Source organism: Actinomycetospora flava (genome assembly GCF_037400335.1).
In the GTDB taxonomy this organism is placed as follows: Bacteria; Actinomycetota; Actinomycetes; order Mycobacteriales; family Pseudonocardiaceae; genus Actinomycetospora; species Actinomycetospora flava.
Genome location: NZ_JBBEGM010000010.1, coordinates 56,664 through 168,714 on the forward strand (window position 1 = coordinate 56,664; position 112,051 = coordinate 168,714).

The window sequence follows — 112,051 nt, forward strand, 5'->3', positions numbered from 1 at the left end:
GCTGCGCCAGCGCGGCACGCGCGTCACCGTCGTCGAGGCCGCACCCGAGCTGGGCGAGATCGGCGCCGGCATCCAGACCGCGCCGAACGCCAGCCGGATCCTCATCGGGCTCGGGCTGCGCGCGCAGCTCGAGGCGATCCGCACCCAGCCCGAGGACCAGGTCCGCCGCCGCTGGGCCGACGGCAGCATCATCGCCCAGCTGCCCCTCGGCCAGCGGGTGATCGACCAGTACGGCGCCCCGTACTGGCACTACCACCGCGCCGACCTGCACCGCGTCCTGCTCGACGCCTGCGCCGACCCCGAGGGTCCCGGCCCGGTCGTCGCGCTGCACACGGGCGCCAAGGTCACCGAGCTCGACCGCACCGACCCGACGCGCCCCGTCGCGGTCGCCGAGGACGGCCGCGGCTTCGCCGGCGACGTGCTGATCGGCGCCGACGGCATCCGCTCCGCGGTCCGCGACCTCGCGGGCTTCGAGGACTCGCTGGTGTTCTCCGGCGAGATGGCCTACCGCGCGCTGATCCCCGGCGAGCTCGTCGCCGCCGACCCGGCGACCCGCTTCCTCATGGACCGCTACCACTCGACGATCTGGTACGGCCCGGACAAGCACCTCGTGCACTACGTCATCCGCGGCGGTCAGTACCTCAACGTCGTCGCGATCGTCCCGTGCACCGACACGATCGCTGCCGACTGGAGCGGCCCGGCCACGCCGGAGCAGCTCGCCGCGGACTTCGCGGACTGGGACGACCGGGTGCCGACGGTGCTCTCGAAGGCCAAGCCCGAGGACGTCTCGCTGTGGGCGATGTACCGCCGCCGCCGGGACCCGGTGTGGGTCGACGGCCGGGTCGCGCTGCTCGGCGACGCCTGCCACGCGATGCTCCCGTACCAGGCCCAGGGCGCCTCGCAGTCGATGGAGGACGCCGCCGTGCTCGCCGAGGAGCTCGGCCGGGTGACCCGCGACGACATCGACGGCGCCCTCGTGCGCTACGTCGACCGCCGCGCCAAGCACGCCGGCATGGTGCAGGACGCCTCGCTGCAGAACATGGCGTTCTACCACCTGCCCGACGGCCCCGAGCAGCGCGAGCGCGACGACAAGCTGCGCCGCTTCGACGGCGAGTCCGACGTCTCCTACGACTGGCTGTGGAACGGCAGCCCGCTGCGCGACCACGACACCGAGTCCATCCACTACCAGTTCGCCCGCTGACGCGCGGACCGAGCGATCCCCCACACCACCCGCGACGGGAGCGAACTCCAATGCGCACCGGAGACCAGATCGTCCAGGACCTCCCCTGGCGCTGGGGCGTCCAAGGAAAGATCTTCCTCATCGGCGGCCTCGGCTACATGTTCGACGCCTGGGACGTCGCCCTCAACGGGTTCCTCACCCCGCTGATCGGCACCGAGTTCGGGCTCTCGCCCGCCCAGCGCGGCCTCGTGGCCACTGCCAACCTCATCGGCATGGCCGTCGGCGCCGTCGCCTGGGGCACGGTCGCCGACCGCATCGGCCGCAAGAAGGCCTTCAGCATCACCCTGCTGATCTTCGCGCTGTTCTCGGTGCTCGGCGCGCTCTCGCCGAACATCGAGATCTTCCTGCTGCTGCGCTTCCTCGCGGGCGTCGGCCTCGGCGGCTGTATCCCGGTCGACTACGCGATCGTCAGCGAGTTCTCGCCGAAGAAGCAGCGCGGGCGCGTGCTCGCCGCGATGGACGGGTGGTGGCCGATCGGCGCCACGCTCGCCGGCGTCTCGGCGACGCTGCTCGTGCCCGTCGAGGGCAACTGGCGCTGGATGCTCGTGCTGATGATCCTGCCGGCACTGCTGCTGTTCTGGGTGCGCCGCGGGGTGCCGGAGTCGCCGCTCTACCTCTCCCGCATGGGTCGCGAGGCCGAGGCCCGCGCGGTCATCGACGACATGGTGACCCGCACCGGCGCCACCCCGGAGCCCTACGCGATCCCCGCCCCCGTCGCCGAGGACAAGCGCGGCGGCGCCGCGGCCGCCGCCCTCGACCAGCTGCGCCGCGTCTGGGCCTTCAACCCGCGCATCACCGCCGTCGCGTGGTCGCTGTTCATCGCCGTCATGCTCGTCTACTACGCCGCCCTGAGCTGGATGCCCTCGATCCTGCGGGCCCAGGGCTTCGGCGAGATCGCCGCGTTCGCCTCGACCACGCTGATGAACGCGCTCGGCATCGTCGGTGTCGCCATCTCGGTGCTCGTCGTCGACCGTTACGGCCGCAAGCGCGTCATCGCGATCGCCGGGCCGGTCGCCGCGGCGACGCTGGTCCTGTTCTCGCTGCTGCTCGGTGCGCCGACCCTGGCGATCGTCGCCATCGGGGCCTTCGGTCTCTTCGCGCTGATCGTCATCCCGGTCATGTACGCCTACGTCTCGGAGCTCTACCCGACCGAGCTGCGCGCCTCGGGCTTCGGCTGGGCGTCGTCGTCGAGCCGCGCGATCACCGGCTTCGCCCCGCTGCTGTTCGGCAGCGTGCTCTGGCCGGTGCTGGGCCTGCCGCTGACGTTCACGCTGCTCGGCGTGCTCGTCGTCGCTGCCGTGATCTTCATGTGGGTCGGCGCGCCGGAGACCGCGGGCCGCGAGCTCGACCGGATCACGACCGACGTGCCGGACGGCGGCAGCACCGACGCCACCGACGCCACCGGCACCGCCGGCACCACCGGCACCACCGGGGACGCCGAGCGCACCCGCGCCTGACCGCACTCCCCGTTCCAAGCGAAGGGCACCTTCGGTCAGCTAGACGGGCCGAGGGTGCCCTTCGCCAGAACGTGTCGCCGCTCGAGGGCGCGCCGCGATCCGAGCGAAGGGCACCTTCGATCGGATAGACGGGCGAGGGGCGCCCTTCGCCAGAACGCTCCACGGAAAGGAGGCGCGGGGCCATGAAGCCCGCCGCGTTCACCTACCACCGCGCGCACGACGTCGCCGACGCCGTCGCGCTGCTCACCGATCTCGCCGCGGCGGGCGAGGACCCCAAGGTCATCGCGGGCGGGCAGAGCCTCATGCCGATGATGAACTTCCGTCTCGCCCGCCCCTCCGCGCTCGTCGACCTGGGCCCGCTGCGCCGGATGCCGTCGATGACGGCGATCACCGAGCAGGACGGCACCCTGACCCTCGGCGCCCTGGTCACCCACCACGCGGTGGAGACGGCCGACCTCTCCCCCGCGTGGGCCGTGCTCTCGAGCGCCATGCGCTGGGTCGGGCACCTGCCGATCCGCAGCCGCGGCACCGTCGCCGGCAGCCTGGTGCACGGTGACGCGACCGCCGAGTGGTGCCTGCTCGCGCTGCTGCTCGACGCCGTCGTCGTCGCCGAGGGCCCATCCGGGCGCCGTGAGATCCCCGCCGGCGAGCTGTTCCACGGCTTCTACGCCACCGCCGTCGACCCGGACGAGGTCGTCGTCGAGGTCCGCTTCACCCGGCCCGCGCCCCACGCCGCGCTGTGCGAGTTCGCGCGCCGCCACGGCGACTTCGCGATCGTCGACGCCGCCGTCGCGCTCGACCTCGACGGGGGCGCCGTCACCGGCGGGCGGGTCGTCCTCGGCGGCGTCGCGCCCGCGCCGGTGCGGGTGCCCGAGGCGGAGGCGGTGCTCGCCGGCGGCGACCAGGCCGGCGACGCGCTCTGGGCCGCCGTCGCCGACGCGGCCGACGCGGCCGTCGATCCCCCGGACGACGCGACCACCACCGCTGCGTACCGGCGTCGCCTCACGCGCACGCTGGTCACGGACGCCTGCCGGGAGGCGGCACGATGACGGCCACGGACCTGCCCACCGGGACCACGGCGTCCGAGCCGAGGTTCGAGAGCCGCCGCGGCCGCTGGGTCGGCGCCTCGATCCCCCGCCACGAGGACCCGCGCCTGCTCACCGGGCGCGGGCGCTTCGTCGACGACATCGCCCTGCCCGGGATGCTGCACGCCGGCTTCGTGCGCGCGACCGTCGCGCACGCGCACGTCACCGGCATCGACCTGACCGCGACCCGCGCCGTCGAGGGCGTCGTCGCCGCCTACGACGCCCGGGACCTCGCGCTCGGCGACATCGTCGCCCTGCTCGACCGCCCCGCCGAGGAGTTCACGCCGACGGCGATGCCGATCCTCGCCAAGGACAGGATCCGGTTCGTCGGGGAGCCGCTGGCGATCGTCGTCGCGCGCGACCCGTACGCGGTCGAGGACGGCATCGAGGCCGCGGTCGTCTCCTACGACGTCCTCGACGCCGTCGTCGACGAGCAGACCGCGCTGCGCGGCTCCGCGCTGGTCCACGACGAGGCGCCGGGCAACGTGCTGCTCGACGTGTCGATGTTCGACACCCCGGGGGTCGACGAGGCCTTCGAGGACGCAGACGTGGCCATCGAGGTCACGACCCACAGCGGCCGGCAGAACGCACTGCCGCTGGAGACGCGCGGGGTCGTCGCGTCGTGGGACGCGCGCGACGACCAGCTGCTGGTGCAGACGTGCACGCAGGTCCCCCACCAGGTCCGCACGCTCGTCGCGCGGTGCCTCGACGTCCCCGAGCGCACGGTGCGCGTCACCGTCCCGGACATGGGCGGCGGCTTCGGCCAGAAGTGCGTGGTCGGGCGCGAGGAGGTCGCCGTCGCGGCCGTCGTGCAGCGGCTGCACCGTCCCGTGAAGTGGATCGAGGACCGGCGCGAGGCCCTGACCGCGGGGTTCCTGGCGCGCGAGCAGACCTACCGGACGCGCGCGGCGTTCGACGCCGACGGGCACATCACCGCGCTCGACGTCGACGTCGTCTGCGACATGGGCGCCTACTCCTGCTACCCCTTCACCGCGGGCATCGAGCCGCTGATGGCGTCCGCGGAGATGCCCAGCGTCTACAAGGTCCCGGCCTATCGCGTGCGCGGGCGGGCCCTGACCAGCAACAAGGCGCCCACCGCCCCGTACCGCGGGGTGAGCCGCCCGCAGTACGTGATGGCGATCGAGCGGGTCATGGAGCGCGCGGCGCGCGAGCTGGGCCTGGACCCGGTCGAGGTGCGCCGGCGCAACGTCATCACCGAGTTCCCGTACACCGGCGTCAACGCCGTGACCTACGACCCGGGCACCTACCGCGAGTCGCTCGACCTCGCCGAGGCGACGATCCGCGAGGAGGGGTGGTTCGCCGAGCGGGACCGGGCCGATCGAGAGGGCGACCGTCACCTGGGCATCGGCTTCTGCTGCTTCTCGGAGCGCACCGGCTACGGCTCCGAGGCGTTCGCCAAGCGCAAGATGACCGTGGTCCCCGGCTTCGACCTCTCCGAGATCCGGATGGACACCACCGGCGCGGTCGTCGTCACGAGCGGGACGATGAACCACGGCCAGTCGCACGAGACGACGTTCGCGCAGATCGTCGCCGACCGGCTCGGCATCGACGTCGACCGCGTCAAGCTGCGCCAGGGCGACACGGAGCGCATCGCCTACGGGTGGGGCACGTTCGCGTCGCGGTCGGTGACGATCGGCGGCTCGGCGGTCGCGCTGGCCTCGGAGCGGCTCGGCGAGCTGCTGTGCCGGATCGCCGCGCACCTGCTCGAGACACGCCCGGAGAACGTCGCGCTCGACGGCGACGGCGGGGTGGTGCAGCTCGACGACCCGTCGCGGCGGCTGACCTACGAGGAGATCGCCGACGTCGCCTACCTGCGCAGTCACCTGCTGCCCAAGGACGTCGAGCCGACCCTGACCGCCACCGCGAGCTTCGACGTCCCCGGCGACGGGACGTTCTCGAACGCCACGCACGCCGTGGTCGTCGAGGCCGACGCGGGCACCGGGGCGATCCGGATCCTGCGCTACGTCTGCGTCGAGGACTGCGGCGTGGTGATCCACCCGCAGGTCGTCGACGGGCAGTGCCGCGGCGGGATCGCGCAGGGCATCGCGGGCGCGCTGTTCGAGGAGGTCACCTACGACGCGCACGGCGAGCCGTCGGCGGCGTCGTTCATCGACTACCTCGTGCCGACCGCGACCGAGATCCCCGACGTGTCGATCTCGCACCTCGAGACGCCGTGCGCGTTCACCGAGAACGGCGCGAAGGGCGCCGGCGAGGGCGGCACGATCGGCGCGCCCGCGGCGGTGCTCAACGCCGTTAACGACGCGCTGCGCCACACCGGTGTCGAGCTCGACACGACGCCGATCCACCCCCGCACGGTGCTCGAGGCCCTGGAGAACACGGAGGGCGGGCTGTGAACGATCCGCATCTGCTGTCGCTGACGGTGAACGGCGCCGAGGAGGAGGTCGTCGTCGAGCCGCGCCGCACGCTCGCCGACGTCCTGCGCCACGACCTGCGCCTCACCGGCACCCACGTCGGCTGCGAGCACGGGGTGTGCGGCGCGTGCACCGTGCTGCTCGACGGCGCCCCGGTGCGCGCGTGCCTGGTGTTCGCCGTGCAGGCCGAGGGCGCCGACGTGCGCACGGTGGAGTCGCTGGACGCCGAGGGCCGGCTGTCGGACCTGCAGCAGGCGTTCTCCGACCACCACGGCCTGCAGTGCGGGTTCTGCACGCCCGGATTCCTGATGCTGGCCGAGGGCGTGCTCGCCGAGTCGCCCGACGCCGATCGCGAGGAGATCCGCGAGGCGCTCTCGGCGAACCTCTGCCGCTGCACCGGCTACCAGACCATCGTCGACGCGGTGCACGCGACGGCGTGTGCCCGGCGTTCCCAGGAGGTCCCGTCGTGATCCTCGACAACCACCTCGCCGTGCCGGCCGCGCCGGACGCGGTGTTCGCGCTGCTCAACGACGTCGAGCGGGTCGCCGGCTGCCTGCCAGGGGCGACGCTGGAGGGCCGCGACGGCGAGGCCTACCGGGGGCGCGTGAAGGTCAAGGTCGGCCCGATCAGCGCCGCCTACGCGGGCACCCTGCGCTTCACCGAGGTCGTCCCCGACCAGCGCACGCTGCGGCTGTCCGCCCGGGCGTCGGATGCGCACGGGGCGGGCGACGCCGAGGCCGACGTCGTGCTCTCGGTGGGCGAAGCCGACGGCGGCTCGACCCTCGACCTGCACACGGACCTGCTCATCCGCGGCAAGATCGCGCAGTTCGGGAAGGGCGCGATCACGACGGTCTCGAGCCGCCTGCTCGACCAGTTCGCCCGCAACCTCGCCGGCGAACTGTCCGGCGGCGCGCTGGGGACCGGCACCGGGAGTGCCAGCGTGGGGGCCACGCTGACGTCAGATGTCAGGAAATCCGCCGGCTCGACGGAGCCCGAGTCCCTCGATGGGCTCGCCATGCTGCTGCCTCCGAACGCCGGCCGCTGGGCCGCGCTCGCGGGTGCCGCGGTGTTCGGCGTCGTCCAGGGCTACCTGCTCGGACGCCTGAAGGGCCAGAAGATGCTGATCGAGGAGCTGCGACGTGACCGCTGATTCGAGCCAGGGGAGCCTGCACGGCGCCGCCACCGACGCCGTCTACGACCGCGCCGGCTTCGGGGCCGCCGTCCCCCGCGGGCCCCGTCCCGCGCTGGTCGTCGTCGACCTCACCCGGGGCTTCACCGAGCCCGGCTTCGACCTCGGCGCCGACCTGACCGCCGAGGTCGCCGCGACCGCGCAGCTCATCGAGGTCGCGCACCGCCGCGACGTGCCCGTGATCGCCACGGTCGTCTCGTTCACCCCCGCCGAGGCCGACGGGGACGCGATCGCCTGGCTGCGCAAGGCGCCGGGCGTCCGCGCGCTGCGCGAGGGCAGCGACGCCGTCGTCCTCGACCCCCGCCTGGGCCTGGCGCCCGACGACCACGTGATCGTCAAGAAGGGGGCCTCGGCGTTCCACGGGTCGTCGCTGGCCGCGCTGCTCACCGGCCTGCACGTCGACACCGCCGTCGTCTGCGGCGCCACGACGTCCGGCTGCGTGCGCGCCACGGCCGTCGACGCGGTGCAGTCGGGGTTCGACACGCTCGTCGTCGCCGAGGCCTGCGGCGACCGCGCGCGGGGCCCCCACGATGCCGCCCTGTTCGACCTGCAGGCCAAGTACGCCGACGTCGTCACCCTCGACGACGCCGTCTCCTACCTCGACGACCCCTTCCGGAAGGCCGATCGGTGACCGAATCCCCAGCACAGCGCGTCCTGACCCAGCCCGCGCTGGCCGACCTCGCCGAGACCGCGGCGGTGAGCCGCTGGGTGCGCTCCGGCGACGTGCGCCTGCACGTCCTCGACCACGGCCCCGTCGACGGGGTGCCGCTGCTGATCGTCCCGGGCATCACGAGCCCGGCGATCGCCATGGACTTCGTCGCCCGCGAGCTCACCGACCTCGTGCGGCCGCTGGTCCTCGACGTCCGGGGACGCGGGTTCTCCGACAGCGGCGACGCCTACGACCTCGACACCTACGCCGCCGACGTCGCCGCGGTGATCGACCAGCTGGGCCTCGAGCGCCCGATCGTGCTCGGGCACTCCATGGGCGCGCGGATCACCGCCGTCGCCGCCACCCGCCTCGACCTGCGCGGCACGGTGCTCGTCGACCCCCCGATGAGCGGGCCCGGGCGCGGCCCCTACCCGACGACGCTCGAGGCGTTCCTCGGCCAGCTCGACCAGGCCCGGCGGGGCACCGACGCCGACGAGGTCGCGCAGTCGTGGCCCCGCTGGCCCCGCCGCGAGCAGGAGCTGCGCGCGCACTGGATGAGCTCGATCTCGCGCGACGCGATCGTCGCGACCCACGCGGGCTTCGAGTCCGAGGACTTCTTCGCCACCTGGCCCTCGGTGCCCGCCCCGACCGTGCTCATCCACGGCGGCGACAGCCCCGTCGTCACCGCGGCCGGCGCGGAGGAGGCGGCGAAGGCCAACCCGGAGGCGACCGTCGTCGAGGTCCCGGGCACCGGGCACATGGTGTTCTGGGACGACCCCGAGGCCGCGCTCACCGCGACCCGCGAGGCCTTGCGCTCCCTGATCTGAGCGAAGGGCACCTTCGCTCGACCAGATCGAGCGAAGGCGCCCTTCGGTCAGCACGACGGCGACGGTCAGGCCGCGCGCGCGACGTCCCCGGGGTCGGCGACGGTGCCCGAGAGCAGCGCGCCGGCGTGCGGCACGCGGGTCTCGAGGCCCAGCGAGGACAGAATGCGGAACGTCGTCGCCGTCGCCGCGGAGAGCACCGGGATGCCGACCTCGTCCTGCACGGCCTCGATCGACGGCAGCGACGGCATCTGCACGCACGCCGAGAGCACGAGGGCGTCGGCGCCGGAGAGGTCGAGCTTCCTGTGGTGCTCCCGCAGGTCGGCGGGGTCGAGGCGGGCGACGGCGAGGTTGTCGGGGACCTCGAGCGACAGGGAGTCGACGACCTCGATGCCGGCGTCGGTGATGTAGTCGACGACGGCCTGGGTCAGCGGCTTCATGTACGGCGTCACGATGGCCACCCGGCGAGCGCCGAGCGCCGCGATCCCCGACAGCAGCGCCCCCGCGCTCGACACCACCGGCGCCGAGGAGCCCTCGGCCCGCAGCGCGCCGGTGATGTCGTCCTCGGCGGTGCAGTGGAAGCCGGGGCCCTGGGCCATGATCGCCACGAGGCACGCCGTCGCGACGACGTCGGGGCGGGCGTCGGCGAGCTCGATCGCCGCGCGGGTGGCCTGGGCGTTCATGGCCTGGAGCTGCTCGGGCGTCACGTGCTGCATGCGCGCCCGGGCCGCGTGGAAGACGAAACGGTCGTCCGGGAGCACCTGCTCCCGCGCGGTCAGCATGCGCGGGAGCTCGGTCTCCATCGTGAGGTTGGAGCTCGGGACGATCATCCCGATGTGGTGGTCGGTCACCTCGTCGACACCGGCTTCATCTCGGGGACGGTGAGGGCCCCATTGTCGACGATGAGCTCGTCGTCGAGGTAGAGCGAGTTGCCGCGCATGGGAATGTCGAAGTGGCACGGGGTGTCGTTCGGGCCGCCGAGCTCGTTGTTCGGGCCGATCGAGAACATGACGTTGCCGTAGAAGCTGCGCAGCTCCATGCCCATGCCGCCCGGGAACTGGGTCAGGCCGTGCCAGTGGGCGCGCTCGTCGAGACCCCAGCCGACGTGGCTCATGCCGTAGCCGCGGGGGTCGTCGAAGCTCTTGATGTACGACGACAGCAGCTCCGCGTCGAGACCGCCGCGGATGTCCCGGATGAACCCCTGCTCGATCGTCAGCGTGACCGGGGTCTGCACGTAGGTGTTGAACGGCAGCAGCACATCGCCCGGCGAGAGCACGATCTGCCCGTCGACGCCGTCGTCGGCGCCGCCGGTGAACACGAACGCGGCCGGCCAGTGGTCCCAGCGCCCGGGGGTGTCGGTGTAGCCGTACTCCGAGAGGGTCGGGTAGACGCCGAGCCGGTAGGTGACGTCGGTGCCCGCGGGGCTCGTGATGCGCATCGACTGGGCCTTGGCCAGCAGGTCGGCGCCGTACTCGACGCGCTCGCGCAACTCGGTGGTCGGCATCAGGCGGGCGAGCAGCTCGGGCGGCTCGACGGCGGTGAGGATGCGCGTGCCGGCGTCCTGGATCGCGAACTGCTCGGGCGAGAACAGCAGGAAGGTGCAGTCGACGAGCATGTCGACCGACTTCAGCGCCTCCACGGCGAGCGGGATGTTCCCCAGGCCCGAGTCGCCGACCGCCCAGGCCCCCGACGCGCTGGCCGGCGGCGGGAGACGCAGGTGGAAGGTCGCCGCACCGAGCTGCTGCGCGGCCCACAGGAACGCGTCGGCGTACTCCCCGCGGTCCGCGCCCCGGGTCAGGACGGCGACGGTCTCGCCCTCGTGCACCCCGGAGAGCGTGAGCTGCTGCAAGCAGATGTCGTTGAACAGGTTCTGGTCCATCGGTCGACCACCTCCGACCTAAATCCGAGCACGTACTATCCGAGCACGCAAGGTCTGCAACGCAATCGTCATCGCTGATGGGCCGCACGGCGTAGGAGACGAAGCCTGCGGAGCTCGACCATCGATACGGCTTACAGTGCCCGCGTGGCTCCCGAGGACGAACGCATCGCCCTGTTCCTCGACTACGAGAACCTCGCGATCGGAGCACGGGACGGCCTCGGCGTCACCCCGTTCGACTTCGGGCCGGTCGCCGACGCGCTGGCCGAGCGGGGCCGGGTGGTGACGCGGCGGGCGTACGGCGACTGGTCGGCGTTCGACGAGGACCGCCGTCTGCTCGCCCGCGCGCAGGTCGAGCTGATCGAGATTCCGCAGCGCATCGGCGGATCCCGCAAGAACGCGGCCGACATCAAGATGGCCGTCGACGCCATCGAGCTCGCCTACGAGCGCGGGTTCGTCACGACGTTCGCGATCGGGACCGGCGACTCCGACTTCACACCGCTGATGCACAAGCTGCGCGAGATGGACAAGCGCGTCATCGGCATCGGCGTGCAGTCCTCGACCTCGAAGCTCCTGCCCGCGGCCTGCGACGAGTTCCTCTTCTACGACCGCCTGCCCGGCGTCGAGGGCCGGGCGGTGGCGAGCCGGCCGTCGCGGCGTCGCACGCCGACCCCGGAGCCCGTGCCCGAGCCGGTGGAACCCGAGGAGACGCCCGACGAGCAGGCCGACCCCGACCTCGCCGCCGTCGTCACCAGCACCCTCGCCGGCCTCGCCCGCGCCACCGACGGCCCGGTGCGCGCGTCGACCCTCAAGCGCGCGATCCTGCGCAAGGACCCGACCTTCGACGAGGGCGACCACGGCTTCCGCGGCTTCGGCGAGCTGCTGCGCCACCTCGAGAACCGCGGCGTCCTCGCCCTCGCCCCGGGCACGGCGACCGGCGACCCCGAGGTCGCGTTCCCGGAAGGCGCGTCGGCCGAGGACGAGGCGTTCGCGCTGCTCGCGAGCACCGTGCGCGCCCTGGGATCGCCCCAGCTCTCAGGCCTGAAGGACCAGATCCGCAAGCGTGAGCCCGGGTTCTCGGAGAAGCGCTACGGGTTCTCGAACTTCCTGTCCTTCGCCCGCGCCGCCCGGGCCCGCGACCTCGTGACGATGGAGTGGGACGAGCGCCTCGGCGACTACCAGCTGCGCGCCGTGTGAGCCATCAGCGGTGCTGCCGGCGGCTCCCGCCGTGCCAGTCCTCGACGACGCCGACCTCGCCGGTCGACACGCCGAACGACGGGAGCTGCGGCTGCTCGCGCAGGCTGCGCTTGAGCTCCGCGAACCCCGGGAACCGCGCGAGTCCCACCGCGTGGTCCCACAGCTCGCCCGCCTGCTCCTCGGTGGGCATCCGGCTGATCACCGGGCCGAAGAAGGCGAGCCCGTGCGGCGGGTCGACCTGGATGATCGGCGTGCCGACGTCGCGGCCGGTCAGGGCGAGCGCCTCGTCGGTCTCGGCCTGCACGATCTCGTCCCACGCCGGGTCACCGGCCGCCTCGGCCAGCGAGGTGGGCAGGCCGGCGGTGGTCAGCACGTCGGCGAGGAAGGCGTCGCTCCCCTGGGTCTCGCGGGCGGCGGGGGTGTCGGGCACCGGCTCCCGCTCGAACACGTGCCGACCGAACGCCTCCTGCAGGCGGTCGAGCGCCTCGGTGCCGTGCTCCTTGCGCGTCCGGGCCGCGACGCGCAGGCCCCGCAGCCCGGCCAGGTGCCCCGCCTCGTACTCCGGCGGGAACTGCGCGTCGTAGTCCACGCCGGCGTTGAGCAGCCGCAGCGAGATGAACCGCCACTCGATCTCCAGGTCGCGCTGGGTGGCGACGAGCCGCAACCACTTGCTCGTCATCCAGCAGAACGGGCAGATCGGGTCGAACCAGAGGCGCACGTCCACGGCCGCGAGCCTAGATCGCCGCGACCGGGTCGCGCCGCGCTCAGGCGACGCGCCGGGCGAGCGTCTCGCGGCCGGGGCCCTCGAGCTCGTCGAGCGCGTCGGTGCGCCCCGCGGCGGCCATGAGCAGCGACTCCCCGGGACCGGTGACCTCGGGCCCCGTGCCGTGGTGCCAGTCGATGTCGGTCGCCTGCAGCCGCAGGCCACGGACGCGGGAGGACGCGTGGACCCGCGGGGAGACCATCGCGAGGTCGAGGACCGTCCGCAGCCGCTCAGGGTCGATCTCGCGCGGGAGTCCGAGGGGCCGGCGGATGTCCTGGTGGTGGATCGCGCCGTCGGTGAGTGCGATCCGGTAGCCCTGGCGGGCCGTCATGCCCTCCGGGGTCCGGTAGCGCTTGACGAGGTCGAGCAGCCACCAGGGGTCGAGGTCGCGGAGGGCGTCGACGGCGAGCTGGTTGGCGCGGTTGGGCGAGCCGCCGGCCAGCACGAGGGTCCGGACGTAGCCGGTCATGCCCTGCACGTCGAAGCCGATGACGTGGGCGACGACGTCGCGGACGCGCCACTTCGTGCAGAGCGAGGGGGCGTCCCACTGCTCGGGGGTGAGGGTGGTGAGGAGCGCGGCGAGGTCGGCACGCTCGGCCTGGGCCAGCGCCCGACTGTCCGTCATGCCGTCCGATCGTCCGCCGTCACCCAGGGTGATGGAACCGCCACGCTGGTGGAATCGGGTTTCACGGAGAGCTAACGTCGCCCCGTGCGCCACGACAGCACCGCCGACATCCCCGCCCCGGTCGAGGACGTCTGGGCCGTGCTGGTCGACGTCGAGCGCTGGCCGGAGTGGACGTCGACGATGCGCCGGGTCAAGATCCTCGACGGCGCCGGGATCGCGCCCGGCACGCGCGTGCGCATCGCCCAGCCCCGCCTGCCCGTCCTCGTGTGGACCGTGGACGAGGTGCGCCCCGGCGAGGCGTTCTCGTGGGTCAGCGGGCCGGCGGCCGGGCGCACGCGGGCCACCCACGAGCTGACCGTGCTGCCCGTCGGCGGCACCCGCATCGCGCTCGGGCTCGACCAGCGCGGGCTCTCGGCGGTCTTCGGCGTGCTGACCACCGGCCTCACGAGGAGCTACCTGCGCACCGAGGCCGACTCGCTGCGGCGGCGCTGCTCAGCCCAGTGAGTCCTGCAGCCGCCGCATCCCCGCGAGCCAGCGTTCGTAGTCCTCGCCCTTGCGCCGGAAGAACGTCAGCACCTCGGGGTGCGGGAGGATGAGGAACTCCTCGCGGCCGATCCCCTCGACGACGGCGGCGGCGACCGTCTCCGGGGTGAGCACCTCGCCGGCGGCGCGCACGGTGTTCGCCGCGAGCGAGCTCAGTCCGTCCTCGGAGCCCGCGGTCTCCAGCATCGGCGTCGCGACCCCCATCGGGCACAGGGTGCTGACGCGGACGCCCCGCGACCCGTAGGTCACCGACAGCCACTCGGCGAACGCGACCGCCGCGTGCTTGCTCACCGCGTACGGCGCCGACCCGATCTGCGTGAGCAGGCCCGCCGCCGACGCCGTCGCCACGAAGTAGCCCTCGCCGCGCTCCAGCCAGCCGGGCAGCAGCAGCCTGGCGGCCGTGATGTGCGCGCGGACGTTGACGTCGAGGACCGTGTCCCAGAGGTCGTCGGGCGTCTCCATCGGGTCGGTGCCGAGCGCGACGCCCGCGTTGGCGAGGTAGACGTCGACGGGCCCGAGCGCGCGCTCGACCTCGGCGAGCAGCGCCGCGGTGGCGTCCGCGTCGGTCACGTCGAGGGGCCGGACGAGGTCGGCGTCGACGCCGGTCAGCGCGCCCTCGCGGTCGGTGGCGGCCACCCGGGCGCCGGCGGCGCGCAGCGCCTCGACGAGCGCGCGCCCGATGCCGCCGCCGGCGCCGGTGACGACGGCGACGCGGTGCTGGAGATCCACCCGTCAGACCCGCTCGATGATCGTCGCGTTGGACTGGCCGCCGCCCTCGCACATGGTCTGCAGGCCGCGGGTGCCACCGGTGCGCGCCAGCTCGTGGACGAGCTTGGTGGCGAGGATCGCGCCGGTGGCGCCCAGCGGGTGGCCGGTGGCGATGGCGCCGCCGTTGACGTTGGTGCGCTCGAGCGGCGCGCCGGTCTCCTGCGCCCAGGCGAGCACGACGGGAGCGAAGGCCTCGTTGCACTCGAAGAGGTCGATGTCGTCGATCGTCAGCTTCGCGCGGCGCAGGACGTCGCGGGTCGCGGGGATCGGGCCGGTCAGCATGTAAACCGGGTCCTCCCCCACCACCGACAGCGTCGTCACCTTGGCGACCGGCGTCAGCCCGTGGGTGCGCAGGGCGTCCTCGGAGACGACGAGCAGCGCGGCCGCGCCCACCGAGACCTGGCTGGAGACCGCGGCGGTGAGCTCGTAGCCCTCGCGCAGCGGCGGGAGCGTCGCCATCTTCTCCACGTTGGCGTCGGGCCGGACGCCCTCGTCGCGGTCGAGGCCGTTCAACGGGGCGATCTGGCCGGTGAAGCGGCCCTCGTCGGTGGCCCGCGCCGCGCGGCGGTGGCTCTCGACGGCGAACTCCTCGAGCTGCGGGCGACGCAGCCCCCACTTCTCGGCGATGAGCTGGGCGCCCCGGAACTGGCTGATCTCCTGCTCGCCGTAGCGCTCGATCCAGCCCGGCCCCTCGCGGCGCGTGCCCATGCGCTCGAGCACGGCGGCGTTGGCGTCGATGGGGACGATCGCCATGTTCTCGACGCCGGCGGCGATGACCATGTCCTGCGTGCCCGAGAGCACGGCCTGCGCGGCGAAGTGCAGGGCCTGCTGCGAGGAGCCGCACGCGCGGTTGATCGTCACCCCGGGCACGTGCTCGGGGAAGCCTGCCGAGAGCCACGCCGTGCGCCCGATGACCCCCGCCTGCGGGCCGAGCTGGCTCACACAGCCCATGAGCACGTCCTCGACCGCGCCCGGGTCGATGCCCGTGCGCTCGACGAGCGCGGTGAGCGCGTGGGCGCCGAGATCGGCGGGGTGCACGTCGGCCAGCGCGCCCTTGCGCGTCCCGACCGGCGTGCGGACGGCGTCGACGATGTAGGCCTCGGTCACGGCCACACGTGCCTCCTCGCTCCGGTGATCGTGGGGGTTCCCCTGACGGTGAATGTCAGCATGGCCGCCGTGCTGACACCAGGGGCGACCACGTCACGTCAGGCGGTGGCGCGGGCCTCGCGGACCAGGCGGCGGGCGCGGGCGATGTCGGGCGGGGCGGGGAGGTCGGGCAGCAGCGTCGAGGCCGTGTACAGCGCCCGGAGGGCGAGGGTGACGCCGAGGTCGGTGGTGGGCAGGCCCGGCAGCCCGTACATCCGGCGCGCCCAGCGCGGCAGCGTGGAGAACGAGAGCGCGGCGATCGACGAGAGCGTCAGCGCGATGCCGGTCGGGGCGCTCGGCTGCGGGGTGAGCAGGCCGCCGACGCCGCGCCGAGCCTCGTCGGTGAGCTGCAGCTGCGGGCGGACGCGGTCGAAGTAGGCGGCGAGCTCGGCCCGTGACGCCGGCACGATCGCGGGGTCGATGCCCACGATCTCGGCCGCCCGCACGCTCTCGGCGACGTAGGCGTCGGCCTCGGCGTCGTCGACCACGCCGGCCCGCCGCGCCACCGACACGTAGGAGTCGATCTCCGCGTTGTGCACCCAGAGCAGGTTCTCGGGGTCGTCGAGGGCGATCTCGGTGCCATCGGCGTCCGTGCCGCGCAGCGTGGCGTGCAGACGCCGCACCCGGCTCGCCGCCGTCTCCACGTCGGCCCGGGACCCGAACGTGCGGGTGCCGACGAAGCCGACGGTGCGCTGGAACCGGGGCCACGCCTTCTTCGGGTCGAACAGCGCCGAGTTCTGGTACGTCGCCCGCATCACCCGCGGGTGCAGCGACTGCAGCAGCAGCGCCCGCATCCCCGCGACCCACAGCACCGGCTCCAGCTGGACCCGCCACGTCACCGACGCCGGCCCGAACAGACCGTCGTCGACACCCTCGACCTCACCGCCGCGCTCCGCCGCCACCCGACCGGGGTCTCCGCTCCGCGCGCCGTCAACCCGGGAGGCCGAGAGGTGTGGCCGACGACTGCCCCCGGGGCACCGGCTCGGCTCCGCGCGTGTGACCGCGACCACCCGCCTGGTCGTACGATGCCGTCGATGACAGCGGGCGGTCTGCGGATCCGGCTCGTGGGCCGGTTCGCCCTCGAGGGGCTGGACGGTCACGCCCCGGTGACCGTCCCGAACGGCCGCGCCCAACGCCTGCTCGCGGTGCTCGCCGCGCACCAGGGCCGCTACGTCGCCGTCGACACGATCGTCGCCGCGCTGTGGCCCGACGGCGCGGCCGAGCGCTCGGGACGCCCGGGGCGCAACCTCGCCGCGCTGGTGAGCCGCCTGCGCCGCGGGATCGGGAAGGGCCGCGTCGAGGGCGACCCGAGCGGCTACCGCCTGGTCCGCGACGCCGGCACCACGGTCGACGTCCACGAGGGGCTCGCGCTGGTCGAGGACGCCGAGCGCGACCTCGACCGCGGCCTCATGCTCCGCGCCCTGTCCGGCGCCCAGAGCGCGGAGGACCTGCTCGGGCGGGGCACCGCCCTGGTCGGCGAGCCCGACGCGCCGTGGGCCGAGGAGGTCCGCCGCCTCGTGGCCGCGACGCTCGCGCGGGCGCGCTCGTGCCACTGGACCGCGGCGCTCGCGCTCGGCGAGGACCGCACGGCGATCGACCTCGCCTCGCGCGCCCTGGCCGCCGACGCCCTCGACGAGCCCGCCGCCCGCGCCCTCATGCGCGCCCACATCCGCCAGGGTGCCGACGGCGCCGCGCTCGCGGCCTACGAGCAGCTGCGCCGGGCGCTCTCGGAGGAGCTGGGCGCCGACCCGTCCCCCGCCACCCAGGAGATCTACCGCTCGCTGCTGCTGCCGGACGACCGCTCGCCGGACACCCGGCCGGTCGCCGTGCAGGGCCGCGACCGCGAGCTCGCCGCGCTGCGCCGCGCGTGGTCGGTGGCGACGCGCGGCCACGGCGGTCTCGTGCTCGTCACCGGCGAGGCCGGCATCGGCAAGAGCGCCCTGGCCCGGGTGCTCGCCGGCGAGGCGCGGGACGCGGGCGCCACCGTGCTCGAGGTCCGCTGCCAGGAGGCCGAGCGCTCGCTGTACCTGCAGCCGCTGGCCGAGGCGGTGCGCGCGCTCGTGGGCCACCAGGGCACGGGCGCGCCGCTGCTGCACCAGGCCGAACGCGAGGCGCTCGCCGAGCTGGCCCCGGAGCTCGCCACCGAGCCGCGCGCGGCGACCGGCGAGCTGGGCCGGCTGGGGCACCGCCGCACCCTGCTCGCCCTGGCCGAGCTCGTCGGGCGCACCGCCGAGGTGCACCCGATCCTGCTGATCGTCGAGGACCTGCACCACGCGAGCCAGACCACCGTGGAGGCCCTGCACGTGCTCGCGACCCGTCTCGCGGCGCGGCGGGTGCTGGTGCTCGCGACCGAGCGGTCGGCCGAGGAGCGCAGCGGCACCGAGAGCCTGCTCGACGTGGCGACGCACCTGCGGATCCCGCCGCTGTCGCGCGCGACGGTGACCGCCCTGCTCGCCGCGTCCGGCGCCGGCTACGACCCCGACACGTTCTTCGCGTGGACCGGGGGCTCGCCGCTGCTGGTCGGCGAGCTGCTGCGCCACCCCGCCACCGGCGGGGGCACCGACCCGGTCGTCCCCGAGGACCTCTACGCGCTGCTGCGCCGCCGCCTCGACGACACCGCCGAGGACGTCGCCCTGCTGCTCGGGCAGGCCGCGGTGCTCGGGTCGTCGTTCGCGCTCGACGACGCCGCCGTGCTCGCCGGGGTCGGCCCCGAGGAGTGCGCGCGCCGCGCCGAGCGCGCCGTCCGGGCGGGCCTGCTCGTGCACGACGGCGAGCGCTACCGCTTCGCCAACGACATCGTCCGGACCGTCGCCTACACCCGCGCCGAGCTCCCGGTGCGCCTCAGCCGCCACCGACGTGCCGCCGAGCTGGTCGCCGACCGCCCCGAGGCCGCCGCCGTCCACCACTCCGCCGCCGGCGACCACGCCGCCGCGGCCCGCGCCTGGCTCGCCGCCGCGGACGCCGCGCACGTCGTGTTCGCCCACCGCGACGCCGAGCGGCTGCTGACCTCGGCGCTCGACAGCGCCGAGCGCACCGGCGACGCGGTCCTGCGCACGACGGTGCTGCTGCGCCGGGGGCAGGCCCGGTGCGACCTGGCGCGCTTCGATGACGCGCACACCGACCACGAGGCCGCGCTCGCCCTGGCCCGCGAGCTCGGTGACGAGGAGCTCGAGGCCCGCGCGCTGGAGGCCCTGGGCTGGACCGCGCTCTGGGCGCGCGACGCCTTCGCCGCCGTCGAGCTCGCCGAACAGGCCGGGCACCTCGCCGAGAGCGCCGCCGCCGCCCCGGGCGCGCGGCGCAGCTCGCTGCTGCTGCTCGGGCGGGTCCGGCACTGGGACGGCGACTACTCCGGCGCCACCCACGCCTACCAGCAGGTGCTCGCGGTCGGCGCCGAGGACGCGCTGGGCGCGGTGGCGATGGCCTACCGCGGCGCCCTGCTCCAGCACATGGACCGCTTCGCCGAGGCCCGCGCGGTGCTCGAGCGCGCGGTCGAGCTGTGCCGCCAGACCGGAGAGTTCCGCACCCTGCTGCAGAGCCTGTTCTTCTGCGGCCTGGCGCGCGGCGACGCCGGCGACTTCGCGGGCGCCCTGCGCGCGCTCGACCGGGCCCGGCGCCTCATCGACGACGCCGGCGTCGGCTACTACCGCGCCGGCATCGAGACGACGACGTCGTGGCTGTGGCAGGAGCTCGGCGACCTCGACCGCGCCCGGGAGCACGCCGAGACCGCCGTCGACCTCGCCCACCGCGGCGGCGGGGCCCTCGAGCTCGAGCAGGAGCTCCACGCCCTGCTGGCCCGGGCCGACTGCCTGCTGCTCGCCGGCAAGGACGACGACGCGGGCGCCACCGTGGAGGAGGCGGCGCCGCTGCTCGCGCGCTCGCTGCCCTTCCGGCCGCGGGCCGCGATGCGCCTGCTCGAGATGCAGGCGCGCTGGGAGCCCGGCCGCGCCGAGGAGCTGCTGGTGACCGCGCGCACCTACCGGTCGGCGAAGTACGAGGCGCTCGCCCTGACCCACCTCGGGCGCGACGAGGAGGCCGCGGCGGCCGCGCTGCGCACCCGCTCGGACCTCGTCGTCGCGCAGGTCGGCGCCCCGTCCACCCGGGGCCCGGCGCGCGACCGCATCGCCGCGGCGCTACCCGCCGAGCTGCGTCCCCGGTTCGTCGAGCACGGGCGCCTGGTCGTGCCCCGCCGGCTGCGCTAGCCGGATCGTCATGAACACGTGCGGGCGCCCCGCGTAGTCCTCGGCGCCCTGCGCGGTCCAGCCCAGACGCTCGAAGAACCGCTGGTTGGCGGGCTGGACGTGGGCGATCATGCGCCGACCGCCGCGGGCCGCCGCCGTCGCGACGGCGAAGCGGACCAGCGGGGCCCCGGCGCCGGCGGTGCGCGCGGCGCCGAGCACGGCGAGCCGGTCGCCCTGCCAGAGCCCGTCACCGAGCGGGAACAGCCGCACGGTGCCGACGACCTCCTCGCCGACGCGGGCGACGACGTGCAGCACGTCGTCGCGGGCGTCGTGGGAGTCGAGGTCGTCGTCGGCGAACACGCCCTGCTCGTCGACGAACACCGCGCGCCGGACCCGGTGGTGCGCGGCGCGCTCGTCCTCGCCGGTGGCGATCGCGCAGACCACGGGCCGCGCGACCGACCGCGTCACGACCCGGCTCCGGGCCGGCGCCCGATCTGCAGCAGCGGCTGGACCGCGTTGAGCGCCGAGCAGGCCTGGCAGCGCGCGCAGCCGGCGACGGCGTCGGCCGAGGACATCTGCCGCTCGGTCATGTAGGCGGCGACCTTCTGGTAGATGCGGTCGGTGTACGCCGCGTCGGGCGTCGTCGCGTCGGCGAGCAGGCTGCCCGCGACGGGGCGCAGCGGCACGACGAACGGGTAGACGCCGATGTCGACCGCGCGCCGGCAGCCCTCGATCGTGAGGTCGGGGTCCTCGCCGAGCCCGAGGATGACGTAGGTGGACACGCGGCCGCGGCCCCACAGCGCGACCGCGCGCTCCCAGGTCCGGTAGTAGGTGTCGAGGCCCGTGCGCGCCTTGCCGGGGGCGACGCGGGCGAGCACGGCGGGGTCGAAGGTCTCCACGTGGATGCCGACGGCGTCCGCCCCGCCCGTGCCGTGGACCTCGTCGAGGATCGCCAGGTCGCGCGGCGGCTCGAACTGGATCTCCACCGGGAGCCCGGCCGCGTCCTTGACCGCGCGCCCGCAGCGCGCCACGTAGCGGGCCCCGCGGTCGGGGGCCACCGAGCTGCCCGTGGTGAGCGTGGCGTCGACGGCGCCGTCGAGCTCCTTCGCGGCGATCGCGACCTCGGCGAGCTGCTCGGGGGTCTTGCGGGCCACCGTGCTGCCCGACTCCAGCGACACCCCGATCCCGCAGAAGGTGCACTGGTCGGCGGTGTTCCAGTAGTTGCACGCCTGCACGACGGTGCTGGCCAGGGAGTCGAGGTGCAGCAGCGCGATCTTCCAGTACGGCGTGCCGTCGGCGGTGCTGCGGTCGTAGAACCGGGGCCGGAGCGCACCGGTGACCGAGGCGAGCCGCACGCCGTCGCGGTAGAGCCCCTGCGCGCCGTTGTCCTCGGAGCGCAGGACGTACGGGGACGCGCTCGACGTCGGCACCGTGACCGGGAAGCCCTCGATCCACAGCATGCCGGCGTCGGTCGGGCCCGCCCCGCCGGTCCGCGTCTCGACGGGGGTCTCGAGGCGGACCCCGGCGCTCTGGACGGCCACGATCACCGAGGCGATCGCCGCGGGATCAGGGCCAGCCTCCGCCGTGACCGTCTCCTCGCCCATCAGGCCCGTCATGCGCCACCCGCCTCGCGTCCACTTTGAGCTACGGTCATCACCTATCGGAAAGCATCGCGTCGCCGCCGTCAAGGCGTGAGTCGATCTCCTCCCGGCGGCGGGCGCGCGCGTCGTGCCACGCCGCGGCGTCGGCGAACGACGCCTCCGACCCCTCGGTGAGCGGCTCGCCCGTCGCGGTGTCGAGGACGGCCTCGGCGAGCACGTAGGGCTCGTCGCCGGTGTACGGGTCGGCCGTCGCCACCAGGGCGAGCCCCGTCGCGAGGTGCATCTCGACGGTGCGGTGGGTCGCGCCCGCGGTGTCGTCGAGGACCACCCAGCCCTGCCCCGCCGCCCGCGCCGCGGCGATCGCCGCGACCCGCCGCTCGCGCGCGCGGGCGGCGACGAGCTCGTCGGCCCGCACCGCGAGGGCGGCGTCGAGCACGGCGCGCGTCCCGGCCCTCTCGAGCACGGACCCGGGGTCGGCGTCGAGCGCGAGCAGGGCGTCGACGGACGGGGTCGCGGCCCGCACGTCGTCGAGGATCCCGCCGATGCGCTCGGCCAGGCGGCGGTACTCCTCGCCGTCGACGACCGCGATCGACCAGACCCGGTCGCCCGCGGCCCGCCACCGTGCGCGCGCCCGGTCGAGAGCCGCCTCTTCCCCGGAGCGCACCGCAGCGTTCATGATGTCCACTATAGTAGACGGGCGCTGCTCATCATGGATCAGGAGTGACGGACACCCATGCCCAGAACCGCAGTGGTCGCCCTCGGCGGGAACGCCATCACCCGGGGCGGCCAGTCCGGGACGTACGCCGAGCAGTCCGAGAACGCCCACGCCATGGCCCGCGCGGTGTGCGCGCTGCGCGACGCCGGGTGGAACGTGGTGCTCGTCCACGGCAACGGGCCGCAGGTGGGCAACCTCGCGATCCAGCAGGACGAGGCGGCCGCGATCGTGCCGGCGCTGCCCCTGTTCTGCGTCAACTCGATGACCCAGGGCCAGCTCGGCAGCCTGCTCGGCCTCGCGCTGCTCGCCGAGGGCCGGGGGCGCCTGCCCGGCGTCGTCTCGGTGGTCACCCACGTGATGGTCGATCCCGCCGACCCGGCGTTCGCGCGCCCCACCAAGCCCGTCGGGCCCTACTTCTCCGAGGCGCAGGCGCGCGTGCTCGCGCAGACCCGCGGCTGGGACATGATCCCCGACGGCGAGCGGGGCCACCGCCGCGTCGTGCCGTCGCCGAAGCCGGTCGGGATCGTCGAGGTCGACGCCGTCCGCGCCCTCATCGAGCAGCACATGATCGTCGTGGCGGGCGGGGGCGGCGGCATCCCGGTGATCGCGGGCGACCACGGGCTCGAGGGCATCGACGCCGTCATCGACAAGGACTTCACCGCGCAGCGCCTCGCGGCCTCGGTGAACGCCGACGCCCTGGTGCTCGTCACCGACACCCCCAAGGTCTACGTCGACTTCGACACCCCGGACCGCCGGGCCATCGACCAGATGTCGGTCGACGAGGCGGCCAAGCACCTCGAGGACGGGCAGTTCCCCGACGGCAGCATGGGCCCGAAGGTGCGCGCCGCCGTGCGCTTCATCCGCGAGGGCGGGCGCACCGCCGTGATCACCACGGCCGACCGCGCCGGGCCCTCGCTCGACGCCGGCGACGCCTACGCCGACGACCTCATCGGCACGCGCATCGTGGGGAACGCGCGATGAGCACGAGCCTGCTCCTGTTCCGCGACACCTACCTCGACTCCGTCGTCCAGCTCTCGGGCACGCGCGCGATGCGCGAGGTCCCGGGCGTCGACTGGGCGGCCGTGGCGATGGCCACCGAGGCGAACCTCGAGACCCTGGAGAAGGAGGGCTTCGACCCCGCCGACTGGGCCGGCGCCGGGCCGGGCGACCTGTTCCTCGCGGTGCGGGCCGGGTCCGACGAGGTGCTCGAGACCGCACAGGACGCCGGGCGCGACGCCGCGTTCAGCCCGCGGCAGACCTCGGTGGCCGCCACGGAGCCCGACCCCCGCTCGCTCGCCGAGGCCGTCGCCCGGCAGGCGGGCAGCAACGTCGCGGTGATCTCGGTGCCCGGCGACTACGCGGCGCTCGAGACCCACCAGGCCCTGGGCGCGGGGCTCGACGTGCTCCTGTTCAGCGACAACGTGTCGCTCGCCGACGAGGTCGAGCTCAAGACCCGCGCCGCCGGGCTGGGCCGGCTGGTCATGGGGCCCGGCGCGGGCACCGCGATGCTCGGGCGCACCTGCCTCGGGTTCGCCAACGTCGTCGCCCCGCTCGCCGAGCGCGCCGGGGCGGTCGGGGTCGTCGCCGCGGCGGGCACCGGCGCCCAGGAAGTGGCCGCCCTGCTCGACCGCTTCGGCGTCGGCGTCACCCACGTCGTCGGCCTGGGCGGGCGCGACCTGAGCGCGGCGGTCGGCGGCCCCATGGGCCGGCTCGCGGTGCGCACGATGGCCGCCGACCCCGCGACCGACGCGATCCTGCTCGTCTCCAAGCCGCCGGACCCGGAGGTCGCCCGCGCAGTCGTCGCCGAGGCCGGCGACACCCCGCTCGTCGCCGCCCTCATCGGGATGGACGAGCCGCTCGACGGCGCCTCGGTCGTGCAGGCACCGACCCTCGAAGCCGGCGCGCTCGCCGTGCTCGGCGTCCTCGGGCGGACCGCACCCGACCCGGCGGCGGGACTGCGCGCGCAGGTCGACGCGGCGATCACCGGCCTCGACCCGGCGCGCACGCTGGTCCGCGGCCTCTACTCCGGCGGCACCCTCTGCTACGAGTCGCTGGTCGTGCTCTCCCGGGTGCTCGGGCCGGTGTGGTCGAACACCCCGCTCGACAAGGCCCTCGCCGTCCCCGCGCCGCCGTCGAGCCACGTGTGCCTCGACCTCGGCGAGGAGGAGTACACCCAGGGCCGCCCGCACCCGATGATCGACCCCGAGGCGCGCCTCGAGCACCTCCGCGAGCAGGGCGCCGACCCCGAGGTCGCGGCGATCGTGCTCGACGTCGTGCTCGGCTACGGCGCGCACCCCGACCCTGCGGGCGAGCTCGCCGGCGAGTGCGCCCGCATCGTCGCCGGCGGCGGGCGGGTCGTGGTCTACGTGCTCGGCACCGAGCGCGACCCCCAGGGCCTCGACGCCCAGCGCCGCGCCTTCTTCGACGCCGGGTGCGTGGTCACCGAGACCGCGGCCCGCGCCGCCCTCGCGGCCGCGGCGATCGCGCGCCGCGACCCGTCGATCGCCGAGCAGACCGCGTTCGGTCGGACGTCGTGAAGGAGCTCGGCCTCGTCACCCACTCCACCTCGCCGCGCGGCGGGATGGTGCACACCCTCGCGCTCGCCGAGGCGCTGCAGGCGGCGGGGCAGGCGGTGCACGTCGTCACCCAGGGCGATCCCGCCGCGGGCCTGTTCCGGCCGACGACGGTGCCGTTCACGGTGCTGCCCGCCCCGCCGGGCGGCGGGTCGCTCGCCGACAAGGTCTTCACCTCGATCGACCTGCTCTCCGGCGCGCTGGGCGACGTCGCGCACCGGTTCGACGTGCTGCACACCCAGGACTGCATCGCCGCACGCGCCGCGGCCCGCGTGCGCGACGCCGGGGCGGCCGTGGCGGTGGTGCGCACGGTGCACCACGTCGACGACTTCACCACCCCCGCGCTCGTCGCCTGCCAGCGCGCGGCGATCCGCGAGCCGGACCGGGTGCTGGTGGTCAGCGAGCAGTGGCGCCGGATCCTGCGCGACGAGTACGCGCGCGAGGCCGTCGTCGTGCCCAACGGCGTCGACCCCGACCGCTTCCCGCCGGTGGCCCCCGCGCGGCTCGCCGAGCTGCGCGCCGCGGTCGGCGCGGAGGACCGGTTCCTCTTCCTCAGCGTCGGCGGCGTCGAGCCGCGCAAGGGCACCCACGTCGCCGTCGAGGCGCTCGCCGAGCTCAAGGCCACGATGCCGCACCCGCCGATGCTCGTGATCGTCGGCGGACACTCGTTCCGCGACTACGCGGCCTACCGCACCGAGACCCTCGAACGCCTCCCCGACCTGGGCCTGGAGCTCGGCCGCGACGTCGTCCTGCTCGGCACGCTGTCCGAGGCCGACCTCGGCGCCTGGTACCGCGGCGCGGACGCGCTCTGCTTCCCCTCGCTGAAGGAGGGCTGGGGCCTGGCCGTGCTCGAGGCCATGGCCGCCGACCTGCCCGTCGTCGCCAGCGACCTGCCGGTGTTCCGCGAGTACCTGCTGCACCGGCACAACGCGCTCATGCCGCACGCCGGCGACGGCGCGGCGCTCGCGCGGGCGATGCAGGAGATGTACGCCGACCGCGCCCTGCGCCGCCGGCTGCGCACCGGCGGACGCGAGACCCTGGCCCGCTACACCTGGGCCGCGAGCGCCCGGCGGCACCTCGCCGTCTACGACGACGTGCGCGCGGGCGTCGGTCACCCGGCGGGCCAGGGCGGGCCCGACGGGGCGAGGCGGGCGACTCTTCGGTGAGGATGCTTCGAATGTCGAAGCGTTTCCGCCGGAGCGAGGACCTCCGTGGCCGGCGCACCGACCCGTCGGGGTTGTCGCCGTGCTGGGGCTCCCCGCTCCACGGCGCGCGCTTCGAACTCTCCATCAGCAACGCGTACGCGGCGAACGCCTCGATGGGCAGCGCGGCGACCTGATCGTCGATGGCCGGTTCGGAGACGAGGCGGTACACCTACCAGCCCAGGTGCTCCCGAATGAGCTCCCGCTGAACGTCGATCGAGGTCCCCGACGGGTTGTGCCCGGTTCGCAGGATCTCCGCGGCCTTGTCGAGCACGGCCTGGTACGCACCGGGCGACCGCGACTCGAGGTAGACCGTGTGTCGCCGTTTGTTGATCAGGGCGTGGACCTCCGCGAGGTCCTGGGACTCCGTCGCCCGTCCAGACGTCCCGGCGCCGTTCCGGCGAGCTAGTGACCGTGCCCGTGCCCGTGCTCGTCGTCACGGTGGTCGTGGCCGGCCGGGCGGGCGGCGAGCTCCACCGAGCGCGCGACGACGTCGTCACCGCCCAGCGCGCCGCCGTCGACCAGCACGTCCTCGAGGGCGTCGAGCCAGCAGGCGTAGTAGCGGAACTCCGGGTCCTCGAGACCGCGTTCCGCCTCCCACGCCGCGATGCGCGCGACGAGGCGGTCGCGCAAGGCGTCCCAGGTGAATGCGCCGGCCTCGGACAGCGACACCGCCATCCCGAACGCGCGGCTCTCCCACGGCTCGGCGAACACCAGCTCGCCGTTGCTCCGTGGCGGAGCGGCCGGCCCCGCGGTGTCGAGCACCGTGCTCACGGCGCCGCCACCACGGCCACACCCACCATGGCGTCGCGGGTGACGAGCGGCGTGAGCGCCTCGGCGTCCCAGCCCTCGGTGCCCGCCGGACGCTGCGGGAGCACGAGGTAGCGCACCTCGGACGAGGAGTCCCACACCTCGATCTTCTTGTCGGCGGGGACGTCCAGGCCCATCTCGCGCAGCACCGTGCGCGGCTCGCGCACCACCCGCGCGCGGTAGGCCGGGTCCTTGTACCAGCTCGGCGGCAGCCCCAGCACCGGCCACGGGTAGCACGAGCAGAGGGTGCAGACCACGACGTGGTGGACGTCGTCGGTCTGCTCCAGCACGACGATGTGCTCGCCCTGCGGGCCACCGAAGCCGAGCTCCTTGATCGCGGACGTGCCCTCGGCGAGCAGGCGCTCGCGGTACTCCGGGTCGGTCCACGCCTTCGCGACCACCTGCGCGCCGTTGAGCGGGCCCACGTCCTGCTCGTAGGTCTTGATGAACTTGTCCATCACGGCGGGGTCGATCAGCCCCCGCTCCACCAGCAGCGACTCCAGCGCCTCGGTGCGCTGCGCGGGCTCCGGACGACGAGGAGGGGCGTCGGTCACCGGTCAGCCTCTTTCTCGGAGATCTTGGCAAGGTACGACTCGAACAGATCGACGTGCAGGGTGAACGGCTCGGCGTCGTCACCCCAGAGCTCGGTGGACGGGAAGCCGACCGTGTAGACGTACTGCGGGTTCTCGCCCCGGAACACCGCGTGGGTGTCGGGCAGCAGGTGGCCCGGGCGCACCGCGGTGATCGTGCCGCGGCGGCCGCGCACGTAGCCGGGGAGCTTGGAGGGGCCCTGCGGGCGCGGGGTGCTCGTGGTGCGCACCGCGTCGCCCACGGCGAAAGCCGGCGGGCCCTCGATCTCGCGCAGCGAGCCCGGCCCCGTCGGGGCGTAGTCGGGCTTCTGCGGCTCGGGGAACGCCGGCTCGTCGACGTCCTCGCCGGCGAGGCGGCGCGCCCGCGCGTCGACCGCCCCGGGCGCCAGGATGCTGCTGTCCTGCAGCATCAGCTCCGCGGCGTTGAGCCAGCGGCCGTAGTAGCCGTCGGCGAGGTAGGAGACGGGGTCGAGGCGCTCGAGCGCGTAGCGGAACGCGTCGAGGTTGCGCCCGGAGATGCGGCCCATGGTCAGGACCGTCATCGCGAAGCTGCGGCCCTCCCACGGCTCGCCGAACGGCGGCTCGTCGGGCGTGGGCACCTTGGCCGGGCCCCACCCCGGCGACCCGCCCATGTCGGCCAACGGATCCACGACAGCTCTCCTCACTCGTGACGGCGCGCCGGCGGCAGCGGGGCGGGCGGCGCCGTCGGCGCCGCCCCCTCGCCACCGGTCAGACGGTCCAGGTCTGCATCACGAGCGCACCTTCGCGCCGCGCGGTGAGCTGGGCGTCGAGGACGTCCAGCGGGTTGATCGGCTTGACGCCCTCCATCATGTCGACCTCGCGCATCCCGTACAGCATCGCCGCCGAGAAACGGCACGCGTAGACCTTGCCGCCCTCGTTCATGAAGGTCGTCAGCTGCTTGTTGTAGCCCAGCGCCCCGGGGAACGCCTCGTCGCCGACCTTCGGGAAGCCGCGCGACGCCGACGCCATCAGCGAGCCCGGTCCGAACAGCACGATGCTGGTGTCGAAGCCCTTCCGGTTGACCCGGGTGGCGGTCAGCATGTTGACCAGGCCGACCGAGCCCTCGAAGGGCACCGTGTGCATGAAGATGTAGGCCTTCTCGCCCTGCTCGGCCTGGATGTCGTCGAAGACCTTGTCCTCGTAGTCGACGATCGCGTCGCCGGGGCTGACACGCTCACCCACGATCTGGACCACTGGTACCCCTCGTCTCTGTCGGTGTGGTGCTGCCGGCGGGTGGGTCCCGCCGCTGTCGGGTGGGCCGTCAGACGGCCGGGTCGCGGGGCGCCGGTGGCGGCGCCCACGTCTGGCGGTGGCTGCCGGGCATCGCGCGGAGGATCCGGTGCCGCAGGGGCCACGGCAGCGCCCGGTAGACCGGCGCGAACACGCGCAGCCAGGCGAGCTCGAGGGGCCCGTGCGGGCGGCGCGGGCCGCGGGTGCCGGGGTAGCGGCGCGCGAGCTGCTCGTGGGCGCCGACCATCAGGTAGTGCTGGGAGTTCTCGCGCAGCCACCGCGAGAAGGAACCACGCGCCATGTCAGAGCTTCCCCGCCTTGCGCAGCTCCTCGAGCCCGTTGGTGGCGGCGACGACGATCGGCTCGTTGAGCGCCCCGATCGCCGGCGAGTAGACGTTCTCCATGGTCGACAGGTCGTGGAAGGTGAAGCCGTGCTTGACGGCCATCGCCAGGAAGTCGGCGCGCTCCTTGATGCCCTCCTGGCCGACCATCTGCGCCCCGATGAGGCGCAGGCTCCCGGGCTCGGCGAGCAGCTTGACCTTCACCGGCTTCACGCCCGGGTAGTAGCGCGCCCGCGAGATGCCCTGCGCCTGGCCGAGCACGTAGGGGATGCCGAGCGCGGTGGCGGTGGTCTCGCCGAACGAGGCGCCGCCGATGACCCACTTGCCCGCCGGCGTGCCCCACGGCACGTAGACCGCCTTGTAGGCCCGCGTGCCGCCGCCGGCGTTGGTGCCCGCGGTCTTGCCCTGCGCGTACGCGTGGCTGCCGGTGAGCCCCTGCAGCGGCACCCGCGTCAGCCCGTGCGGGACCTCGACGGCGTCGCCCGCCGCGTAGACGCCGGGCACCGAGGTGGCCATCCGCTCGTCGACGATGATCCCGCCCGTCGACCCGATCTTCAGGCCCGCCGCGGCGGCGAGGCGCGCGTTCGGCGTCTTGTGGGTCGCGACGACGACCAGGTCGCAGGGCAGCTCGCCCTCTGAGGTCGCGACGGCGCTGACGTGGCCCTGGCCCACGAAGCCCTTGAGCGTGGTGTTGAAGTGCGCGACCACCCCGAGCTCGCGCCACGACTCCTCGACCGGCGCCATGATGTCGGCGTCGGCCATGTCGGCCAGCGGCCACGGGTTCGGGTCGATGAGGTGGGTCTCGATGCCGCGGTGCGCCAGCGAGGTGGTCATCTCCACGCCCAGCGGCGTCGCGTGGACGACCACGGCGCGCTTCACGGAGTCGAGGACCTTGTCCCACTCCATCGCCGCGCGGATGTTCTTGACGTAGTAGAGGCCCTCGAGGTCGCCGCCGGGCACGCCCGGGTCGGCGTACTCGAACCCGGTGGCGACGATCAGCGTGTCGTAGCCGACGGCGCCCTCGCCGGCGACCTGCACGGTGCGCGCGGCGGTGTCGATGCCGGTCGCCGTCGTCTCGTAGTGGACGTCGATGCCGACCGAGACGTACTGCTCCTTGGTCGCGAGGAACAGGCGCTCGAAGTCGGGAATCTCCTGCCCGTGCACGTACGGGATGCCGCACGGGCTGTACGCGACGTCCTCGAACTCGGTGTAGACGACGACCTCGGCGTCCGGGTCCGCGGCCTTCACCCCACCCGCGGAGCCCAGGCCGGCGGCACCGCCGCCGATGATCACGGTCTTGTGCGGCACGCGGACCCTTTCTCCGGAAGCCCTACGATGCGTGGCTGCGAGCCGGTCGACGGCGCGCGCCGGATCCGACAGGATGTCCACCAAAGTTGATGCGTGTTGACCATACTGACCGCGTCGTGGGTGTCAAGGAGTAGCGCCATGGCCCGATCAGCAGCCGAGCCCTCGGACCCGGCCGCGCCACCGCCGGCCTGGGAGTCGGTCGTCGACGCGATCGGCCCGAAGGTGCGTGACCTGCGACAACAGGCGGGCCTGTCGCTCCAGCAGCTCGCACGCCGCGCCGACGTCTCAGCCGCCGCGATCCACAAGGTCGAGCGCGGCGACATGGTCCCGACGATCACCACGCTGCTGAAGCTCGCGGACGCGCTCGAGCGGCCGATCGGGCACTTCGTCGGCGACGAGGCGCCCACGGCCGTCGCGAGCGTCGTGGCGGCGGGCGCCGGTGCCGAGGTCCGCGACGGCGGCACCGTGCGCACCGCGATCACCGCCGCGCCGGAGCGCTTCCGGGTCGGCGGGGCCGCGGTGGTCGTCGAGGCGGGCGCGGAGGGCGCGTCCGGCGGCCCGCAGGCCGGCGAGGAGCTCGTGCACCTGCTCGACGGCACGCTCGAGGTCGAGGTCGCCGGCGAGCGCCACGTCCTGGGCGCCGGCGACACCGTCCAGTTCCCCGCCGACCGTCACACCCGCTGGCGCAATCCGGGACCGGTGGCGGCGCGCGCGGTCTGGCTGACGACCCGGGGCAGCTGAGCGAACCCCAGCGCCATGCCGGCGCCCAGGTGCCGGCCGGAGTCGGCGCCGAGGCGGTGCAGGCGGGCCAGGGCGCGTCCGGCACCGGCGCGGTCGCCGGCGGCGACGGCGTGCAGCCAGTCGTGCGCGGGCGCCACCGACTGCCCGCGGGCCGCCCACGCCAGGAAGGCGCGCGAGACCTCGGTGGTGCGGACGGCCCCGGTCAGCGCGACCAGCCGCGCCTCGTCCGCGCCCGCGGCCCACGCCACGAGCACCGCGCCGGCGAGCACGTCGTCACCCGCCGGCGTCAGGCCCGGCCCGCGCCCGCCGACGGTGGCGGCGAGGTCGTCGAGGGTCTCGGTGCGCGCCGCGGCCTCCACGATCTCGCCGGAGATCAGCGCCTTCCGGGCGAGAGCGCTGTCGACCAGGGTCCCGGGCACCGTGCCCCGCCACACCGCCCCGGGCCCGCGCAGCGCCCACCGCTCCCCCGCGAGCCGCGGGCCGTCGCCGGTGACGTGCTCGCCGACCCGGCACGGCGGCAGCGCCGCGCACCGGACGTGGATCGGCCCCGGGTCCGCGTCGGGTGCCACCAGCGCGACCAGCGATCCGTCCAGTCGCAGGTAGGCGGCCTTCCGGTGCACCGACACCACCCGCCCGCTCACGGGACGGCGCAGGAGCTCCGCCGCGCCGATCCCGGCGTCGACGATCATCCGGCCAGCGCGTGCAGCGCCTCGACGAAGCACGCCGGCGGGGCCGTCGCCACCCCCGCGCCGACCTGGCCCTGGCCCGACGAGGCCGCGAGGATCCCGGTGTTGACCTTGGGGGTGACGCCCGTCGCCACCACCTTGCGCAGGTCCACCCCGATCGGCGTCCCGGCGAACCTCGCGGCGGGCAGCGTGAAGCGGCTGCTCGACCCGACACAGATGCGGCGGAACGCGTCGGTCGCCGCGGCGGCGTCGGCCATCGAGCCGCCGAGGAAGGCCGCGACGGCCGGCGAGTTCGCCGCGGCCGGCCCGCCGAGCCCGACGAGCTCGAGCACGGCGCTGTCGCCGATGTCGGGCGCGGCGTCGTCGGGGCCGAGGCCGGAGTAGTAGAGCGCGTCGCCGACCGGGGGCGCGGCCGTCGTGTACCAGCGGTCCGACCCCGGCAGGCGGATGCCGAACGTCGTGCCGTTGCGGGCCATCGAGGTGACGATCGAGGAGCCCGGCACCCGCGAGGCCCACAGGGTCAGGGCCTTCGCCGCGGCCATCGCCGGGGTGAGGAAGAACAGGTGGTTGCCGGCGAGGAAGTCGGCGAAGGGGGCGCGGACGTCGTCGGGCAGCGCCGCGACGTGCCCGAGCCACGTGCGGGCGAGCAGGTTGGTGGCCGCCTGGGTGCGCATGTGCAGGTCGTCGCCCATCGCGATGCCCTGCGCCGCGACGGCCAGGATGTCGAGCGGTCCGGAGCGGGCGAGGACCGTGGCGAGGGCGGGGCCGGCGACGTCGCGCAGCAGCCGCAGGCGCGCGATCGCCGCGTCGGTGTCCCGGCCGAACCACGGCACCTCGCCGGGGCCCTGGTTGATCGGCGCGAAGGCGCGCACCGGCTCGTCGCCGTCGTCGGGGGTGAGGTCGACGACGAGGACCGGCGCGCTCGGCCCGATCGCGCTCGCCATCGGGACGACCGTGTCGTGGTGGTTGGCGGGCTCGAGGCGGACCTCGCCGCGCGCGAGCAGGCCGTCGGCCTCCCCGACGTCGGCGGCCCAGCCCTCGGCGACGGTGGCGGCGCGCATCGACCGGCGCAGCGGGTCGCAGGCGTGCTCCCAGTCGACCGCCGGGCCGCAGTGCAGCAGCATCCGCCCGCCGACCCCGGGGACGACCTCGTCGGCGCGGCGGACGGCGGTCAGGAACGGCACGCCGGTGTCGAGGCGGCGCAGCACCTCGGCGTTGGCGACGTCGATCGCCGGGTCGGCGTACAGCCGGGTCAGCGCGCGCACGGCGTCCGGGTCGCCGCCGGCGGGCGGGCGCCAGTCGACGTGGGTGACGGTGCCGCCCTGCGCGCGGACGGCCTCGGCGAACATCGGCAGGCCGACGTTGACCACCGCGATCGCGTCGGGCAGGACTGTCATCGGGTCTCCTCCATCTCGGGGCTGGTGGCGGCTCGGACCGCGCCGAGCAGCGCGGTCTCGGCGCCGTCGAACGCGGCGAGGCGCTCGCGGGCGCGGGCGTCGAGGTCGTCGAGCTGCTCGGTGAGCGCGGCGGTCATGCGCGCGACGGCCGCGGGCGCGGCGCCGCCCTGCGCGTCGCGGGACAGCACGATCCGCCAGGGGTCGAGGGCGTCGGTGAGGTCGGTGCCGGTGAGCCCCAGCGCGTGCCCGGTGTGCTCGACGGCCGCGCGGTCGAGCATCTCGCCGGTGATCTCGACGCCGGGGACGCCCGCCGTGCTCGCGTTCCGCACCGCGCGTCCGACGACGAGGTAGGCGGTGCGGTAGTCGACGTCGCAGGTCTGCACCAGGTGCTCGGCGAGGTCGGTGGCCTGGCTGTAGCCGCCGCGGACCTCCTCGGCGAGCCGGTCGGCGTTGACGCGCAGGGTGCGCACGACGCCCGCGGCGAGCCGGGTGATGCGCAGCGCGAGGTCGAGCGCGCGCGGTACCTCGCCGTAGGCGTAGATGAGGTTGTCGCTGCGCGCCGACGGGCTCTTGCTCACCGCGAGGAATCCCGACAGGCGCCCGATGAGCACCCCGGAGGCGCCGCGGATGATCGAGAGCGAGTACGGGTTGCGCTTCTGCGGCATGAGCACGCTGGCGCGGGTGAAGCCGTGGTCGAGATCCACGTAGTCGAACTCGGACGACGACCAGATCTCCAGGTCCTCGGCGAGCTTCGACAGGTTCGACACCAGGCTGGACGCCACCGCGAGCACCGAGATCAGCCCGTCGACCTGCCACATCGCGTCGCGGGTGTGCTCGATGACGCCGTCGAACCCGAGCGCCTCGGCGACGAACGCGCGGTCGTCGAGCAGGCGCGTGCCGTTGACGCACCCGGCGCCGCCCGGGCTCGTGTCGACCCAGTCGAGCTCGGCGAGCAGCCGGTGCCCGTCGCGCACCGTCGAGTAGACGAACGAGAGCAGGTAGTGCGCGAACGTCGAGGGCTGCGCGTGCTGCAGGTACGTCTGGTCGGGCATCACCGTCTCGGCGTGCTCCTCGGCGCGCGTCACGGCGGCGCGCCCGAACCGGACGGCCTCGGTGACCAGCTCCGCGATCTGGTGCCGGACGTGCAGGCGCAGCGCGATCCGCACGGCCTCGCGGCGCGGGCGCCCGGCGTGCAGCCAGCCCGCGACGTCGCCGAGCTGCGTGACGAACCACGCCTCGCGGGAGTTGTAGGGCTCGCCGAGCTCCGGGTCGTACGGGAACTCCTCGGCCGGCGTGGCCTGCGCGACCAGCAGCAGTTCGAGCAGCGCCCGCTGCGCCGCCGGGGGCACGAGGCCGCGCCGGGACAGGTCGAGCACGTGCGCCATGTCGGCGAGGTTCAGCCCGCGGTGCAGGAACGGGGCGTCGGCGTTCTCGAGCGCGAACCCGGACGCGACGAGCTCGGGCGCGGGGCCGCCGACCGGCGGGCCCTCGTCGCGGTGTGCGCTCACGGTGCTCCATCTGTCGTACGTGAGTGGTTGTCGCCCCTATAGGGGAGGAAACCGCTCACGTGGGAGAGGGCGGACACGAGGCCGCCGGTGGACCAGAGCAGGGTGGGGCCGGGGTCGGGGCCGGCGTGCCGGACGTGCTCGATCGCCACCGCGGCCGCCTTCGCGCCGTAGGTGTCGTCGAGCAGCACGCCCTCGGTGCGCAGCACGAGGTCGGCGGCGGCGCGGTCGTCCGGCGACGCCACCCCGAACCCCGGTCCGCGGGCGTCCACGATCGTCAGCTGCTCCCCGCGCGGGGGCGGGGTGCCGAGCAGCGCCGCGGTCTCCCCGGCGAGGGCGAGCACCTTCGCGGTGATCTCCTCGGGCGGCCGGCTCACCGACGCCCCGAGCACCGGCCAGCCGACCTCCGCCAGCCCCGCGAGCAGCCCGGCGACGCTGCCCCCGGAGCCGACGGGGATGACGACGACCGGCGCCCGGGGCTCGACCCACTGCGCGACGACCTCCGCCGCGGCGCACGCGAACCCCGTCGCCCCCACCGGCGTCGACCCGCCCCGCGGCACCGCCAGGGGACGGCGGCCCCGGCTCGCCAGCTCCCCGCCGAGCCGCTCGACCTCGCCGTCGACCCGGCCGCGCTCGTCGGAGCCGAGGGGACGGATCCGCGCCCCGGCCGCGCGCGCCAGCGCCAGGTTCGTCGTCGCCCGGAGAGCGTCGTCGTCGCCCCACACCACCAGCTCGCAGTCCAGCCCCGCGACCCGCGCCGCCTGCGCCGCGGCGGCGACGAAGTTGGAGTCGGGCCCGCCGCCGGTGACCAGCACGTCGCAGCCCCGCGCCCGCGCGTCGCCGAGCAGGTGCTCGAGCGCGCGGACCTTGTTGCCCGCCACCCCGAACCCGGTGAGGTCGTCCCGCTTGAGCCACAGCGGCCCGCAGCCCAGGGCCGCGCGCAGCCGGTCGGCGCGCACCAGCGGGGTCGGCAGGACGCCGAGCGGGAGGCGGGTCACGACGCGCCCCGCCCGCGCGCCACGACGGCGTCCACCATCGCCACGGCGACCCGGTCCGCCGGGCGCGCGAGCCAGCCCCGCACCTCGTCGCGGCTCGCGACGCCCCGGGCCTCCAGCTCGTCCGCGAGGTCGCCGCCGCCGCGCAGCAGCGACTGGAGCAGGTCCTGCGCGGCGTGCTTGCCCAGCCGCGGGGAGAGCGCCGCGAGCACGCGCTCGGAGCCCAGCCGGTCGCCGTGGCGCGCGAGGTTGGCCGCCATCGCGTCGGCGTGCACCTCGAGCCCGTCGACGAGCCCGCGCGCGAGCGACAGCGCGGTGCCCACGAGCAGGCACACCTCGGGCAGCGCCGCCCACTCCGCCTTCCACGCGCGCCCGTCGCGCTCGTGGGCGGCGACGACGCCCTCGAGCAGCACGCCCGCCGACGACCGCGCCAGCCGCGCGAGGGTGTCGAGGTGCTCGCTCGCCTCCGGGTTGCGCTTGTGCGGCATGGTGATGCTGCCGACGGCGGTCGGGGTGGTCGGCTCCGCGAGCTCGCCGATCTCCGGGCGCGCCAGCTCGTAGACCTCGCCGCCGATGCGGGCGAGCGTCCCGGCGATCATGGCGAGCACGCCGCCGAACTCGGCGACGCGGTCGCGGCTCGTCGTCCACGAGATCCCCGGGTCGCCCAGCCCCAGCTCGGCGCAGAACGCGGCGCGGACCGCGAGGGGGTCGACGCCGTCGTCGTCGTGGAACGCGAGCGCGCCGACGGCGCCGGCGAGCTGGCCGACCTCCCAGCGCGGGCGGCCCTCATCGAGGCGCTGCGCGTGGCGGCGCAGCTCGTCGGCCCAGGACGCCGCCTTGAGCCCGAAGGTCACCGGGGCCCCGGGCTGCCCGTGCGTCCGCCCCGCGATCGGCGTGGCCCGGTGGGTCGCGGCGAGCGCCAGGACGCGCTCCTCCACCGCCCGCAGGTCCCGGCGCACGATCGCCCCGACGTCGCGCATCACCGTGCCGAACCAGGTGTCGGTGACGTCCTGCACGGTCGCGCCGACGTAGACGTGCTCCCGCGCGCTCTCGGGCAGCACCGCCTGCAGGCCCCGGATCAGCCCGAGCGTGGAGTGCGAGGTCGCGCGGGTCTGCGCCGCGACCTCGTCCCAGTCCAGCTGCTCGACCCGCGCCACGCGGGCGATCTGCTCGGCGGCCTCGGGCGGCACGATCCCCGCCCGCGCCTGGACCCGCGCCAGCGCGACGAGGACGTCGAGCCACGCCTGCCAGCGGCCCTCCTCGCCGAGCAGCGCGGTGAGCTCCGGCGTGGTCCAGAGGTGGGCGTAGACGGGCGAGTCGGTCAGGCGGGCGACCACGACGGCTCCTCCCGCCGCGCGAGGCGGCCGAGGGCCTCGCGGACGTGGTCGAGCGACGACCCCCACGGCACCGACACCCACCGCGTCGCGCCGTCCGGGCCCTCGACGGTGCCCTCCGCGATCTCCTCCTGCTGCAGGCAGCACTTGGTGAGCACGGCCCCGGGGCCCTCGGCGCCGAGCGCGGCCAGCGGGCACGTGTCGGCGCCGGGGGCGTCGCGGCCGTAGAACCAGCGGTGGATCTGGCGCGAGCGCTCGCAGCCCAGCAGCGTCCAGTCGGCCTCCGGGGGCCGTTCGTCGAGGTAGGACACGTCGGCACCGGGCACCTCGCCCCCGCCGCCGCGGCAGGGCAGCAGGTAGTGCGGCGCGGGATGGGCGGCGGCGAGGTCGGCCAGGTCGACGGCATGCGGGGTCAGCGTCATGGGCGGGAGGTCCTCGCTGAGCTCCAGCACGCGGCGGGCCTGGTCGGCGAGCTTCGCGGGCCGTGGCGGCACCACCTCCCGCACGGTGATCTCCAGCGGGCGCGGGTCGAGGATGAAGTTGACGTGCTCGTAGCGGCCCTGCACCACGACCGCGCGCGCCGCCGGGACCTCGGCCGCCGCGGCCGCGAGCAGGGTGGGCACGCCGGTGTCGAGCTCCGGGCGGTGCAGCAGGACCGTCTCGTCGGGGCCGGCGAGCAGCCGGACGTCGACGATCGGGCTGAACAGCTCGTCTTCGCCCGCGCGCGTCACGGCGAGCAGCGCCACCGGCCCGTCGTCGGAGTCGGGCCGGCGCACGACGAGGAACCGTGTCTTCCAGTACGCCTCGCGCCCGAGGTAGCGCTCCCGCAGCGTCGCCTCGTCGTAGGGCAGCGGCGCGCGGGCCACCGCGACACCGCGGTACCGCCCCGGCACGAGGTTCATCGGCCGAGCTCCGCGGAGATCAGGGCGCCGACGGTCGCCTCGGCGGTGTCCGAGCGCAGCCCCAGGCGCAGGGTCTCCAGGCCGAGGACGTCGTCGAGGGCGATGTTGCCGAGGTTGACGTCGGGGCCGAAGCGGCGCACGAACCACGCCTGCTGATGCGACCGCGGCGCCTCGAACACGAGGTGCGCCGGCCCGACGGCGTCGGCCAGGGCGTCGACGACGTCCTCGCGCACGCTCCCGTCGGCGTCGAAGATCCCGACGGTGCCGCTCTGCCGGCCCTCGGCGACGACGAGGTGCGCGCCGGCGTCCCGGTCCGCGGCGGCCTCGTCGCGCCACTGGTCGAGGGTGTGCTGCTGGTCCGGGTCCTTGGCGCCGACCTCGGTGATCACCGCGAACCGGTCCGCCGCCTGCCGCACGAGCGCCCGCTTGTCGTCGACGGTCATCGGCACCGTCCCGCGGGAGACCTCCACGTGGCGGAAGCCGACCCCGTGGGCCCACTCCAGGCACTTCTCGGCGACGCCCTGCGCCCACGCGATCTCGAGCAGCGTGCCCCCGAGGCAGGACGCGACCCCGTGCCCGTCGAGCACCGCGATCTTCTCGGCGATCCGCGGGTCGACGTACGCGGTGCCCCAGCCGGTCTTCCAGATGTCGACGAACGCCCCGGCGCCGCCGAGCAGGTCGGCGGCCGCGGCCGGGCTCACCCCGGGGTCGAGGACGTGCGTGAGCCCGGTGGAGCGCGGCGGGGACGACCGCTCAGGCAGCGTCAGGAAGCTCGGGGTCGCCATGAGCCGATGTTAGATCACATAATGGATGGACAACTACTATCGATGACGACGGGACGTGACCCCGGTGCTCCCTGCCGCAGCCCCTCCGCACGGCCTCGAGGCGCTCGCCCACCGCGTCGCCACCCACCCCGGCACGCGCGGGAAGGCCGCGATCGGCCTGGTCAGCGAGGTGTTCGGCGGTGCCGACTGGCTGCGCGGCCCCGGGGACGACGGCGCCGTGGTGGAGACCGCCGGCGGGCGCGTGGTCGCCTGCGGCGAGGCGCTGTGGCCGCCGTTCGTGGCCCGCGACCCGTGGGGCGCGGGGTTCGCCGCAGTGCTCACCAACGTCAACGACGTCGCCGCGATGGGCGCCGAGCCGCTGGGCATCGTCAACACGGTCAGCGCGTCGGAGGGCCACGCCCGCGCCGCGCTCGAGGGCATGAAGCGCGCCTGCGCGCTCTACGACGTCCCCGTGCTCGGCGGGCACCTCACGAGCCACGACGGCGAGCCGTCGGTGTCGGCGTTCGCGCTGGGGTCGGTGGACACCCCGCTCTCGGTGACCCGCGTGGCGCCCGGTCAGAGCCTCGTCGTCGCGGCCGCCCTCGACGGCGCGATGCGCCCGGACTTCCCGTTCTTCCCCGCCTTCGAGCAGCGCGGGCAGCGGTGCGCGGGCGACGTGCGGGTCCTCGCGGCGCTCGCGCGGGACGGCGCGGCCGTCGCCGCCAAGGACGTCAGCATGGCGGGCCTGGTCGGCTCGCTGGCGATGCTGCTCGAATGGGGCACGTTCGGCGTGGAGGTGGACCTCGACGCCGTCCCGACGCCCGCCGGGGTGGACGCCGGCGACTGGCTGACCTGCTTCCCCAGCTTCTGCTTCCTGCTGTGCGTGCCGCCGGGACGCGAGGGCGACGCCGTCGCGCCGTTCCACGCCCGCGGCCTCGAGGCCGCCGTGGCCGGGCGCATCGACGGCACCGGGCAGGTGCGCCTGCGCCGCGGCGACGAGACGGCCACCGCGTTCGACCTGACCCGCGAGGGCCTCACCCGCCTCGCGCGCGACGACCGGTGACCACCTCAGAGGGCGCACCGGGCGGCGGTCACCGGCACGCCCCGCAGGGCCACGTCGGCGGCCAGCGCGAACAGCCGCAGCACGCGGTCCGGACAGCGCCACACGTGGTCGGACGCGAAGTCGAGCCACGCCTCCGGCGACAGCACGTCCTCGCCGGTGTAGTCCAGCTCGCCCCAGGTCACGGCGATCTCGAGGAGGTCGAGCACGGCGTCGGGGTCCGACTCCACCGCCAGCAGCCGGTCGTGGTGCGCGCTGCGGCGCAGCGTCGCCGGGCAGCCGCACCGCACGGCACCGAGCTCCCCGGAGCCCGTCGGCGGCGACAGCGGGACGACGACGTCGCTGGCGACGGAACGGGCCATGATGACCTCCCCGGTGAGGAAGCGGCTGTGACCCGAGCCACTGTGCTCCCCGGTGTTGCACCGGTGTTGCACGCCGGTGCGACGCCGTGAAACAGCGGTCCGTGGGCGCCGTCTGGGAGGGCGGCATGCGCTGCACGGTCGACGCCGGCGGGTTCCCCCTCGTCGTCGACGAGCCGCCCTCGGCGGGCGGCACCGGGCAGGGCCCGCAGCCGACCGAGCTGCTCCTCGGCGCGATCGCGTCCTGCTTCACCCTGGCCGTCGCGCACAGCGCCCGCAAACGCGACGTCGCGCTGCGCGGGCTCGCGGTCGACGCGACCGGCACCTACGACGGCCCGCGCTTCACCGCGATCGAGATCGCCGTGCGCGCCGACGCCCCGGGCGGCGAGGAGCTCGCGCGGCTGGTCGCCGTCGCCGAGCGGGTCTGCTACGTCACCAACACCCTGCGCGGCGACCCGACGATCACGGTCACGACGACCTGAGCGCCGCCAGCGCGAGCGCGGCGACCTCGGCCGCCGGGACGCCCAGCGCGCGGGCGACGGCCTCGACGTCGGCGATCTCGGGCTTGGCCCGCTCGGTGCCGTCGCCGAGCCGGGCGATCTTGACGCTGACCTCCCGCCCGCGGATGTCCACGGTCACCGCGCGCCGGGGCAGCGTCTCGCGCTGTGCGGACGACCAGCGCAGCCCGATCGTCGTGGTGTGGCGGAAGACGGCGTCGGCGACGGCCGGGCGCGCCGCCTCGTCGCACACCGCCGACAGCACGTGACCGGGCCGTCCGTGGCGGGCGACGATCGGGCTCGTCCAGCAGTCCCACGCGCCCGCGGCCCGCACGGCCTCGAGCACCGACGGCCAGAGCTGCGGGTCGAGGTCGTCGACGGTCGCCTCGAGGACGATCACCTCCCCGGTCCGCACCGCGTCCGCCGCCCGCGCGGTGCCGCGCACGAGCCGGGTGATGTTGGGCCGGTCCGGGGTGTCCCGCGCTCCCCCGCCGACGCCGACCGCCCGCACCGTCATCGCCGGGAAGGGCCCGGGCCGGGCGAGCGCGGCGAGCAGCGCGGCCCCGGTCGGCGTGGTCCGCTCGCCGGTGAGGTCGCCGGCCAGCTCGAGACCGGCCCGCGCGGCGATCTCCACCACCGCGGGCACCGGCACCGGCAGCCGCCCGTGCGCGGCGCGGACGGTCCCGCTCCCGGCCGCGAGCGGCGAGCAGACGACGTCGGCGTCCAGCAGCCCGAGGTCGTCCGCCGCGGCCACCGCGCCGACGACGTCGGCGAGCGCGTCGTGGGCGCCGACCTCGTGCAGGGTCACCTCCGCCGTCGCCGTCCCGTGCACCGCGGCCTCCGCCTCGGCGAGCAGGGTGAACGTCTCGCGCGCCGCCGCGCGGGCCGGGGCCGACAGCTCCGCACCGTCCACGAGCGCGAGGATCTCGGCCAGGTGCCGGTGCGCGTGGTCGCTCTTCGGGACGACGACGTGCGCCCGCCGGCACCGCAGCCCGCCGCGCCGGCCGGTGTCCGTGTGCACGGCGAGCCCGGGCACGCCGAGCGACGCGACCGCCGCGCGCACCCGCTCCTCGGCGGCCCCCGCGTCGATCAGGGCGGCGAGCAGCATGTCGCCGGCGACGCCCGCGGTGGCGTCCACCCAGGCGGCGTCACCCACCCGCGGCCTGCCTCTCGATCCGCGCCGCCGCGACCGCCGCGCCGAACCCGTTGTCGACGTTGACCACGACCAGCCCCGGGCTGCAGGTGGCCAGCATGCTCGCGGCGGCCGCGAGACCGCCGGCCGCGACGCCGTAGCCCACGCTCGTCGGCACCCCGATCACCGGCGCCGCGACCAGCCCGGACGCGACGCTGGGCAGCGCGCCGTCCATGCCCGCGACGACGACCACGACGTGCGCGTCGCGGAGCCGGTCAAGGCGCCCGAGCAGCCGGTGCAGGCCGGCGACGCCGACGTCGGGGATCAGCTCGGCGGCGACCCCGAGCACCGCGAGCGTCGTCGCGCACTCGCGGGCGACGGGGAGGTCGGCGGTGCCCGCGGTGAGCACGACGGTGCGCCCGGCGGGCGTGGGCGGGTCACCGACGACGACGGTGCGCCCGAGCGGGTCGGCGGTCACCGGCTCGCCGGGGAAGGCGTCGGGCGCCGCGGCGAGCACGGCGTCGGGGCACCGGGTGGCCAGCGCGGGCCCGGTCGGGTCGCCCCGGCGCAGCGCCGCGACCAGGGCGAGGGTCTGCTCGGGCGTCTTGCCCTCCCCCAGCACGACCTCGGGGACACCGGTGCGGCGCCGGCGGTCGTGGTCGAGATCGGCGAACTCCCCGGTCACCGGGGCACCGGTGTCAGCACCAGGTTCAGCGACCCCGACCGGAACGGCCGGTCCTCGACGATCACCTCGTCGTACCCGGCGGCGAGCACCGCCGCCCGCACCTGCTCCCGCCCGCGCGCGTAGAGCCCCGCGAGCTCGTCGGCCCCGAGCTCGACGCGCGCGAGGGTCCCGAAGTGGCGCACCCGCAGGACCCCGAGCCCCAGCGCCTTGAGCGCCGACTCGGCCCGGTCGACACGGGCCAGCACGTCGACGTCGACCTCCGTGCCGTACGGCAGGCGCGAGGCGAGGCACGGCGACGCGGGCTTCTCGGCGCTGGGCACGCCGAGACGCCGCGCGATGGCCCGCACCGCCTCCTTGCCCAGACCGGCCTCGAGCAGCGGGTGGCGCACGCCGTGCTCGGCGGCGGCGCGCAGGCCGGGGCGCCAGTCACCGAGGTCGTCGGCGTTGGCCCCGGACACGACGACGGCGTCACCGCGCGCGAGCCCGTCCAGGCGGTCGTACAGCTCGCTCTTGCAGTGGTAGCAGCGGTCCCGGTCGTTGCGGCGGTACCCGGGGCGCGCGAGCTCGGCGGTGTCGACGACGTCGTGCGCGATCCCCAGCGTGCGCGCGACGTGCCGCGCGCCGTCGAGCTCGCCCAAGGCCAGCGCCGGCGACACCGCCGTGACCGCCCGCGCCCGGGCGCCCAGCTGCTCGACCGCGACGGCGGCCACGACCGACGAGTCGACGCCGCCCGAGAAGGCGACGACGACCGACCCCAGCGCGCGGATCCGCCGGCGCAGGTCCTCGAGCGGCTCGATCACGCGACCAGTCTCGCGCGGCGGGTCAGTCCTGCAAGGCCCGCTGCTTCTTGACGACCTTGGCCTCGGCGACGGCGGCGCGCTTCTCGGCCTTCCGCACGGCCTTCTCGGCCTTGCGCTCGGCCTTCTTCTCCGCGCGCCGCTGCCCGTTGCCGAGCACCAGCGCGGTGCCGATGCCCAGCATCCAGATGTCCTTGGCGATGGGCGTGCCCTGCTGGGTGGGCCGCAGGTTCCCGTCGTGCATCCCGGGCGTGCGCAGGTAGAGCCCGAGCAGGCCCGCGGAGAAGGCGGTCAGCGCGGCGCCCGCGACGCGGCCGGAGACGAACGGCGCGAGCAGGATGCTGCCCACGGCGATCTCCCCGGCGGCGAGGCCCTTGAGGAACGTGGGCGGGTCGACGTCCTTGAGGAAGGGGTAGGTGCCCGCCGCGAAGCCGTGGATCCCGGCCGCGGTCTCCTCGTCGCCGGACCACTTCTGGAGGCCGGAGTTGAGGATGAACGCGCCGGTGGCGAGACGCTGCGGCACCTGGGCGAGGTCGACAGTGGTCATGGGTCCGATCGTGCGCCTGTGACCGGCGGCGCGCACACCGTGGACGATCGTTTCACCCGGGTCCGGCCCGCTAGGATCCGCGCGTGTCCGATCGACCGGGCCCCCGATGACCATGCTGCCGATCTGGCTGCTCTTCGTGCTGCTCGTGATCGTGGGGCCGGTGCTCGTCACCGGGCTCCAGGTGCTGGTGCGCCGCCGGTGGCCGCACCTCGCCGAGGGCGAGCACAACGACGTCGCCGGCTACCTCATCGCGATCGTCGGCGTCATCTACGCCGTGCTCCTGGCGTTCGTCGTGGTCGTGTCGTGGCAGCAGTTCAGCCAGGCCTCCGAGATCGTCGGGCAGGAGGCGAGCGCGTTGCGCGGGCTCTACCGCGAGAGCGTCGCGTTCCCGCCCGAGGTCCGCGAGCAGGTCCAGGCCGACGTGCGCGACTACGCCGTGGCGGTGCTGACCTACGAGTGGCCCGCGATGGGGCGCGGCGAGGCCGGCCACCAGGCGGTGGCCGTGGTGCTCGACCGCACCGCCGAGCACCTCGCCGCCCTGCCCGCCGACACGCCGGTCCGCGAGCAGTACATCGCGGTCGAGGCCGACCGGTTCGCCGAGCTCGTGTCGTTCCGCTCCCAGCGCCTCGACTTCGTCGGGCAGGGCCTGCCCGGCGTCCTCTGGGTGGCGCTCGTGCTCGGGGCGGTCGTCACCATCGCCTTCGGCATGATCTTCGGCCTGCGCAGCACCGCCCTGCACCTGTTCATGACGGGCAGCCTAGCGGCGACCATCGGCGTGCTGCTCTTCGTCGCCATCGCGATCGACCAGCCGTTCCTCGGCGACGTCTCCGTGCAGCCGATCCCGATCCAGCGCGTGCTGAACGACTTCGGGCGCTGACCGGTCACCCCCGCGTCGCCGTGAGGACCGCGGCGTAGCAGGCGGGGTCGATCCGGGCGTCGACGAGACGCGGACCGCGCCCCGCCCGGGACAGGGCGGCGTCCAGCTCGGCGCGCGAGGTGACGGTGTCGGCCGGCATCCCCATCGCGCGGGCCACCGCCGCGAAGTCGATCGCGCCGTAGCGCACCGCGCCCGCCGCGCCCTGGCCCGCGGTCTGCTTGATCTCGATGAGGCTCAGCGCGGCGTCGTCGAACACGACCACGGTGACGTCCAGGTCCCGCCGCACCACGGTCTCGAGCTCGGCGAGGGTCATGCCGAGCCCGCCGTCGCCGACGAAGCACACCACCGGCTCGCCCGGCCGGGCCAGCGCGGCCCCGATGGCCGCCGGCAGCGCGAACCCCATGGTCGCGAGCCCGTTCGAGATCAGCACGCGACGCGGTGCGGACGCGGGCCACAGCGGCATCGCCACGAGCATGTGCGCGCCGGCGTCGACGGTCAGCGTCGTCGCCGGGGTCGCCCGCTGCGCGACGGCGCGGACGACGTCGTGGGGCGCGAAGCCCGGCCCCGCCGGCTCGAGGGCGGCGAGGGTGCGGCGGCGGGGCTCCGCGGCCGCCCCGGGCTCCCAGCCGTGGTCGAGGACCTGGAGCACGGCGGGCAGGGTCCGTGCGAGCGGCCCGACGACGATCTTCGGGTCCCCGAACCAGCGCCCGTCGACGGGCTGGGGGTGCAGCATCACCACGGGCGCGTCGTGGGCCCACGCGGACGGGATCGGTTCGACGGGGTCGACGCCGACGGCGAGCACGAGGTCGGCGGTCTCCAGCAGCGGCGCCTCGAGGACACCGCCGGTGAACAGCCCGGCGCTCGCGTCGTCGGGGACCGCGCCCTTGGCCTGGTAGGTGCACAGCACGGGCACGCCGGCCTCGGCGAGCGTTCGCAGACCCGGCGCGTCGACGCCGGCGAGCCCGACGAGCACCACGGGGCGCCGGGCCCGGGCGGCCACCGCGCGGGCCCGGGCCAGGGCGCCGTCGTCGAGGCCCGGGTCGGGGCCGGGCTCGGGCGGCGGCCCGCCGTCGGCGGTCGGGTCGAGCTGGAGGTGCACGCCGCCCGCCGGTCCCCGGCGCGCGAGCGCGATCGCGCCCTCCGCCACGGCGCCGGGCTCGCGCGTCCCGAGCGTGCCCGACCACTTCGCGAGCGGCCGGGTGGCCGCCTCCTGGTCGAGGCGCTGGTGGGCGACCCGCGCCGCCGCCCGCTGCGGGACGGCGTCGCTGACCAGCACCAGCGGCGACCGGTCGAGGGTGGCCTGCGCGAGTCCCGTCGCGGCGGCCGTGACCCCGGGACCGCGGGTGACGACGGCCGCGCCCGCCGTGCCGGTGAGCAGGCCGTGCGCACCGGCCATGATCGCGGCCGCGGTCTCGTCGTGGGCGAGGACGAACCGCAGGCCCTCCTCCTCGGCCGCCCCGACGACGTCGAGGTTCGCGCCACCCCCCGGCACGCCGAAGAGCACCGACGTCCCCGCCGCCCGCCACGCCCGCGCGAGATCGACAGCCAGTGATCGTGCCGTCACGGGACTCCTGACCAGGCTCGGCGGATCGTTGTGTACCCGATCACAGGAACCTACGCTCGGCCTCCAGATCACGCCCACACCGCCGCGGGAGGACCTGGAGTGAGCATCAAGGTCGCCAACATCAAGGACGTCTCGCAGGGCGTGCAGCCCGGGCAGTTCACCGTCGGCGACCGGCACGACGTCGGCCACCTCGGCGAGCTGGACCCGACCTACCGCCAGCTCCTCGACCGTCCGGTCACCGCCACCGTGGCCGTGCTCGGCAGCGACGGGCTGCCCAACCTGACGCCGGTGTGGTTCGACTACGAGGGCGAGCTCGTGCTCCTCAACCTCGCCCACCACCGCAAGAAGGTCGACTGGCTGCGCGCCACCCCGCACGCGACGTTCCTGCTGATGAACCCCGACGACCCGTACCACTGGCTCTCCATCAAGACGACCGTGCGCCGCGAGATCGCCGAGGACGACCCCACCGAGGGCAAGCGGGTCACCGACCAGCTCAACAAGATCTGGCTCAAGTACACGGGCGACGACGGCGAGTACGGGCTGCGGGACGCCTCGGTGAACGAGAGCCGGATCCTCTTCGAGCTCACCGTGGACAAGATCGCGACGTTCGGCGTCCCGCCCCGGTGACCCTGCCGTGACACTGCGCGTCGCCGTCGTCGGCGGCTCGATCGGCGGCCTGACCGCCGCCCTGCGGCTCCGCGACCTCGGCGCCGACGTGCACGTCCACGAGCGCTCCCGCTCCGAGCTCGACGCCCGTGGCGCGGGGATCGCGGTGCTCGACGCCACCGTGCGCTACTTCCGCGAGCGCGGCGGCGTCGACCCGGACGGGTTCTGCTCCCGCACGTCGGCGATCCGCTACCTCTGGCCGGACGGCTCGTGCCGCCACCGGATCGACCACGGCTACCGCTTCTCGTCGTGGAACGCGATCTACCGCGAGCTGCTGGCGCTCCTCGACGCCGACCGGTACCACCTCGGCCGCGAGATGACCGCGTTCGCCGGCGACGACGCCGGCGTGCGCGTGACCTTCGCCGACGGCGACACCGAGGACGTCGACCTGCTCGTCGCCGCCGACGGCATCAACTCGCTCACCCGCGACCGGCTCTTCCCCGACGCGACCTCGCGCTACGCCGGGTACGTCGCCTACCGCGGCACCGTGCCCGAGCAGGAGCTCACCGCCGCGACGTTCGCCGAGCTCCGCGACGCGATCACCTACCAGGTGATCACCGGCAGCCACGTCCTCGCCTACCCGATCCCCGGGCCCGGCGGCACGACCGCGCCGGGGCAGCGGCTGGCCAACTTCGTCTGGTACCGCAACGTGGCCGACGGCGAGCCGCTGGACCGGCTGCTGGCCGGCCGCGACGGGCAGGAGCGCCGGGTGTCGGTCCCGCCGGGGATGCTCGCCGACGCGGCGGTCGACGAGTTCCGGGAGGTCGCGCGTCGTGAGCTCGCGCCGCCGATCGCCGAGGTCGTCACGGGCGCCCGGGAGCCCTTCGTGCAGGCCGTCTACGACATCGAGGTGCCCGCGATGACCTCCGGGCGGGTCGCGGTGCTCGGCGACGCCGCGTTCGCGGTCCGCCCGCACGCCGCGGCGGGCACGGCCAAGGCCGCCGACGACGCGTGGGCGCTGGCGGACGCGCTGCAGGAGCACGAGGACGTCGGCGCGGCCCTCGCGGCGTGGGAGGACCGGCAGCTCGCGATCGGGCGGCGTCTCCTGGAGCGCTGTCGCGACATCGGGCGCCGCTCGCAGGTCGACGACTCCTGGGACCCCGCGGACCCGACCCTGATCTTCGGGCTGCACGGGCCCGGGCGCTGACCTACCGGTCGAGGTCCGCGACGAGGCGCGGGAGGATCTCGCCCACGCCGCCGGGTGCACCCCGAGCGAGGTGCCGACGGCGAGCAGGACGTCGGCGTCGACCGCCGCCTGCTGGGCGCGCCGGATGACGCCGGCGTCGAGGTTCTGGCCGAACGAGATCGTCGCCGACTTGAGGATGCCGCCGCAGTGCGGGCACGGCGGGTCGTCCTCGCCGGCGGCGACGCGGTCGAGCGCGTCGGACATCGGGGCGCGGACCCCGCAGCTCAGGCACTGGACGTGGTGCATCGTGCCGTGCAGCTCGACGACGACGTCGGGCGACGAGCCGGCCGCCTGGTGCAGCTCGTCGATATTCTGGGTGAGCAGGGCGACGAGACGTCCCGAGCGCTCGAGGTCGACGAGCGCCCTGTGCGCCGCCCCGGGCCGGGCGTCCCAGATCGGGTGCACCGCCCGCTGGCGCCAGGCCTCGCGGCGCACCTCCGGGTCCTCGACGTAGGCCTGGATCGACGACAGCCGCTCGGCGGCCGGGTTCCGGGTCCACACGCCCTGCGGGCCACGGAAGTCCGGAATGCCCGAATCGGTGGAGACGCCTGCTCCGGTCAGCACGGTCACGCGCGCCGCGCGGGCCAGGAGATCGGCCGCCCTGGCCAGATCGTCTTCCTGAGCGTGGCTCATGCCTCTCCTGTCCCCCGTCCGGAGGTCGGCTGTAACACGGACTTCATTCACCCCGAACTCACCCATGCGACGTCGCGAGCACCTCCGGGTGACGGACCCCCGGCTCCGGCGCGCAGGGGAGGGTGTCGTGGGGACCCACCGTCAGTCGTCGGCCCGAGTCATCGGTGTGCACAGCCTGCCGACCGCGGTCATCTCGCTCATCAAGGAGCAGGCCGCAGTGCGCGGGCTCTACCGCGACCCGCTGCCCGAGGTGACGCACGCCGTGCGCACCGAGGTCGTCACGGGCACCACCGGCTGGTTCGGCCGGGGCCGTGAGCGCCGCCGGGCCACCGAACTGCTGCTCACGCCGGACGTGCTCGTCGTGACCGACCGCGACCCGGACGCGCCCGACGCCGACGCGCAGGTCACGTTCTACCGGCTCGCACAGCTCGACGTCGCCCGCATCGACGGTGCCGAGCCGGGCCTCGAGCTGGTCGGCACGCCGGTCGGCGCCACCGAGCGCGGCGCGCGCGTGGTGGAGACCGACGGCGGCCCCGAGGTCGACCGCTTCCACCGCGCGCTGCTCGCGGCGTCCGAGGACTCGCGGCGCATCGACGTGCCCTCCTCGCGCATGCCGGCCGAGTCCGAGGGCGTCCGCGAGCTGTTCTAGGAGCGCTGTGTCCGCGGCCGGCGCGCTCCCTCCCGCGCCACCGCGTGGGCGTGCGCCTCGTCGATGAGTTCCTGCACCTGCGGCCACGTCTGATCCGGGGTGAGGACGCAGACGAAGCCGTACGCGCCGTAGACGGGGTGCGGCATCAGCACGTCGAGCGCGGTGAGGTCGTGCTCGGTGGGATCGGTGCGACCCCCGACGACCTCGGCCGCACGCTCCCGCAGCAGCCCGAGGTTCAGGCGGAAGACGCCGGGCCGCCCGAGGTCCGAGGCCGTGTCGTGCGCGTCCGACGTGACCACCGTGGCCCAGCCGTTGCGCGGGCGTTGCTCGTAGGTGCCGTCCGGATCGCAGATCGCGTAGACGTCGCCGTCCGCCTCGATGATCAGGGTGTCGGGGAAGCGGAGCGCAGCCGTGACGGTCTCGAGGTCCATGCCCGCAGACGAGCACGTCTCCATGATCGCTCGTCCGTGTCGAGTGACCCACATCACAGACATGGATACGCGGTGACGACCCCGCCGTCGCTGGTGGCTCAACGGCCGGCGGAGCCGCCCCGACCGCCGGCCGTCGGCCAGCGGTGCCCAACCGGTTCCCGATGGGAGGTCGGCACGAAACGGTTCGGGGGGCCCGCCGGAACGGTTCAGCCGGTCGGGCGGCCGGCGGCGCGCCCGCGCTGGACGCTCAGGCACGACGATCGCCGGGCCACCCCTGCCGCTACCCTTCTCCCGGGCCCCCGTAGCTCAGGGGATAGAGCACGGCTCTCCTAAAGCCGGTGTCGCAGGTTCGAATCCTGCCGGGGGCGCCCTCCGTGGCCTGCGTCATCGCCCTTCGACCCCGGAGGCACAGGGCCTCCTGGGAATCAAGCGCGCCTACTCCGCACAGTTGGTCGCAGTCATGACCCAAAGAGTGCCGCACACCGGCAGGCCACGAGACCCGTTCCCGCAGCCTGTAGGTCGTCCGGTACTTCCGCATCCACGGGTCTCGCACCTCGACTCCGTCGGGTCGCCGATCCGCGCGGCGCTCGGAGCGGCGCTCCACCTCGGTTGTCCTGTCCTGGATCGGATCTGTGTATTCGCCTACAGCGACCGTGCCCGGTGAGCCACGATCTACGACGTGAGCACGAAGCCCGAGCTCGGCGAGCTGCGTGAGGCCGTCCACGCAGAGCTGGACTGGCTCGAAGGCCAGCACGACGCCGGGTTCCTGGGCTACGCGCCGCTGGGATGGCCGGCCGAGACGTGGGTGCTGCATGGCATGTGGGAGGACCCGACGGCCGCCGCGCCCGGCGTCGTGCCACGCAGCGTCGAGCAGCGCTGGCGCGACGAGCACCCGGGCCAGGACGCGATCGGGATCCTGGTCTACGAGTCGACACCGTTCCACGACCCGCCGCCGACGGGTTGGCGGCGGTTGCGCTGGCGCGAGCTCGCCGCGCGTCTCGGCTCGCCGCTGGACGGCGGCGAGATCGAGGGGTATCCGGTGCCGCCGTCGTCGGGGTGGTTCCCGATCCGCAGCTGGCCCGAGTCGATCCAGACCCCGCCCGAGGGCAGTCTCGACCCGCTCAGCGCCGAGCGGCTGCTGGCCGTGCTGGCCGAGCACAGCGCCGGCGGGTTCGAGACACCGTGCTTCTGCTTCTACAACACGCTCGACAGCCCGATCCCGATGACACCGGTCGTACTCGCCGGACCGCTGCGGGCGGTCTTCGACGCCGCCCGGCTCAACCGCGGCGGGCTCACACCCGACAACATCTGGCCCGCCGACCGCTCCTGGCTGCTGTGGACCGACTACGACCTCTGGGGCACCCGAGTGATCGGGGCGCCCGATCTCGTCGCCGCCATCGAGGCAGACCCCGACCTGGAAACCATCGGCTTCACCTACCACCCCCGACCACCACGTGACATGACACCCGAGGTGCCCGACCAGTCCATCGCGACGAGGGATGACGGCCGATGAGATGCCAGGACGGACAGGGCTGGGCCCAGCTCAGCGTCGCCACCGACCCGCACACCGGCCGGGTCGAATCGGAATGGAGCGACCCGCGACATCCCGAACAGCAACTCGCGCTGCACGCGCTGTTCGACCAACGACGGACCTCGAATGGTGTCCACCACGAAGACGCGAGGCACACCCCCGTCCGAGCGGTCTCCGCGCTGCTGTGGAGCCGCGGCTTCGAACCCGCCGAACTGGTGATCACCGAGATCACCGTCGACACCTACCGCGTCGAGGCCGATGGAACGCTCACCGCGCTTCCGATGTGCGGCGCGTGCCGCGCCCTGTTGCCCGAGGTCACCCCAAGCGACACCAGACCCGCACCCGAGATCGACCTCGACCACGCCCGCGCCGTGATCACCGCGCTCGATACACCGATGGACTGGTGGCCCCGCGTGCCGCCCGCCCGCTTCGCCCACGGCGACACCGAGGACCCCGCAACCCCACCCGAGCTGCGAGCTCTGTTCGACGCCGTCGAGACCGAGCGAGGCAGCAGCGCCATGGTCCGCACCCGACGACCACCGCAGCTGAGCACGGAGGCCGCGCTCGACGCGGTCCTGGCCAACCCACCCGCCGCGCTGTGGCCCGGAACCACCGACCGAGACGGCGGCGGCTTCCTCACCTGGCCGAAGAACACCACAGCCGCCGAGCTCGACGAGGTCGACCGCGCCACCGCTCGCGACGCCCTCGCCGAGATCATCGACGAAGACATGGCCTACACCAGCACCGAGCGGGTGGGGTCCGATCGCGCCGAGGAGCTCGCCGACGCCATCACCGCCTACGCCGGACGCGACGCCCGATGGTGGATCAACCGACCACTGCGCCGGTGGAAGCGCTCAGCTGGGCAACGGGGCTGGCAACCCCTCACCTCGGCCACCTTCGACGCCGGCGTCATCGCCGTCGACCAGCACCACGTCCTCATCGCATGGCTCATGGACGAGGACTGACCCGTCATGGACACCCGGAGCGCCATAGGTATCGCCTGTCGACGCCCGGGCGAAGTCCGTCCTCCTCGACTTCCACCGTCGCAGGACAAGTCGCTCATACAGCCTCGACCGGCCCATCCGAAGCAGATCTCTTCACTCGGTCCGGCCGCGCGATGCCGCGGCCGGCTGAGTCGCCGTCACGAAGTTGGCCTGTCCGGCATGAGTCACGAGCGCGAACCTACGACGATGCATCCGGGGGGATTCAGGATCGTGGCGCGGCGAAGCTCGACCGCGGGCCGACCTGGGGACTCCCACGACCTTTTCGAGAGCTCCCGTTGGGCCAGGGTGAGCTGCGAGAGGCCTTCGTCCGCGCTCAGGATGAATTCGGTTTCGACGCTCACTTACCCGGGACGACCGGGGCTCCGGAGACGACCCTGAAACCGTCTGGTCCGCGCTACGTGAGATCCGCGCATTCGACCTGCGCGAGATCTTCACTACTGGCGAACTCCGAGCTGACCCGCCCGTCGGGCGATGCGCAGCAGTCGTCGGCGGGGCGACAGCGACTGATCCACAAACTCACTCACCGACGCCGACCTGACTCTTGGTTCGCAACACCGTGTCTCGTGGGACGACCTGCAATGGCAAGCAGAACGTTGAGCGAGGCGTAGATGGTCCCGGCCGCCGAGCAAGTTCGCGTACGCGGGTCCGACAGCCAGGCCGACCTCGACCTGATCGTTGTCACGGTGCTGCCGGAACTGCTCGAGGTGCTAGCGTGCGACCGCCTATATCCTATCGCCGCCGCCCGACTTTCCAGAGGTGGTCCAGGCAGTAGAGTACCCCGCGAACACGGGCTTCTGAGCAATCTGCCCACACGCACTCCTCCGCCTCCGTACCGCCGCGGACCCGCAGCATCAATTCCTGACGACGAGCGAGGGAGTCGGCCTCCTCCTCCCATCGCGTCAGGTCTTCGATCTGCGCCACAACCTGATGGGTGTACTTGTCCCATCCGTCTATCGAGAAGTTGCGTTCACAGTCAGCGCAATGCACGAGTTCCTTCCAGTTCCCTGCTGCCTCTTTGACGAGCGCGTCAGCCCAGCCGCGCGGCGCCTCGTTCAGATAGAAAGTCTTCGGCAAACGAGCACACTCACACGACCGAATTGGTTGGAAGACTTTCTCCAGCGCATGAGACCTGCACATCGCAGTGCCATCGACGATCGTCACCGCACCGCAAGACGTTGTCGTCGGGTGCTCGATCAAGCAGATCGCGCAGAGGAAATCCTCCATGCTTGAATTGTTCAATCCCACGGACGGTGCCGCAATGACCCACCAGCCCTGAGCAGCTGGGCCGGACAGCCCATCGGCAACCGTATGCAAATTGTAGGAGGCCGAGCGAAATCCGTGAGCGCGGCTCGGGCGCCGTCGCACTCGGGATGAGAGGCCACCACCTCCGCCGCACCCGACGTCCCACGTCGAAGGCACGCTGAGTGCGGGTTCTGCGGCGGCCCGCGCCTGCAGAGTCCCTGGTGATAGGGACAGTATCCGTGGTTCGCCGTCCTCCCTCGGAGCCGGAGTCGCAGGTTCGAATCCTGCCGGGGGGCGTCCGTTCCACTCAGCGGAAGCGCAGGGAGCGCGCCGCTCAGTAGGTGTCGCAGTTGACGTTGACGTACTGGCCGCGGACCGTCTGCGTATCCACCACCCGGTCGCCTTCGCGGATCGTGCACGTGAGCTCCGCGCTTCCGCTGTCGACCCACCCACCGCCGGAGACCATGGCGCCCGCCCCGTCGCTGATCGTCACCGTCTGCCGCCAGGGCGAGGTCCGGTCGCGCTCGGAGTCCATCCCGCCCGTGGAGTTCGTCCAGTTCACGCTCGACAGCGAGTCCAACCCCGTGCTCGTCACCTCGAGCGTGAAGGTGCGCGGGCCGGCGACGTACGACTCCGACACGTTCGGCAGGCCCGCATCGGTGAACGCTCGGTCCAGCTCGCGGACGTACATCTCGGTGAAGACGAACGACAGCACGACCCCGAGGACGGACAGCCCGAGACCCACGGAGGCCATCACGATGCGGCTGCCGCGCCGGAGCCCGACGATCACCGCGGTGATGCCGATCCCGATGCCGACCAGCCCCGCGAGGATGCCGCCCTGGTTGAGCACGGGCAGCGGCGACAGCCCCAGCGTCACCAGCCCGAGGACGAGTGCGGCGATCGCCCACCCGTTCGCCGAGGGCGGCGGCGGCGCCTGGGGCGGCGCCGGCGGCCGGGCCCAGGCGCCGGGAGGCGGTGGCTGGTTCGGTGGGCCCTGGACTCCGAGGGTCACGGTCGGGGCGTCGAGCGCATCAGCGTGCGGCGTGTGTCGGGGCCGCTCCCCGGCGTGACGGGTCACGCCGCAGATGTCGCAATCGTCCGGTCTGCCGTTACCGCCGGACACCTCCGACTCCCACCATCACGCGAGGAGCTCGCAGCTCCCGTCGTCCGCGCCGCCGACGACGAGCACGGAGTTGTCGGGCAGGACGACCGCGGCGTGTCCCAGGCGGGGCCGGTTCATCGCGTCGAGCGGGCTCCACACGTCGGTGGTGACGTCGTAGGTGTAGCCGTCCGCCCGGACACCGGTCCCGCCCTCACCGCCGATGACGAGCACGGTGGTCGAGTCGAGCGCCGTGGTCGTGTGGAGGTCGCGACGGTCGGGCAGGGGCGCGCGTCGGGTCCATCGTCCCGTCGACGCCGAGAAGTGCTCGACGACGTCGGTGTAGGTGTCGGTCTGGTCGCTGCCGCCGACCATCAGGGCGTCCACGTCGAGCACCGCCAGGCACTGGCCGGCGGCGTCGAGGCTGACGTGGGGACGGCGAGCCGTCCGAGCGGTCGCCATGCCTCCTCGACCGGCTCGAACAGCTCCGAGGTCCGGGCGAGGTACTCGACCAGGTCTCCCGACGCGCCGACCGCCACCCCGCTGCCCGAGCAGGCCAGGACCGAACCGTCGGCGAGCGCGACCACGAAGGCGTGCGCCCGGTCGTAGTCCGGGGTGAGCATCGGTGTCACCGATCCGTCGACGAGCGCGACACGCAAGAAGCGACCCGTACCGAGCGGGTCCAGGGGTGCGCGGGCTCCGCACACCACGTCGAGGTGATCCGTCGAGGACCTCCGCCGTCCGCGGCGCCCAGGTAGGGGTCGACGATGTGCGACTGCCACGTAGTCGTGGCGGCGTCCCACGTCTCGAGCCGGACGTCACCGCCCGCGGGTCGCCGCCGACGAGGGCCGCGCCCTGGTCGGTGGCCGCCAGCTGCGGCCGCACGTGGACACCGTGCAGCGCACCGGCGCTGCTCCACTGTCCGGTGGCCTGGTCGTACACCTCGGTATCGAGCACTCCCTAACCGTCGGCGCCCAGCCCGCTGGCGACGAGGACCCGCCCGTCGTCGAGTCTCGTCGCGCCGAACGTTCCGCGCGGGGTCAGCAGCGACCCCGTGAGCGTGAAACCCGCCATCCTGCGGCCCTCCCCGGGTCGACCGTCGCCACGATCATCCGTGGGGCCGGGAGGCCCCCACACCACCGACGGAGCGAACGACGGGCTCGCGAATCCGCAGGGTGACCCCGACCTCCGGGCTCGTCGGCCGAGGTCAGTTCCTCGTGCCGGTCTGTCCGGCGATCCAATCGGCGATCACGTCCGTGCGCGCCGCGGTCCCCGGGAGGGCGTGCGGGCACGGCGGCCCGTTGGTGACGGTCGCGACGAGTCGGGGCTTCCCGTCGCGCGGGGACATGTACGGCGCGCCCGAGTCCATGGGGCAGGCGCTCGTCGTCCGCTTCGGTCCCGTCGCCGTCACGGTCAGCTCGCGCGGGGCGACCCCGGCGACCTCGAACTCGCCGCTCTGCAGCCGCTCCGGGCGGTGGGTGGGGTCCGCGGCGGCGTCGGTGGAGCCCCAACCGGCGAGGACGAGGTCCTCGCCCGGCGCGGGCGCGTCACGGGAGACCGCGAGCGGCTCGATCGAGGTGACCGCCTCGTCCAGCTCGACCAGCGCCGCGTCCGATCCGGGGGCCTGGAGGATCCGGACGGCGTGCCTCGCCACCGTCCCGGATCCGGACCGCTCGGTGCCGACGATGACCTCGATCACGTAGGGCGGCGTGCCGGAGACGCGGTTGAAGAACGGGTCGACCGAGCAGTAGCCCGCGGTGATCACCCAGCGCGGGGCGACGAGCGCGCCCGAGCAGCCGCTGGCAGGCCCGGGCCGACGACGGGCTGGAGCCGCATGCTCAGCGAGGCCGCGAAGCCGAACTCGGGCGGCGCGTCCTCACCGTCGGCGATCGCGGCGGCCGGGCCGGCCGTGACCACCGTCCACGTCACGGCGATCGCGAGGACGGCGGCCGCCGCCGCGCGGCGTCTCCTGATCATGTCCACCTCTCTTGTCGGGACGCTTCCGGCGACGACGACGTCGTCATCGTGACCTCCGCGACGGCTCGTCCGTGGTACCACGATCTCGTGGACACCGAGGTCGACGCCGGCACCGTGGTGCTCGGCATCGTGCGGGCGCGGGTGGACGCGCTGACCGCGACGATCGACCCGGTGCGCGCCGACGAGCCCGACGCGGTCCACCAGTTCCGGGTCGCCGCCCGGCGTCTGCGGACCGTGCTGGCCACGTACCGGCCGGTGCTGCGCCGCGAGGTCACCGACCCGCTGCGTGACGAGCTGCGCTGGGTCGCCGGCGAGGCCGGGGTCGCGCGCGACGCCGAGGTCGTGGAGGAGCAGCTCGCGCAGATCCTCGCGACGATCCCCGAGGTGCTCGTCCTGGGGCCCGTCGACCAGCGGGTGCACGCGGTCCTCCGGCAGCGCTACCGCCGGGCCCACCGCGACCTCCTCACCGTCCTCGATGGCGCCCGCTTCGCCGACCTGATCAGCGGGCTGCGGCGCCTGACCGACGCTCCCCCGCTCACCGACCTCGCCGGCGCGGACGCCGCCGCCGTCCTCACCCGCTGCGTCCGCCGCGACGAGCGCCGTGTGCGTCGCGCCGTGAAGGCGGTGTCGCGGGCGGGCTCCGAACAGGAGCGTGCCGAGCTGCTGCACGAGGTCCGCAAGACCGCCAAGCGCCTGCGCTACGCCGCGGAGTCGGCGGAGGGGCTGCACGGCGACGACGCCGCGCGCGTGGCCGCCGTCGCGAAGAAGGTGCAGACCCGCCTCGGCGATCACCAGGACACCGTGGTCGAACGGGAGGTCCTCCTCGAGCTCGTGCAGCTCGCCCACGACGCCGGGGAACCGGGATTCACCTACGGGCTCCTCCACGCCGAGGCCGCGCGACGCGGCGACGAGGCGACGGCCCGCGGCGAGACCGTGCTGGCCGAGCTCACCGGGAAGAAGACGTCGTCGTGGCCGTAGCCGGTCACCCCGCGATCCCGACGAGCACGTAGCCCAGCGCGCGCTCGACGCCCTCGCCGGTGGGCCGTTGGCACCATGGTGATCGACACCGACCGACGAGGAGGACCCCGCCGTGACCGACGACGTGGCGGCCCTGATCGACACGCCGATCACCGCGGACCTGGTGCGCGGCGCGACGGAGCTCGAGACCACCGGCCGGGGCCTGCTCGTGCACCGCCTGCCCGCGTGGGCGCGCGCCCGGGCCGACGCGCAGCTGCTGTCCGCCGAGGCGTGCCCCGCCGGGGTGCGGCTCGCCGTCCGCACCGCGGCCACCGTCGTCGAGCTCGAGCTCCACCGGACGACGATGCGGTTCCGCGGCATGCCGCCGCGCCCGGACGGCCGCGTCGACCTGGTCGTCGACGGCGTGCCCGCCGGCGAGCAGCACACCCACGGCGGCACCACCGTGACCGTCGACCTCGCGAGCGGCGCCACGGAGACCGCCGACGGGCCGGCCGCGACCGTCCGCTTCGCGGATCTGCCTCGCGGCGACAAGCGCGTCGAGCTCTGGCTGCCCCACCACGAGCGCACCGAGCTGGTCGCGCTGCGCACCGACGCGCCCGTCGCCCCGCTCCCCGCCGGCGACCGCCGCGTGTGGGTGCACCACGGCAGCTCGATCAGCCAGGGCTCGAACGCCGCGGGCCCGACCGGGACCTGGCCCGCGCTCGCCGCCGCGGCCGGGGACGTCGAGCTGGTGAACCTCGGGTTCAGCGGCAGCATGGTGCTCGACCCGTTCGTCGCCCGGGCCATGCGCGACCTGCCGGCCGACCTGCTCAGCGTCAAGATCGGGATCAACCTCGTCAACGGGGACGTCATGCGCCGGCGGGCCTTCGCGCCGGCGGTGCACGGCTTCCTCGACACCCTGCGCGACGGGCACCCGACGACGCCGCTGCTGGTCATCGGCCCCGTGCTGTGCCCGATCCACGAGGACACCCCGGGCCCCGGCGCTCCGGACTTCACCGACGGCACCGTGCGCTTCCGCGCCACCGGCGACCCCGCCGACGTCGTCGACGGGCCGACCGGGCGGCTGTCGCTGCGCGCGATCCGTGCCGAGCTCGCCCGCGTCGTCACCGAGCGCGGGGACGACCCGCACCTGCACCTGCTCGACGGCCTCGCGCTCTACGGCGAGCAGGACGCGGTCGAGCACCCCCTCCCCGACAACCTGCACCCCGACACCGCCGTGCACCGGCTCATGGGCGAACGCTTCGCGGCGCACGCGTTCTCGCCGGGCGGACCGTTCGCGTGACCTGACGAGCCCCGGTTCAGAGCAGCCCGTGCGCGCGGGCGTTCGTGATCACCTGGGCGCGGTTGCGGGCGTCGAGCTTGCGCATGACGTTGTGCAGGTAGGTCTTCACGGTGTTCGGCGAGAGGTGCAGCGCGGCGCCGATCTCGCCGTTGGTGTGCCCCGCGGCGACGAGCCGGAGCACGTCGTACTCGCGCGGGGTCACGGGGGCGTCGCCGGCGTCCGGGCCGGCGCCGCGGTAGGTCCCGGTGCGGGCGACCTCCCGGATCGCGTCGCCCAGCGCCGCCCCCGAGGCGTCCTTGACGAGCAGCCCCACCGCGCCCGCCGCCAGCGACGGGCCGACCGCCGAGTGCTCGGGGAACGCAGTGAACAGCAGGACCCGGCTCGCCGGCGACACCGCCCGCAGGCGCGGGACGACGTCGGCGGCCAGGGCGTCGGGCAGGCGCAGGTCGAGCAGGACGACGTCGGGGTGGTCGCGGGCGCACGCGGCCACGGCCTCGACGGCGTCGGCCGCGTGCCCGGTGACCGCGATGTCGCTGTGCCGCCCGAGCTGGTTGACGACGCCGTCGCGGACCACGGGGTGGTCGTCCACCACCAGCACCCGGACCGTCGGCGCCCTCAGCACGGGAGCTCGAGGCGCCAGGTCGTGCCGCCCGACGGGTCCGACGCGACGCGCAGCGAGCCGCCGAGGCGGCGGACCGCGTCGGTGGTGGTGGTCAGCCCGATGCCGGGCGTGTGCCCCGCGGGCAGCCCGGCGCCGTCGTCGGTGACGGCCACGACGAGCCCGCCGCCCGCCCGGGCGGCGACGGTGACGACGACCGCGGACGCCGCCGCGTGCTTCTCGACGTTGAGCAGCGCCTCGCGCACCGCGGCGAGCACGACCTGCGTCCGTGACGGCGGCAGCGCGGGCGGGTCGTCGAGCACGACCAGCTCGGCGGCCACCCCGGTGCGGTCGCGGAACGCCGAGCAGTCCGCCTGCAGGTCCACAGACAGCTCGAGGGCGGCCGGCGAGGCGCGCAGGGTCCGCAGCGAGTCCCGCAGCGCGGCGGACGCCTCGCCCGCCTGCTGCTGCAGCCGCTCCAGGCGCGCGGCGAGCTCGGGGTCGGCGCCGAGCGTCTCGCTGAGCCCCGCCACCCCCGACCCGATGGCGAAGAGCAGCGCACCGACGCTGTCGTGCAGGTCGGCGGCGATGCGGCTGCGCTCCTCGTGCACGGCGACCTCGCGGGCCAGCCGCGCCTGCTCGGCCACCGCGACCGCCAGGGCCACCTCGTCGGCGACGGCCTCCGCGCGCTCGGCCGCGCGCCCGCCGAACGTCCCCGCCGAGCGCGCTCCGACCGCGAGCACGCCCAACAGGCGGCCCTCGCGGCGCACCGGGACGGCGAGCAGGCGCTGCACGCCCTCGAGGTCGATGAGCCGGTCGAAGGTGTGCGTGATCTCGGCGGAACCGAAGTAGTCGTCCACCCAGGCCGGGGTGCCGGTGCCGTGCACCTTGCCGGTGAGCCCGAGTCCGCGGGACACGGTCAGTCCGCGCAGCAGGCCCGTCCGGTCGCCCGAGAGCTGGGCGATGGTGAGGTCCTGCGACATCGCCTCGCCCGGCTCCGCGACCCACGCGACGTCGCCCTCGGCGCGCAGCACCTCCAGCGCCGCGCGGACCGCGGCCCGGCGGTCGAGCAGGCCGACGATGTCGTCGACGCCTCCGGCGCGGCAGCTCCGCTTCGCTGCGTGCCGCCCGTGCTCGGGCGCGACCGGGTGCTCCATGCCGTCATCCAACGCCGCGCTCACCTCCGTGTCACGGCGTGAACTGCTTGATGAGCTCCCGCCGCATGATCTTGCCGGTGGACGTGGCGGGCAGCGTCTCGACGAAGCGGACCAGCCGGGGCCGCTTGTAGGCCGCGAGGTGCTCGCCCGCGTAGGCGATGAGCTCCTCCTCGGTCGGGCTCGTGCCCGCCGCCGGTACGACGTACGCGCACGCCAGCTCGCCCCGCACCGCGTCCGGCACCGGGCCCGCCGCGACCATCGCGACCGACGGGTGCGCGGCGAGCACGCGCTCGACCTCGGCCGGGTAGACGTTGTAGCCGCCCGTGATGATCATGTCCTTGCGGCGGTCGACGACGAACACGTGCCCGGTGGCGTCCTTCGTCGCGACGTCGCCGGTGTGCAGCCAGCCGTCCGGTTCGATCGTCTCGGCGGTCGCCTCCGGGTTGCCGTGGTAGCCCATCATCACGAGCGGGCCGCGCACCATCAGCTCGCCCGGCTCGCCGACCGGCGCGTCCCGGCCCACGTCGGAGAGGTCGGCGATCCGCAGCTCGATCCCCGGCAGCGCCACCCCGATCGACCCGGGCACCGGCGGCGCGTGCAGGGCGTGCGTGGTGCCGAGGCCCGCGACCTCGGTCATCCCCCACAGCTCGATGAGCGGCGCGCCCGAGCGGTCCTGCCAGCGCTCGATGGTCGACAGCGGGATCGTCTGCCCGCCCACCGTGCAGCGCGTGAGCGACGACAGGTCGGCGTCGGCCAGGCCGGGGTCGGCGAGCAGCATCGCGTACATCGCCGGCACGCCCTCGAACAGCGTCGCCCGGTGCTCGGTGATCAGGCGCAGAGCCTCGCCGGGCGCGAACCGCTCCATGAGCACGACCGTCCCACCGGCCAGGAAGGTCCCGTTGATCACGACGTTGCCGTAGACGTGCGGCGCGGGCAGCGCGGTGACGACGACGTCGTCCTCCCGGCGCCCGTGCATCGTCGCGGTCAGCGCGCAGTTGAGCAGCACCGCGCGGTGGCTCTGCACCGCGCCCTTCGGGTGGCCCGTCGTGCCCGACGTGTAGCCGATCGTCGACGGGGTGTCGGGATCGGCGGTCAGCGCCGGGACCGGGGCGTCGGAGTGCAGCAGCTCGTCGAACGCGAGCGCCCCGTCGACATCCCCGAACGCCACCACCGTCTGCAGCGCGGGCAGGTCCCGGGTCAGCTCGAGGACCGTCGCCGCCTGCTCGGCGCTCGTGAACACCGCCGCCGCGTCGCAGTCGCGCAGCACGAACGCGAGCTCCTCCGGGGTCAGCATGACGTTCACGGGGTTGACGACGGCGCCTGCCTTGAGCGCGCCGTGGTACGCGACCACCCACTCCCACCGGTTCTGCGCGTACAGCGAGACGGCCTGACCGGCCCGCACGCCGCGCGCGACGAGCCCGGCGGCGACGCGGTCGCTCAGCGCGTCGAGCTCTGCGAAGCTCAGCGTGCGCGTGGCCGTGACCAGCGCGGGCCTGTCCCCGAACCGGGGCGCGACCGCGCGCAGGATGTCACCGGGACCGTTCACCGCGAGCACCTCCAGGTCGATGTGCGCGCAGCACACCGCGTCGGCGCGTGACCCGGCACACCCGATCGGGTGTGGTGGCGCCCACGGTGCTGGGTAGCGTCGCGGTGCATGACGACGCCGTCGATGCTGGACGCGGCCCAGCTGGGCCACCTGCGTCACTGGGACAACCTCTCGCGCCAGCTGCCCCACGACTGGTCGCTGATGCACGGCAAGGGCGCCGGCGAGGACGACTTCGGCAGCTACCGCTTCCAGCTCGCCTACATGATCTACGGGCTGGCGCTCACCCACCGCCACCGCCTGCCCGCGGCGCCGGGGGTGTTCCGGCCGGTGATCCAGCGGCTGATCGACAAGCTGCTGATGCCCGACGTCTGGCTCTACTGGCGTGACGTCTCCCGCGGCGGGATGGTCATGAACGCACACCTCTCCGAGGGCTACCACGAGGAGTGGGACCCGGTGGTGCGCGACAACATCATGTACTCGGCGTACGTGCAGTCCTGCTCCCTGCTGCACGACGCCCTGTTCGCCGACGAGCGCTACGCCGCGCCCGGCTCGCTGACCTTCGCGCACTGGTCGTTCTTCTGGGGCGGCGAGGAGAAGCGCTTCGCCTACGACCGCGACTCGCTGTCCGAGCACCTCTACTGGCAGATGGTCGAGAACGGCTACCTGGGCATCGCCTGCGAGCCCAACTGCGTGTTCCAGATCTGCAACCAGCCCGCGATCCTCGGCTTCCGCCTGCACGACATGATCACCGGGGGCGACCGCGCCGACGAGGTCGTCGCCGGCTACCAGAAGGCCTGGGCCGACTTCGGGCGTCTCGACGACACGGGCCACTACAACCAGATGATCCTCGAGGACAGCAGGGTCGTCGCGCCGAACGCGCTGCAGGCCCCGTGGGTCGACGCCTGGTGCGGCGCGCTGATGAACACCTGGAACCGCGAGTTCGTGCGCGAGAACTACCCCCGCCAGGTCGCCGACTTCCTGATCCCGGGCGACGACGGCACGATCTCGGTCCGCTCCACGCCCGCCATGAACGTCATGGGGCAGACGGTCGTCAACGACACCTGCGACACCGGCTGGGTCGCGGCCTGGGCCTCGGAGATGGGCGACCGCGCCACGCTCGACGGCATCCTCGCCCACGTCGACCGCTACATGGGCCCCACGTGGCGCGACGGCGGCCTGTACTACCCCCGCAACGACACCCCCACCGACGGCGAGGGCCACCGCACCGAGATCGAGCCGATGACCGGCAACGTCCTGCTCGGCTACGCCCGCCTCAACGTCCCCGACGGCCTCCACGAGCTCTACCAGCAGCCCTGGGGACCGGAGCACTTCGCCGAGCCCGCGCTGACCGAGGTCGGGCGCGACGTCGAGGTCAGCCGCGCCGAGGTCGTCGACGGGGTGCTGCACGCGCGGGTGCGCCGCCTCGGCGCCGGCGCCGGCGACGAGGGCGCGGTGGTGATCGGCCGGCTCCCCGCGAGCGCCCGGCTGCGGATCGACGGCCAGGAGGTCGGCGCGGGCGACGCCGTCCGGCCCGTCCCCGAGGGCCTGCGGATCGACGTGGCGCCCGGCACGGCGCACGACGTCGAGCTCGTGCCGTGAGCGCACCGGCCACCCCACCGGCCGACATCGCGTTCGACCTGGTCGACCACCACGGCACGCCCGTCGACGCCGGCTCCTGGGCGGGCGCGTGGCTGCTGGTGCAGTTCGGCTTCACGTCGTGCCGGGTGGTCTGCCCGCGGGCACTGACGAAGTTGACGGCCGCCCTCGACGAGCTGGGCGAGGCCGCGGACACGGTCCGCCCGCTCTACGTCAGCGTCGACCCCGACCGCGACACCCCCGAGGTCATGCGCGCCTTCCTCGCCGCGTCGTACCCCCGGTTCACCGGGCTCACCGGCACCGCGGAGCAGGTCGACGCCGCCAAGCGCGCCTTCCGCGTGTTCGCCCGGCGCCGCGCCGACCCCGAGGACCCCGACGGCTACGCCGTCCCGCACACCGCGATCACCTACCTCGTCGACCCGGCCGGGCGTCTCGCGCGCCACTGGCCGGACACCACCGACGCGTCCGCGATCGTCGGGGACCTGCGCGCGCTCCTCTGACCAGGTGCACCGCAGTGGCCCATGGTGACGGCGTGCCCTCTCCTGGACGCTGAGAGGGTGACGGCCGCCGAGCTGGGCCCCTACCGGCTGGGCCCGTCGCTGGGCAGCGGCGGCATGGGCGAGGTGTACCGCGCCTGGGACACGCGCCGCTCGCGCTGGGTCGCGCTCAAGCTCCTGCACCCCCGGTTCAGCGCCGACGCCGGGTACCGGGCGCGGTTCCGGCGGGAGGCCGAGGCCGCCGCCGACCTGCGCGAACCGCACGTCGTCCCCGTGCACGACTTCGGGGAGATCGACGGCCAGCTCTACCTCGACATGCGGCTGATCGACGGCACCGACCTCGGCACGCTGCTGCGCGACGGCCCCCTCGAGCCGCGGCGGGCGGTCGCGCTGGTCACCCAGGTCGCGGCCGCCCTCGACGCCGCGCACGCGGCCGGGCTGGTGCACCGCGACGTCAAGGCGTCGAACGTGCTCGTGGGGCCCGGCGACTTCGCCTACCTCGCCGACTTCGGGATCGCGCGCGCCGCGGGCCCCGCCACCGACTCCGAGGACGGCACCGTCATCGGCACGCTCGCCTCGATGGCGCCCGAGCGGCTGCGCGGCGAGCCCGCCGACGCCCGGTCCGACGTGTACTCGCTCGCCTGCCTGCTGTACGAGTGCCTCACCGGCGGCCCGCCGTTCGGCGACGAGGACGCCTCGGTGCTGGTCGCCGCGCACCTCTACCGCGCGCCGCTGACCGACGCGCTGCCCGCGGCGCTGGGCGACGTCGTCGCGCGCGGGATGGCGAAGCACCCGGAGGCGCGCCACGCAGGCGCCGGCGCGTTCGCGGCGGACGCGGCGGCCGCGCTGCGTCGCCGTCCGACCGCGCGGCTCGAGGTGCCGGAGCGGGGGCCCGAGCCGCCCCCTCCCGACACGGTCGTGGCGATCCACCGCTGGTCCCCGGGCACGCTGTGGCCGCAGAGCCGCTGGGTGCGCCGGACGCTGGTCGTCGCGCTCGTCGCCCTGCTGGTCGTCGCGGGCGTCGCCGCCGTGCGCCGCTACGTCGGCACCGGCATCTCGATCGGCATCAGCCCGGTCGCGGTGGCCTTCACCGCCACCGGCGACGCCGTCATCGCCAACGCGGGCTCCCGGACGGTCACGGTGTTCGACACCCGGGGGCGCACCATCGCCGCGGAGATCCCGCTCGGCAACGACCGGCGCACCGTCGGCGCGGTCGCCGATCCGGCCGGCGAGCGGCTGTACGTCGCCACCACCCGCGGCGCCGGCGACGCCCTCGTGACGGTCGACCTGGGCCGCTCGACCGTCACGGCCGCGCTGCCCCTCCCGGAGCCGCCGGTCGGGGCCCCCGTGGTCGACGCCGGCGGCACCGCGGTGTTCGTGCCGGTCCGCGGCGGCATCGCCGTGGTCGACCCGGCGGCGGGACGGATCGTCGGCCGGCTCGACCGCACCGCCACCGGCCTGGCCGCGCACGACGCCACGCGCCTGGTGACGGTCGACGAGCGCCGGTCCACCGCGGAGCTCGTCGACGTGCGCACCGGCGCGACGGCGGGTGTGATCCCGCTCGGGGCACCCGCCCACCTCGCGGTCGCCGCCCCCGCCGGGACCGCGGTCTACCTCGGCAGCCGCGACCCGGAGCACGCGCTGACCGTCGTCGACCCCGGCCGCGCGACCCCGGTCGCCGAGGTGCCGCTGCCCGGTCCGGTCGCGGGGATGGCGGTCTCCCCCGACGGCGAGCAGGTGTTCGTCGCGATCGGCACCGACCCGCCGGTCCTCGCCGCCGTCGACACCGCGACGCGCGAGGTGCGCACCGGCTGGTTCCTCGAGGAGTACACCGGCGACGTCGCCATGGCCGTGTCACCGGACGGGACCGAGGTCTACATCGCCAACATCGACCTGGGCACGCTGACGATCGACGACGTCTCGCGCCCGCCGGAGTAGCCATTACTCCTCGGGAGCGGTGCCCTCCGGGGGCTCCTCCGCGGGACGCGCCGGGCGCACCCGCACGACGCCGCTCTCGAGGTCGAGCCCGACGAACCGGGCGCGCTCGCCGCTCTCGTCGGACCCCTCGACGCCCTCGAGCTTCGGCGCGCGGAACAGCCCTCCGAATGCCGTCATGACCTCAGACTACGGCGGCGCAGGGCGTGCCGGGCGCCGATGGCGAGCCCGGCCGGCACCGACGACCGCAGCGCCGACCCCGGGCGCCGGGCGTAGCGCGGCGGGAGCCCGAGCGAGACGAAGCGGTCGACGTGCCCGGGCCCCGCGACGCCGGCGACGAGGGCCTCGAACTCGTCGGCGTCGAGGCGCTCGCCGGGGGACGTGTAGCCGAGCATCGCCGCGTTCTCGAACGCGTACCAGGTCGACGGGAACGAGAAGGCGAGCACGACGTCGTCGCCGTCGCGGCGCACCGCGTACACCGGGTTGACCCCCAGCGCGCCGGCGGCGTGGGGCGGCGCGTCGAACACCCCGTGGTCGACGAACAGGCTCGTGTCCCGGCTCGAGAACAGCGCGAGCCACTTGCTGCGCCCCAGCTCGGCGGGGTGGCGCCGCGCGGCGAGCCGGGGGCCGTGGCCGTCGTGGTAGTCGCGGACGACCTCGTCCTCGCTGGTCATGCGCCACGGCGCGCCCCGCAGCAGGGAGACGTAGCCGGCGGCGTCGCGCTCGCCCACGGCGTCGCGGGGCTCCATGGCGCGGTTGCCGACGCGGTCGACGAGCACCGTGTCGGCGCGCGCCACGCGGCGCAGCTCGTCCATGGCGCCCTGCTGGTCGTCGAAGTAGTGGAACGCGTCGGTGCAGGTCGAGGCGGCGAACACGTCGTCGCCGAACGGGAGCGCGTCGACCCGGTCGGCGCACACGAAGGTCTGCCCGGGCGCGATGTAGCGGCGCCCGACCCAGAGCTGGAAGAAGTTGCGGTCGACCCCGACGGTCCGCACCGGGCGCTCCCGCGCGGCGAGGTGGTACATCGTGTGCCCGAACCCGCAGGCGAGGTCGAGCACCGGGGCGTCCGAGACCGGCAGGGCGCGCAGCAGCGAGATCGACGCCAGGTACCGGGGCTGGCCGTAGCGGACGAAGAAGTAGCCGAACATCTCCCGGTCGATGCGCTCCGACGACCGGAGGTAGGCCAGCTCCATCCAGTCCTGCGCGGTGAGGGCGTCGACGTCGTCGAGCATGGCGCGGACCTCGGCGCGCCGGGCGGCGAGCGCCAGACGGGCGGCCGGCGTCCGGCGGGCCAGGAACCGCAGCCCCCGCCGGCTCGGCGACCGCGGCGGGAAGGCCAGCATCGCCACGAGCGCCTCCGCGCCGCGGCCGTCCCGGAGCAGGGCGACGAGCTCGGCGAAGACGGGCCCGGCGACCTCGGTGCGGCCGGTCGCGTGCTCCTGCACGTCGACCCGGCCCCGACGCAGGACGGGGATGCCGTCGAGCACCGGGTACTCGCTGCACCCGCAGATCAGGACGCCGAAGGTGCCGTCGAACGACGGGTCGGGGGTGGCGGTGAACGCGAGCGCGTCGCGGCACGACGGGCAGGTCAACGGGACCGGGCCGTCGAGCCCGGCGGTCGTGGGAGCGGCCCGGGAGACGTCGGTGGGCCGGAGGGAGGCGGACAGGGTCACGCGGCACGCCTAACGAGTGGGTCGACCCGGCGAGGGCCGAGAGGTGTCCGTGGCACGGGAGGGCACGAGGGGTCACGCCGGACCCCGGAGGATCAGGCGGCGGACACCGGGACGGCCGGCGGCCCCCGGTGCGGGCGGCACCGCAGCAGGTCGACCGACGGGGCCGCGCCCTCGACGGGCGCGGGCGGGCGGGGCGTGCCCGGCGCGGGCTGCGGCGCGATCCCGAGGACGATCCGCAGCAGCCGCAGGTGCGCGTGGCGGCCGGTGACGAGGAGGGGCTCGCTGCTCGCGACCACCACCACGAGCAGCGTGATCGCGAGCTGGAGCGCCAGCGCGCTCACCTGCTCGGGGACGACGTGGTGGTGGCTGAGACGCGCGGCGCCGGCCTGGCTCAGCGTCGTGATCGCGTGCGCGGCGGGCTGCACGAGCACGGCCAGGTTGATCACCACGAAGAGGTGCCGGAGGCGCCCGCGCAGGGCCAGACGGACCGCGCCGACGGCCGCCGCGGCGAGCGCGACCCCGAGGACGTGGAGCAGCGTCTGCTCGGCGAGGAGGTCGAACCCGCCCGCCGTGAGCACGACCGCGACGACGGAGGCGACCCGGACCGAGGACGTCCGGATGCCTGGTCGCAGGGGGTCTCGCACCTCTCCGATCACCGAGAGCGACGGTACCAGCCGCCCCGGTCGGCGCCCTCACACCCGTGTCATTCACTATCGCAAATCTGACTGTCCAGTCAGTCCAGTCTTGCGATGGACGCAAGCGTCCCCTACCGTCCCGGAGGTGTCCGACGACGAGCTCCGGCGCCGCGTGGCGGCGGCCGTCGACGGCGTCGGGACCCGCCGGCACGTGGCCGCCGCGATCGGTCTCGACGAGACCAAGCTGTCCAAGGCCCTCGCCGGGCGCCGACGCTTCACCACCGCGGAGCTCGCGGCGATCGCCGAGGTCGCCGGCGTCCCGCTGGCCTGGCTGGCCCGCGGGGACGACCAGCCCGTCACCGCGGCCCCCGGCGCCGCGCTGCGCGCCCCGGCCGCGCCCGACCCGGACGGCGCCCGGAAGCGCATCCTCGACGCGGCGTGGACGCTCATCGCGACGCGCGGCTACCACCGGGTCCGCGTCGCCGACGTCGCCGAGGCCGCCGGCACGAGCAGTGCCGCCGTGCACTACCACTTCGACGACAAGGACGCCCTGCTCGACCAGGCCCTGCGCCACAACGTCGAGCTGGCCTTCGAGCGCCAGTCCGCCGCGCTGCACGCCGTCGCCGACCCCCACGAACGCCTCGTCACCCTGCTCGACCTGCAGATGCCGACCGGCCCCGTCCTCGAGCCCGAGTGGTCGATCTGGATGCAGGTGTGGGCCGAGGCGGTCGTCGACGCCGGCCGCCGCGAGCTCTACGCGCAGGCGCAGGACCGGTGGTTCCGCACGGTCCTGCTGACGCTGCGCGACGGCGTCGAGGCCGGCGTCTTCCGCCCCGACCTCGACCCCGAGCTGCGCGCCCGCCAGCTGACCGGGCTCGTCGACGGCCTCGGCGTCGGCGTGATGACCGAGGCCGCCCGCGCGGACGACATGCGCGCCGCGCTCCACGACTTCATCCGGCACACGATCCTGCGGGAGGCCTCACAGTGACACGATCCGGGACCCGATCCATGAACCGCCACGTCGTCATCACCGCCGCGCTGACCGGGGCCGCCGACAGCCCCGGCAAGAGCCCCCACGTGCCGGTGACCCCGGAGCAGATCGCCGACGACGCCATCGCGGCCGCCCGGGCCGGCGCCGCCGTCGTGCACGTCCACGTCCGCCACCCCGAGACCGGCATCCGCTCCCGCGACGTCGCCCTCTACCGCGAGACCGCCCGGTTGATCCGCGCGAGCGACGTCGACGTGGTCCTCAACCTCACCGCGGGCATGGGCGGCGACCTCGTCGTCGACGAGGAGGACCCGCTCAAGCCCGTCGACGGCACCGACCTCGTCAGCCAGCAGGACCGGATGCCGCACGTCGAGGAGCTGCGGCCCGACATCGCCACGCTGGACTGCGGCTCCTACAACTTCGGCGACGGCCAGGCGCTCTACGTCTCCACCACCGCGATGCTCCGGGAGGGCGCCCGGCGCTTCCAGGAGCTCGGCGTGAAGCCGGAGCTGGAGATCTTCGACACCGGGCAGCTGTGGTTCGCGAAGGTGATGCACGACGAGGGGCTGATCGACCGGCCCGCGCTGATGCAGCTGTGCATGGGCGTCCCGTACGGCGCGCCCGCCGACCCCGGGATCCTGCAGGCGATGGTCAACCTTCTCCCCGACGACGCCCAGTTCACGTCGTTCGCCCTCGGGCGCGACCAGCTGCCGTGGGTGGCGCAGTCGGTGCTGCTCGGCGGGCACGCCCGCGTCGGGCTCGAGGACAACCTCTACCTGGCGCGCGGGGTGAAGGCGACCAACGCCCAGCTCGTCGACCGCGCGGTGACGATCGTCGAGTCCCTCGGCGCGCAGGTCGCCACCCCGGACGAGGCCCGCGCGATCTTCGGCCTGGGGACGCGGTGACGGTCGCCTGCATCGGGGCCGGCGTCATCGGCGGCGGGTGGGCGGCCTACTTCCTCGCCCGCGGCTTCGACGTCGCCGCCTGGGACCCGGCGCCCGACGCGGAGGCCCGGCTGCGGCGCACCGTCGACGCCGCCTGGCCCGCGCTGACGGAGCTGGGGCTCGACGAGGGCGCCGACCGGTCGCGGCTGCGGGTGGCGGGGTCGCTCGCGGAGGCCTGCGCCGGCGCCGCGTTCGTCCAGGAGAGCGCGCCCGAGGACCTCGCGCTCAAGCGCGCGGTGCTCGCCGACCTCGTCGCGGCCACCGCGGACGACGCGATCGTCGCGTCGTCGACCTCGGGCTTCCCGATGGGCGAGATGGCGACGAGCGCGGCCGACCCGTCCCGCCTCGTCGTCGGGCACCCGTTCAACCCGCCGTACCTGATCCCGCTCGTCGAGGTCGTCGGCGGCCCCCGCACCGACCCGGCGGTGACGCGGCGCGCCGCCGACTTCTACCGCGGGATCGGCAAGTCGGTGATCGAGATGGACCGGGAGCTGCCCGGCTTCGTCGCCAATCGGCTGCAGGAGGCGCTCTGGCGCGAGGCGCTGCACATGGTCGCGAACGACGAGGCCACCGTGGAGCAGATCGACGCCGCGATCACCGAGGGGCCGGGGCTGCGCTGGCCGGTGCACGGCCCGTGCCTGACCTTCCACCTCGCCGGGGGTGAGGGCGGGATGGCGCACATGCTCGACCACTTCGGGCCCTCGCTCCTGGCGCCGTGGACGCGCCTGGCCGCGCCCGAGCTCACCGGCGAGCTGCGGGACGCGATGGTGACGGGCACCGCCGCCGAGGCCGACACCCGGGACTTCCCCACCCTGGTGGCCGAGCGGGACCGCGCCGTGATCGCGATCCGCCGCGCGGTGGAGACGGCCCGCCGGGCGTCACCCTGAGCCGAGGACGGCGTCGACGGCCATCGCGAGCGTCTCGGTCTCGACGGTCAGCAGCGACTCCCCGGCCGGCAGGGCCCGCTCGACCGACAGCCCGCCGAGGACGGTGTTGAGGAACCGCGCCCGGCGGGTGTTGTCGCCCTCGGCCAGCGCGCCCTGGTCGGTGAGCACGGCGAGCCAGTACTCGATGCGGCGCTGCCCCTCGCGCTCCACGGCCAGGTAGGTGCGGCGCAGCTCCTCGGTCTGCTCGGCGGCGATGAACGTGCGGTAGACGTTGCCCCAGGCCTTCCGCGAGGGCGCGCCCGGCGCCGCGGGCGCGAGGACGAGCCGCAAGCAGGCGATCAGCCGGTCCCGCGCCGGCAGCGACGTGTCGTGGATGACCGAGTCGTCGGAGACCACGGTGTCGTAGACGGCGGTGAGCACCGCGTCCTGCAGTGCGCGCTGCGTCGGGAAGTGATGGCGCAGCGAGCCCGTGCTCACCCCGGCCCGCGCCGCGACCGCCCGCACGCTCAGCCCGGCGCCCAGGCGTTCCCCGGTCATCGCCACGGCCGCCTCGAGGATCCGGTCCCGCGAGCTCTTCGTCCCCGTCACGCCACCAGCGTACTAGTACGCCGTACTAGTACACCGTGCTAGTGTCGCCACCAGTACAGCGTGTCGGTCGGAGGTCGGGGAGGAACGGCATGTTCGCGGAGCAGCGGCGACGGTGGGCCGAGAAGCGCCTGAGGCCCGGGGACGGGAGCGCCCTGGAGCGCTTCCGCTGGTGGCAGCTGGGCGGCCGGTCGCTCTTCCGTCTCCGCCGGCCGGAGGCCGAGTACGCCGTCGACGTCCGGCACTGGAAGAACCAGAACGCCGGCGTCAACAGGGCGCAGCTCTACGTCGACGGGCGCCAGCAGCTCGAGTCGAAGCTCCCCGCGGCGTTCCCCGTGCCGGGCGGGACCATCGAGGTGGCGGCGAGCGCCGTCGGCCTCAAGCGCTGCCATTTCGTGGCCGACGACGGCACCGAGCAGCAGCTCACGCCGGACCCCCGCTCCGCCGAGGGCCGCCGGGCCCGGCTCGACTGCCGGCACCCCGCGGTCAGCAGGGGCGTCGGCGCCGTCTCGGTGCTCCTGCTCGTCGTCGGCGTGATGCTCCTGCTCCTGCAGGTCGCCGAGCCGATCTCCCGGATCCCGCCGATCGCCGCGAACCTCGGGGTCTTCGCGTCACCCGTCGCGCTGCCGTGGTGGCTCAACACCGCGCTCGCCCTCGGCGCCGCGCTGGCCAGCACGGAGCGGGCGCTGCGGATGCGCTATCACTGGATGCTCGACGGGCTCGGCAACTAGGCCCGCTCCTCGCACGTCGCGCACGGGGTCGCGTACTTCGACGAGCCCGTCGACGCGGCGTCCGGGAAGTCGAGCGGGAAGCGCTCGCGCGACACCCCGCACAGCGTCTCGACGGCGTCGGGTCCGTCGACGAGGTGGGCCTCGCCCTTCGGCCGCTTGAACAGGTCCGGCTTCCCCGCGTAGACCCGCCCGGGCCGCATGCCCGGGTACTCGCTCCACACGAACCGCTCGGCCACGACGATCGGGCTCACGGGACCGACCCTAGGACGTGGCCGGGGTCGCTGTCGTTGATCAGGGGGTACCTGGTGCACCCGCGCGTGCCCCGGGACGTGGATGACGGCGCCCGTGATCTCCGGCGCGGGGCTCGCCGCAGCAGCGCCCGCACCGCCGCCGCGTCGGGGCACGCGAGCGCCGCATCCGCGACCTCCCCACGCTCCTGGCCCTCGCGCAGCAGCGGCCGCAGGTCGGCCAGGAGCTGCGACTCGTGGCGGATGGGGCCGGTCGCCGCGATCCAGCCGAGCATCATCTGACGGGTGAGCTCGGGCTCCGCCGCTGCTCGATCTCGGCGTCCGCCGGAGCACACCCGCATCCGCGGCTCGGTCCTGCCGCCGTTCGCGCGACACCCCCGCGCCGCGCACCAGCCCGCTGTTGCTCCCGCCCCACCGGCCCTCCGGGATCAGCCACGCGTGGCAGTCGCCGCCGAGGTCGTGGGGTCCTGGGCCGACCGAACGGTTCGGGTGCGACGACCGCGGTGCCGTCCCGGATCGCCATCGCCGTCGGCGTGCACGCCACGACCACGTAGCTCTCCGACTGCGGGCCGGAGAGCCACAACGCGACCCGGATCGGCTTGAAAACGAGGGGGTCCGTCGCCGGACCACTCCTCCGGAGCGGGATCGCACTCGATGGTGACGCAGCTCCGGGTGCGGTCGTTCTGGTGCGCGAGGAGGCAGCGACCCGCACACCGGATGTCGGCGACCTTACCCGCGGGTCCGGGTCGGTGCCGAACCGAATGGTGCCGTCGCTTGCCAGGCTGAACGGCTCCACGACTGGTGCGGTCGGGCCGTGCTCGGCCTCCGTGACGACCAGGCAGTACGTCGCGGCGCGCACCAGACGGAGGGCGAGCTCGGCCACCGCCGTCGGGTCCTTGAACGCCCGGCGGCGCGCCCACCGACGGTAGGCGAGCCCGGCGCGCCGCCTAGCGGGGATTCACCGATTGATCATGACAGGGGGACGCGCCCGACTCGTCGCGGCAGCGCCGCACTCGCAATGGAGTGGCACGGATCGCCGTTCGTGGCCGTGCACCGCTGAGCAGGCAGAAGCGCCCGACAGGCGACCGGACTACCACCCGCCGGTGAGCGGTTCGTCGGCGACGAGGACGCCGTCGCGTTGCACTCCGACGTGCGTCTCGGTGATCACATAGGTCAGGCCGTTGTCCGATGCCGTCCATGTGCTCGCCGTGCGCCGCGCCGGGAGCGTCAGCGTCATCTGCGTCGTCGGGTTCGCGCCGAAGTAGTAGAGCCGACCAGAAGCTCCCTGGCACAGTGCGATGGCCACCGAAGTGCTGCGACCGATCAGGACGGCTCCGGCAGGCTCGGGCAGCGTCGACTGCGCAGTGGGCGGGCACGCGGTCGTCGGCATCGGACCTCCGTAGCTGGGCACCACCGCCGAGCTCGACGACAGAGGCCCGGACAGAACGCCGTTGCCGCCGACGAAGGCCGCCGGGTCGCCGATGGCGGTCGGCGCACGAGGAGGCGGCGCGGCGGACGCCGTCGCGAGCACTGCCGCGGAAGCGCCGAGCAGCACGAGCACCCCCAGCGCAGCGGAGACTACGACGACGCCGCGACGCCGCGACCGGATCGGTCGCGCCGAGTCAACGGAGCCCCAGCCCTGAACGAAGCCGTACGTGGCCAGGACGCCCACTACCGCGGTGACGGCGAGACCCAAGAGCAGCACATCCGGACCAAGCCCGTGCACGCCCGGGGGTAGGCCCAGCTGCGCGAGGACCCCCGTGTCGCTCGCCGCCGCTGCGGTCGCGGCCACGGCGAGGATCGCGAGAACCAGGAGGGAAGGGAGCACCACGAGACCTGTCGCCTCGATACGGCCCGTCACCAAGTCGGCGACGGCGGCAAGCCCCAGGGCGGCGGTCACACCCAGGGCCCCGATGCCGACGGCACTGCCGGCGAGCCCACCGCCGTCGGTGTGCCAGGACAGGAAGATCGAGACGCCGATGACCACGAGCCCGGCGAGTGCAGCCAACGGGAGTGCGATCAAGGTTGGATGGCGGCGCGGTGCCTTCGGGCGTTCGGGCCCGGAAGTCGACGAGCGCCGGACGTTCGTGCTGGTGAACAAATGACCGAAGGACGGCGCGTGAGTGGCCGCGTCGAGGTCCGTGCGCGAGACCTCCGGGCGAGGGTGCGGGTTGTGCGTGGTCGACGCCGCACGTCGGCCGATCATCGTCGGTGCGTCGAGCGCTGACCACGGTCCCGTCGAAGGCCCTGGGCCAAGGTTGGCTGGTCGACTGCCATCGGCCACGCTCACGACTCCCCCATCCACCGCCGTCTCCACGCCGGTCTGCCACTCGATCATCGCCGCTCGCGAGCAACGGGTTACACCGCTCCGTAAGTAGTGACTGAGCTGAATGGGTGATCATTGAGGGGTCTGTGCAACACCGACGTCGCTCAGCGCGACGAGTGATCGACGACCAGATCGAGGGGGAGTTCGTCGATGTCATGGTTTCAAGTCGATCCCGAAGTACTCGGTGAAGCGGCGAACCGCCTTGAGGTCTACCGCGCGCGCCTGACCGAGATCGGCACGCGCTCCGCCATCGGGGATCTCGGGGACGACGATCTCGTCTCGAAAGCTCACGAGACGGAAGGCCGGATTGCCCGACGTGTCGAAGACGCCACGGATGCAGTTGGCCGCATGTCGGGCCTCCTGGCCAAAGCCGGCCACACCTATCGCGGAACCGACGACCAGATCCGGTCGTCAGTCGCCGTCCCCGCGTCGAACGCGGCTAGCCGATGACTGCGGTGGCCGCGGGAGGCTGGACAGAGGTCGGCTGGCCGGACCCCGCACCAGGAGAACCTGCCGCCGTACGCGCCCTGGCGACGCGCTTCGCGTCGCGCAGAGACGACATCCGCGCACTCGATGTCGAACTCTCCCAAGGCATGAGTGGGCTCGACCAGTGGCAAGGGCAGGCCGCTGACGAATTCCGGCGCGCGCACCTCTATGTCAGCGCCGGATTCGAGGAGTTCGCCAAGCAGTACGAGCGCTGCTTCGACGGTCTCACGTCCTATGCTTCGAAGCTAGATCAGCTCCGCTGGGCCGCAGACCGCTTGCTGCCCCGTGTCGTCGCTGCGCAACGGAAGGCGAACGGTGCCGAGAGCCCGGGACTGAATCCGCAGCAGGTCGCCTCGTTCGTCGCAGATCAAGTGGAGGCTCGCGCCGAACTTCGTGTCTTGCGTGGACTATATGATGGCATTCGTGCTGGACATTGGGCAGCGGCGCGCGCATGCTCAGGTCAGCTCGCCGATTCTGACGGCACCACAGCACTCGGACGAATGTTCGAGGATGTTCAGGACGTACTCGGGACCGCTGGACGTCGGCTCTCACAGATCGACGATGAAGTTGGCAAGCTTCTGCGGGACAATGCCAATTTAATTTCGGCCGTCTCCGACGTAGTAGCAGATATTGGCGGGATTGTGAGCCTCGTGGGAGCGTTGCCGATCCCGCATGCGAAGGCCGTGGGGGCGGTCGGCGTTGCGATCGGGGCGGTCGCCCTGGGAGGCCACTACCTGGCCTATCGAAATGGCGCAAAGATCACCGATGAGGAACTGAAAGGCGAGGCAGCCCAACTGGGTTTCAGCGCTTCCCTTGTCGTGCTTTCCGGAGCACCTGCATTGATGAAACTGACAGGGGCAGCTAAGGGCAGCTCTTCCATAGGCCGGGCAGAGACCGCAGCTGAGATCGGGGAACAGCTCGGGCCTTACGACAATCTCATGACCCTCGGTAGCATCACGGAGCATTACGACCAGTACTGGGAACCCAGAAATCCTACGCAGAAGCACATGTACGAGATGGGCGCGGCCGGTGGACCAGCAGTAGGCATTGCTCTCGCCGTACCGTTCTGGAACGCGCTCGAGGTCGGGCATCAGAAGGACATCGAAGCGCGGGCAGGGGTGAGCCGATGAACAATGTAGTCTTGAGACCTCCCGAGGGGTTCGTGCAACTGCCGCTCACCAGTCTCCCTGATCGCCGCCGCGTCGAAGCTGGCTTGCTCGCCGAGCGCGTTCTCGAGGCGACGGGCAATGCTTCGCCAGACTTTGCGAGCCTTGCGATCAGTTTGGGAGACGACCTACTCATTCAGGGCGTCCGACTCTTGGGTCAATTCGTTGTCGACACTTACGATGGCCCATCACTTGGGACGATCGCGGTTGGCATGCACTCGCTTGAGCAACCCGATCTTGTAGATCGGGATCTCTCCATGCGTGCCATCGACGGACTCTTGGGGCACACCGTATCTCGTCGACCCTACGGAGACTCACGACGAATCAACCTACCCTGCGGTCCAGCCGTGGCCAGCCTCGTATTCGGCGAGTACCGCCTGCCGCCAGCGGAAACCGGAATTGATTCGGAGGCTGTTGTCCCGACCTTCCGGGCCGAGTTCCTCGTTCCGTCGCCCGCGTGGGATCAGATCGTCGTCCTCGACATCAGCACGTCGAACAAGGCCGCGTGGCCGAGCGTGTCCACGACAGGCATCGACGTCGCTCGAAGCCTCCGCTTCGAGAAGCAGCCCGAGGACGGGTCCTGCACGACCCTTGAGCTCTGACCGCCCACCAGCTACCCGAGGGCCGGGGACCGGGCCCAGAACATCACGAGGGGGAGACGAATGTCCCTGGTCAAGGTCACGTCCGAGCAGCTCGCCGATCTGGGCGCGCAGCTCTCGCAGGGTTCTGCGCAAGTGGAGGAGGAGCTCGCGACGATGCGGTCGCGGGTGGCCCCGCTGGTCGCCGGCGAATGGGAGGGGGCGGCGTCCGCGGCCTTCCACCAGTCGTGGGAGCAGTGGGCGCAGTCGGCGGCCAAGCTCAAGGAGGCACTGGACTCCATCAGCACCACGCTGATCCACGCCTCGCAGACCTACCAGCAGGCCGAGGACGCCGTGCGGAACTCCGTCACCGCGCACTGAGAACAACGACGGGCCGGGCTCGCAGCATGCGAGCCCGGCCCTTTGTCGTTCACGTCCTACCCACCGCCGAAGAGGCCGCCGCCACCGCCGCCACCGCCGTCTCCGGCGCCTCCATCCTCACCGGGAAAGAGGCCACCACCACCGCCTCCGGGTTGCTGCGTCGTGGTCGTCGTTATCCTTGTCGTGGGGACGACGGGCGGCGCCACCGTCGTCGTGGTCGTCGTACGTGGAGCCCTGCGCCGAGTCGTCGAGGGCGCCGCGGCGGTCGCCTCGGCGGTCGTGGGTGGTGCCGTGACACCACCGGCGGGGATGAGCTCCAGCCCGGCCGGTGGAGCGAGCGCCGGAGCAGAAGCCGGGGCAGGAAGGGCCGCAGCGGCCGTGCCGACCCGCCAGGACACCAAGCCGCCAAGGGCGACGGCCAGCGCCGCAAGGGCGACGACGGCCACGACCACGACACGGTCTCGACCGGTCTCCCCCGCTTCCCGAGGAAGCTTCGGGATCGGTGCGGCCCGGGCCGCGCCTCGCCCTGACCGAGTCAGGTCCGCGAGCTCCGGCCGGTCGTCGGTTCGACTGTGCGGAGCCAGCGGGTCCGCCTGGACCCTGGGGAACGGCACGGAGACCGGAACAGCCGCGACCGCCAGCCCGCTCGCCGCCGCGACCGCGTCGACGCGCTGGACGACCTGCGCTGCCGTCGGCCGAGCGTCCGGCATCTTCGCCGTCATGGCCGCGAGCAGTTCGGTGAACTCCGGGGGGATGTCGGCCCGTCCGGTCGCCGGGAGCGGCTCCATCATGATCCGACGCATGACCGCGGCCGCCGACGCGTCTTCGTCTCGGCGAAAGGGCGGCCGGGCCGCGAGCAGTTGCCAGACCGTCGTGCCCAGCGAGTAGACGTCCGCTCGATCCCCCGACCGTCGCCCGTCCAGGACCTCCGGCGCGGCATGGTCCAGCGTGTAACCACCCGACGCCGAGGCCGATGAGGAACCGGAGCCGACCGCGAGCCGCGCGATCCCGAAGTCCGCGAGCGCGGGCTGCTCGTAGTCGGTCACCAGGATGTTGGCCGGCTTGACGTCGCAGTGCAGGACCTGGCGTGCGTGGGCCGCCGACAACGCGGAGGCGATGGCCCGCAGCGTCGTCAGGGCCTCCGAGGGCGACATCGGTGCGCCGCGGCCGGCGAGCGAACCGCGCGGGCACAGGTCCATGGCGATCCACGGCTGACCTTCACGGACGCCAGCATCGATGATCGAGACGATGTGCGGGTGCCCGGTGAGCTCGCTCATGGCTCGCCGCTCCCGATCGAAGCGGAGGCGCGTCCCGGCGTCGGTCACGTCGATGTCGAGCAACTTCAGGGCGACCGCTCGGCCGGTCGAGTTCTGGCGGGCTTCGTAGACCGCGCCCGAGCCGCCCCGTCCGAGGAACCGTCCAACGGCGTAGCCGTCAATAGTGATCACGAGGTCTCCACCGACGGCACCTGGATCGACGTGAGTAAGCCGGCGCGCAGGAGGACGCCCCGACCTGGCGAGCCCCCGCCGACGAGACTGCGAGGCACGCGCGGAGCACCCGTGAAGACCGCACCGACGATGGGCTGGTTCGGGCACAGGATCAGACCGACGCCGCCGCGCGCCGCCTCGATCGCGGGCCCTCGCATGGCGCCGGCGACGAGATCGGTCGCGCCCGCGATCACGACGGTGTGGCCCTCACCGCCGTTCTTGAGCAGACGAGTCAGGGCGGCGCCCGCCGGCTGGTCGGCGACGGCTTCCACGTCGTCCACCAGTACCCACGCCGGCCCGTCGGCCAGCGAGGCCGTCAGATCCTCCTCGGGAAGGGTGGCGCCCCGCAGGTCGGCCGCACCCTCGACGTCCTGCAGCGGCGATGGCCGTGTCGTCCATGTGATCACCCGAAGCCCGGCGGCGAGGGCATCGTGTGCCATCACCGCGAGCGCGGTGCTGCGTCCACTGCGTCGCGGGCCGTGAACGAGCATGGAGCGGCCATCGACGAGGGGATCGAGGGTGAGTCCGGCGAGTTCGTCGCCGCCGACCCCGACCAGGACGCCCGGCCCGCGCGGCAGCGCCCGTGCCTGCTCCAGCGAGATCGCGTCCGGGAGAGGGTCCACCCGCATCGGGGCGACGCGAGGCCCGGGACGCGTCCGAGCCGCGACGCTGACCTCGGCGAACGCCGCCGACTGGGCACGACCTGAGGGGTCGGCACCCAGGACCGCGAGCTGGACCTGTGTCCCCGTCTCCGCGCGCACCGCTCGGCCAACGGGGAGGTCCTCGGGAACCTCACGGGCGCTGAGACCCGCGAAGGCGTAGTCGGTCTCGCTGGCGAGCCGCAGTACAAGCCGCTCGGAGATCAACGAGCCCGTCTGGCCGACGAGCACGCTGCGATCCCCCGCGAGGACCGCGCGCACCCCGACCGCGGGGCCGTCACGGAGCAGGCGCTGCAGGTCGGTGACGACGCGTCCGCCCTCCAGGTCGCCGAACACGCCCACGAACCCCTCGTAGCCGTCGAGGAGGAGCACCAGGTACGGCGGTGCGCCGTCGGTCATGTCGTGGCGGTACTCGGCGAGATCGGAGACGCCCGCGGCGGAGATCAGCCGTTGGCGGCGTGCCACTTCGACGAGCAGTCGGCTGAGAAGGCGGTCGACCCGGTCGGCCTCCTGACCGCTGACCACGGCTCCGCAGTGCGGGAGGTCCGCGACGGGCCGAAGAGCCGAGCCTCCGCAGTCGACGACGAAGAGATGTGCGTCGTCGGGCGACATGCTCGTACCAATGCCGGCTGCGAGCGTGCGCAGCACCGTGGACCGCCCCGAACGCGGTGCCCCGACCACCGCGAGGTGCCCGCCATGGCGCAGGTCCAGCACAGCAGCATGCTGACGTTGTTGCTCGGGCAGGTCCTCGAGTCCGAGGGGCACGGTCCATTCCGGGCCGCGCAGCAGGTCTGCTCGGACGAGCGCCGGCAACGGCGGCTGCCACGGCGATCGCTGGACCGGGATGCCGGCGAGCCGCGCCGCCTCCCCGACCGCATCGACGATCTCCGAGAGATCGGTGCGCTGACCCGGTGGGAGAGGCGGCTCCGGGGGCTCGGCCAGCGGCTGGCCGGACGTCTCCCAACGCACCGGAGTCACCGTGGGCCGCCGCCGTCTCGTGGCAGCGCCAGGACGGGACGTGTCGGTCCGGGCGGTCTGGATGGCCGTCGGCGTCTCGGCTCCGATCTTGATGAAGGCGCGGCCGGGGATGCGCGGCAGGCGACCGGCGTCGGGGATGCCGACGACGTCGGTGCTCGAGGTCTCGTCGGCGACACGGAGCGAGATGCGGATGGTCGTGTTGGAACGGATCTGGTTGTTGACCACGCCGGCGGGTTGCTGGGTGGCGAGCACGAGGTGGATGCCCAGCGAGCGCCCTCGCGCGGCGACGTCGACCAGCCCGGTCACGAACTCGGGCATCTCGGTGACGAGCTGGGCGAACTCATCGATGACGATGGCGAGGCGAGGCAAGGGGTCGGCACCGGGGCGACGCGCAGCCGCGTTCCAGTAGTGACCGATGTCGGGGCTTCCGGCCTCGTCGAGCACCTGCTCGCGACGCTTGAGCTCTGCCCGCAACGACGTCAGCGCCCGCCCGGTCGCTCCGGCGTCGAGGTCGGTGACCACGCCGACGCAGTGTGGGAGACGTGCGCAGTCGCGAAATGCGGCACCGCCCTTGTAGTCGATCAATAGGACGTTGAGCGCGTCAGGCCGGTTGGCGACCGCGAGGGACGCGACGAGGGTCTGCAGCAGTCCGGACTTGCCGGCACCGGTCGTCCCCGCGATGAGCGCGTGTGGACCGTCGGCCATGTCGACCGCGAAGGGGCCCTCAGCGCTTGCTCCGAGCAGGGCCACCGTCGATCGCGGTCGTTGCGCCCACCGGCGGAGCAGCTCATCGGGGCGAGGCGGAGTGAGCCCGGCGAGGTCGGTGAACCGTGCCTCGTCCGGCAGCGCGCCCTCGGCGAGGGAGGGGTCGGCGTCACGTAACGGTGCCAGTGATCGGCCGACCGCCTCGGACCAACGCGCCCCGACCTGGTCGGCAACGGTCTCGAGCGGACTCTCAAGAGTCTTGTGCCGGAGCACGAGGCGGCTCGGGTCGTTCCGATCGAACGACGCGACGGCGGTGCACTCCCGCGGGAGCATCGTGTCGGCATCGTCGAGACAGAGGAAGACCAGCCCGAGAGCGGGACCGTCCTGCAACAAGGGGCCCATCCCGGCGAGGTTGCGCAGCCCTCGGGCGCCGTCGAGGACGACGAGGATCGTCGGGAGCCGGTCGAGGACCGTCGCGGCTCCGCGGCTGCGGATGAGGTCGCGACGTCGGTCGACCTCCTCCGTCAGCTCCGCCACGCGCGCCCGCGTCGTCTCCTCGTCGATGCCGAGGCGGACCCACGGTCCGCCCCCCGAGGCGCGCAGGTGCGGCAACCACCGCACCCACTCCCACACGTCGCGGCGCGAGGGCTGGGTGAAGAGCACGATCTCGAGGTCACGGGGGCTGTGCAGGAGCGCGGCCTGGCCCACACACCACCGCGCGAGCCTCTGAACGGACGTCGCCGGCCCGGCGAGGCCGAGCGCGCCGGCGTCGGGAAGGCGCACCGTGACTGGCACGGCGAACAGACGTGTGTCGGCCGGAGTGACCTCGTGCCCGCTCTTGACCTCGGTGTCCGGGACGAGGTCGCCGAGCCCGAGGCGCAGTTCGAGGAAATCCACGTCGGTACGGTGCCGGTGCCACACCGTGGAGGCCGGGCCTCGGACTGCGACCAGGAGCTCCGCCGGGTCCGGACCGTCCCGGCGTCGGTGCTCGACCTCCTCGGCGAGCGCGGTCCGCAGCTGCTCCTCAGCGGCTTCCCGTTCGGCGCGGTACGCACGCAGCGCCGCCCGGTGGCTCTTCACGCCCTTGCGTCGGTCGGACACCGCGCTCGAGATCAGCATGACCGGGCTGAGCAGCACGAAGAGGAGGAACGCGGGCTGCTTGAGGACGACGGCCATGACGATCCCGAGGGCGAGCGGCGCCAGGATCATGACCACTGGCCAGTCGCGCTTCTCCGGTGCCTTGGGCATCGTCGGGAGCTGGACGCGGCGAGCGCGACGCGGCGGCGTGAGACGCGGAGGCCGGTTGTAGAGCAGCCCACCCTCGCCGTCGGCCCGCACGGCGGCGTCCGGCCGCGGGACCCGCCGCACGGTCACTGCAGACTGGCCGAGCCACAGCAGCGCGCCGTCACTCACCACGGTCGACGTGGTCAGGGGACGGCCGTCGAGGGTGCTGCCGTTCGTCGACCCGGCGTCTGAGGCGGTGACGGAACCGGCCGCGTCGACGTCGAGGTGCACGTGCTGCCGCGACACGTCGCGATCGGCGAGGTCCAGCGGCGGGACGCGACCCAATGTGGTCCGGCCGGTCGGCAGGGGCACGACCGTGCCGGCGCTGGGACCGGTGACCACCGCAGCGACGAGGGCGCCGGGAGCCGCGTGATCCGAGACGGTCGGCGCGCCCAACCGGATCGTCGCGCCGTCGAGTACCGAACCCGCCGGAGCACGAAGATCGAGGCGCTGCCCGTCGGCGAACACCGGCGCCGCCGTCCTCGGCGCACCGAGCACGGATTCCACGATCGAGCCCACGGTGTCGTCCGGCTCGCACCGCACGACGACGTCGCGGTCGGGCAGCGAGAGCATCAGGCGCACGGTGGTCTCCAACATGGTCGACAGGGGCCCGGCCCGCGGCCGTCACCGGTCCGCGCACCCCCGACTTGTGATCGACGTGAGGTGACTCCCTGTTACGGCTGAGCAGGAAGTGCTTGCGTCTCTGATCACTGAGGCACCGCGAGATGGTCGTCCGTGTTCGGCCAATCAGCCGCCAGACGCGTCGGCGCCATCTATCCTGAGTACTCACAGTAACACTTGCGACTCCTCGAACGAGTGATGATCGGCGGGCGTGCGCTCGCCCTTGGACCGACGACAGGGGGAACCGCATGACAGGGCCGAGAGGTGGCCCCGCGGCGGAAGGGCCGGCGGGCTACCGGATCGTGCAGACCATCGGCCATGGCGCCTCGAGCACGGTGTACGAGGCGCAGCAGAAATCGACGGGGCGTCGGGTGGCACTCAAGATCGTGGGGGCCTCGACAGCAGGTGGGGCCGCCGAGCGCCTCTACAGCCGAGAACGGGCCGTCCTCGCCGAGCTGGCCGGGCACCCCAACATCGTCTCCATCGTCGACGCCGGGGAGTGGAACGGGCGTTTCTGGCTCGCGATGGAGCACTGCCCCTACGGATCCGTCGTGCGGCCCGGCGAGCGGCTCGATGTCGCGGACGCGGTCGCAGTGCTCGCGGGTATCGGTTCGGCTCTCGAAGCGGCACACCGGGCAGGGCTCGTGCACTGCGACGTCAAGCCCGCCAACCTCCTGCGCAACCAGTACGGCAACCCGGCGCTCGCCGACTTCGGGATCGCCAAGTTCGTGCTGGCGACCGGGCAGGGGTCGACGGCGACCGGGTACACGCTCGACCACGCGAGCCCCGAGGTGCTGGACGGGGAACGTCCCACGGGCGCCAGCGACGTGTGGTCCCTCGGTACGGCACTCTGGGAGATGCTCGAAGGGCACCCGCCGTTCCGCCGCTCCGGCGAGGTCGCGCAGAGCGCCGTCATCCGCCGGATCTGCTTCGACCCCACGCCACCCGTGACGCGGGCCGACGTCCCGGCGGAGCTGCGCGAGCTGATCGCGGAGATGACACAGAAGGGCCCAGCGGATCGTCCCGCTCTGGGCGAGGTCGTCGCCCGGGCGCAGTCGCTCCAGGCCGTGGTCGGGATGCCGGACCCGGACAGCTGGGCACAGACAATCGTCGCGCCCCTTCCTCCCGACCACCTCGGTGCACCAGAAGCGCACTTCTCGACGAGTGGTGGGCACCCGGAGGCGACTTCGGCCAGACCCTCGCTGGAGGAGCTCACCAACTATCGCCCCGGTGCGCGTCGGGAGTGGGCACCGCCGGTCATCGCTCAGCCGGAGGCCCCGGCCCGTCGGATCCGGGCATGGCCCGTCGTGGCGGCCTCACTGCTGGCCGTCCTCCTCCTGGGTAGCGGGAGCGTAGTCACCTGGCGCTTCGCGAATGCCGAGTCGGCGCCTGCGCCGTCGGCGGCGGCGCCTACATCGAGCAACACGACGAGCGAGACGTCGTCGGAGACTCCACCTCCGTCGTCCGAACCGGCCGTGCCGTACGACGGCGGGTCAACCGGTGGGTACGGAGGCGGCGGCTACGTGGGCGGAGGCTCAACGGGTGGTGGCAGCGCTCCCGACACCGGCGCAACCGGCAACCCGTCGAGCGCCGGAACAAGCGAAGAGGGCAGCGGCGAGAACAGCACCTCCGGCGGCGGCAATGACGGCGCTAGCAGCGGGAACGAAACCGGGACCACCACCGGTAACGATACTGACGCGCCCTGCGACGAGGATGGCGGCACTGCAGGCGGCGGCTCCAACAGCAACAGGGGCGGGGCCGGCGAGGGCACGAATCACTGCCAGCCTTCTGAGTCGAGCTCGGAAAGGACTCCGACACCCAAGATCGGCACGATGAAGCTCGCTGACGCCTCGTGCCGTACAGCCGAGGACAAGTCCTGCGCCTCGACGACGGCCGGCATTGTCACATTCCGGATCAACGTCACAGACACCACCGGTGATCGCATGACCGACAACTGCAAGGTCACGGTCACCTTGCGAGCCGGGAGCAGCAGGGGCCAGGCCTCGGGTGCGTGCGGGGCAACGTTGACCTATCGCGGCGCAAGTTCGGGTCAGTACAGCGTTCTCGTCAAGGTTGTCGCCAATGGCGAGACCAAGACCGGAGACGCGAACCTCACCGTCGGCTGACGCCGGAGGTCGGTCCGGCCGATCGAGAGCCGGGCCGACCTCGGCTCACCGCAGCAGCGCCCGGACCGCCGCCGCGTCGGGGCACGCGAGCGCCGCGGCGGCCAGGTCGCGGGCCGTCGCGAGGTCGACGTCCCGTACCGCCTGCTTCACCGTCGCCACCGATCCCGGCGCGACGCTGAGCTCGCGCACGCCCAGCCCGATCAGCAGGGCCGCGGCGTGCTCGTCGCCGGCCAGCTCGCCGCACACGGCCACGAGCACGTCGTCGCCGGCGCCGTCCGCGGTGGCCGCGATCAGGGCGAGCACGCCGGGGTCGAGGGCGTCGGCGATCCCGGCGACGGCGTCGTTGCCGCGCTCGGCGGCCAGCGTGTACTGGGTGAGGTCGTTGGTGCCGATCGAGAAGAAGTCGACGTCCGGGGCGAACGCGGCCGCCTTCAGGGCGGCCGCCGGCACCTCGACCATGATCCCGACCCGCAGGCCCTCGGGCCGCCCCCGACCGACGGCGTCGACCGCGTCGTCGAGGGCGCGCCGGGCGGCGGCGAGCTCGTCGACCCCGGCGACCATCGGGAACATGACGTCGACCGGGTGGTCGTGGGCGACCCGCACGATCGCCCGGAGCTGGTCGGCGAGCAGCTGGGGCCGGGTCAGCGCCAGCCGGATGCCGCGCACCCCGAGGAACGGGTTCGCCTCGGCGGGCATCGGCAGGTAGTCGAGGGGCTTGTCGCCGCCGACGTCGAGCGTGCGCAGGGTGATCCGCCGCCCGCCCATGGCCTCGGCGAGCGCCCGGTACGCGGCCTCCTGCTCGTCGACGTCGGGGGCGTCGGCACGGTCGAGGAAACCGAACTCGGTGCGCACCAGACCGGCGAGGTCGGCCCCGAGCCCGGCCGTCGCATCGGCCGCCGAGCCGACGTTGACGCCGACGAGCACGGCGGTGCCGTCGCGGGTGACCGCCGGCTCGTGTGCCCGCCGCGACGCCTCGTGCCGCCGCCGAGCCAGCGCGTCGGCACGCTCCCGGAAGTCGGCGAGGACCGCCGCCTCCGGGTCGACGACCACCTCGCCCGTGCTCCCGTCGACGGCGAGCACGCCGGCCTCGCGCGCCCGCGCGACCAGGGCGGCGCCCACCCCGACGACCGCCGGCACGCCCCGCGCGCGCAGCAGGATGGCCGCGTGCGCGGTGGGGCTGCTGCCGGCGAGCACCACCGCGGGCGTGGACGCCGGGTCGAGCACCGCGGTCTCGGCGGGCGTGAGCTCGTCGGCGACGACGATCCCCCCGCCGGCGGTGTCGTCGGACGCGGCGCCCCCGAGGGCCCGCAGCACCTGGTCGCGCACGTCGCGCACGTCGGCGGCGCGGGCGCGCAGGTACTCGTCGGCGGCCGCGGCCATCCGGGCCTCGACGTCGTCGAGCGCGTCCGCCCAGGCGCGCGCGGCGTCGGTGCCGGACGCGAGGCGGGCGCCGGTGTCGGCGAGCACCTCGGGGTCGTCGAGCAGCAGCACCTGGGCGTCGAAGATCGCGGCCTCGGCGGCACCGATCTCGCGGGCCGCCCGGTCGCGGACGGTCTGCAGGTGCGCGCGGACGACCGCACGGGCGTCGTCGAGGCGCGCGCGCTGCTCGTCCGGGGTGCCGGGACGCGCGTCGGGCACGGCGACGGGGGCCGCGCCGGCCGCGCGCACCGGACCGATCCCGATCCCGGGCGAGGCCGGGACCGGGCGCCCGGCACCGACCGGAGCGGGGGCCACCACCGGCGCCGTCCCGGACTCCCCGAAGTCGTCCGCCGCCAGCGCCAGCAGACGCCGCACGGCCTCGCCGGCGTCGGCGCCGCCCGCCCGGACGGCGATCTCGTGGCCCCGGAGCGCGCCGAGCGTCGCGACCCGCGACAGGCTCGCCCCGGACACCTCGGGCCCGTCGAGGGTGACGTTGCGCAGGCGGACGTCGGCGTCGAGCCCGCGCAGGGCGGCCACGAGCTGCGCCGCCGGGCGCGCGTGCAGCCCGTGCGGCATGCCGACGGTGAACACGGCGGTCTCCTCGGCACCGGCGGCCACCGGAGCAGGAGCAGGGTCGTCGGAGACCGCCCCCAGGTGCCCCGACTTCGCCAGCAGCGCGTCCGACGCCTCCGCCGCGACCTCCGCCGCCGACGCCCCGCCGGCCGCGCTGACCGCCGCGACCACCAGGCCCTCGACCAGCGGCGCGGGGCACAGCACGGCGCGTTCGCGGACGTCGTCGCCGACCAGCTCGAGGGCGAGCTCGGCCGAGAGGACGGCGCTGCCGAGGTCCATCAGCACCACGACGCCGTCGCCCTGGTCGGCGGCGGTGAGTGCCTCGCTGATGGCCACGGCATCGGTGCCGAAGCCCCCGTCGTCGGCCCCGGCGGCGACCTCGACGGCCCCGCCCCCGCCGTGGACCATCTCCCCGGCCAGGGCCACCGCCGCGTCGGCCAGGGCCCGGCTGTGGGAGACCACGACGATCCCGACCGTCACGCGGCCTCCTGCGCCGCGACGGCGCCGGCCGCCGCGGCGACGAGGAGGGCGGCCGACGTGGCGCCCGGGTCCTGGTGGCCGACGCTGCGCTCGCCGAGGTAGCTCGCGCGGCCCTTGCGGGCGACGATCGGCGTCGTGGCGTCGCGGCCCTCGTCGGCGGCCGCGGACGCCGCGCGCAGCGCGTCCGCCAGCGACCGCCCCGAGGCCAGCGCGGCGTCGAGGGCGTCCAGGGCGGGGGTGAGCGCGTCGACCATGGTCTTGTCGCCGACCTCGGCCTTCCCCCGCGCCACCACGCCCTCGAGCCCGGCCCGCAGCGCCTTCGCGAAGGTCTCCGCGTCGAGCGTCGCCGCCCCGCCCGTCGCCGGGGCCATCCGCAGGAACAGCGTCCCGTACAGCGGCCCGCTGGCTCCCCCGACCGACTTCACCAGCGTCATCCCGGTCTGCTTGAACAGCGCCGCCGGGTCGCCGGCGGGCGTCGCGGCGAGGCCGTCGACCACCGCGGTCATGCCGCGGTGCATGTTGGCGCCGTGGTCGGCGTCGCCGATGGCGGCGTCGAGGGAGGTCAGGGTGTCCTGCTGCTCGGCGACGGACGCGGCGAACGTCCGCAGCCACGTCTGGAGGGTGTCGACGCCGACATCCGCCATCACATGCCCCAGCGGAGGCCGGCGGTGGCGACCGGGGCGTCCCAGAGCCGGAGCATGTCGTCGTCGAAGCGGGTGATCGACACCAGGCACCCGGCCATGTCGAGGCTCGTGACGTAGGGCCCGACGAGCGTGCGGACCGGGACGATGCCCGCCTTGTCGAGCAGGGCGGCGATCTCGTTGTACATCAGGTACAGCTCGAGCTGCGGGGTCGCGCCCATGCCGTTGACGAAGACGAACACGCCCTCGCCGCCGGTGAAGTCGCGGTCGGCCAGGATCGGGTCGACGAGCATCTCGGCGATGTCGTGGGCGGAGGCGAGCGGGACCCGGCGCCGGCCCGGCTCGCCGTGGATGCCGATGCCGATCTCGATCTCGTCGTCGGGCAGGTCGAAGGTCGGGCTGCCCTTGGCGGGGACGGTGCACGACGTCAGCGCCATGCCCATGCTGCGCGACGCGTCGTTGACGCGGCGGGCCAGGTCGGCGAGCTCGGAGAGGCTGCGGCCCTGCTCGGCGGCCGCCCCGACGATCTTCTCGACGGCGATCGCGGCGCCGGTGCCGCGGCGGCCGGCGGTGAACAGGCTGTCCTCGACCGCGACGTCGTCGTTCATGACGACGGCCTCGACGGCGGTGTCGGTCTCGGCGGCGGCGAGCTCGGCGGCCATGTCGAAGTTCATGACGTCGCCGGTGTAGTTCCAGACGAGGTGCAGGACGCCCGCGCCGCCGTCGATCTTCTTGGTGGCCTCGGCCATCTGGTCGGGCACGGGCGAGGTGAAGACCTCGCCGGCACAGACGGCGTCGAGCATCCCCGGGCCGATGAACCCCGCGTGTGCGGGCTCGTGGCCGCTGCCCCCGCCGGAGAGCAGGCCGACCTTGCCCGACACCGGCGCGTCGGCGCGGTAGAGGATGCGGTTCTCGTGGTCGACACGGATCTCGGGGTGGGCGCGCTCCACGCCGCGCAGGGACTCCGCGACGATGTCGGCCGGGTCGTTGAGAAGCTTCTTCATCGATGCGCTCCAGGGCTCTCGGCAGGGGTAGCCGCCCCGATTCTCGCCCCGCCGGACCGAAGTCGGTCAAGGAAAGGCTCACGGGGTGTCACCCGCTTCGCCGGACGCTGGGCCGAACGGGTCAGGCGAGCGCCACCTCGGCGGTTCCCGTGATCACCGGATCTCCGTCGTCGATCGTCATCCACAGCGCGAGCCGCGCGCGCCGCTCGCCGTCGACCTCGACGATCTCCTCCACCCGTCCCCGACAGAGCGGCCGTGCGTGGACCGGCGTGATGCGCCGGAACCGCCCGCCGAACGTGCGCAGTCGCTCCGGTCCGAACCAGCCGACGAGCACCCGCCCGAGCAGGCCCATCGGCACCATGCCGTGCGCGAAGACGTCGTCGAACCCGGCGGCGCGCGCGACGTCGGTGTCGATGTGGATCGGGTTGTGGTCGCCCGACGCCCCGGCGAACAGCGCCAGCATCGCGCGCGTGATCGGACCCGTCTCGACCGGCGGCAGCTCGGTGCCGACCTCGAGCGTCCCGCTCACGCCGCCACCTCGTTCACCACGACGATCGTGTTCCGCAGCTCCGCCACGAGCTCGTCGCCGCGGGTCACGGCCGTCTCGCGCACCAGGAGGTCCAGGCGGCCGCGCTCGTGGACGTCGACGATCCGGGTGGTGAGCACGACGTCGTCGCCCGCGTGCAGCGTGCGGTGGTAGGTGAAGTGCTGCTCGCCGTTGAGGACGGCGGCGAGGTCGACGCCCACCTCCTCGAGCGTCCGGTAGATCATCTCGGTCTCGGTCTCGAGGCCCGCGAGGAAGGTCGGCGGCACGACGAGGTCCGGGTGACCGGCGGCGCGGGCCGCGGCGACGTCGCGGTGGACGCCGTCGGGCGGGTAGCCCAGCACCCGGGCGAACAGGCGCAGCCGGCCGCGCTCGAGGGTCACCACCTCGCTCGCCGCCCCGCTCCCGACGATCGACCTGTCGATCATGTGTCTCCCTCCGGGGCCTGCACCAGACTCGCCCCGTGACCACCTTCGCCGCACTCCACCACGGGCCGGCGCCGATGCTGCTGCCCAACGCCTGGGACGTGACCTCCGCGCTGACCTTCGCACGCGCGGGGCACCCCGCGGTCGGCACGACGAGCTCCGGGGTCGCGGCGTCGCTGGCCCGGCCCGACGGCGACCGCGCCAGCGCCGAGGCCGGTGCCGCCCGCCGGCATCCCGTACCCGGAGCTCCAGCAGGTGCTGCGGGACGCGTCGACCTGACTCCCTCTCACCCCGCGTGGTGGTAGGCGTGCACGACCGCGTGGCCGCGCCCGCGGCCGATCATCCAGCGGTTGACCGGCACGGTGACGACGAACGCCACGGCCAGCGAGACCGCCAGCGCGCCCCAGAACAGGACGCTGCCCAGGCCCGCGTCCATCGCGCCGGGGATGCCGACCATGAGGCCGTTGTCGACGATCTCCATGACCGCGATCGAGACCGTGTCCGCGGCGAGCGCGACACGCAGGGCCCGGCGGAACCCGACCCCGGCGCGCAGCACCCCGCGCATGGTCAGGGCGTAGCCGAAGACGAACGCGAGCGCCACGGAGAGCACGACCGTCGCGGCGCCGTGCCACCCGAGCGCGGTGCCGATGACCATGCCGAGCACCTCGCCGATCGCGCACCCGGTGAGGCAGTGCAGCGTGGCCTGCGCGGCCGTGGACCAGGACACGGACGCCCAGCCGCGGGTCTCGCTCTCGATGGTGTGGTCCATGTGCCGGAACATACCCCCAGGGGGTATGCAGTCAAGGGCGGGCACGGCGGCCATCGCGTGACTTGGGATGCTCCGGGGGTCCGGTCCCCGACGCTCGGGAGTCGCGCAGTGGAGAAGAACGCCAACGCCGACTGGGTGCATGTGCGGATGAAGATGATGGATTTCAGGGAACCGCACGCGGCACCGTTGATCGCCTACGCCGACGAGGTCGCGGCGACCCTGGGCCTGAATCCCGCGGGCATCCCCTACCCCGACCCCGCGCACGGCGGGACGGCGGCCGAGGTCCTGTTCGTGCTCTCCCATCCCAGTGAGTACGCGATCCGCGAACGCGGCGGCTCAGGCCTCCTGTCCCTCGAGAACAACGACTTCCCGTCGAACAACTGCTTCGACCACTGCCGCCGCGTCGGGCTCGCCTTCGACCGGATCACCCACTGGAACGCGGTACCCCAGCCACTGCCGAAGGGCGCGGACCCGAGCACAGAAGACCTGCGCCTCGGTGCACGCTGGCTGCCGGGCCTCCTCGACCTGCTCCCGAAGCTGCGCGTGGTCGTCCTGCTCAGCCGCAACGCCGAAGCGGGCTGGGACGCCGCACTCCCGCATCCCACCCTCGATCGCTTCGACCCGATTCGTGGACCGGGACCGGGCCGGCAGGGCATGGCCAACCGCGGCGCAGGTCAACGGCTCACCGACGCCTTCGACGAGATCGCGCGGCGGCTCGGCACCACAGCGTCGGCGTAGGTCACTCGGCATGGCCCGGCAACGAGGAGGAAGATGGTTGTAACGACAACCATCACCCCGGTGAAGGAGCCCCATGACGCAGGCCGACCGCCGCCCGCTGCTGCAGATCATCGTCGCGAGCACACGCCCCGGACGCGTCGGTGAGCCGATCGCCCGCTGGTTCGCCGACTACGCCCGCGAGCACGGGGCGTTCGAGGTGGAGATCGTCGACCTCGCCGAGGTCGACCTCCCCATGTTCGCCGAGCCCCACCACCCGCGGCTCGCCAACTACACGCTCGACTCGACCAAGGCCTTCAGCGCCACGATCGCCCGCGCGGACGCGATCGCGATCGTCCACCCCGAGTACAACCACAGCTACAACGCCGCGCTGAAGAACGCGCTCGACCACCTCAACCAGGAGTGGGCGAACAAGCCCGTCGCGCTCATCGGCTACGGCGGCGTCGCCGCCGGGGCCCGCGCCGCCGAGGCGCTCCTGCCGGTGCTGGTCGCGCTGGGCATGTCGCCGGTCCGGGCCACCGTGCCGATCCCCTTCGCGATGAAGAACATCTCCGGCGAGGGCGAGGCCCGCACGTTCGAGCCGGCGCCGGAGACCGAGGCCGGCAGCAAGGCCGCGCTCGACGGCATCACCGCCTGGCTCGACGTCCTCGGGCTCAACGGACGGCCTGCGGCCATGTGAGTGGAACGGGTCGCCGGGGCGACCCACATCACTCACGTGGGCGCAGCCCCTCACCACGTGTCGATGTTCGGCCGGGTCTTCTCCGGCGGCGGTCCGACCGGGTGCGGCGGGAACGACGAGGTGATCCAGCGGCGGGTGTCGGCGGGGTCGATGACGTCGTCGATCTCGTAGACGCCGGCGACCGCGAGCGCCTTGCCCTTCTCGTACTCGGCGGCGACGTAGCGCTCGAAGAGCTCCTGGCGCTCGTCGGCGTCCTCGACGGCGTCGAGCTCCTTGCGGTACCCGAGCCGCACCGCGCCCTCGAGCCCCATGCCGCCGAACTCGCCGGTCGGCCACGCCACCGCGAACGCCGGCGCCTTGAGGCTGCCGCCCATCATCGACTGCGCGCCGAGCCCGTAGCACTTGCGCGTCACGACGAGCCCGATCGGCACCGAGAGGTTCCCGCCGACCGAGAACATGCGGCTGAAGTGGCGCACGGTCGCGTGGGTCTCGGACTCGGTGCCGACCATGAAGCCCGGGGTGTCGCACAGCGAGACGATCGGCAGCCCGAAGGCGTCGCAGAGCTGCAGGAAGCGGGACGCCTTGTCCGCGGCGTCGTGGTCGATGGCGCCGCCGAGGACCGCGGGGTTGTTGGCGATCAGCCCCATCGGGCGGCCCTCGATGCGCACGAGGACCGTGAGGATCCCGGGCGCGAAGTCCCGCCGGAGCTCCAGCACCGACCCGACGTCGGCGAGGCCCTCGACGACCGCGCGCACGTCGTAGACGCGCACCCGGTTCTCCGGCACGACGTGGCGCAGCAGCCGCTGGTCGGGCGCCTCCCACGCCGCTACCGGCCCCTGGAAGTACGACAGGTACTGCCGCGCGACGCGGGTCGCCTCCTCCTCGTCCGCGACCAGGACGTCGACGACCCCGTTGGCGACCTGGACCTCCATCGGGCCGACGTCGTCGGGCGCGACGACCCCGAGCCCGCCGCCCTCGATCATCGCCGGGCCGCCCATGCCGAGGCTGGCGCCCTCGACCGCGATGATCACGTCGCAGAGACCGGCCAGCGCGGCGTTCCCGGCGAAGCAGCGCCCCGCCACGATCGACACCAGCGGCACGCGCGCCGAGAGCCGCGAGAAGATCTCGAACGTCGGGACGTCGAGCATCGAGGCCCAGCTGCCGTCGGTGTCGCCGGGCCGCCCACCGCCGCCCTCGGCGAACACGACCAGCGGCCAGCGGCGCTCCGCGGCGATCGCGACGGCGCGGTCCTTCTTGCGGTGGTTGGTGAACCCCTGCGTGCCGGCGAGGACGGTGTAGTCGTAGGCGAGCACGACGGCGTTCGCGTGCTCGGCGCCGACGAGGTCCGCGTTGATCGTGGCGGTGCCCGCGAGCATGCCGTCGGCGGGCGTGCGCTCGATGAGGTCGTCGAGCGAGCGCCGGGCCCGCTGCGCGGCGATCGCCAGGGCGCCGTACTCGACGAAGCTGCCGTCGTCGCAGAGCTGGGCGAGGTTCTCCCGGGCCGTGCGCAGGCCCACCCGGCGGCGCTTCGCGACGGCGTCCGGGCGCCGGTGGTCCAGGCCGAACGCGTGGCGCTCGATCACCTCGGCGAGGTCCGGGCGGACGTGGTCGGGGTCGACGACGGCCGCCTCCCGCGCGTCGTCGGCGGCGCTCGCGTCGGGCACCAGGGCGAGCAGCGCGTCCCCGGCCGCGACGGTGTCGCCCGGCGCGACCGCGACCGTCCCCACGGTGCCCGAGACCGTGGCCGCGACGACGTGCTCCATCTTCATCGCCTCGAGCACGAGCAGCGTCTGCCCGGCGCGGACGGTGTCGCCCTCGACGACCTCGACGGACAGCACGGTGCCCGGGGCGACGGCGGGCACGGCGTCCTCGCCGGGCGCCGTGCGCAGCGTCCTCGCCGGCTCGTCGGACGACGGGGCGGCGTCGATGAACCGGTGCGGGCGGGTCGCGGCGAGGATCGCGGCGCGGTGGTCGTCGAGGAAGTCGGTGGTCAGCTCGCCCGCGGCGAAGGCGGGGGTGGCGACGACACCGGCGAGCAGGTCGACGTTCGTGCCGACGCCCGCGATGTTGACCTCGGAGAGCGCGCGGGCCGCGCGGGCGGCGACGACGGCGAGGTCGGCGTCGGGGTCCCAGACGACGAGCTTCGCGAGCAGCGGGTCGTAGCGCAGGCTCGTCCGGTAGCCGACGTAGCCGGCACCGTCGACGCGGACGCCGCGCCCCGAGGGCAGCTCGTAGGCGGTCAGCGTGCCGGCGGTCGGCGTGGTGGTGCCGTCGGGCTCGGTGTGCTCGAGGGTGATGCGCGCCTGGATCGCCGTGCCCCGGGGCGTCGGCGGCGCGTCCAGGCCGAGGTCGGCGAGCGTCGCACCGGCGGCGAGGCGGATCTGCGCGCGCACGAGGTCGACGCCGGTGACCTCCTCGGTGATCGTGTGCTCCACCTGCAGGCGCGGGTTGACCTCGATGAACGCGGAGCGGTCGCCGCCGACGAGGAACTCGACCGTGCCGAGGCCCCGGTAGCGCACCGACTCCCCCAGGCGCACCGCCGCCGCGTGCAGCTCCTCCCGGACCGCCGGGTCGAGGTCGGGCGCGGGCGCCACCTCCACGACCTTCTGGTGGCGCCGCTGCACCGAGCAGTCCCGCTCGCCGAGCTGGACGACCGCGCCGGTGCCGTCGCCGACGATCTGCACCTCGACGTGCCGTGCCGGGCGCAGCAGCTCCTCGGCGTAGACACGGTCGTCGCCGAACGCCGCGCCCGCCTCGGAGGCGCTGCGGGCGAGGGCGTCGGGCAGGTCGGCGGGGTCGGTGACCCGGCGCATCCCGCGGCCCCCGCCGCCCGCGACCGCCTTGACCATCACCGCGCCGGTCTTCTCGAGCAGCGCCGCCGCCCCGTCCCGGTCGGCTGCGGCGAGCACCGGCAGCCCGGCGGCCTCGGCGAGCGCGCGGGCACGGGTCTTGTCGCCGAGGTCGGCGAGCACCTCCGGCGACGGCCCGACGAACGTGACGCCGCGCTCGGCGCACGCCCGCGCGAAGGCCGGGCTCTCGCTCAGGAAGCCGTAGCCCGGGTGGATCGCGTCCGCCCCGGTCTCCGCGGCGGCACGCAGGACGTCGTCGACGTCGAGATAGGCCGCGACGCCGGAGCCGGCCAGCGGCACGGCGGCGTCGGCCTTCGCGACGTGTGGGGCGTCCGGCTCGTCGGTGGCGTGGACGGCGACCGACCCGATCCCGAGGTCGGCGGCCGCCCGCGCGATGCGGATGGCGATCTCGCCCCGGTTGGCGATGAGCACGCGCGAGAACACCTGATCAGAATCCCAGCATCGCGGGGCCGGGCGCAGGCGCGATCAGTCGGGGCGGCCGGGACGGCGCGCGTCGACCTCGTCGATGACGGCGAGCAACCGCGGACGGGCCGTGTACCAGCCGCGGCTGACCCACCACCCGGCGCCGACCGTGCGCCAGACGAGACCGGCGGGGAGGACTGCGACACGTCGAATACTCATGCTGACCCCCGAGTATGCAGGCACCGGCGCACTGCCTACCGCCCGCCCGCACGCGTCGTGGCGTCTGACACGAGCACGGACGGTGACACGTGGGTGACGACCGGGTGCGCGCCGCGGAGGCAGAGCGGACCACGCCTCTTGACTCCCGGCCCGATCGCTCTAATCTACCGTCCAGACGGTTGGTTGAGGTCGAGGAGGACCCGGGATGCGGCTCGTCCGGTACACCCCCGCGGGAGGCGGGCCGGTCGCGATCGGCCTGCTGCGCGGGCAGACGGTCGTGCCGGTCGCCCGGCCCGACGGGGACGGCGACGCGGAGCTGCTGGCGATCGCGATGTCGCGCACCGAGCCGGCGGCGGTCGGCGACGCGGTCGGGCTCGACGAGGTGCGGCTGCTGACGCCGTTGGCACGGCCGACCACGATCCGCGACTTCCTGACCTTCGAGCAGCACTACCGCAACTTCCTGCAGCGCAGCCGCGGCACCGACGAGGTGCCGGCCGAGTGGTTCCGGACGCCGGTCTTCTACTTCACCCACCCGAACAACATCTACGGCGACGGCGACGAGGTGCCGCGGCCCGACACCGACCAGCTCGACTACGAGCTCGAGGTGGCGGCGGTGCTCGGTGCCGACGGCCGCGACGTCACGCCCGAGCAGGCACCCGACCTGATCGCGGGGTACACGCTCTTCAACGACTACTCCGCGCGCGACATCGCCGGCCCCGAGATGTCCCTGGGCCTCGGCGCCTCGAAGTGCAAGGACTTCGCCAACGTCATCGGGCCCTGCCTCGCCACGCCGGACGAGCTCGAGGGCACGCCCGGCCGGCCGGACACCGCCCTGTCGGCGCGGGTCAACGGCAAGCCCCACGGCGGCGACCGGCTGGCCTCGATGCACCACTCGTTCGCCGAGATGATCGCGCATGCCTCGACCGACTCGTGGGTGCGCGCGGGCGACGTCCTCGGCTCCGGCACGTGCGCGACCGGTTGCCTGCTCGAGCTCTCCAGCCTGCACGGCGAGGACGCGTTCCCGTGGCTCGAGCCCGGTGACGTCGTGGAGCTCGAGGCCGCGGGGATCGGCACGTTGACCACCACCGTCGGGCCGCGGCCGGCCCGCGTGCGGCGCGGGGAGTGACCATGGACGGCGACCGCTCGATCCTGAAGAAGTACATCGAGCAGTACTCGAACTGGGGGCGCTGGGGCGACGACGACCAGCTCGGCACCCTCAACCTCGTCGGGCCGGGCGAGATCACCGCGGCGGCGGCGCTCGTGCGCCAGGGCCGCACGGTGTCGCTGACCCTGCCCTACGACCTGCAGGGCCCCCAGAACAGCCCGTTCCGGATCAACCCGCAGCTGTTCATGTCGGCGACCGGCGCCGACCACGTCGCCGGGCGCCAGGACGTGCTGCCCGGGGCGTGGGGGCCGGCGCACGGGATCGGGTTCGCCGACGACTACGTCGTCATGCCCAACCAGGCCGGCACGCAGTGGGATGCGCTCGCGCACGTCTTCTACGAGGGGAAGATGTACAACGGCCGGTCCGCGGCCGAGGTCGACAGCCACGGCGCGGCCAGCAACGCGATCCAGAACTACACCGGCCGGATCGTCATGCGCGGGGTACTGCTCGACGTCGCCCGCCACCTCGGGGTCGACGCCCTGGAGCCGGGCCGCGCGATCACCGCCGACGAGCTCGACGCGACGGCCGCCGCGCAGGGCGTCGAGATCCGCCGCGGCGACGCGGTGCTGGTGCGCACCGGGTTCCTGGGCGCGCGCCGCCACGACTGGGGCGGCTACGCCGGCGGCGACTCGCCGGGTCTCTCGCTGCACACCGCTCCGTGGCTGTACGACCACGACGTCGCGGCGATCGCCACCGACACCTGGGGCGCGGAGGTCCGGCCCAACGAGATCGACCAGTTCCAGCCGCTGCACATCGTCGCGCTGACCTACATGGGCATGGCGATCGGCGAGATCTTCGACCTCGACCCGCTCGGCGCGGACTGCGCCCGCGACGGCGTGCACGAGTTCTTCTTCGTCGCCTCCCCGCTGCCGCTGACCGGGGCCGTCGGCTCGCCGGTGAGCGCGCTGGCGATCAAGTAGGAGGGCGGGCCATGACCACCACCTCCACCGACGTCCTCGCCGGCCACACCCCGCTGCCCGGCACCGAGGACTGGGAACCGGCGCCGCGGCTGCGCGCCGGGATGCTCGCCGACGCGGTCGCCATGAGCCGTCGCGACGGCCTCGCCCCCGGCGTGCTCGACCTCGCCATGCGCCACGGCGCCGGACACCCCGCCGGGCCGTTCGCGGTGATCGGCGACCTGCCCGCCGCGCGACGGGAGCTGCTCGCCGGGGCCGGGGACGTCGCGACCACGGACGGCGACGCGACACCGGACGACGGGGACGCCTGGGCCGGCCCGGTCGGCGTGCTCGGCACCGGTCTCATGGCCTCGGGGATCGTCGAGGTGATCGCCCGCAGCGGGCGCGCGGTCACGGTCCTGGGGCGGTCGGCGGACTCCCTCGACGGGTTGCGCGCCCGGATCCGGAAGAGCACCGACCGCGCCGTCGCCAAGGGCCGCCTCGACCCCGACGGCGCGGCGGCGATCCACGACCGCATCCGGACCACGGTCGACGACACCGACCTCGCCGGCGCCGAGGTCGTCGTCGAGGCCGTGGCCGAGGAGCTCGCGGTCAAGCAGGCCCTCGTCGCGCGGCTCGACGCCGCGCTGCCCGCGGCCGTCCCGCTCGCGACCAACACCTCGTCGTACCGGGTCGCCGACGTGTGCGCGCCGGTCGTCTCGGGACGTCCGACCCTCGCCCTGCACTTCTTCAACCCGGCGCCCGCGATGAAACTGCTCGAGATCGCCCTGCCCGCCGGGGCCGACCGGGCCCTCGCCGGCACCGCGGCCGCCTGGGGGCGCGACCTCGGCAAGGTCGTCGTCGAGGCCGCCGACCGCCGGGGCTTCATCGTCAACCGGCTGCTCATCCCCTACCTGAACGACGCCGCCCGGGCCGTGGCCGCCGGCGCGGACCCGGCGGCCGTCGACACCCTGATGACCGCCGAGGCCGGCCACCCGATGGGCCCGCTCGCGCTGATCGACCTCATCGGCCTCGACGTCACCGCCGCCGCCCTGGCCTCGATGGCCGAGGCCGAGGCAGACCCGCGCCTGGTGCCCGCAGGGCCGCTCACCGACCTGATCGGCCGGGGCCGGCTGGGGCGCAAGAGCGGTGCCGGCTTCCACGAGTACGCGTGACGAGGACGCCGATGACGAGCAAGGACCTGATCACGCGCTACTACGACGGCTGCTCCGACGGTGACGTCGACGTGCTGCTCTCCACGCTGCACCCGGACGTCGTCCACTACTTCCTGGCCCCCAACCTCGGCTCGGCGCCGGTGGCCGGGGCCGAGCACCTCGCCCGCTACTGGCGCAAGGTCACCCGGGCGATCCAGGCGCGCTGGGTGGTCGACCGGTTGGTGGGCGACGGCGACGAGGCGGTCATCGAGTGGACGATGTTCTGGCTGCCGGCCGGGGCGGACGAGCGCGTCGCCACCCGCGGGGCGGAGTGGTTCGTGCTGCGCGACGGGCTGATCGCCGAGATCCGTTCCTACTACCAGCAGCGCGAGGCCACCACCGAGCTGGACGCGTTCCCCTACGCTGCGCGGGGCTACTCGCTGCCCGGGCAGGAGTACAGCGCGCTGCACCGGCCCTCGTCCCCGGAGGGATCCCCCACGTGACCCAGCGGATGGACGGCACCGCGCGCCGCGCGCAGATCCGCCGCGTCGCGGCCGAGCTCTTCGACGCCTCGGGCTACCGCGAGACCTCGATGGACGACATCGCGGGCAGCGTGGGGATCAAGAAGGCGTCGCTCTACTACTACTTCCCCGGCAAGGACCAGCTGCTCGTCGAGCTGCACGAGGAGATGATCGACCTGATCATCGCCCAGCAGCAGGAGCGCATCGACGCCGGCGGGCACACCCACCAGCAGATGCTGCTGGCGATCATGACGGACCTGATCCGTCTGCAGGAGACCCACCCGGGGCACCTGAAGATCTTCTTCGAGCACTTCCGGGAGCTCCCGCCCGAGGTCCGCGCCTCGGTCCGGCAGAAGCGCGACCAGTACCGCGACATGCTGATCACGGTGCTCTCCGAGGGCCGGGAGGACGGCAGCTTCGGCGACATCGACGTCGAGCTGACCACCATGGCCGTGCTCGGGATGGCGAACTGGACCTACCAGTGGTTCCGCCCCGGCGGGCGCCGCAGCGCCGCCGAGGTCGCCGAGTACTTCTGGTCGCAGATCCTCACCGGCATCGCGCCGCGCTGAAGCTGGAGGACCCATGGGATCGATCGACGTCTCCCGCGACGGCAGCGACGGCGCCGTCGCCACCGTCACCCTGAACCGCCCGGACCGGCTCAACGCCCTCGACGAGGCCACCCGCGTCGAGCTCGCCGACCGACTCGCCGCCCTGGCCCGCGACCGCGACGTCGGGGCGATCGTGCTCACCGGCGCCGGCCGGGCCTTCTGCGTCGGCCAGGACCTGGCCGCCGTCGACGAGCTCGACGACGCCCACGACACGGTCGACCGGACCTACAACCCGCTCGTGCGCCTGCTCGCGGGCATGGACACCCCGGTCGTCGCCGCCGTGAACGGCGCCGCGGTCGGGGCGGGCATGGGTCTCGCGCTGGCGTGCGACGTCGTGCTGCTCGGGCGCGGGGCGAGCCTGTCCTGCGCGTTCGGGCGGATGGCGCTCGTCCCCGACAGCGGGGTCGCCTGGGCCCTCGCCCGCCAGGTGGGCCACCAGCGCGCGTTCGACCTCGCGCGCACCGGGCGCCGCGTGGACGCCGACGAGGCGCTCGCGCTCGGCCTCGCGACCCGCGTCGTCGACGACGCCGAGCTCGCCGGGGCCGCGGCGAGCGAGGCCGCCGCGCTGGCCGCCGGACCCGCCAAGGCGCTCGCCCTCACGAAGCGCCTGCTCCGCGCCGCCGCCGATCTCCCGCTCGAGCAGGTCCTCGACCGGGAGGCCCTCGGCCAGGGCGTCGCCGCGCAGCACGACGACCACGTCGCCCGCAGGACGGCGTTCCTGTCGAAGTCCTGAGCACGTCCCCACCCACTCCCGACGCTCTTGACACCGCATGACCCACACCACACTCTTGGCTCCCTACCGCCTGGACGGTAGGCAACGACGCCCGTGGAGTTCGAGATGACCACCACCCCCACGCCGCCGCACTCCCTGCGCACCGCACCCGAGCCCGACACCGTTCCCGACCCGCCCCCCGGCGCCCCTGCGCTCCACGAGACCGACGGCCACCAGCCGCTGCGCCGCGACGGCGACCTCCTGCTGACCGGGCGCGCCCAGTTCGTCGACGACATCGCCCCGCGCGGGCTGCTGCACGCCGCGATCCTGCGCAGCCCCCACCCCCACGCGGTCATCCGCGGCGTGGACGCCTCCCGGGCGCGGGCGCGGGAGGAGGTCGAGGTCGTGCTGACCGGCGCCGACGCCGTCGACCTCGCGACGCCCCTGCCGCACTTCTTCGAGCCCTCGATCGTGGGGTGCCGGACGACGGAGTTCCGCTGCCTCGCCGTCGACCGCGTCCGCTGGGTCGGTGAGCCCGTCGCCGCCGTCGTCGCCAGCAGCCTCGCGGAGGCCGAGGCCGCGCTCGCCGACATCGTCGTCGACTACGAGCCGCTGCCCGCGGTGCTCGACGCCGACGAGGCGCTGCGCGACGACGCCCCGGTGCTCTTCGAGGAGTGGGGCGACAACCGCCTCGGGCTCTTCCCGTTCGCCGAGGGCGACGCGGCGGGGAAGATCGCGGCCGCTCCGCACGTCGTGCGCGACGAGCTGCGTGTCGGGCGCCAGCACGTCGCCCCGATGGAGACCCGCGGCTACGTGGCGCAGTGGGAGCCGGGCGGGCGGCTGACGCTGTGGGCGTCGACGCAGAACCCGCACCCGCTGCGCACCAACCTCGCGACCACCCTCGGGGTGCCCGAGGACCGCGTCCGCGTCGTCGCCACACGCATGGGCGGCGGCTTCGGGCACAAGTTCAACGGCTACGGCGAGGAGCCGCTGGTCTGCCTGCTCTCGCGGCTCGCCGACGCGCCGGTGAAGTGGATCGAGACCCGCAAGGACTGCCTGCTCGTCGGGGCCCGCGAGTTCACCCACCGCTTCGAGGTCGGCTTCGACGACGACGGCGTCGTGCTCGGCCTCGCCGACAGGATCGTCGGCAACATCGGCTGCCTGGCTCCCTGGGGCGGCTGGAGCATGACGTTCCCGGCCGGCATGACGTTTCCCGGGCCGTACCGGATCGCCGACTACGCGATCGAGTCCGTGCCGGTGGTGACCAACAAGGCGCCCTGGAACGGGTTCCGCGGCTACGGCAAGGAACAGGCCGCGATGGCCCTGGAACGGATCATGGACCTGATCGCCGAGCACCGCGGGATCGACCCCGCCGAGGTGCGCCGGCGCAACTTCATCCCGCCCGAGGCCTTTCCGTTCTGGACCGCCGCCAAGCACCTCGACTCCGGCGAGTACGCCGCGGCGCTGGACAAGGCGCTCGCGCTGGCCGGCTACGACGCGCTGCGCGCGCGCCAGGAGGCCGCGCGGGCGCAGGGTCGCCACCTCGGCGTCGGGATCGGCTTCGAGCTGACCCCCGAGGGCGGCGACTTCGCCGGCAGCTTCGTGCGCGGCTTCGACACCTCCACCGTGCGGGTGCACCCCAGCGGCGCGGTGTCGGTGCTGACCGGCGTCACCAGCCCGGGCACCGGCAACGAGACCTCGATCGCCCACCTCGTCGCGCGCGAGTTCGGGATCGCCGTCGAGGCCGTCGGCGTCACCCAGGGCGACACCGACGCCTGCCCCTACGGCTTCGGGAACTTCACCAGCCGCAGCCTCGCCACCGGCGGGGCCGCGGCCGTGCTCGCGGCCCGCGAGCTGCGGGAACGGATGGCCGACGCCGCGTCGGCGCTGCTCGACGCCGACGCCGCGGCTTTCGACTTCCGCGACGGTGCCGTCGTCTCACGCACCGACCCGGAGACGTCGCTGACGTTCGCCGAGCTCGCGGAGACGATCTACCGGCGCGGGCTCGCGGCGCCGGGGCTCGACCAGCCGCTGCTCGAGGTCACCCGCATCGACCTGCCGCACAACTTCCACCACGTCCCCGACGAGCAGGGGCGCTTCTCGGCGTACCCGAGCTTCCCGTACAGCGCGCACGTCGCCCTCGTCGAGGTCGACGCCGAGACCGGCGTGGTCGAGCTGCTCGAGTACTCGGCGATCGACGACTGCGGCGTGGTCGTCAGCCCGACCTTCGTCGCCGGCCAGCTCTACGGCGCCATCGCGCAGGGCATCGGCGGCGCGCTGTGGGAGGAGGTCCCGTACGGCGAGGACGGAGCGCCGGAGGCCGAGACCTTCAAGCACTACCTGACGCCCCGCGCTCCCGACCTGCCCACGATCCGACTGCAGCACCAGCACACGCCCTCGCCGTTCACCCTGCTCGGCACGAAGGGCGCGGGCGAGAGCGGTGTCGGCGGCGCGATGGCCGCCCTGCTCAACGCCGTCAACGACGGCCTGCGCCCCCTCGGCGTGCACGCCCACCGGGTGCCGCTGACCCCGCCCGTCGTGCTCGACGCGATCGTCTCCGGAGGTGCCTCGTGATCCGCACGCGTCTGCGCTACCACCGCCCGGACCGCCCCGACGACGCCGCCGCGCTGCTCGCCGAGCACCACGGGCGGGTCGCCGTGCTCGCCGGCGGGAGCCAGCTGCTGCCCCGCATGAACCGCGGCGAGACCGACGTCGACCACGTCGTGGACCTGCGCGGGCTGGGTCTGCGCGGCATCGAGCGCACCGGCGGCCGCGTGCGGCTGGGCGCGATGGTGACCTACGAGGACGCGATCGCCTCGCCGCTGCTCGCCGACGCCGTGCCGCTGCTGCCCCGGGTCGCGCGCGGGGTCACCGGCGGGCGCCAGCTGACCGGACACGCCACGCTGGTCGGCGCGCTGTGCCACGCCTTCCCCGGCACCGACATGCCGGGCGCGCTCTCCGCGCTCGGCGCCACCGTCGAGCTGCACGGCCCGTCCGGGCCGCGCTCGGTCCCGGTGTCCGAGTTCCTGCTCGGCGCCCAGGAGATCGACCGGCGGGCCGGCGAGTTCGTCGCCGCCGTCACCGTCGACGGCGTCGCCCGCAGCGGCTACTGCAAGGTCAAGCACGCCACCGGGTCCTGGCCGATCGCCACGGCGAGCGCCGTCGACGACGGCGACGCGCTGACCGTCACCCTCGGCGCCGTCCAGGCGCGGCCGCTGCGCATCGTCATCCCCGACCCCACCCGGGCCGCCGTCGACGACGCGGTCGCCGCCGCCGTCACCGCGCCCTGGACCGACGTGCTCGCCCCCGGCGACTACCGCGCCCGCATCGCCCCGGTCGTCGCCCGCCGGGCCCTCACCGAGCTCCGGGAAGGAGCACGCGCATGACCGCCGTCGAACCCCGTGCCGACTCGGACGCCGTCCCCGATCGCGACCTCGCGCTCACCGTCAACGGCAGGCGCCGGCGGGTCCGCGTCGAGGACCGCCAGCTGCTCGTCGACGTGCTGCGCGACAACCTCGGCATGACCGGTACGCACATCGGCTGCGCGGGCGGCGACTGCGGCGCCTGCACGGTGCGCATGGACGGTCAGATCACCAAGTCGTGCCTCGTGCTCGCGGCGTCCGCCGAGGGTGCCGACATCACGACGATCGAGGGTTACTCCCCGCGCGGCACCCTCGACCACGTCCAGCAGGCGTTCTGGGACCTCGACGCCTTCCAGTGCGGCTTCTGCCTGCCGGGTCACCTCTTCGCGGTGCGCGACCTGCTCGACCGCGACCCGGACCCCGGCGAGGACGACATCCGCGAGGCGCTGCGCGGCAACCTCTGCCGCTGCACCGGCTACGTCAACCTCGTCGCGGCGGCCGGGGAGGCGGCGCGGCGGGAGCGGGAGGATCAGGAGCGCTGACGCTCCAGCGACGCCGACCCGCGATCGGGGTGGTCGGCCGAGGAGCCGGTCTCTTCGGCGAGAACGCTTCGATTCTCGAAGCGTTCTCGTCGAAGAGAAGCCGTGCTCGTCGGGCGCGTCAGAGCCCGTAGGTCTCCAGCAGGCGCAGCCAGACCTCGCTCATCGTCGGGAACGACGGCACGGCGTGCCAGAGCCGCTCGAGCGGGACCTCGCCGACGATCGCGATCGTCGCCGCGTGGACCATGTCCGCGACGTCCTGCCCGACGAACGTCGCGCCGACGATCACGTCCCGGTCGGTGTCGACCACGATCGAGGCGAACCCGTCGTACCCGTCGGCCTGCAGCGACGCGCCCGCCACGCTCCCGAGCTCGTAGGAGACGGCGCGGACGGTCAGCCCGGCGTCGCGGGCCGCGGCCTCGGTGTGCCCGACGGCGCCGACCTGCGGGTCGGTGAAGATCACCTGCGGCACGGCGGTGTGCTCCGCGGTCGCGGCGTGGTGGGAGTACCGCCCACCCAGCTCGCTGCCCCTCGACCGCGCCACGATCACGTCGCCGCAGATGCGGGCCTGGTACTTGCCCATGTGCGTGAGCTGGGCACCGGTGCTGGCGTCGCCGACGGCGTAGAGCCAGTCGCCCAGCACGGTCGTCGTGTCGTCCGCGGCGAGGTGCGTCCCGGGCTCGAGGCCGACGGTGTCGACGCCGAGGTCGGACGTCGCGGGCTTGCGGCCGGCGGCGACGAGCAGCTCGGCGCCGCGCGCCTCGGTGCCGTCGTCGAGCGTCGCCACGACCTCGTCGCCGTCGCGGCGCACCGCGGTCATCGACGTGCCGAGCCGGACGTCGACGCCCTTCGCGACGAGGGCGTCGTGCAGGCGCCGGCCCGCCTCGGGCTCCGTGGCCGGGATCAGCCGCTCGGAGTGCTGGACGAGCGTCACCCGGGCACCGAGGCCCCGGAACGCCGTCGCCATCTCCACCCCGACCACCCCGCCGCCGAGGATCACCAGCGAGGCGGGGACCTCCTTGGCCTGCGTCGCCTCCTGGTTGGTCCAGGCGTTCACGGTGTCCAGGCCCTCGACCGGCGGGAACACCGGCACCGACCCCGTCGCGACGACGACCGACCGGGCGGCGACGGAGGTCGTCGTGCCGTCGCCGTGGGTCACCTCGACCGCGCGCTCCCCGGCGAGCCGCCCGTGCCCGCGCAGCAGCGTGATGCCGGCGCCGGAGAGCCAGTCGGCCTGCCCGGAGTCGTCCTCGCCGGCGAACTGGTCGCGGCGCGCGAGCACCTGCCCGGCGTCCACCGCGCCGGTCACGGCCTGCGCCACGCCGGGCATGCGCTGCGTCGCCGCGTACAGGTCGACGGGCCGCAGCAGTGCCTTCGACGGGATGCAGGCGTAGTAGGAGCACTCGCCGCCGACGAGGCGGGACTCGACGATCGCCGCCGAGAGGCCCTGCTGGTGGGCGCGGTCGGCCACGTTCTCGCCGACGGGACCGGCGCCGATCACCACGACGTCGACCTCGAGGTCGCTCATCCGTTCGTCTCCTCCTGGCGTCGGGTCACGTGGGCTGCATCCTCCGGCCCCACGGGCCGTCGGCGCCAACGATGAACCGCCGGGTTCCCCCGACGGCGCGGACACACTCACCCACGCGGCGACGGCGGTGCGGCCGGGCGCCCGGAGCTCAGCGCCGCTGCGCCCCGTCCAGGAACTCCGTGACGCCGGTGGCGACCGCCTCCCCGAGCGCGTCCGTGCCGCCCGGCTCGGCGACCGCCGCGAGGTCGTCGGGGTGGGTCAGGAACAACGGCTCGACCAGCGCGCCCGGCATGGCGCTGGGCTCGTCGATGTAACCGGGGATGCGGGGCCCGAGCAGCACGAGGTGCCCGCCGCCCGACTCCGCGCCGGAGGAGTCGTCGGCGATCCCGCGGTCGAGCGGCGTGTGGCCACCGGCGGTCAGGCGGGCGCGGATCGCCGTCTGCAACGACTGCGCCAGCGCCCTGTTCTCCCGCGCGAAGGTCCGCTCGGGCTCGTAGAGCGTCTCGGTGCCGCCGACCTCGGGGTCGGCGAACGAGTTGAAGTGCACCGACACCAGCGCGTCCGCGCGGGCGAGGTTGGCGCAGCGCACGCGCCCCAGCAGGTCGAGCTGGCTCGCGTCGGTGGTCAGCGCCCCGTCCTGCACCGCGCCGCGGGCCAGCGGGGTGCCGAGGTCGTCGGTGCTGCGGGTGAGCACGACGGTGGTCCCCCGCGCGCGCAGGCGCTCGGCGGCGGCGCGGGCCACGGCCAGCGTGAGGTCCTTCTCGCGGCGCACCGCGCCGTCGGCGGTGCCCTCGCTGCCCGGGTCGGGACCGCCGTGCCCCGCGTCGAGCGCGACGGTCGCCGCGGGGCCGGCGCCGGTCGGGGCCAGCCAGACGCACCCGCCGGGCGGGAACGCGGCCGGGTCGACCGCGACCGGGGCGGGGGCCGGCGCGGCCGTGGCACCACCGGCCGGCCCGCTCGGGGTGGACGTCTCCTGCGACGCGACCCCGAGGACCAGCGAGGCGGTCGCCAGCAGGAGCACGATCGCGGCCTCGAGGCTCCGGCGCGGGCCGCGGCGGCTCGGCCGTGCGACGGCGTGTTGGCCCACCGGTCACCCGTCGCCGGGTCGTGTCCGATCACTCACGGACGGTGAGGCTAGGGACGGCGGCCGGCGTCCCTGCCGGGTCTGAGAACGCCGGGTCCGCCGGACGACGGACGGTGCTCCGGGCACGGCGAACGACCGGTGACACCGTGGCGGCGCGCCGCGGCGGCGCAACGGACTGGTCCGGCGGGCGGATCGAGCTCTCAGGGTCAGGCCCCGACGAAGGCCTCCACCGCGAGCCACGCCCCGAAGACGAAGAACAGCACGGCGGCGCCGATCCGGATGGCCTTCTCCGGCAGGTTTCGCCCCAGCCAGCGGCCCACCACGATCGCGAGGGCGTCCGCCGCGACCATGCCGACCGTCGAGCCGACCCAGACGCCCGTGACGCCGCCGGAGCCCGGGTACTGCGTGGCGAGGGTGATCGTCGCGAGCATGGTCTTGTCGCCGAGCTCGGCGAGGAAGAAGGCGACACCGACCGCGATGAACGCCGAGCGCGTCGTGGCGCTGCTCTTGTTCTTCTCGTCGTCGGTGAGCGCGTCGCCGCGCAGCGTCCAGAGGCCGAACACGACGAACGCGACGGCCGCGGCGAGGGCGATCCAGAACGTCGGCAGCGTCGCCCCGAGCAGGTACCCGACACCCACCGAGACCGCGTGCGTCACCGCCGTCGCCGCGGTGATGCCGAGCAGCACCGGCAGGGCGCGGAATCGCGTCGCGAACGTCAGCGCCATCAGCTGGGACTTGTCACCCAATTCGGCGACGAAGATGACGGCGAAACTGATGGCGGTGGCGGCGAGGAAGCCGGTCACGGGGTTCGTGCTCCTCTCGGTCGGCCGGACCGAGGGCGCACTCTTCGGCCCGACCCGCGTCAGAACGGGTCGTCACCGAAGGTCTCGCCCGCCGCCGGGGACCGGCGGCCGCCGCGGCCGGACGCCGGGGCGTCAGTGTGTCGACCGCGATGTTGGGAGCTACTCCCCTTCGCTGCCGATGAACATAGCGAATGCGCCACGTCCTTTCCACGGCGGGTGAGCGCACTCACGGAAAAGCATGCATCGGCGGGCCGCACGAATTGTTTCGGCGCGCCGAACTCCCATTCTCGGGACGCCGGAAATCGGTGCCCGCCGGACGCCGGTGATCACCATCCGGTTCGTGCACGCCCGTCCCGTCCGAGGTCAGCACCCCTCACGCCCGGGGGACACGGCGGTCGCCGCAATACACGAAGTGTGACGCAAGTCAACCCGTTGCTTGCTTGGATGATCACCATCACCATCACCTGCGACGCGATCTCTACTGACATCGGCGTATCCGAGGGAGCTGTCTGCCGTGATCCCGATCATCGAGTTCGTGCTGGGCATCGCGGTGCTCGTGTACAGCGCGGAGAAGCTCATCGGCTACCTGGTCGGCGTGGCCAGCCGCTGGGCCGTGTCGCTGTTCCTCATCGCCGTGGTCTTCACCGGCATCGAGTTCGACGACCTGGCGTTCGGCATCGCGCTGAACCTCGAGGACCTCAGCGAGGTCGCGCTCGGCACGGTCGTCGGGACGACCATCGCGATGACCGGGATCGTGCTCGCGCTGATGGCGATCGTGGCGCCGTGCCCGGTCGACGTGCCGAAGAGCTACCTGGCGCTGTTCGTCGCGGCGCCGGTGGTCATGTACCTGCTCGCGCTGACCGGATCGCTCTCGGTCGGCATCGGCGTCGTCCTGATCCTGCTGTTCGTGGCGTTCGTCGGCTGGATCGCCTACCGCGAGTACTCCGCCCGCAAGCCGGTGTTCCGCAACGCCGAGCTCTACGAGCAGCTCGAGAAGGCCGGCGTCGGCGCGGGCGGCGGGACGGCCACCGCCACGCTGACCCGCGAGGGCGACGACGGCGGATCCACCCCGACCGACGCCGGCGACAAGCGCCACCACGGCTTCGACCTGCCGCCCGATCTGCGCGTCGACCAGGGCTTCCTCAAGGCCCGCCAGACCTCGCCGGTCGGCACCATCCTGCTGGCGGTCCTCGCGCTCGTCGGCCTCGTGGTCGGCGCCCTGATCGCCGGGCAGGGCACCGAGGGCATCCTCGAGAACTTCGAGATCGAGGGCACGGTCTTCGGCGTCACGATCGCGACGCTGGCCCTGACCCTCGAGGACATCTTCCTGTCCGTCGAGCCCTCCCGACGGGGCGCGCCCGAGATCGGCATCGCCAACGTCATCGGCAGCGTCGTGTTCTCCGTGACCGGCAAGCTCGGCATCATCCTGCTGGTCGGCGGCGCCATCCTCGTCGACGACGAGACGCTTGCCTGGCACCTGCCGGTCCTGCTGGTCTTCACGATCCTCTCGGCGATCTTCCTGGCCACCGGCCGGCTGCGGCGCTGGCACGGCATCGTCCTGCTCGTCGCCTACGTCGCCTACTTCGTCACCAGCCTCGTCGTGTTCGGCGAGGTCCCGGTGGACGACTGAGCCGCTCCGATCCCCCGCAGCCAGAGAGGACGAGACCATGACCAAGGATCGAGTCGGAGCGGGCCTCGCGGTCCTCGCCGCGATCATCGGGCTGGTGCTGGTGTTCCAGTTCCCGCAGGCCGAGGGCGGTGACGACGATGACGACGACGGTCCCGAGACCAGCCAGGTCGTCCCGGCCGCGCCGCTGCCCGGACAGCCGGCCCCGGCTCCCGGCCAGGTGCAGCAGCCCGCGCCCGGCGGCCAGGTCGAGCAGCCGGCGCCGCAGCAGCAGGCGCCCGCCGACACCGACGGGGACGACGATGACGACGACGGCTGAGGTCTAGGCGTTCCGGCCCAGGCGCTCGCGCAGCGTCGCCACCCCGGGTCCGTCGAGGTCGTCGAGGTGCGCGGCGCGCCCGGCCATGACCAGCGCGAGCGTCGGGCCGCTGACCTCCGGTCCGTCACCGGTGACGAACGGGCCGTCGGTCGCGACCAGGCGCAGCCCGGCGGACACCGTCTTCCCGGCGACCGTGAAGTCGCGACTCGCGAAGAAGCGGGCGACCTCCGTCGTCACCGCGACGGGCGGGGTGTGCACCAGGCCCAGCGGGCGGCGCACGTCCTCGCCGTGCACGACGACCTCGCCGAGCCACGCCCGCTTCGGCCCCCACGGGGACGTCGTGCTGGCGATGATCGCCCGGAAGCGGGCGAGGGTCTCGGCCGCGTCGCGCCCCGGTGCTCGGCGAGGCGGCGGTCGTTGTGGAGGTCGAAGTCGAACCGCGCGCCCAGCACGCTGCGCAGCCAGCGCCACGGGCCGATGCTCGCCGCCGCGGTGAGGTGGGCGACCGTCTCCTCCACCGTCCAGCGGTCGCACAGCGACGGCGTCGCCCACTGGTGGTCGGTGAGGCCCGCGAGGTCGCCGGCGAGCGCCGCGCGCTCGTCCCGGGCGGCGGCGAGCACGGCGGTGTCGGCGGTCATCTCCATCAGGTTCCTTCCTCGCGGGGCGCGTCGGGAGGTGGACGGGCGCGCGGGCCGGGAGTCATCGGTCGTCCTCGAGAAATCCGGGGCGCTCGAACTCGTCCCAGGCCGATGGCAGGCTCGGGGTGTGCCGGACCTGAGCCTCGACGCCCCCGACGCGACGTCGGGCACCCCGGTCTACCGGCAGATCGTCGAGCAGATCCGATCGCTGGCCGAGGGTGGCGGGCTGCCCGCCGGCGAGCGGCTCCCCACCGTGCGCCGGCTCGCCGACAGCCTCGGGGTCAACCGCAACACCGTGTCCCGCGCCTACGCGACGCTGCGCGAGCTGGGCGTGATCGAGACCCGGGCCGGCGGCGGCACGGCGGTCGCGACGCGGCCGCCGCTCCGCGAGCCCGACACCACCGGCGCCCTCGCCGCCGCCGTCCGCGACGCCGTGCGCTCCGGGCTCTCCCCCGACGAGGTCCGCGACCTCGCCCACGACCTCGCCCGGCGCGCCGCCACCGAGGTCCGCGCCGTGTTCGTCGAGTGCAACGCCGAGCGCGCGAAGGCCTTCGCCGACGAGCTGGGCAGCCGCCTGCACCTCGAGGTGCGCCCGAGCCTGATCGAGGAGCTCGACACGACGGCCGCCGACGCCGACCTCGTCGTCACGACGTTCTTCCACCTCGCCGAGGTCC

At 74.1% G+C, this 112,051-nt stretch carries 114 protein-coding genes, 1 tRNA gene and 2 pseudogenes (2 of these 117 only partly in view); 53 read left to right on the top strand and 64 right to left on the bottom strand.

Annotated features, from left to right (window positions below; genetic code table 11):
• The 8 genes from WCD58_RS22235 to WCD58_RS22270 all read left to right on the top strand — a co-directional run.
• On the top strand, positions 1-1,201 hold the 3' portion of the coding sequence (locus tag WCD58_RS22235; protein ID WP_337705262.1) for an FAD-dependent monooxygenase. The gene continues 68 nt to the left of window position 1, outside the view; 1,201 of the gene's 1,269 nt are visible here — the last part of the coding sequence; its start codon lies beyond the left edge, outside the window; the stop codon is at positions 1,199-1,201.
• Between the two features lie 50 nt (positions 1,202-1,251).
• Entirely contained in the window at positions 1,252-2,697 is a 1,446-nt protein-coding gene (locus WCD58_RS22240; RefSeq protein ID WP_337705263.1) for an MFS transporter, read from the top strand.
• 182 nt (positions 2,698-2,879) lie between these two features.
• Positions 2,880-3,746: an FAD binding domain-containing protein gene (locus WCD58_RS22245; RefSeq protein ID WP_337705265.1), complete on the top strand. Its 867-nt coding sequence runs from the start codon at positions 2,880-2,882 to the stop codon at positions 3,744-3,746.
• Positions 3,743-6,157 (top strand): xanthine dehydrogenase family protein molybdopterin-binding subunit, encoded by a 2,415-nt coding sequence (locus WCD58_RS22250; RefSeq protein WP_337705266.1) that lies wholly within the window; start codon positions 3,743-3,745, stop codon positions 6,155-6,157. The genes WCD58_RS22245 and WCD58_RS22250 overlap by 4 nt, the downstream gene beginning before the upstream one ends.
• On the top strand, positions 6,154-6,645 hold the full coding sequence (locus WCD58_RS22255) for a (2Fe-2S)-binding protein (protein ID WP_337705267.1): 492 nt from the start codon (positions 6,154-6,156) through the stop codon (positions 6,643-6,645). The genes WCD58_RS22250 and WCD58_RS22255 overlap by 4 nt, the downstream gene beginning before the upstream one ends.
• Positions 6,642-7,325 (top strand): SRPBCC family protein, encoded by a 684-nt coding sequence (locus WCD58_RS22260; protein WP_337705268.1) that lies wholly within the window; start codon positions 6,642-6,644, stop codon positions 7,323-7,325. Before WCD58_RS22255 ends, WCD58_RS22260 begins: the two co-directional genes overlap by 4 nt.
• A complete protein-coding gene (locus tag WCD58_RS22265) occupies positions 7,315-7,995 on the top strand; it encodes an isochorismatase family protein (protein WP_337705269.1) in 681 nt (226 codons plus the stop codon). The genes WCD58_RS22260 and WCD58_RS22265 overlap by 11 nt, the downstream gene beginning before the upstream one ends.
• Entirely contained in the window at positions 7,992-8,840 is an 849-nt protein-coding gene (locus tag WCD58_RS22270; protein ID WP_337705270.1) for an alpha/beta fold hydrolase, read from the top strand. The genes WCD58_RS22265 and WCD58_RS22270 overlap by 4 nt, the downstream gene beginning before the upstream one ends.
• A gap of 65 nt (positions 8,841-8,905) precedes the next feature.
• On the opposite strand, the gene WCD58_RS22275 is transcribed toward WCD58_RS22270, so the two are convergent.
• Positions 8,906-9,688 carry a maleate cis-trans isomerase family protein gene (locus WCD58_RS22275; RefSeq protein ID WP_337705271.1) on the bottom strand — a complete coding sequence of 261 codons (783 nt, stop codon included), beginning with the start codon at positions 9,686-9,688 and terminating at the stop codon, positions 8,906-8,908.
• On the bottom strand, positions 9,685-10,716 hold the full coding sequence (locus WCD58_RS22280) for a 2,5-dihydroxypyridine 5,6-dioxygenase NicX family protein (protein WP_337705272.1): 1,032 nt from the start codon (positions 10,714-10,716) through the stop codon (positions 9,685-9,687). Before WCD58_RS22280 ends, WCD58_RS22275 begins: the two co-directional genes overlap by 4 nt.
• Before the next feature lie 144 nt (positions 10,717-10,860).
• Here WCD58_RS22280 and WCD58_RS22285 point away from each other — a divergent pair, with 144 nt between their 5' ends.
• Positions 10,861-11,910, top strand: coding sequence for an NYN domain-containing protein (locus tag WCD58_RS22285; protein WP_337705273.1), 1,050 nt, complete (start codon positions 10,861-10,863; stop codon positions 11,908-11,910).
• Between the two features lie 4 nt (positions 11,911-11,914).
• On the opposite strand, the gene WCD58_RS22290 is transcribed toward WCD58_RS22285, so the two are convergent.
• Together WCD58_RS22290 and WCD58_RS22295 are read right to left on the bottom strand one after the other, a co-directional pair.
• Positions 11,915-12,634, bottom strand: a complete 720-nt coding sequence (locus WCD58_RS22290) for a mycothiol-dependent nitroreductase Rv2466c family protein (protein WP_337705274.1) — start codon at positions 12,632-12,634, stop codon at positions 11,915-11,917.
• Between the two features lie 40 nt (positions 12,635-12,674).
• Positions 12,675-13,298, bottom strand: a complete 624-nt coding sequence (locus WCD58_RS22295) for a maleylpyruvate isomerase family mycothiol-dependent enzyme (protein WP_337705275.1) — start codon at positions 13,296-13,298, stop codon at positions 12,675-12,677.
• A gap of 84 nt (positions 13,299-13,382) precedes the next feature.
• On the opposite strand from WCD58_RS22295, the gene WCD58_RS22300 reads away from it, so the two are divergent.
• Positions 13,383-13,802 carry an SRPBCC family protein gene (locus tag WCD58_RS22300; protein WP_337705276.1) on the top strand — a complete coding sequence of 140 codons (420 nt, stop codon included), beginning with the start codon at positions 13,383-13,385 and terminating at the stop codon, positions 13,800-13,802.
• On the opposite strand, the gene WCD58_RS22305 is transcribed toward WCD58_RS22300, so the two are convergent.
• From WCD58_RS22305 to WCD58_RS22315, 3 genes are all read right to left on the bottom strand, one after another.
• Positions 13,791-14,570 carry an SDR family oxidoreductase gene (locus tag WCD58_RS22305; protein ID WP_337705277.1) on the bottom strand — a complete coding sequence of 260 codons (780 nt, stop codon included), beginning with the start codon at positions 14,568-14,570 and terminating at the stop codon, positions 13,791-13,793. The genes WCD58_RS22300 and WCD58_RS22305 overlap by 12 nt on opposite strands.
• A gap of 3 nt (positions 14,571-14,573) precedes the next feature.
• Positions 14,574-15,716 carry an acetyl-CoA C-acetyltransferase gene (locus tag WCD58_RS22310; RefSeq protein ID WP_337705488.1) on the bottom strand — a complete coding sequence of 381 codons (1,143 nt, stop codon included), beginning with the start codon at positions 15,714-15,716 and terminating at the stop codon, positions 14,574-14,576.
• 98 nt (positions 15,717-15,814) lie between these two features.
• Entirely contained in the window at positions 15,815-16,657 is an 843-nt protein-coding gene (locus WCD58_RS22315) for an oxygenase MpaB family protein (RefSeq protein WP_337705278.1), read from the bottom strand.
• Between the two features lie 132 nt (positions 16,658-16,789).
• On the opposite strand from WCD58_RS22315, the gene WCD58_RS22320 reads away from it, so the two are divergent.
• A complete protein-coding gene (locus WCD58_RS22320; RefSeq protein WP_337705279.1) occupies positions 16,790-19,954 on the top strand; it encodes an ATP-binding protein in 3,165 nt (1,054 codons plus the stop codon).
• Here WCD58_RS22320 and WCD58_RS22325 read toward each other — a convergent pair.
• The 3 genes from WCD58_RS22325 to WCD58_RS22335 are packed head-to-tail and all read right to left on the bottom strand — an operon-like array spanning position 19,886 to position 22,210.
• Complete coding sequence (locus tag WCD58_RS22325) at positions 19,886-20,401, bottom strand: MSMEG_0567/Sll0786 family nitrogen starvation N-acetyltransferase (protein ID WP_337705280.1); 516 nt, start codon at positions 20,399-20,401, stop codon at positions 19,886-19,888. The genes WCD58_RS22320 and WCD58_RS22325 overlap by 69 nt on opposite strands.
• On the bottom strand, positions 20,398-21,549 hold the full coding sequence (locus WCD58_RS22330) for an MSMEG_0568 family radical SAM protein (protein WP_337705281.1): 1,152 nt from the start codon (positions 21,547-21,549) through the stop codon (positions 20,398-20,400). Before WCD58_RS22330 ends, WCD58_RS22325 begins: the two co-directional genes overlap by 4 nt.
• Before the next feature lie 37 nt (positions 21,550-21,586).
• Positions 21,587-22,210 carry a hypothetical protein gene (locus tag WCD58_RS22335; protein ID WP_337705282.1) on the bottom strand — a complete coding sequence of 208 codons (624 nt, stop codon included), beginning with the start codon at positions 22,208-22,210 and terminating at the stop codon, positions 21,587-21,589.
• Positions 22,211-22,267: 57 nt separating this feature from the next.
• On the opposite strand from WCD58_RS22335, the gene WCD58_RS22340 reads away from it, so the two are divergent.
• From WCD58_RS22340 to WCD58_RS22355, 4 genes are read left to right on the top strand one after another with little or no spacing between them, the layout of a single operon-like run.
• The gene (locus tag WCD58_RS22340; RefSeq protein WP_337705283.1) at positions 22,268-23,230 is read left to right on the top strand and encodes a carbamate kinase; all 963 of its coding nucleotides are present in this window, start codon (positions 22,268-22,270) and stop codon (positions 23,228-23,230) included.
• Positions 23,227-24,786, top strand: a complete 1,560-nt coding sequence (locus WCD58_RS22345) for an AllF/FdrA family protein (protein ID WP_337705284.1) — start codon at positions 23,227-23,229, stop codon at positions 24,784-24,786. Before WCD58_RS22340 ends, WCD58_RS22345 begins: the two co-directional genes overlap by 4 nt.
• Positions 24,783-25,988, top strand: coding sequence for an MSMEG_0565 family glycosyltransferase (locus WCD58_RS22350; protein WP_337705285.1), 1,206 nt, complete (start codon positions 24,783-24,785; stop codon positions 25,986-25,988). Before WCD58_RS22345 ends, WCD58_RS22350 begins: the two co-directional genes overlap by 4 nt.
• A gap of 11 nt (positions 25,989-25,999) precedes the next feature.
• On the top strand, positions 26,000-26,161 hold the full coding sequence (locus WCD58_RS22355) for a hypothetical protein (protein WP_337705286.1): 162 nt from the start codon (positions 26,000-26,002) through the stop codon (positions 26,159-26,161).
• A gap of 35 nt (positions 26,162-26,196) precedes the next feature.
• Here WCD58_RS22355 and WCD58_RS33715 read toward each other — a convergent pair.
• The 7 genes and pseudogenes from WCD58_RS33715 to WCD58_RS22385 all read right to left on the bottom strand — a co-directional run.
• Positions 26,197-26,388, bottom strand: a pseudogene (locus WCD58_RS33715) (DUF6247 family protein); the annotation flags it as partial.
• Between the two features lie 41 nt (positions 26,389-26,429).
• Positions 26,430-26,798 (bottom strand): nitrile hydratase accessory protein, encoded by a 369-nt coding sequence (locus WCD58_RS22360; protein WP_337705287.1) that lies wholly within the window; start codon positions 26,796-26,798, stop codon positions 26,430-26,432.
• Positions 26,795-27,388, bottom strand: coding sequence for a nitrile hydratase subunit alpha (gene nthA, locus WCD58_RS22365; RefSeq protein WP_337705288.1), 594 nt, complete (start codon positions 27,386-27,388; stop codon positions 26,795-26,797). The genes WCD58_RS22360 and nthA overlap by 4 nt, the downstream gene beginning before the upstream one ends.
• Complete coding sequence (locus WCD58_RS22370) at positions 27,385-28,074, bottom strand: SH3-like domain-containing protein (RefSeq protein ID WP_337705289.1); 690 nt, start codon at positions 28,072-28,074, stop codon at positions 27,385-27,387. Before WCD58_RS22370 ends, nthA begins: the two co-directional genes overlap by 4 nt.
• A gap of 79 nt (positions 28,075-28,153) precedes the next feature.
• Positions 28,154-28,627, bottom strand: coding sequence for an MSMEG_0572/Sll0783 family nitrogen starvation response protein (locus WCD58_RS22375; RefSeq protein WP_337705290.1), 474 nt, complete (start codon positions 28,625-28,627; stop codon positions 28,154-28,156).
• Positions 28,628-28,706: 79 nt separating this feature from the next.
• On the bottom strand, positions 28,707-28,976 hold the full coding sequence (locus tag WCD58_RS22380; protein ID WP_337705291.1) for a hypothetical protein: 270 nt from the start codon (positions 28,974-28,976) through the stop codon (positions 28,707-28,709).
• 1 nt (position 28,977) lies between these two features.
• Positions 28,978-30,324, bottom strand: a complete 1,347-nt coding sequence (locus WCD58_RS22385; protein ID WP_337705292.1) for an FAD-dependent oxidoreductase — start codon at positions 30,322-30,324, stop codon at positions 28,978-28,980.
• A 138-nt stretch (positions 30,325-30,462) separates the two neighbouring features.
• Between WCD58_RS22385 and WCD58_RS22390 the strand changes: the two genes are divergently transcribed.
• A complete protein-coding gene (locus WCD58_RS22390; protein WP_337705293.1) occupies positions 30,463-31,065 on the top strand; it encodes a helix-turn-helix domain-containing protein in 603 nt (200 codons plus the stop codon).
• Here the strand turns inward: WCD58_RS22390 and WCD58_RS22395 are convergent.
• Genes WCD58_RS22395 through WCD58_RS22425 form a run of 7 tightly spaced genes read right to left on the bottom strand, consistent with a single transcriptional unit; the run spans position 30,996 to position 38,669 of the window.
• Positions 30,996-31,754: an oxamate carbamoyltransferase subunit AllH family protein gene (locus WCD58_RS22395; protein ID WP_337705294.1), complete on the bottom strand. Its 759-nt coding sequence runs from the start codon at positions 31,752-31,754 to the stop codon at positions 30,996-30,998. The genes WCD58_RS22390 and WCD58_RS22395 overlap by 70 nt on opposite strands.
• Entirely contained in the window at positions 31,751-33,148 is a 1,398-nt protein-coding gene (locus WCD58_RS22400) for a YlbE family protein (RefSeq protein ID WP_337705295.1), read from the bottom strand. The genes WCD58_RS22395 and WCD58_RS22400 overlap by 4 nt, the downstream gene beginning before the upstream one ends.
• Positions 33,145-34,656: an argininosuccinate lyase gene (argH, locus tag WCD58_RS22405; protein ID WP_337705296.1), complete on the bottom strand. Its 1,512-nt coding sequence runs from the start codon at positions 34,654-34,656 to the stop codon at positions 33,145-33,147. The genes WCD58_RS22400 and argH overlap by 4 nt, the downstream gene beginning before the upstream one ends.
• The gene (locus WCD58_RS22410; protein WP_337705297.1) at positions 34,653-35,651 is read right to left on the bottom strand and encodes a 1-aminocyclopropane-1-carboxylate deaminase/D-cysteine desulfhydrase; all 999 of its coding nucleotides are present in this window, start codon (positions 35,649-35,651) and stop codon (positions 34,653-34,655) included. The genes argH and WCD58_RS22410 overlap by 4 nt, the downstream gene beginning before the upstream one ends.
• On the bottom strand, positions 35,648-36,985 hold the full coding sequence (locus tag WCD58_RS22415; protein ID WP_337705298.1) for a class-II fumarase/aspartase family protein: 1,338 nt from the start codon (positions 36,983-36,985) through the stop codon (positions 35,648-35,650). Before WCD58_RS22415 ends, WCD58_RS22410 begins: the two co-directional genes overlap by 4 nt.
• Complete coding sequence (locus WCD58_RS22420; protein WP_337705299.1) at positions 36,970-37,884, bottom strand: DUF7714 family protein; 915 nt, start codon at positions 37,882-37,884, stop codon at positions 36,970-36,972. The genes WCD58_RS22415 and WCD58_RS22420 overlap by 16 nt, the downstream gene beginning before the upstream one ends.
• Positions 37,881-38,669, bottom strand: a complete 789-nt coding sequence (locus WCD58_RS22425) for a phosphosulfolactate synthase (protein ID WP_337705300.1) — start codon at positions 38,667-38,669, stop codon at positions 37,881-37,883. The genes WCD58_RS22420 and WCD58_RS22425 overlap by 4 nt, the downstream gene beginning before the upstream one ends.
• 64 nt (positions 38,670-38,733) lie before the next feature.
• On the opposite strand from WCD58_RS22425, the gene WCD58_RS22430 reads away from it, so the two are divergent.
• Positions 38,734-39,711 (top strand): AIR synthase related protein, encoded by a 978-nt coding sequence (locus tag WCD58_RS22430; RefSeq protein ID WP_337705301.1) that lies wholly within the window; start codon positions 38,734-38,736, stop codon positions 39,709-39,711.
• A 5-nt stretch (positions 39,712-39,716) separates the two neighbouring features.
• On the opposite strand, the gene WCD58_RS22435 is transcribed toward WCD58_RS22430, so the two are convergent.
• On the bottom strand, positions 39,717-40,070 hold the full coding sequence (locus WCD58_RS22435) for a hypothetical protein (RefSeq protein WP_337705302.1): 354 nt from the start codon (positions 40,068-40,070) through the stop codon (positions 39,717-39,719).
• Positions 40,071-40,171: 101 nt separating this feature from the next.
• Between WCD58_RS22435 and WCD58_RS22440 the strand changes: the two genes are divergently transcribed.
• Entirely contained in the window at positions 40,172-40,549 is a 378-nt protein-coding gene (locus WCD58_RS22440) for an OsmC family protein (protein WP_337705303.1), read from the top strand.
• On the opposite strand, the gene larC is transcribed toward WCD58_RS22440, so the two are convergent.
• Genes larC through WCD58_RS22460 form a run of 4 tightly spaced genes read right to left on the bottom strand, consistent with a single transcriptional unit; the run spans position 40,536 to position 43,725 of the window.
• Positions 40,536-41,720, bottom strand: a complete 1,185-nt coding sequence (larC, locus tag WCD58_RS22445; RefSeq protein WP_337705304.1) for a nickel pincer cofactor biosynthesis protein LarC — start codon at positions 41,718-41,720, stop codon at positions 40,536-40,538. The two genes, WCD58_RS22440 and larC, sit on opposite strands and share 14 nt — an antisense overlap.
• Positions 41,713-42,381, bottom strand: a complete 669-nt coding sequence (gene larB, locus WCD58_RS22450) for a nickel pincer cofactor biosynthesis protein LarB (protein WP_337705305.1) — start codon at positions 42,379-42,381, stop codon at positions 41,713-41,715. The genes larC and larB overlap by 8 nt, the downstream gene beginning before the upstream one ends.
• Positions 42,378-43,181 (bottom strand): ATP-dependent sacrificial sulfur transferase LarE, encoded by an 804-nt coding sequence (larE, locus tag WCD58_RS22455; RefSeq protein ID WP_337705306.1) that lies wholly within the window; start codon positions 43,179-43,181, stop codon positions 42,378-42,380. Before larE ends, larB begins: the two co-directional genes overlap by 4 nt.
• 22 nt (positions 43,182-43,203) lie before the next feature.
• On the bottom strand, positions 43,204-43,725 hold the full coding sequence (locus WCD58_RS22460) for a hypothetical protein (RefSeq protein WP_337705307.1): 522 nt from the start codon (positions 43,723-43,725) through the stop codon (positions 43,204-43,206).
• Positions 43,726-43,831: 106 nt separating this feature from the next.
• Here WCD58_RS22460 and WCD58_RS22465 point away from each other — a divergent pair, with 106 nt between their 5' ends.
• On the top strand, positions 43,832-44,602 hold the full coding sequence (locus WCD58_RS22465; RefSeq protein ID WP_337705308.1) for a bestrophin-like domain: 771 nt from the start codon (positions 43,832-43,834) through the stop codon (positions 44,600-44,602).
• 4 nt (positions 44,603-44,606) lie between these two features.
• Here the strand turns inward: WCD58_RS22465 and WCD58_RS22470 are convergent, their stop codons facing one another.
• Positions 44,607-46,166 (bottom strand): thiamine pyrophosphate-binding protein, encoded by a 1,560-nt coding sequence (locus WCD58_RS22470; RefSeq protein ID WP_337705309.1) that lies wholly within the window; start codon positions 46,164-46,166, stop codon positions 44,607-44,609.
• A 99-nt stretch (positions 46,167-46,265) separates the two neighbouring features.
• On the opposite strand from WCD58_RS22470, the gene WCD58_RS22475 reads away from it, so the two are divergent.
• Positions 46,266-46,793 (top strand): pyridoxamine 5'-phosphate oxidase family protein, encoded by a 528-nt coding sequence (locus tag WCD58_RS22475; RefSeq protein ID WP_337705310.1) that lies wholly within the window; start codon positions 46,266-46,268, stop codon positions 46,791-46,793.
• Between the two features lie 7 nt (positions 46,794-46,800).
• Positions 46,801-47,979 carry an FAD binding domain-containing protein gene (locus WCD58_RS22480; protein ID WP_337705311.1) on the top strand — a complete coding sequence of 393 codons (1,179 nt, stop codon included), beginning with the start codon at positions 46,801-46,803 and terminating at the stop codon, positions 47,977-47,979.
• A gap of 63 nt (positions 47,980-48,042) precedes the next feature.
• Here the strand turns inward: WCD58_RS22480 and WCD58_RS22485 are convergent.
• Positions 48,043-48,717: pseudogene (locus tag WCD58_RS22485) on the bottom strand (SIR2 family NAD-dependent protein deacylase); the annotation flags it as partial.
• A gap of 100 nt (positions 48,718-48,817) precedes the next feature.
• Between WCD58_RS22485 and WCD58_RS22490 the strand changes: the two are divergent.
• Positions 48,818-49,300, top strand: coding sequence for a hypothetical protein (locus WCD58_RS22490; RefSeq protein WP_337705312.1), 483 nt, complete (start codon positions 48,818-48,820; stop codon positions 49,298-49,300).
• Here the strand turns inward: WCD58_RS22490 and WCD58_RS22495 are convergent.
• Entirely contained in the window at positions 49,297-49,731 is a 435-nt protein-coding gene (locus tag WCD58_RS22495; protein WP_337705313.1) for a DUF6194 family protein, read from the bottom strand. The two genes, WCD58_RS22490 and WCD58_RS22495, sit on opposite strands and share 4 nt — an antisense overlap.
• A gap of 295 nt (positions 49,732-50,026) precedes the next feature.
• Between WCD58_RS22495 and WCD58_RS22500 the strand changes: the two genes are divergently transcribed.
• The 3 genes from WCD58_RS22500 (at position 50,027) to WCD58_RS22510 (ending at position 52,227) form a co-directional block, all read left to right on the top strand.
• Positions 50,027-50,099: transfer RNA gene (locus WCD58_RS22500), tRNA-Arg, on the top strand.
• Positions 50,100-50,410: 311 nt separating this feature from the next.
• Positions 50,411-51,244, top strand: a complete 834-nt coding sequence (locus WCD58_RS22505; protein WP_337705314.1) for a hypothetical protein — start codon at positions 50,411-50,413, stop codon at positions 51,242-51,244.
• Complete coding sequence (locus WCD58_RS22510; RefSeq protein ID WP_337705315.1) at positions 51,241-52,227, top strand: hypothetical protein; 987 nt, start codon at positions 51,241-51,243, stop codon at positions 52,225-52,227. The genes WCD58_RS22505 and WCD58_RS22510 overlap by 4 nt, the downstream gene beginning before the upstream one ends.
• Positions 52,228-52,995: 768 nt before the next feature.
• Here the strand turns inward: WCD58_RS22510 and WCD58_RS22515 are convergent.
• The 6 genes from WCD58_RS22515 to WCD58_RS22540 all read right to left on the bottom strand — a co-directional run bounded on the left by WCD58_RS22515 (position 52,996) and on the right by WCD58_RS22540 (position 56,584).
• Entirely contained in the window at positions 52,996-53,490 is a 495-nt protein-coding gene (locus WCD58_RS22515; protein WP_337705316.1) for a hypothetical protein, read from the bottom strand.
• Between the two features lie 352 nt (positions 53,491-53,842).
• Positions 53,843-54,520: a hypothetical protein gene (locus WCD58_RS22520; protein ID WP_337705317.1), complete on the bottom strand. Its 678-nt coding sequence runs from the start codon at positions 54,518-54,520 to the stop codon at positions 53,843-53,845.
• Positions 54,521-54,646: 126 nt separating this feature from the next.
• Complete coding sequence (locus WCD58_RS22525; protein ID WP_337705318.1) at positions 54,647-55,069, bottom strand: Kelch repeat-containing protein; 423 nt, start codon at positions 55,067-55,069, stop codon at positions 54,647-54,649.
• Entirely contained in the window at positions 54,982-55,230 is a 249-nt protein-coding gene (locus WCD58_RS22530; protein WP_337705319.1) for a hypothetical protein, read from the bottom strand. The genes WCD58_RS22525 and WCD58_RS22530 overlap by 88 nt, the downstream gene beginning before the upstream one ends.
• Positions 55,231-55,814: 584 nt before the next feature.
• Complete coding sequence (locus WCD58_RS22535) at positions 55,815-56,372, bottom strand: trypsin-like serine protease (RefSeq protein ID WP_337705320.1); 558 nt, start codon at positions 56,370-56,372, stop codon at positions 55,815-55,817.
• On the bottom strand, positions 56,369-56,584 hold the full coding sequence (locus WCD58_RS22540) for a hypothetical protein (protein ID WP_337705321.1): 216 nt from the start codon (positions 56,582-56,584) through the stop codon (positions 56,369-56,371). The genes WCD58_RS22535 and WCD58_RS22540 overlap by 4 nt, the downstream gene beginning before the upstream one ends.
• Before the next feature lie 87 nt (positions 56,585-56,671).
• Here WCD58_RS22540 and WCD58_RS22545 point away from each other — a divergent pair, with 87 nt between their 5' ends.
• Both WCD58_RS22545 and WCD58_RS22550 read left to right on the top strand, forming a co-directional pair.
• Positions 56,672-57,562, top strand: a complete 891-nt coding sequence (locus WCD58_RS22545; RefSeq protein ID WP_337705322.1) for a CHAD domain-containing protein — start codon at positions 56,672-56,674, stop codon at positions 57,560-57,562.
• A 133-nt stretch (positions 57,563-57,695) separates the two neighbouring features.
• Positions 57,696-58,844: a GDSL-type esterase/lipase family protein gene (locus WCD58_RS22550; protein ID WP_337705489.1), complete on the top strand. Its 1,149-nt coding sequence runs from the start codon at positions 57,696-57,698 to the stop codon at positions 58,842-58,844.
• Positions 58,845-58,860: 16 nt separating this feature from the next.
• On the opposite strand, the gene WCD58_RS22555 is transcribed toward WCD58_RS22550, so the two are convergent.
• The 3 genes from WCD58_RS22555 to WCD58_RS22565 are packed head-to-tail and all read right to left on the bottom strand — an operon-like array spanning position 58,861 to position 62,145.
• Complete coding sequence (locus tag WCD58_RS22555) at positions 58,861-59,463, bottom strand: response regulator transcription factor (RefSeq protein ID WP_337705490.1); 603 nt, start codon at positions 59,461-59,463, stop codon at positions 58,861-58,863.
• Positions 59,460-60,599 carry a GAF domain-containing sensor histidine kinase gene (locus WCD58_RS22560; RefSeq protein ID WP_337705323.1) on the bottom strand — a complete coding sequence of 380 codons (1,140 nt, stop codon included), beginning with the start codon at positions 60,597-60,599 and terminating at the stop codon, positions 59,460-59,462. The genes WCD58_RS22555 and WCD58_RS22560 overlap by 4 nt, the downstream gene beginning before the upstream one ends.
• 31 nt (positions 60,600-60,630) lie before the next feature.
• On the bottom strand, positions 60,631-62,145 hold the full coding sequence (locus WCD58_RS22565) for a class I adenylate-forming enzyme family protein (RefSeq protein ID WP_337705324.1): 1,515 nt from the start codon (positions 62,143-62,145) through the stop codon (positions 60,631-60,633).
• Between the two features lie 108 nt (positions 62,146-62,253).
• Here WCD58_RS22565 and WCD58_RS22570 point away from each other — a divergent pair, with 108 nt between their 5' ends.
• Genes WCD58_RS22570 through WCD58_RS22580 form a run of 3 tightly spaced genes read left to right on the top strand, consistent with a single transcriptional unit; the run spans position 62,254 to position 66,176 of the window.
• Complete coding sequence (locus tag WCD58_RS22570; protein ID WP_337705325.1) at positions 62,254-63,744, top strand: linalool dehydratase/isomerase domain-containing protein; 1,491 nt, start codon at positions 62,254-62,256, stop codon at positions 63,742-63,744.
• Complete coding sequence (locus WCD58_RS22575; RefSeq protein ID WP_337705326.1) at positions 63,741-64,241, top strand: SCO family protein; 501 nt, start codon at positions 63,741-63,743, stop codon at positions 64,239-64,241. Before WCD58_RS22570 ends, WCD58_RS22575 begins: the two co-directional genes overlap by 4 nt.
• A 57-nt stretch (positions 64,242-64,298) precedes the next feature.
• Complete coding sequence (locus WCD58_RS22580; protein WP_337705327.1) at positions 64,299-66,176, top strand: serine/threonine-protein kinase; 1,878 nt, start codon at positions 64,299-64,301, stop codon at positions 66,174-66,176.
• Positions 66,177-66,179: 3 nt separating this feature from the next.
• Here WCD58_RS22580 and WCD58_RS22585 read toward each other — a convergent pair whose 3' ends face one another.
• The 3 genes from WCD58_RS22585 to WCD58_RS22595 form a co-directional block, all read right to left on the bottom strand.
• On the bottom strand, positions 66,180-66,353 hold the full coding sequence (locus WCD58_RS22585; protein ID WP_337705328.1) for a hypothetical protein: 174 nt from the start codon (positions 66,351-66,353) through the stop codon (positions 66,180-66,182).
• Positions 66,350-67,846 carry a methyltransferase domain-containing protein gene (locus tag WCD58_RS22590; RefSeq protein WP_337705329.1) on the bottom strand — a complete coding sequence of 499 codons (1,497 nt, stop codon included), beginning with the start codon at positions 67,844-67,846 and terminating at the stop codon, positions 66,350-66,352. The genes WCD58_RS22585 and WCD58_RS22590 overlap by 4 nt, the downstream gene beginning before the upstream one ends.
• Positions 67,847-67,938: 92 nt before the next feature.
• Positions 67,939-68,502 carry a hypothetical protein gene (locus WCD58_RS22595; RefSeq protein ID WP_337705330.1) on the bottom strand — a complete coding sequence of 188 codons (564 nt, stop codon included), beginning with the start codon at positions 68,500-68,502 and terminating at the stop codon, positions 67,939-67,941.
• A 124-nt stretch (positions 68,503-68,626) separates the two neighbouring features.
• On the opposite strand from WCD58_RS22595, the gene WCD58_RS22600 reads away from it, so the two are divergent.
• Genes WCD58_RS22600 through WCD58_RS22610 form a run of 3 tightly spaced genes read left to right on the top strand, consistent with a single transcriptional unit; the run spans position 68,627 to position 71,300 of the window.
• Complete coding sequence (locus WCD58_RS22600) at positions 68,627-69,469, top strand: TetR/AcrR family transcriptional regulator (protein ID WP_337705331.1); 843 nt, start codon at positions 68,627-68,629, stop codon at positions 69,467-69,469.
• Positions 69,470-69,489: 20 nt separating this feature from the next.
• On the top strand, positions 69,490-70,374 hold the full coding sequence (locus WCD58_RS22605) for a beta-keto acid cleavage family enzyme (protein WP_337705332.1): 885 nt from the start codon (positions 69,490-69,492) through the stop codon (positions 70,372-70,374).
• Positions 70,371-71,300 (top strand): 3-hydroxyacyl-CoA dehydrogenase NAD-binding domain-containing protein, encoded by a 930-nt coding sequence (locus tag WCD58_RS22610; RefSeq protein WP_337705333.1) that lies wholly within the window; start codon positions 70,371-70,373, stop codon positions 71,298-71,300. Before WCD58_RS22605 ends, WCD58_RS22610 begins: the two co-directional genes overlap by 4 nt.
• On the opposite strand, the gene WCD58_RS22615 is transcribed toward WCD58_RS22610, so the two are convergent.
• Entirely contained in the window at positions 71,292-71,888 is a 597-nt protein-coding gene (locus tag WCD58_RS22615; protein WP_337705334.1) for a TetR/AcrR family transcriptional regulator, read from the bottom strand. The two genes, WCD58_RS22610 and WCD58_RS22615, sit on opposite strands and share 9 nt — an antisense overlap.
• An 89-nt stretch (positions 71,889-71,977) precedes the next feature.
• Between WCD58_RS22615 and WCD58_RS22620 the strand changes: the two genes are divergently transcribed.
• Positions 71,978-72,616 (top strand): hypothetical protein, encoded by a 639-nt coding sequence (locus WCD58_RS22620; RefSeq protein WP_337705335.1) that lies wholly within the window; start codon positions 71,978-71,980, stop codon positions 72,614-72,616.
• Here WCD58_RS22620 and WCD58_RS22625 read toward each other — a convergent pair.
• The 4 genes from WCD58_RS22625 to WCD58_RS22640 form a co-directional block, all read right to left on the bottom strand.
• Positions 72,613-72,867 (bottom strand): hypothetical protein, encoded by a 255-nt coding sequence (locus WCD58_RS22625; protein ID WP_337705336.1) that lies wholly within the window; start codon positions 72,865-72,867, stop codon positions 72,613-72,615. The two genes, WCD58_RS22620 and WCD58_RS22625, sit on opposite strands and share 4 nt — an antisense overlap.
• Positions 72,864-73,205 carry a hypothetical protein gene (locus tag WCD58_RS22630; protein WP_337705337.1) on the bottom strand — a complete coding sequence of 114 codons (342 nt, stop codon included), beginning with the start codon at positions 73,203-73,205 and terminating at the stop codon, positions 72,864-72,866. Before WCD58_RS22630 ends, WCD58_RS22625 begins: the two co-directional genes overlap by 4 nt.
• Positions 73,206-73,954: 749 nt before the next feature.
• Positions 73,955-75,202 (bottom strand): hypothetical protein, encoded by a 1,248-nt coding sequence (locus tag WCD58_RS22635; protein WP_337705338.1) that lies wholly within the window; start codon positions 75,200-75,202, stop codon positions 73,955-73,957.
• Positions 75,203-75,343: 141 nt separating this feature from the next.
• Entirely contained in the window at positions 75,344-75,568 is a 225-nt protein-coding gene (locus tag WCD58_RS22640) for a hypothetical protein (RefSeq protein WP_337705339.1), read from the bottom strand.
• Between the two features lie 68 nt (positions 75,569-75,636).
• On the opposite strand from WCD58_RS22640, the gene WCD58_RS22645 reads away from it, so the two are divergent.
• The 3 genes from WCD58_RS22645 (at position 75,637) to WCD58_RS22655 (ending at position 77,801) form a co-directional block, all read left to right on the top strand.
• Complete coding sequence (locus WCD58_RS22645; protein WP_337705340.1) at positions 75,637-76,806, top strand: WXG100 family type VII secretion target; 1,170 nt, start codon at positions 75,637-75,639, stop codon at positions 76,804-76,806.
• 383 nt (positions 76,807-77,189) lie between these two features.
• Positions 77,190-77,444 carry a hypothetical protein gene (locus WCD58_RS22650; RefSeq protein WP_337705341.1) on the top strand — a complete coding sequence of 85 codons (255 nt, stop codon included), beginning with the start codon at positions 77,190-77,192 and terminating at the stop codon, positions 77,442-77,444.
• A 60-nt stretch (positions 77,445-77,504) separates the two neighbouring features.
• On the top strand, positions 77,505-77,801 hold the full coding sequence (locus tag WCD58_RS22655) for a WXG100 family type VII secretion target (RefSeq protein ID WP_337705342.1): 297 nt from the start codon (positions 77,505-77,507) through the stop codon (positions 77,799-77,801).
• 56 nt (positions 77,802-77,857) lie between these two features.
• Here the strand turns inward: WCD58_RS22655 and WCD58_RS22660 are convergent, their stop codons facing one another.
• Both WCD58_RS22660 and WCD58_RS22665 read right to left on the bottom strand, forming a co-directional pair.
• On the bottom strand, positions 77,858-79,249 hold the full coding sequence (locus tag WCD58_RS22660) for a serine/threonine-protein kinase (RefSeq protein ID WP_337705343.1): 1,392 nt from the start codon (positions 79,247-79,249) through the stop codon (positions 77,858-77,860).
• On the bottom strand, positions 79,246-83,487 hold the full coding sequence (locus tag WCD58_RS22665; RefSeq protein ID WP_337705344.1) for a type VII secretion EssC family protein: 4,242 nt from the start codon (positions 83,485-83,487) through the stop codon (positions 79,246-79,248). Before WCD58_RS22665 ends, WCD58_RS22660 begins: the two co-directional genes overlap by 4 nt.
• 350 nt (positions 83,488-83,837) lie before the next feature.
• Between WCD58_RS22665 and WCD58_RS22670 the strand changes: the two genes are divergently transcribed.
• Complete coding sequence (locus WCD58_RS22670) at positions 83,838-85,661, top strand: serine/threonine-protein kinase (protein ID WP_337705345.1); 1,824 nt, start codon at positions 83,838-83,840, stop codon at positions 85,659-85,661.
• A 45-nt stretch (positions 85,662-85,706) separates the two neighbouring features.
• On the opposite strand, the gene ptsP is transcribed toward WCD58_RS22670, so the two are convergent.
• From ptsP to WCD58_RS22695, 5 genes are all read right to left on the bottom strand, one after another.
• On the bottom strand, positions 85,707-88,133 hold the full coding sequence (ptsP, locus tag WCD58_RS22675; protein ID WP_337705346.1) for a phosphoenolpyruvate--protein phosphotransferase: 2,427 nt from the start codon (positions 88,131-88,133) through the stop codon (positions 85,707-85,709).
• Entirely contained in the window at positions 88,130-88,777 is a 648-nt protein-coding gene (dhaL, locus tag WCD58_RS22680) for a dihydroxyacetone kinase subunit DhaL (RefSeq protein ID WP_337705347.1), read from the bottom strand. The genes ptsP and dhaL overlap by 4 nt, the downstream gene beginning before the upstream one ends.
• Positions 88,777-89,778, bottom strand: coding sequence for a dihydroxyacetone kinase subunit DhaK (gene dhaK, locus WCD58_RS22685; RefSeq protein ID WP_337705348.1), 1,002 nt, complete (start codon positions 89,776-89,778; stop codon positions 88,777-88,779). The genes dhaL and dhaK overlap by 1 nt, the downstream gene beginning before the upstream one ends.
• A gap of 121 nt (positions 89,779-89,899) precedes the next feature.
• A complete protein-coding gene (locus tag WCD58_RS22690) occupies positions 89,900-90,307 on the bottom strand; it encodes a MaoC/PaaZ C-terminal domain-containing protein (RefSeq protein WP_337705349.1) in 408 nt (135 codons plus the stop codon).
• On the bottom strand, positions 90,304-90,750 hold the full coding sequence (locus tag WCD58_RS22695; protein WP_337705350.1) for an FAS1-like dehydratase domain-containing protein: 447 nt from the start codon (positions 90,748-90,750) through the stop codon (positions 90,304-90,306). Before WCD58_RS22695 ends, WCD58_RS22690 begins: the two co-directional genes overlap by 4 nt.
• A gap of 35 nt (positions 90,751-90,785) precedes the next feature.
• Between WCD58_RS22695 and WCD58_RS22700 the strand changes: the two genes are divergently transcribed.
• Entirely contained in the window at positions 90,786-91,052 is a 267-nt protein-coding gene (locus WCD58_RS22700) for an isocitrate lyase/phosphoenolpyruvate mutase family protein (protein ID WP_337705351.1), read from the top strand.
• Here WCD58_RS22700 and WCD58_RS22705 read toward each other — a convergent pair.
• Positions 91,034-91,516 (bottom strand): DUF4396 domain-containing protein, encoded by a 483-nt coding sequence (locus WCD58_RS22705; protein ID WP_337705352.1) that lies wholly within the window; start codon positions 91,514-91,516, stop codon positions 91,034-91,036. The two genes, WCD58_RS22700 and WCD58_RS22705, sit on opposite strands and share 19 nt — an antisense overlap.
• Before the next feature lie 108 nt (positions 91,517-91,624).
• Between WCD58_RS22705 and WCD58_RS22710 the strand changes: the two genes are divergently transcribed.
• Together WCD58_RS22710 and WCD58_RS22715 are read left to right on the top strand one after the other, a co-directional pair.
• Positions 91,625-92,254 (top strand): uracil-DNA glycosylase family protein, encoded by a 630-nt coding sequence (locus WCD58_RS22710; protein WP_337705353.1) that lies wholly within the window; start codon positions 91,625-91,627, stop codon positions 92,252-92,254.
• A gap of 73 nt (positions 92,255-92,327) precedes the next feature.
• On the top strand, positions 92,328-92,930 hold the full coding sequence (locus WCD58_RS22715; protein WP_337705354.1) for an NADPH-dependent FMN reductase: 603 nt from the start codon (positions 92,328-92,330) through the stop codon (positions 92,928-92,930).
• Positions 92,931-92,980: 50 nt separating this feature from the next.
• Here the strand turns inward: WCD58_RS22715 and WCD58_RS22720 are convergent, their stop codons facing one another.
• Both WCD58_RS22720 and WCD58_RS22725 read right to left on the bottom strand, forming a co-directional pair.
• The gene (locus tag WCD58_RS22720) at positions 92,981-96,223 is read right to left on the bottom strand and encodes an acetyl-CoA carboxylase family protein (RefSeq protein ID WP_337705355.1); all 3,243 of its coding nucleotides are present in this window, start codon (positions 96,221-96,223) and stop codon (positions 92,981-92,983) included.
• Positions 96,224-96,265: 42 nt separating this feature from the next.
• The gene (locus WCD58_RS22725; protein WP_337705356.1) at positions 96,266-96,421 is read right to left on the bottom strand and encodes a hypothetical protein; all 156 of its coding nucleotides are present in this window, start codon (positions 96,419-96,421) and stop codon (positions 96,266-96,268) included.
• 205 nt (positions 96,422-96,626) lie between these two features.
• On the opposite strand from WCD58_RS22725, the gene WCD58_RS22730 reads away from it, so the two are divergent.
• From WCD58_RS22730 to WCD58_RS22770, 9 genes are all read left to right on the top strand, one after another.
• Positions 96,627-97,547, top strand: a complete 921-nt coding sequence (locus WCD58_RS22730) for a fumarylacetoacetate hydrolase family protein (protein WP_337705357.1) — start codon at positions 96,627-96,629, stop codon at positions 97,545-97,547.
• Positions 97,548-97,549: 2 nt separating this feature from the next.
• Entirely contained in the window at positions 97,550-98,506 is a 957-nt protein-coding gene (locus tag WCD58_RS22735) for a cyclase family protein (protein WP_337705358.1), read from the top strand.
• A gap of 11 nt (positions 98,507-98,517) precedes the next feature.
• Positions 98,518-99,657, top strand: coding sequence for a 3-hydroxyacyl-CoA dehydrogenase family protein (locus WCD58_RS22740; protein WP_337705359.1), 1,140 nt, complete (start codon positions 98,518-98,520; stop codon positions 99,655-99,657).
• 11 nt (positions 99,658-99,668) lie between these two features.
• The gene (locus WCD58_RS22745; RefSeq protein WP_337705360.1) at positions 99,669-100,139 is read left to right on the top strand and encodes a nuclear transport factor 2 family protein; all 471 of its coding nucleotides are present in this window, start codon (positions 99,669-99,671) and stop codon (positions 100,137-100,139) included.
• Positions 100,136-100,726, top strand: coding sequence for a TetR/AcrR family transcriptional regulator (locus WCD58_RS22750; protein ID WP_337705361.1), 591 nt, complete (start codon positions 100,136-100,138; stop codon positions 100,724-100,726). The genes WCD58_RS22745 and WCD58_RS22750 overlap by 4 nt, the downstream gene beginning before the upstream one ends.
• A gap of 13 nt (positions 100,727-100,739) precedes the next feature.
• Positions 100,740-101,498 (top strand): enoyl-CoA hydratase/isomerase family protein, encoded by a 759-nt coding sequence (locus WCD58_RS22755; RefSeq protein ID WP_337705362.1) that lies wholly within the window; start codon positions 100,740-100,742, stop codon positions 101,496-101,498.
• Positions 101,499-101,603: 105 nt separating this feature from the next.
• On the top strand, positions 101,604-104,051 hold the full coding sequence (locus WCD58_RS22760) for a xanthine dehydrogenase family protein molybdopterin-binding subunit (RefSeq protein WP_337705363.1): 2,448 nt from the start codon (positions 101,604-101,606) through the stop codon (positions 104,049-104,051).
• Positions 104,048-104,863, top strand: a complete 816-nt coding sequence (locus WCD58_RS22765; protein WP_337705364.1) for an FAD binding domain-containing protein — start codon at positions 104,048-104,050, stop codon at positions 104,861-104,863. Before WCD58_RS22760 ends, WCD58_RS22765 begins: the two co-directional genes overlap by 4 nt.
• Complete coding sequence (locus WCD58_RS22770) at positions 104,860-105,381, top strand: (2Fe-2S)-binding protein (RefSeq protein WP_337705365.1); 522 nt, start codon at positions 104,860-104,862, stop codon at positions 105,379-105,381. Before WCD58_RS22765 ends, WCD58_RS22770 begins: the two co-directional genes overlap by 4 nt.
• A gap of 118 nt (positions 105,382-105,499) precedes the next feature.
• Here the strand turns inward: WCD58_RS22770 and WCD58_RS22775 are convergent, their stop codons facing one another.
• From WCD58_RS22775 to WCD58_RS22785, 3 genes are all read right to left on the bottom strand, one after another.
• Positions 105,500-106,906 carry a dihydrolipoyl dehydrogenase family protein gene (locus WCD58_RS22775; protein ID WP_337705366.1) on the bottom strand — a complete coding sequence of 469 codons (1,407 nt, stop codon included), beginning with the start codon at positions 106,904-106,906 and terminating at the stop codon, positions 105,500-105,502.
• 148 nt (positions 106,907-107,054) lie between these two features.
• Complete coding sequence (locus tag WCD58_RS22780) at positions 107,055-107,993, bottom strand: N-acetylmuramoyl-L-alanine amidase family protein (RefSeq protein WP_337705367.1); 939 nt, start codon at positions 107,991-107,993, stop codon at positions 107,055-107,057.
• Positions 107,994-108,196: 203 nt separating this feature from the next.
• Positions 108,197-108,793 carry a TMEM165/GDT1 family protein gene (locus tag WCD58_RS22785; RefSeq protein ID WP_337705368.1) on the bottom strand — a complete coding sequence of 199 codons (597 nt, stop codon included), beginning with the start codon at positions 108,791-108,793 and terminating at the stop codon, positions 108,197-108,199.
• Positions 108,794-109,307: 514 nt separating this feature from the next.
• Here WCD58_RS22785 and WCD58_RS22790 point away from each other — a divergent pair.
• Together WCD58_RS22790 and WCD58_RS22795 are read left to right on the top strand one after the other, a co-directional pair.
• On the top strand, positions 109,308-110,423 hold the full coding sequence (locus WCD58_RS22790) for a sodium:calcium antiporter (protein ID WP_337705369.1): 1,116 nt from the start codon (positions 109,308-109,310) through the stop codon (positions 110,421-110,423).
• A gap of 37 nt (positions 110,424-110,460) precedes the next feature.
• Positions 110,461-110,739 (top strand): hypothetical protein, encoded by a 279-nt coding sequence (locus tag WCD58_RS22795; protein WP_337705370.1) that lies wholly within the window; start codon positions 110,461-110,463, stop codon positions 110,737-110,739.
• A 3-nt stretch (positions 110,740-110,742) separates the two neighbouring features.
• Here WCD58_RS22795 and WCD58_RS22800 read toward each other — a convergent pair whose 3' ends face one another.
• Both WCD58_RS22800 and WCD58_RS22805 read right to left on the bottom strand, forming a co-directional pair.
• Positions 110,743-111,033 carry a maleylpyruvate isomerase mycothiol-dependent enzyme family protein gene (locus WCD58_RS22800; RefSeq protein ID WP_337705371.1) on the bottom strand — a complete coding sequence of 97 codons (291 nt, stop codon included), beginning with the start codon at positions 111,031-111,033 and terminating at the stop codon, positions 110,743-110,745.
• Positions 110,973-111,377, bottom strand: coding sequence for a maleylpyruvate isomerase N-terminal domain-containing protein (locus tag WCD58_RS22805; protein WP_337705372.1), 405 nt, complete (start codon positions 111,375-111,377; stop codon positions 110,973-110,975). The genes WCD58_RS22800 and WCD58_RS22805 overlap by 61 nt, the downstream gene beginning before the upstream one ends.
• Before the next feature lie 127 nt (positions 111,378-111,504).
• Here WCD58_RS22805 and WCD58_RS22810 point away from each other — a divergent pair, with 127 nt between their 5' ends.
• Positions 111,505-112,051, top strand: partial view of a GntR family transcriptional regulator gene (locus tag WCD58_RS22810; RefSeq protein ID WP_337705373.1) — the 5' portion only. It continues 365 nt past the right edge of the window; only the first 547 of its 912 coding nucleotides appear in the window; its start codon is at positions 111,505-111,507; the stop codon falls past the right edge of the window.

What these genes read in the sequence shown, in the direction of transcription:
- WCD58_RS22240 (WP_337705263.1), top strand. Translation starts at nt 1,252, where the DNA reads ATGCGCACCGGAGACCAGATCGTCCAGGACCTCCCCTGGCGCTGGGGC.
- WCD58_RS22245 (WP_337705265.1), top strand. Translation starts at nt 2,880, where the DNA reads ATGAAGCCCGCCGCGTTCACCTACCACCGCGCGCACGACGTCGCCGAC.
- WCD58_RS22250 (WP_337705266.1), top strand. Translation starts at nt 3,743, where the DNA reads ATGACGGCCACGGACCTGCCCACCGGGACCACGGCGTCCGAGCCGAGG.
- WCD58_RS22280 (WP_337705272.1), bottom strand. Translation starts at nt 10,716, where the DNA reads ATGGACCAGAACCTGTTCAACGACATCTGCTTGCAGCAGCTCACGCTC.
- WCD58_RS22295 (WP_337705275.1), bottom strand. Translation starts at nt 13,298, where the DNA reads ATGACGGACAGTCGGGCGCTGGCCCAGGCCGAGCGTGCCGACCTCGCC.
- WCD58_RS22320 (WP_337705279.1), top strand. Translation starts at nt 16,790, where the DNA reads ATGACAGCGGGCGGTCTGCGGATCCGGCTCGTGGGCCGGTTCGCCCTC.
- WCD58_RS22330 (WP_337705281.1), bottom strand. Translation starts at nt 21,549, where the DNA reads ATGACGGGCCTGATGGGCGAGGAGACGGTCACGGCGGAGGCTGGCCCT.
- WCD58_RS22335 (WP_337705282.1), bottom strand. Translation starts at nt 22,210, where the DNA reads ATGAACGCTGCGGTGCGCTCCGGGGAAGAGGCGGCTCTCGACCGGGCG.
- WCD58_RS22340 (WP_337705283.1), top strand. Translation starts at nt 22,268, where the DNA reads ATGCCCAGAACCGCAGTGGTCGCCCTCGGCGGGAACGCCATCACCCGG.
- WCD58_RS22345 (WP_337705284.1), top strand. Translation starts at nt 23,227, where the DNA reads ATGAGCACGAGCCTGCTCCTGTTCCGCGACACCTACCTCGACTCCGTC.
- WCD58_RS22355 (WP_337705286.1), top strand. Translation starts at nt 26,000, where the DNA reads ATGTCGAAGCGTTTCCGCCGGAGCGAGGACCTCCGTGGCCGGCGCACC.
- WCD58_RS22380 (WP_337705291.1), bottom strand. Translation starts at nt 28,976, where the DNA reads ATGGCGCGTGGTTCCTTCTCGCGGTGGCTGCGCGAGAACTCCCAGCAC.
- WCD58_RS22390 (WP_337705293.1), top strand. Translation starts at nt 30,463, where the DNA reads ATGGCCCGATCAGCAGCCGAGCCCTCGGACCCGGCCGCGCCACCGCCG.
- WCD58_RS22395 (WP_337705294.1), bottom strand. Translation starts at nt 31,754, where the DNA reads ATGATCGTCGACGCCGGGATCGGCGCGGCGGAGCTCCTGCGCCGTCCC.
- WCD58_RS22400 (WP_337705295.1), bottom strand. Translation starts at nt 33,148, where the DNA reads ATGACAGTCCTGCCCGACGCGATCGCGGTGGTCAACGTCGGCCTGCCG.
- WCD58_RS22420 (WP_337705299.1), bottom strand. Translation starts at nt 37,884, where the DNA reads ATGAACCTCGTGCCGGGGCGGTACCGCGGTGTCGCGGTGGCCCGCGCG.
- WCD58_RS22425 (WP_337705300.1), bottom strand. Translation starts at nt 38,669, where the DNA reads ATGGCGACCCCGAGCTTCCTGACGCTGCCTGAGCGGTCGTCCCCGCCG.
- WCD58_RS22435 (WP_337705302.1), bottom strand. Translation starts at nt 40,070, where the DNA reads ATGGCCCGTTCCGTCGCCAGCGACGTCGTCGTCCCGCTGTCGCCGCCG.
- WCD58_RS22460 (WP_337705307.1), bottom strand. Translation starts at nt 43,725, where the DNA reads ATGACCACTGTCGACCTCGCCCAGGTGCCGCAGCGTCTCGCCACCGGC.
- WCD58_RS22465 (WP_337705308.1), top strand. Translation starts at nt 43,832, where the DNA reads ATGACCATGCTGCCGATCTGGCTGCTCTTCGTGCTGCTCGTGATCGTG.
- WCD58_RS22495 (WP_337705313.1), bottom strand. Translation starts at nt 49,731, where the DNA reads ATGGACCTCGAGACCGTCACGGCTGCGCTCCGCTTCCCCGACACCCTG.
- WCD58_RS22510 (WP_337705315.1), top strand. Translation starts at nt 51,241, where the DNA reads ATGAGATGCCAGGACGGACAGGGCTGGGCCCAGCTCAGCGTCGCCACC.
- WCD58_RS22515 (WP_337705316.1), bottom strand. Translation starts at nt 53,490, where the DNA reads ATGGAGGATTTCCTCTGCGCGATCTGCTTGATCGAGCACCCGACGACA.
- WCD58_RS22525 (WP_337705318.1), bottom strand. Translation starts at nt 55,069, where the DNA reads ATGGCGACCGCTCGGACGGCTCGCCGTCCCCACGTCAGCCTCGACGCC.
- WCD58_RS22530 (WP_337705319.1), bottom strand. Translation starts at nt 55,230, where the DNA reads ATGCTCACCCCGGACTACGACCGGGCGCACGCCTTCGTGGTCGCGCTC.
- WCD58_RS22540 (WP_337705321.1), bottom strand. Translation starts at nt 56,584, where the DNA reads ATGATCAGGAGACGCCGCGCGGCGGCGGCCGCCGTCCTCGCGATCGCC.
- WCD58_RS22560 (WP_337705323.1), bottom strand. Translation starts at nt 60,599, where the DNA reads ATGGAGCACCCGGTCGCGCCCGAGCACGGGCGGCACGCAGCGAAGCGG.
- WCD58_RS22570 (WP_337705325.1), top strand. Translation starts at nt 62,254, where the DNA reads ATGACGACGCCGTCGATGCTGGACGCGGCCCAGCTGGGCCACCTGCGT.
- WCD58_RS22585 (WP_337705328.1), bottom strand. Translation starts at nt 66,353, where the DNA reads ATGACGGCATTCGGAGGGCTGTTCCGCGCGCCGAAGCTCGAGGGCGTC.
- WCD58_RS22605 (WP_337705332.1), top strand. Translation starts at nt 69,490, where the DNA reads ATGAACCGCCACGTCGTCATCACCGCCGCGCTGACCGGGGCCGCCGAC.
- WCD58_RS22620 (WP_337705335.1), top strand. Translation starts at nt 71,978, where the DNA reads ATGTTCGCGGAGCAGCGGCGACGGTGGGCCGAGAAGCGCCTGAGGCCC.
- WCD58_RS22630 (WP_337705337.1), bottom strand. Translation starts at nt 73,205, where the DNA reads ATGCGGGTGTGCTCCGGCGGACGCCGAGATCGAGCAGCGGCGGAGCCC.
- WCD58_RS22635 (WP_337705338.1), bottom strand. Translation starts at nt 75,202, where the DNA reads ATGATCGAGTGGCAGACCGGCGTGGAGACGGCGGTGGATGGGGGAGTC.
- WCD58_RS22645 (WP_337705340.1), top strand. Translation starts at nt 75,637, where the DNA reads ATGACTGCGGTGGCCGCGGGAGGCTGGACAGAGGTCGGCTGGCCGGAC.
- WCD58_RS22655 (WP_337705342.1), top strand. Translation starts at nt 77,505, where the DNA reads ATGTCCCTGGTCAAGGTCACGTCCGAGCAGCTCGCCGATCTGGGCGCG.
- WCD58_RS22665 (WP_337705344.1), bottom strand. Translation starts at nt 83,487, where the DNA reads ATGCTCTCGCTGCCCGACCGCGACGTCGTCGTGCGGTGCGAGCCGGAC.
- dhaL (WP_337705347.1), bottom strand. Translation starts at nt 88,777, where the DNA reads ATGGCGGATGTCGGCGTCGACACCCTCCAGACGTGGCTGCGGACGTTC.
- dhaK (WP_337705348.1), bottom strand. Translation starts at nt 89,778, where the DNA reads ATGAAGAAGCTTCTCAACGACCCGGCCGACATCGTCGCGGAGTCCCTG.
- WCD58_RS22695 (WP_337705350.1), bottom strand. Translation starts at nt 90,750, where the DNA reads ATGATCGACAGGTCGATCGTCGGGAGCGGGGCGGCGAGCGAGGTGGTG.
- WCD58_RS22705 (WP_337705352.1), bottom strand. Translation starts at nt 91,516, where the DNA reads ATGGACCACACCATCGAGAGCGAGACCCGCGGCTGGGCGTCCGTGTCC.
- WCD58_RS22715 (WP_337705354.1), top strand. Translation starts at nt 92,328, where the DNA reads ATGACGCAGGCCGACCGCCGCCCGCTGCTGCAGATCATCGTCGCGAGC.
- WCD58_RS22725 (WP_337705356.1), bottom strand. Translation starts at nt 96,421, where the DNA reads ATGAGTATTCGACGTGTCGCAGTCCTCCCCGCCGGTCTCGTCTGGCGC.
- WCD58_RS22730 (WP_337705357.1), top strand. Translation starts at nt 96,627, where the DNA reads ATGCGGCTCGTCCGGTACACCCCCGCGGGAGGCGGGCCGGTCGCGATC.
- WCD58_RS22735 (WP_337705358.1), top strand. Translation starts at nt 97,550, where the DNA reads ATGGACGGCGACCGCTCGATCCTGAAGAAGTACATCGAGCAGTACTCG.
- WCD58_RS22740 (WP_337705359.1), top strand. Translation starts at nt 98,518, where the DNA reads ATGACCACCACCTCCACCGACGTCCTCGCCGGCCACACCCCGCTGCCC.
- WCD58_RS22745 (WP_337705360.1), top strand. Translation starts at nt 99,669, where the DNA reads ATGACGAGCAAGGACCTGATCACGCGCTACTACGACGGCTGCTCCGAC.
- WCD58_RS22755 (WP_337705362.1), top strand. Translation starts at nt 100,740, where the DNA reads ATGGGATCGATCGACGTCTCCCGCGACGGCAGCGACGGCGCCGTCGCC.
- WCD58_RS22760 (WP_337705363.1), top strand. Translation starts at nt 101,604, where the DNA reads ATGACCACCACCCCCACGCCGCCGCACTCCCTGCGCACCGCACCCGAG.
- WCD58_RS22770 (WP_337705365.1), top strand. Translation starts at nt 104,860, where the DNA reads ATGACCGCCGTCGAACCCCGTGCCGACTCGGACGCCGTCCCCGATCGC.
- WCD58_RS22775 (WP_337705366.1), bottom strand. Translation starts at nt 106,906, where the DNA reads ATGAGCGACCTCGAGGTCGACGTCGTGGTGATCGGCGCCGGTCCCGTC.
- WCD58_RS22795 (WP_337705370.1), top strand. Translation starts at nt 110,461, where the DNA reads ATGACCAAGGATCGAGTCGGAGCGGGCCTCGCGGTCCTCGCCGCGATC.
- WCD58_RS22805 (WP_337705372.1), bottom strand. Translation starts at nt 111,377, where the DNA reads ATGACCGCCGACACCGCCGTGCTCGCCGCCGCCCGGGACGAGCGCGCG.